The sequence below is a fragment of the Kocuria cellulosilytica genome, from assembly GCF_040981245.1.
Lineage (GTDB): Bacteria > Actinomycetota > Actinomycetes > Actinomycetales > Micrococcaceae > Kocuria > Kocuria cellulosilytica.
This window is the reverse complement of record NZ_JAVFWZ010000002.1, coordinates 1-110,971: the sequence shown is the minus strand read 5'-3', so window position 1 is coordinate 110,971 and position 110,971 is coordinate 1. Positions and strand designations below refer to the sequence as shown.

The following is a 110,971-nucleotide window of genomic DNA, read 5'->3' as shown; positions in this document are numbered from 1 at the left end:
TGCCGCACGGCCCGGGAGGCGCCGCGGCCCACGATCAGCTCCGCCCGGCCGCCCGAGATGTTGTCCAGCATGGCGATCTGCTCGTAGAGCCGCACGGGGTCCCCGGCCGTGAGCACGGAGACGGCGGTGGTGAGCCGCAGGAGGTGGGTGCGGCCGGCGATCGCGGACAGCAGCACCACGGGGGAGGCGGCCACCACGTCCGTGCCGTGGTTCTCCCCGACGCCCATCACGGTGAGCCCGGCGCGCTCCGCGGCCTCGGCCTGCTCGATGAGGTCCCGCAGGCGCTGACGGCTGTCGGGGCGGGCGCCCGTGACGGGGTCCGGGACCACCTCGCCCAGGGAGAAGATGCCGATCTCGAAGTTCATGGCGCACCTCGGCGTGCACGGGGCGTGCCTCCGGTCCGGAAGCCCGGCCCGGGAGACCGGACCGGACGCCCAGTCTAGTGCGGGCGCGCGGCCCCGGTCTTGAGCCGGCAGTGAAATCCTGTGCTCTCGGGCGGCCCGGCCTCTACGCTGGAGGGCATGGCTACTGTTGACATCACCCAGGACACCCTGGGCCAGACCATTGCCGAGAACGACATCGTCCTGCTCGACTGGTGGGCCGACTGGTGCGGGCCCTGCAAGCAGTTCGCGCCGACCTACGAGGCCGCCTCCGAGAAGCACGAGGACATCGTCTTCGGGAAGGTCGACACGGAGGAGCAGCAGATGCTCGCCGCGTCGGCTCAGATCTCGTCGATCCCCACCCTCATGGCCTTCCGCGAGGGCATCCTCGTGTTCTCCCAGCCGGGCGCCCTGCCCGCGTCCGCCCTCGACCAGGTCATCGACGCCGTCAAGGGCCTCGACATGGAGGAGGTCCGCGCCGAGGTCGCCAAGCAGTCCCAGGACGCGCCCAACGCCTGACCGCAGCACCGCACCCGCACGACCGCGCCGGGCCCCGCCTCCTCGGAGGCGGGGCCCGGCGCGGTCGTGTCCGGCCGGAGCGGCTCAGGCGACGCCGGCGACCCCGAACAGCGAGCCGAGCGCGAAGGTCGCCAGCAGGGCCAGCGCCCCGCCCACCACCACGCGCAGCACCGCGCGGCCCCGCTGCGGGGTGTCCCCGAGACGGGCCCCCAGCCAGCCGGTGAGCGCGAGGGCCGCGAGCACGGCGACGAAGGTCACGGGGATCCGCCAGGCCTCGGGCGGCAGCAGGATCGCGAGCATCGGCAGCAGCGCGCCGACGAGGAAGGCCAGCGCGGAGGCGACCGCCGCGCCCCACGGGCTGACGATGTCCTCCTCGTCGATGTTGAGCTCCGCGTCGAGGTGCGCGGCCAGTGCGTCGTGCTCGGTGAGCTCCACCGCCACCTGCCGGGCCGTCCCGGCGGAGAGCCCCTTGGTCTCGTAGATCTCGGCGAGCTCCCGGAGCTCGGCCTCGGGCATGTCGATGAGCTCCTGCTTCTCCTTCTCGATGAGGGCCCGGTGGGAGTCCGCCTGGCTGGACACCGAGACGTACTCGCCCTGGGCCATCGACAGGGCCCCGCCGACCAGGGCGGCGCCCCCGGCCAGGAGGATCGCGCTGGAGCTCGTCGTGGCGCCGGCCACGCCGACCACGACCGCGGCGACGGAGACGATGCCGTCGTTGGCGCCCAGGACCCCGGCCCGCAGCTTGTTCATCCGCTCGGTGTAGCCCGCACCGTGCGGCTCCTCGATCACGTGTTCGGTCGTCATGGCCCCATTCAACGCCCGCGGGCCCCGTCCTGCCAGGAAGGACAGGATGTCCTCACCGGCGCCGGTGGTCCTCCGGGTGCAGGCGCGGGGCGAAGGAGGGCTTGCGGAAGCCGGAGGCCCGCAGCAGGCGCACCACCCGCTGCCGGTCGCCCCGCCACGGCTCCAGCAGCTCGAGCATCCGGCGGTCGTCGCCGGGGCGCCGGTCGAAGAACCAGCACACCGTGTCCGCGAGGTGGAAGTCGAAGACGCTGACCGAGTCCGGGTCCCCGTGCGTGCACTGCACGATCTCCGCGACCGTCCACGGCCCCAGCCCGGGGATCGAGCGCAGCCCCCGGTGCAGCTCGGCGTCCAGCGGGGCCCGGCCCAGGCGCTCGAGCGCGGCGGCCCGTCCGGCCACGCGCCGCACGGTGGCGGCCCGGGCGCCGTCGACCCCCGCCCGGTGCCACTCCCACACGGGCACCCGGCCCCAGGCCTCGGCGGTCGGGGCGATCCGCATCCCCTCCGGCGCCGGCCCCGGCGCGGGCTCGCCGTGGCGCCGCACGAGCTGCCGGTGGGCGGCCACGGCCTCGCGCACGGTGACGCGCTGCTCCAGCACCGAGAGCACGGCGCGGTCCAGCACCCGGCCGGTGGCGGGCAGCCGCAGGCCCGGGTGGTGGTGCCGGGCGGCGACCAGCCGGTGCGGCAGGGCACGGAAGGCGTCCGAGGCCTCGAACCGGTCCCACGCGTCCTCGGACCCCGCCCAGCGCGGGGCCTCACCGAGGAACTCCTCGGCCCCCGGGCCCCACGCGCGCACGAGCACGGGCCGCTGCAGAGGACGGCCGCCGCCGGTGCGGGAGAAGCGGGCCGTGACCGGGCCCGCCGCGGTCCGGGCGGTGACCCACACGACGTCGGGAGCCGCGACCCGGACCAGCGGATCGGCGCTGCCGCGGCTCAGCACGCCGAGCGTCTGGCCCAGGTGCAGGGCCCCCTCCGGGTCCCACACGAGCTCGGCGTCCGCCGGCAGGGCCGGGCGGCGGCCTGCGGACTGGGGAGCGGTGACGGACATGAGACCATGATGGCAGTCCTGTCCGACGGCGCCGCGCCGGTCCGGGCGGGCCGCCCAGCCACCGAGGAGGCCATGCCCGCCACCGCGCTCCGGCGCCCCGCAGCCCCCACTCCGCCGCCGGCCCCCCTGACCGGGCGGGCCCGGCTGGTGCCGCTGGGCGTGGGACTCCTGGTGCTCGTCCTGTACCTGTGGTGGTCCCTGCTCCAGTGGCACCGGTGGGAGGTCCCGTCCTGGGACCTGGGGATCTTCACCCAGCTCGCCAAGTCCTACGCCGCCGGGGACGGCCCGCTCGTGCACATCAAGGGCCACGGCGCCAACCTGCTCGGCGACCACTTCCACCCGATCCTGGTGCTGCTGGGGCCGGTCTACGCCCTGTTCCCCTCCGCGCTGACCCTGCTCGTGGTCCAGGACCTGCTCGTGGCGGTCTCCGCGTGGGCACTGACCCGGTTCGCCGTGCGGGCCCTGGGCGCGGCCCCCGGTGCGGCCCTGGGCCTCGCCTACGGGCTGAGCTTCGGTCTCCAGGCCGCCGTCTCGGTGCAGTTCCACGAGGTGGCCTTCGCGCTGCCGCTGCTGGTCCTCGCCCTCGGGTCCCTGGTCGAGCGGCGGTGGACCGCGGCCGCGCTGTGGGCCGCGCCGGTCGCGTTCGTCAAGGAGGACCTGGGCGTCACGGTCGCGGTCCTCGGCCTGGTGCTCGCCGGGCGCGCGCACCGCGAGGCGGGCGGGGACCGCCGCCCGGTGCTGCTCGGGCTCGGGCTCGCCGTGTGGGGCGCGGCCTGGTCCGTGCTCGCCGTGGCCGTGGTGCTGCCCGCCCTCAGCCCGGACGGGCGGTTCGCGTACGCGGACCGGCTGGACCTCGCGGCGGCGGCCGCCGACCCCGTCGGGGCGCTCGTGTCCCTGGTGGTGCCGGGCCAGAAGGCGCTCACCTGGCTGACCGTGCTGGCCGTGGGCGCGGTGGTGGTGGTGCGCTCGCCGCTGGCGCTCGTGGCGCTGCCCACGCTGGTCTGGCGGATGCTCTCGCCCGACCACGGCTACTGGGGCACGGGGTGGCACTACAGCGCCGTGCTCATGCCCATCGTGCTCGTCGCGCTGCTCGACGCCGTGCTGCGCCTGCGCGGCGGACGGCTCCGGCGGCTCGGCCGGGCCGCGCCGGCACTGGCGCTCGTCGTCGCGCTCCTGCTGGTCCCGGGACGCCCGCTGGCCGACCTCGTGGACCCCGCCGCCTACCGGCCGGACCCCCGGGCGGAGGCCAAGGCGGCGGTCGTCGCGGCCGTCCCCGAGGGGGCGAGCGTGGCCACGGACCTGACCCTGCTGCACCACCTCGTGCCCCGCGCCCAGGTGCACTGGCTGGGCAACGGGGGCGACCCGGCCCCGGAGTACGTGGTGGTGGACCGGCTGGGCACCGCGTGGGGCGGGAACCCGCCGGGGGACGTGGCCGACTGGTCCCGGCAGCGCTACGGCGCCGGCTACGCGGTGGTGCGTGACGAGAAGCACCTCGTGGTGGTGCGCCGCCGGGACTGACCGTGCCGCCGGGTGCGCTAGACTGGTCGGACCGAATCCGGTCACTCCCTCACTTTCTCGTGCAACGCGGTGCCATGACGCGCACCGTGTTCGGCCGCGGCCCGCGCCGCGCCGTGTCCGACGCTCCCGTTCCGAACGGGGCTCCAAGTGGTTGGCAGGGACGTCCGGACACCACGACCGTGGCCGACGCCCCCGGACCTGCTCCCGGGCCGCCACCTGCACAGATACGAGGCACTTCTCCATGACCGTCGACACCCCCGGCACCTCCGGCACCGCCGAGGAGCACACCACCACCTTCGCCGAGCTCGGCATCGACTCCCGGGTGCTCGCCACCCTCGACGAGGTCGGCTACGAGAACCCCACGCCCATCCAGGCCGCCACCATCCCGGTGCTGCTGCAGGGCCAGGACGTGGTGGGCCTGGCCCAGACCGGCACCGGCAAGACCGCGGCCTTCGCCGTTCCCGCGCTGTCCCGGCTCGCCGAGCTCTCCGACGTGCACGGCGTCTCCCGGGACACCCAGGTCCTGGTGCTCGCCCCGACCCGCGAGCTGGCCCTCCAGGTCGGGGAGGCGTTCTCCTCCTACGCCACCCACCTCGAGGACTTCACCGTCCTGCCGGTCTACGGCGGCTCCCCCTACGGCCCGCAGCTGGCCGGGCTGCGCCGCGGCGCCCAGGTCGTGGTCGGCACGCCCGGCCGCGTGATCGACCACCTCAAGAAGGGGTCCCTGGACCTGTCCCACCTGCAGTACGTGGTCCTCGACGAGGCCGACGAGATGCTGCGCATGGGCTTCGCCGAGGACGTCGAGCAGATCCTCTCGCAGACCCCGGTCGAGAAGCAGGTCGCGCTGTTCTCCGCGACCATGCCCCCGGCCATCCGCAAGATCGCCAAGAAGTACCTGCGGGACCCGCAGGAGATCGCCGTCAAGGGCAAGACCACCACGGGCACCAACACCCGGCAGCGGTACCTGCAGGTCATGGGCTCGCACAAGATGGAGGCCATGACCCGGATCCTCGAGGTCGGGGACTACGACGGCGTCATCGTCTTCGTGCGGACCAAGGCCGCCACCGAGGAGGTCGCCGACCGGCTCAAGGCCCGCGGCTACGCGGCCGCGGCCATCAACGGCGACATCCCGCAGAACATGCGCGAGCGCACCGTCGAGGCCCTGCGCGAGGGCAAGATCGACGTCCTCGTGGCCACGGACGTCGCGGCCCGCGGGCTCGACGTCGAGCGGATCTCCCTCGTGGTCAACTACGACATCCCGCACGACACCGAGTCCTACGTGCACCGGATCGGCCGCACCGGCCGCGCCGGGCGCTCCGGCGAGGCGATCCTGTTCATGACGCCGCGGGAGAAGTACCTGCTGCGGGCCATCGAGAAGGCAACACGCCAGCCGGTGGAGCTCATGCGCATGCCCTCCACGGAGGACGTGAACCAGACCCGCAAGGACAAGTTCGCCCAGCAGATCACGGACACCATCGAGTCCGAGGACCTCGCGCAGTTCCGCGAGCTCGTGGAGCAGTACCAGGCCGAGCACGACGTCGACGCGGTGGAGATCGCCGCCGCGATCGCCGTGATGGCCCAGGACGGCCGGCCCTTCTTCGTGGAGGAGCTGCCCGAGCCGGTGCAGCGCACCCGCGACCGGGACCGGCCGGGACGGGACGGCGACGACCGCCCGCGCCGCGAGCCGCGCACCGAGAAGGGCATGGCCACCTACCGGATGTCGGTGGGGCACCGGCACCGCGTCTCGCCGGGCTCCGTGGTCGGGGCCCTCACCAACGAGGGCGGCCTGAGCGGCGAGCAGATCGGCGCGATCGACATCCGCTCGACCCACACCCTCGTGGGCCTGCCCGAGAACCTGCCCGCCTCGACGCTGGACCGGCTCTCCCGCACCCGGATCAACGGGGAGCTCATCCAGCTCGAGGCCGACCGCGGCCCCGGCGGCGGCGGCCGGTCCCGTCCGCGCAGCACCTCGTCCTCCTACCAGGACCGCCCCCGCCGCGGCGGCGGCGCCCGGGGCGACGACTCCCGCGGCGGCTACCAGGGCAAGCGCCCGGGCTTCTCCGGCGGCGACCGCGACGGCGACAAGCCGTTCCGCAAGCCGCGGCACAAGAAGTACTGAGCCCGGGGGCAGGACCCCCGCGCCGCAGGGAGGGGACGGGCCGCACGGCCCGTCCCCTCCCTGCGTCTGCCGCCCACGGCCCGGTGACCATCGCACGGGGCCGTGCCGCGTCCAGGAGCTCCGGGCCCGGGTCCGGGACCGCGCGGGGGCCGGAGCGGCCGGGCCCCTCCCACGGGGGCCGGCGGACGGTGCGTCAGGGCTCGTCGGCGCCGTCCTGGCCCTCGCCGCCGTGCTGACCGCCCTCGGACCCGTCCTGCTCGTCGTGGTCGAGCAGGTCCGAGGCCTGCGGGATCCGCGGGGGTCTCCGGTCGTCGAGGAGTTCGTTGACGGCGTGGGCGAGGAGGTCCCGCTGCAGGGCCGGCAGGGTGAGGGAGTGGTGCAGGAAGGCCTCGATCTCCAGCTCCCCGGCCTCACCGCCGATGCTGAAGTAGTGCACCCACAGCCGGCCCGGGTCGATCCCGGTCGCCTCGAGGGCCTGGCGCACCAGGTCGGCCTGCGTCCGTCCCGCAGCGTCGTCGTCCATCGCCGCCCGCTCCTCAGCGTGTGGGGTCCGTGGCCCGCTCCGCGATCCGGCGGGCGATCTGCGCCAGCGGCCGGCGCTGCTGCCGGGAGGCCTCGATCAGCAGCCGGCGGGCGGACTCGTGGTCGGTGGCGTGGCGTTCCATCAGCATCCCGGTGGCGGTCTCCACCGCGGTTCGGTCCGCCAGGGCCTGCTGCATCGAGGCGCTGAGCCGCTGCGGGGCGTCGCTGCCCTGGGCCGCGCCCAGCAGGGTGCCGGCGGCGGAGGCCAGCAGCAGCAGCTGGCGCTCGGCCCGGTCGCCGAAGGCCCCTGCGGTGGTGGCGTAGATCTTCATCGCGCCCAGGCGGCGCTCCCGGTAGAGCACCGGGGCGCTGAGCACCGAGCCGATCCCGGTCGCGGCCGCCGCCCGGGACCACTCCGGCCACCGGGCGTCGGTGGCGGTGTCCTCGAGGCGCTGGAGGGACTCGGTGGCCCAGGCGCTCAGGCACGGGCCCTGGCCGAGCTCGTACTGGGCGGCGTCGGCGGACTCCACCGACGGGTCCGTGGCCGCGACCGTCGTCCTGCGCCCGGTGTCGTCGAGCAGGGAGACCCCGGCCCCGGCGGCGGAGCCGATCAGGTCCTGGGCGGCACGGGCCAGCTGCGTCGCGGCGGCCTCGGCCGACTCCTGGCTCAGCAGCATCCCCTGGATGCGGGCGAAGACCGTGGTCAGGTCGGCGGTCGTGGCAGTGGTCGTGGAAGTGGTCGGGGGCTCCATCGGGACTCCCCGGTCGGTCGGGTGGACACGGGCCGCCACAGGACGCGACGCCCCGGGGAGGCCACCCCGGGCAGGGCGGCCGGCTGTCCTGGGCCGCCTCTGGCTCCTCAGCTTACGCCGGGACGGCCCACCGCGCCGGACGTGGCCGCGGGCGCCCCGGAGGGCGGAGCCGTGGTGGTGCGGGGACGCGGTGCCTCGGGGGCGCGTCCCACGGCCGGCAGCACGGCGAGGACGCCGAGGACGCCGGCCACGGTGAAGGCGAGGACCGGGGTGGTCGAGCTCAGCAGGACTCCCAGCACCACCGAGCCGATCGCCTGACCGACGGCCAGGGCGATGAACAGCACGGCGGTGCCCTCGGCGGCACGGTCGGGAACGAGTCGCGCGGCCCAGACGATGAGGACACCGCACACGGCGGTGTAGCCGGCGCCGAACACGGCCGCGGAGACGTACGCGGCAGCGGGGGCACCCGGTGCCGCGCCGAGGACGACGGTGGCGGCGGCCACGGCCACCGTGGTCAGGTTCCACGCGGTCCGCAGGGTCCAGGTCTGGACGATCCGCCCGGCCGCGGCGCCCAGCACGCCGAACGCGCCCAGGACCATCCAGGCGACGACGGAGTACGTCTCCTCGCCCGCGCGGGAGTCGACCATGACCGTGCGGCCGAACGTCCAGATCGCGGCGCTCGAGGCGCCGGCCAGCGCCGCCGCGGCGACGGGCCGGAGCAGGCGTGCCGCGTACGGGGTCCGCGCCGGCGGGTCCGTGCGCCGGGCCCGGTGCGCGGACCTGTCGGCACGGAGCGTGGCGACGGTGGCCAGGGCCACCAGACCGGCGATGGCCGCCCAGCCCAGACGCCACTGGCCGACCGTGAGGAGCATGAGGACTCCCGCGACCACGATGCCCGCTCCGGTGCCGGCGTTGACGAACGTCTGGGCCCGCTCCTGGCGCGCCGGGGCGAGATTGCGCTCGACGAGCGCGACGAGGCCGGGTGTGGCGAAGCCGCCTCCGGCACCGGCGAGGACCACGCTCGCCGCGAGGACGCTCCCGTGGGGGGGGCCGCCGCGACCCCTGCCGATCCCAGGGCGGCCGTCGCCCCGGCGCACAGGACGACCAGGCGCGGGCGGGCGCTCAGGCGGGAGGCGAGCACCGCGGCGAGGCAGAAGGAGAGGAAGCTGCCGGCCTGGATCAGCCCCGAGACGACCGGGCCGATCTGGAAGGCCTCCATGAAGCGGGGCAGGAAGAGCCCGTACCCGAAGCGCGCCAGCCCGTAGGTCGCCGCGATCAGAGCCGTGCCGCTGACCACCAGAGCGCGCATCGCCCCCCTTCCCGAGAACCCGAACCAGAACGATCGCTACGATACACCAAAACGACCGTTCTGGAACCGGGGCTCACTACACTGGAAGGGTGACCACGGACCGGCGGACCCCCGCTCGCGCACGGCTGCTCCAAGCGGCCGACCGCGTGCTGTTCGACCACGGCATCCGGGCCACCCCCGTGGACGAGCTGCTGCGCCGGGCGGAGGTCTCCGCCGCCACCATGTACACGCACTTCGACAGCAAGGACGCCCTGGTCGCCGAGGCGCTGCGGGTCCGGCTGGCGGAGTGGCGGGCGGTCTGGGACCAGCACGTCGTCGCGGCCGGCGACGACCTGGCGCGGCTGCTCGCCGTGTTCGACGCCCTGGCCGCCTACCGGGGTGGCCAGCAGCACCCGGCACGCTGGTGCGCCTTCCTGGCCACCGCCACCGAGCTGCCGGGAGCCGCGGCCGAGATCGACGACGTCCTCGCCGCGGACACCGCCCTGCTCACCGACCGCCTCCTGCACTTCTCCCGACCGCTCGCCGGGGCCGGGGCCCAGGACCTGGCCGACGAAGTGCTCGTGGCCTACAGCGGCACCCTGGCCGCCTTCCTCCGCGGCCGCCCCCGCTCACCGATCGACGTCGGCCGCCGGCTGGCCCGCTCGGCGGCCCGGGCCCATCTGGGTGACTGACTCCTCCGTCGGCGCCGCGCGGCGCCGGACAGGGTGTCCCGGGCGGGCCTGACGGGAGACCGCCGCCGGTGCCGGACCCTGCCCGCCGCCGTCGCGCCCGGTGCGCACCCCGCCGGTGCTCGCGCGGGAGGGGCGGCCGTTCTTCACGGAATCTTCACGGACGTCAGGCCGGACCGGCGGACCCCGCGGTCTACCCTCTGGTGCAGGGGGTGTCCACCGGCGGCACGCCGTCGTGCCGAACGGGGCACCGGAGATCGGAGGAGTGCTGTGTCGAACACGGGGGACCACCGGACCGACGAGGGCCGGCGCGGTGGGCCGGAGGAGAGCGACCACGGATCCCACGGAGGCCGGACCATGTACTGGCGCTTCGCGGCCATGATCCTGACCGCGATGGTGGTCATGTACGCCGCGATGTTCGTCGGCTCCTGGGAGTGGGGCCACGTGCGCTGGAGCGAGAGCCGGCTGTTCATGGCGCTGACCATGGGCGGGACCATGGGGCTGATCATGCTCGCCTGGATGCTGAACATGTACAAGAACACGAAGGCCAATGTGGCCGTGGTCGTGGTCAGCCTCCTGCTCCTGGGGGCGGGAACGTTCCTGGACCGCAGCCAGACCACGGTGCAGGACACCGCGTTCATGAGCGCGATGATCCCGCACCACTCCCTGGCCATCACCCGGTCCGAGCGCGCTGAGCTCGCCGATGTGCGGGTGTGCGAACTGGCCGTGGAGATCAGCGAGGCCCAGCGGCGGGAGATCTTCGAGATGGACTGGCTGATCGAGGACATCGAGCGCAACGGCGTTGCGGCCACGGCCCAGGAGGCGGAGGCCCGGGCCGTTCCCGAGTACCAGGAGCCCGCGGAGCGCCGGTGCCCCACGGAATGAGCTGAGCCCTACGCCCCGGTCCCGGCGGTCCCGTTCCGCGCCGGCCGGGCGAGGGCGGCCGAGCGCGGTGGCGGGGCTCAGGTGCGGTCGGTGAGTCCCTCGGCCCCGGAGTGCTCGGCGCAGTGGGCGCAGCAGTAGATGGTGTTCCCGGCCTCGACCCCGTGGCCGAGGACACGGCACCCGCAGTGGGCGCAGGTCGGGGCCATGGCGTGGGCGGCGCACTCGAAGCTGTCGAAGGTGCCCGTCCGCTCGCCCTGGGTGAGGGTGAACGTCTTGTCGTAGTCGTTGCCGCAGGTGTCGCAGGTGGCCATGGCCGTCTCCTGGTGAAGTGTCCGAGGTGCAGCGGGAAGGGGCGGGGAAGGGATGGACGTCCCCGCCGGGAGCGGCGGCCCCCGGCGGGGACGGGGTTGTTCAGGCTGGGGGAAGGGCGTCGGCCTCCAGGTCCGTCATCCTCCGTCCGGGGACTGCTCCTCCGGGCGGTCGGGGCGCTCGCGCTCCTCGACCGAGGAGCGCACCGCGGGGTCGTCGGTGTCGTCGACCCACGGCTCGGTCTGGCGGTGCTCCTCGACGTGGGCGGGCTGCTGGGCCTGGAGCGCGTCCTCGACCTCGTGCTTCATCTGGTCGTCGAGCTCCGACCCGTGCTTGGTGTTGCCTCTCTCGGCCATCGTGGTCTCCTCGTCCGAATCGGTTCCTGCAGCGGCTGGTCCGCGCGCGCCCGCGCGGGAGGGGTCAGTCGGTCCCGGCGGCGTCCTCGCCCAGCCCGCGCTGGGCGCGGTCGGCTGCGTCGGAGGAGCCCTCGGGCAGCGGGTCGGCGGCCGGCGGGACCTGACCGGGGGCGTAGTCGGCCAGTCCGGCGGCCACCCGCTCCTGCTCGGTGGCCGCGGCCAGCGCCTCGTCGTCGAGCCGTTCCGGCATCCCGGCGTGGCCCTGGTGGATGGGGCGGGGCAGGGCGTCCTCCTCGGGGGTGATGACGTCGTCGAGGTCCGGGGCGTCGTCGTTGTTCGGGGTGGTCATAGGAAGCCTCCTTACCGTGAACTGTGACCCCCACCTTAGTGACCTGCCCCGGGCAAGGGAACCACCGCTCTCCTGTGACGGACCCCGGTCCGGTCAGGGCCGACAGGGCGCGGGAGCCGCCGCGGGCGACGTGCCCAGCCGTCCTCCAGCCGGTCCTGCCGGCCCGGCCGGGGACGGGCGCGCGCTCCGCGCACGTCTGGTCCCCGCGGCCGGTGTGTGGTTAGGCTGGAGTGTGGTCGAGCAGCCGGCCCGCAGTGCGCTCCTGTCGACAAGGATGCTCCCGTGGACCACACCGTCTCCGTTCAGGCCCTCTCCGTCGAGGCCGAGGCCGTCCGCCATCACGGCGTTCCCGAGAAGACCGTTCCCGGACGTCCTCCGGCGGTCCCCGCCGCGTCCGCCGTCCTGGCTGACGCCCGTTACGTCCTGCCGCTGAAGTGGGACGACGACGCCGGACTCGCCGGGCTCGCCCGCTACCTGGCCGAGGTCGTGACGTGGCTGCCCGTCACGGTCGTCGACGGCTCCGCCGAGGAGCTCTTCACCGCACATGGACGGGCGCTGCCGGAGGCGGTCGAGCACGTGCGCCCGCAGCCGTGGCCCGGCCGCAACGGCAAGGTCGCCGGGGTGATGACCGGTGTGCGCCGTGCCCGCGAGGAGCGCATCGTGGTGGCCGACGACGACGTGCGCCACACCCGGCGGTCCGTGGAGCGGATCGTGGGACTGCTGGGGCACGTCGAGGTGGTGCGCCCGCAGAACTACTACCTGGAGCTGCCCTGGCAGGCCCGCTGGGACTCCGGGCGCACCCTGCTCAACCGCGCCCTGGGCGGGGACTGGCCGGGCACCCTGGGGGTGCGCCGGTCGGTGCTGCTGGGCGCGGGCGGCTACGACGGCGACGTCCTGTTCGAGAACCTCGAGCTCGTCCGCACGGTGCGGGCGGCCGGCGGGCGGGAGTGCGTGGCCCTGGACGTGCTCGTGGGCCGGGTGCCCCCCACCGTGCCCCACTTCCTCGGTCAGCGCGTCCGCCAGGCCTACGACGACTTCGCCCAGCCGGGGCGGCTGCTCGTGGAGCTCTCCCTGCTGCCCCTGCTGGGCTGGTGCGTGCGGCGCCCCGGCCGGTGGATCGCCGGGGCCGTGGTCGTGTGCGGGACGGCCGAGGCCGGCCGGCGCCGGGCCGGCGGCGCCCGGGTCTTCCCCGCCGGCACCGTGCTGTGGGCACCCCTGTGGGTGCTGGAACGGTCGGTGTGCGTGTGGGCGGCCGTGGCCGTCCGGGCGCGCGGCGGGGTGTCCTACGCAGGGTCCCGGCTGCGCACCGCCGGGCACTCCTCGGCCGCGCTGCGCCGGCGTCTGCGCCGGCGGGAACGGGTGCCGCTGCCGCCGGTCGACGCCGGCCGGCGGCGGGGGAGGAGCCGGCGATGAGCGCGGGAGCGGGCACCGCGGGCGCGGGACCGGTCGTCGAGATCGCCGAGGACGACCTGTACGGGCTGATCGCGGCCCTGACCCACAGCGACTGGCAGCCCTCCGGCGGCAGCCTCCGGATCAACGTGGTCTACCGGGGGCACGCGCTGGCCGACCGGGACCTGGAGACCAGCCTGTTCCGGCTCCGGGGCTCCTCGAGCGAGCAGATCGAGCCGCACATCCTGCGGAACTTCCGCAAGTACGCCGCCCGGGACACCTCCCCCGGGGACTCGGACTGGAACTGGCTGTCCGTGGCCCAGCACCACGGGCTGCCCACCCGCCTGCTGGACTGGTCGAACTCGCCCTACGTGGCGTTGCACTTCGCCACCGCGGACCCGCGCTGCTACGACCTGCCCGGCGCGGTGTGGTGCGTGGACTACGCGGCGGTGCACGAGCTGCTCCCGGCGCAGCTGCGGGAGGAGATCAGCGCGCACGCGGCAGGCCTGTTCACCACCGGCATGCTGGGGCGGGTGGCGTACAGCATGGCCGACTTCGACCGGTGCCGGGACCGGCAGGGGCGGGCGGTGCCGCTGTTCTTCGAGCCCCCGTCGCTGGACGAGCGGATAGTGAACCAGGCCGCGGTCTTCTCCGCCATGTCCGCGGCGACGGCGTCCCTGCACGAGTGGCTGGGCGAGCACCCCGAGCTCTACCGGAAGGTGGTCATCCCGCCGGGGCTGAAGTGGCGGATCCGCGACCACCTCGACCAGGCGAACATGACGGAGCGCGTCCTCTTCCCCGGCCTCGACGGTCTGTGCCGCTGGCTGGGCCGCTACTACGGGCCGCGCCCGGAGGAGGACGCCTCGACCGGGCCGGCCTCGCCGGGGATGGGCGACGGGCCGGGCGCCGCGCCCGGCCCGGACGTCACGGGGCGGACCCCGTGAGCCGGAACAGGGCCGGCGGACCGCCGACAGGGCGCACCGGAGCCCCGGCCGCCGGGGCGGACGGGCCTCCGGTGCTGCGGGAGGACGACCGCCCCGTCCAGGGCTGGCACGACGAGCGGGGTCACCTCACCTGGCGCACCCTGTTCTCCGCCGACGCCACGCCCACCGACAGCATGGTCACCGGCATCGCCGAGCTGCCCGAGGGCGGTTTCCTCGCCCTGCACCGTCACGACCAGGCCGAGACCTACCACGTCCTCTCCGGGCAGGGCGTGGTCGTCCTCGACGGCGTCGAGCACCCGGTCCGGGCGGGGTCCAACGTCTTCGTCCCGGGTGGGCGCGAGCACGGCGCCAGGAACACCGGGGCCGATGTGCTGCGGGTGTTCTACGTGCTCGCCGCCGACGACTTCGCCGACGTGGAGTACGTCTTCTCCTGATGGCGCGGATGTGTCCCCGGGGCGGAGCCGGTTCCCGGGGACGCGCGAGAAGCGGCTCCCCGCCGAGGGCGGGGAGCCGCTTCTCCGGTTCCCGGGCGCGCAGGGCGCCCGGTGGTGGACCTCAGGCGCGAGCCCCGTCCCTGGTCCGGTCGTGGGTGTTCCGGTCCAGGAAGGACAGGCCGACCATGGTCACGCCCAGGACCAGGTGCAGCCAGTCGTCGGCGGTGTTGAGGGGCACGAAGTTCGCGGTGGACTCCTTGTCGATGAGCAGGCCGTAGAGCCACAGCAGCAGGTACACGGCACCGCCCCAGCGCAGGAAGTTCCGCGCCCCGGGAACGCTGCGGGCCAGGGCGATGCCGGCCACACCGTAGAGCAGGTGCACGAGGTTGTGCAGGATCGAGACCTGGAAGATGCCCAGGAGCATCGCCTCGGACTCGTGCCCGGCGACCATGAGCTGGTCGTAGTTCGTGGTGATGCCGGGGATGAAACCGGCCGCGCCCACGAGCAGGAAGACGGCCCCGTAGAGCAGGGCCGCCGTCCGGACGGGCGAGCGGCGGGTCGTGCGGTCGTCGGGTCGGGCAGCTGGGGTGGTCATGATGGCTCCTCTCCTCGAAATGGTTCAGGGTGGTGCGGCAGACCGCTGGGGGCTACTCCTTCTTCAGCTTGTCCTGGATGGTGCCGGCGGCCTTCTCCTTGAGGTTGGACTGTTCGGTGGTGCCGTAGAACCGGGCGTCGGGGTGGGTGGGAGGCGGCATCGGCACGCCCTCCATGGGCTCGGCGCGGTAGCCGAAGCTCCCGTGCCCGTCCGGGGTCCGCCCCTGCGCCCAGGAACCCTCCGCCGCGGCAGCACCGTCGGAGAAGTTGTAGTAGTCGTAGGAGAACTCGGTGGCCTCCTTGGACTGCGGGAAGTTGGAGGGCACCGGCATCTGCTCCAGGCCGTCGGCCTGCAGCTCCTTGACCGCGGCCATCCACTGGTTCTGGTGCATGGTGTCCCTGGCCAGCAGGAAGGAGAGCATGTCCCGGATGCCCTTGTCGTCGGTCATGTGGTAGAGCCTGGCGACCTGGGTGCGGCCCTGCATCTCGGCGTTGACGTTGGCGGTCATGTCCGCGAGCAGGTTCCCGGAGGCGGTCACGTAGGACCCGGACCAGGGGTTGCCCATGGAGTCCACCGGCCTCGCCCCGGCCCCGGCCACGATGGCGTGCTGCAGGTCGGTGCCGCCGATCACGGCCGCGACCGCCGGATCACCCTGGACGGCGTCCTCGGTGATGCCCAGCGGGGCCTTCTCGAGCAGCTGGGCGACCATCGTGGCGAGCATCTCGATGTGGCCGAACTCCTCGGCGGCGGTGCCGAAGAGCAGGTCGCGGTACTTGCCCGGGATGTGGGCGTTCCAGGCCTGGAAGCTGTACTGCATGGCCACGGTGATCTCCCCGTACTGGCCGCCGATCACCTCCTGCAGCTTGCGCGCGTAGACCGCGTCCGGGGCCTCCGGGGTGGACTTGTACTGGAGCTTCTGCTGGTGCAAGAACATGCTGACCTCCGTTGTCGACGTCCGTGGCCGGCGGTGGCGCGAACTCCGCATCCCGTCGCCGGCTGTGCGATCCACGCTAGTGAGCGGCCCGGAGAAATGGAAGCTTGCTGATCGAATGACGTGGGACGGCGCTTTCATCCGGTGCGCCCCGAGGCCTCCAGGCGGCCGGGCGCAGGGGGTGGGGCGTGCGGATGGACGGGCAGGCCGTTGGGGACCAGCAGTTCCACGAAGCTGACCCCGTCCGGGGACCTGTCGTGCTCGACGGCCCAGCACAGCAGGTCCACCGCGATCGCCTCGACGTGGCCGGCGGCGGTGAGGTCCACGCTGACGGTCACCGGCGGGATCAGCGTCCGGGCGCGGCGCACCAGCGGGTACAGGGCGTGCTGGTTGGCCTCGGTCAGGCAGCCGGTGACGACCAGGCGCACGGAGGCGCCGCCCAGGTCGACCTGGACGAGTACGGAGAGCTTGTGGTCCACGGGAGCATCCTTCGTCGCATGCATCTTCCCCATGGCCGCCTGCTCGACCTTCCTCCACGATACCCGCGTTGTTCCCGGCCGACCAGGTGCGGGTGGTGCGGTCCGGCAACGTCTCCATGGGTCTGCCGCACCTCTGCCGGCCTGCGCTCCGGTCTCCGGCAGGGGTTGTGTGTCGGTTCCGAGGGCGCCGGGGGAGGGGGCCGGGCGATTTTGGTTCTCCCGAAACGTGCTGGTAGAGTCTTCGTCGTTGCCCCGATAGCTCAGTGGTAGAGCGCCATCTTGGTAAGATGGAGGTCCCGGGATCGATTCCCGGTCGGGGCTCTCGTGATGAGATCCCGCGGCCCGGCCGTGCAGGCCGATCAGCCGCGGTGTCCCATCCCTCTGGCGGTGTAGCTCAGCTGGTTAGAGCGCACGACTCATAATCGTGAGGTCGACGGATCGAGCCCGTCCACCGCTACGGCGAAAAGCCCGTGACCGAAGGTCACGGGCTTTTGTCGTGCCCGGGCAGCCGAGCGTCGGGACCTCGCTCCGGGGTCCCGTCCGGGGCCGGCGCGGTCGGGACGGACCGGTCACGGCGAGCCCGCGGGCTCCCGGCGGCCCCGGCGCAGGCCGATCTCGTAGGCGGTGAAGGCGGCCAGCGTCAGCACGACCAGCGGCAGGACGAACCACGCCATGGTCCACGTGAACCCTCCCAGGGCGTCGTGCTCGGTGGCCGCGAGGACCACGTAGGCGGTGTAGGCGGCGTACAGTCCCACGAACAGGGCACCCTCCCAGCGGGCCACCGCGAAGCCCGTGAACGCGATGGGAAGCAGGGCGACCGCGGCGGCCAGCATCACCGGGATGTCCAGGGCCACCGCGGCGTCCGCCACCGGGATGCCGTCGCGGGCGATCAGGGCGGGCAGGCCGAGCACCACCCCGATGTTGAAGATGTTGCTGCCCACCACGTTGCCCACGGCCAGGTCGCGCTCACCGCGGCGCACCGCGATGACGGACGTCGCCAGCTCGGGCAGCGACGTCCCGACGGCCACCACGGTCAGCCCGACCACCAGGCTGCTGACCCCCAGGGACGTGGCGATGCTCACCGCCCCGTCGACGAGCAGGGTCGCGCCGGCCACCAGCAGGGCGATCCCGAGCACTACGAGCAGCACGGACCGGGGGACCGACGCCGGGGGCGGCTCCGCCTCCGGCCGGACGTCCTCGGCATCGCCGTCACCCATGTCGCCGTCACCGCTGTCGCCGGCGCTCCCGTCCCCGGGCGGTGCCGCCACGGGGGCGGGGGCGCCGCGCCGGCTGAGCACGACGGTCAGCACCGTGTGCACCACCACGGCGGAGAGCAGGAGGACCCCGTCCAGCGCGCCGATCCGTCCGTCGAGGGACACGAGCAGCATCCCGATCGACAGGAAGACCATCAGGGGCAGGTCGAAGCGCACCAGCCGCTGCTTCACCGCGAGGGGAATGACGAGGGCGGAGAGCCCGAGGATGAGCAGGACGTTGACGATGTTGCTGCCGACCACGTTCCCGACGGCCAGGCCCGGCTCGTCCCGCAGCACGGCGCCGACGGTGACGGCGAGCTCCGGCGCCGACGTGGCCGCCGAGACCACGGTGAGCCCGACCACGAGGGAGGAGATCCCCACCCGCCGGGCGAGCGCGGACGCACCCCGCACCAGCAGCTCTCCGCCGCCGACCAGCAGCACGAGTCCTACGACGATCCGGCCCACGTCCAGGAGATCCATGGCCAGGAGTGTACGTGCCCCGGGCGCCGGCGACCCACGGGGCGCGGCGCACCGCCGTAGACTGGGCGGGTCCCGCCGCCTGCGCGCGGCCCCGTCCAGCGAGGAGCTGCCATGCCCGTGAACCCCGATCTCGTCGGGCGGACCTACCCGCCGGCCGAGCCCTACAGCGTCGGACGGGAGGCGATCCGCGACTTCGCCCGCGCGGTCCGGGCCGCCCATCCGGCCCACCACGACGTCGAGACGGCCCGGTCCCTCGGCCACCCCGATCTCGTCGCACCCCCCACCTTCGCGATCGTGGTGGCCCAGCGCGCCGACGCCGCGCTGATCGCCGACCCCGAGGCCGGCATCGACTTCTCGCGCGTGGTCCACGCCGACCAGCGCTTCACCCACCACCGCCCGATCGTGGCCGGGGACGAGCTCGTCGCCGAGCTGCACGTGGACCAGGTCCGGGCCATGGGCTCCGGGGCGATGGTGACGTCCAGAGCCGAGATCCGCACCGTTGACGGCGAGCAGGTCGCCACCACCGTGTCGTCCCTGCTGGTGCGAGGAGAGGACCAGTGACCGTGCGCATCGACTTCGACAGCCTCGAGAAGGGCCAGGAGATCGGGGAGCGCCGGGTGGAGCTCTCCCGCGCCGACCTGGTCCGCTACGCCGGCGCCTCCGGTGACCTCAACCCGATCCACTGGAACGAGGAGTTCGCCCGCTCCGTGGGCCTGCCCGACGTCATCGCCCACGGGATGCTCACGATGGGCGCCGCCGTGCAGCTCGTCACCGACTGGGTTGGCGACCCGGGCGCCGTCGTCGACTACCAGACCCGCTTCACCAAGCCGGTGGTCGTCCCCAACCGCTTCGGGACCGAGGTCGAGTCCTCCACGGCCCTCACGGTCTCCGGGAAGGTCGGCGCCCTCGACGACGACGCCCGCACCGTGCGCGTGGACCTCACCGTGACCGCCCCCGACCTCTCCGCGGCGGGCGCCGACCCGGCGACCGCCGCCCCGCTGAAGGTCCTGGTCAAGGCCCAGGCCGTGGTGCGGCTGGCGTGAGCGCCGGCCGGGGCACGGCGGGCCGGCCGATAAACTGGTCGCCATGACGTCCCCTCGCATCGCAGACCTCACGACCGCCGCCGTGGGCGGACCCGCCCGCCACTACGTGCGGGCGGAGTCCGAGCACGCGGTCGTCGACGCCGTCGCGGCCGCCGACGCCGCCGGACGGGACGTGCTCGTGGTCGGGGGCGGCTCCAACCTCATCGCGGCCGACGCCGGGTTCGCGGGCACCGTGGTGCACGTGGCCTCGCACGGCGTCGAGGTCCTCGACGACGCTCCCGGGAGCGCCCTCCTGGAGGTCCAGGCCGGCCACTCCTGGGACGAGCTCGTGGCGCAGGCCGTGGCCGGGGGACTGGTCGGCGTCGAGGCCCTGTCCGGCATCCCCGGCACCACCGGTGCCACCCCGGTGCAGAACGTCGGGGCGTACGGCCAGGAGGTGGCCCAGACCGTGGAGCTCGTGCGGGTCTGGGACCGTCACGAGCGGCGTGTGCGGGAGTTCGCCCCGGCCGACCTGGCCTTCTCCTACCGGGACTCCGCCCTCAAGCGCAGCACGGTGGCCGGCTCCCCGCGCTTCGTCGTCCTCGCCGTGCGGTTCCGGCTCGGGCGGGGCACCGCGAGCGCGCCGGTGCGCTACGGCGAGCTCGCCCGCCGGCTCGGCGTCGAGGTGGGGGAGCGCGCCCCGCTGGGCCGGGTGCGGGAGACCGTCCTGGCCCTGCGCGCGGGCAAGGGCATGGTCCTCGACCCCGAGGACCGCGACACCTACAGCACCGGCTCGTTCTTCACCAACCCGATCCTCGCCGCGGACGCGCTGGGGGGACGGCTGCCCGCCGACGCCCCCCGCTTCCCCGTGGTGGACGCCGCGGGACGCCCCATCGAGGACCGGGTCAAGCTCTCGGCCGCGTGGCTCATCGACCACGCGGGCTTCGGCAAGGGCTTCGGGCTGCCCGGCACCCGCAACGAGCTCCTGGACCTCGACGGCGCCGCGGTCGCCGGGGGGCGCGCCTCGCTGTCGACCAAGCACACGCTCGCGCTCACCAACCGCGGCGGCGCCTCCGCGCAGGACCTCATGGCGCTGGCCCGGACGGTCCGCGACGGCGTCGCGTCCGTGTACGGGGTGGACCTCGTCGCCGAGCCCGTCATCGTGGGCACGGCGGTCTGAGGCGGCCGTGAGCAGCCTCGAGGAGGAGATCGCCCAGGGGGAGAGCTCCGAGGGCCGGGTGCGGCGGGCCCTGGGCCGGCTGCGCCGCTGGTCGCGCGGGCACCCCCTGCTGTTCGCGGTCTACCGGACGCTCGTGACGGTCCTCGGCGGCGTCTTCGTGCTGGCGGGGCTGGTCATGCTCGTGACGCCGGGTCCCGGGTGGCTCGCCATCTTCCTGGGCCTCGGCGTCTGGGGCACCGAGTTCCACTGGGCGCACCGGCTCAACCAGTGGGCCAAGGGCCAGGTGGTGCGCGGCTGGCGGTGGTGGCTGGCCCGCACGGCCGAGGGGCGCCACCGCCGGGCCCTGGCCGGCCCCGGCAATCTCGTGCCGGGCCCCCGGCACCTGCGCACCCCCGGCGCCTGAGCGCACCCGTGGTCCGGGCGGTCCGCCCTGCTGCGGTCCGTCCTCGGGCGGTCCGTCCTTCGGTGGCTCGTCCTCCGGCGGCGCTCCGCACGGACCGGCGTGCGGGCGTCCCGGTCAGCGGGAGCGGCCCAGCTGCGCGGCCACCAGCTCGAGGGCCTGCTCCGCCGAGAGCCCGAGGTCCGCGATCTCGGCGGCGTAGCGGCGGGCGGCCTGCACCGCCAGGTCCTCGGTCCGGTCCGCGGCGCGCACGAAGCTGCCCCGCCGGCCCCGGGTCTCGATGACGCCGGCGGCCTCCAGCTCGCGGTAGGCCTTGGCCACGGTGCCGGCCGCGAGGCCCAGCGCCTCGGCGAGCCGGCGCACCGGCGGCAGCCGGGTGCCCGGTGGCAGGGTGCCGTCCGTGCGGCCCTGCTGCACCCGGTGCCTGAGCTGCTCGGACGGCGGACGGGCGTCGCCCGCGTCGAGCGCGAGCCCCGGCGGGATCGGGGTCTCCGCCACCGGCTACAGGGTGCCGGTGGCGATGCGCAGCATGCGGCGCAGCGGCTCGGCCGCGCCCCACAGCAGCTGGTCGCCGATCGTGAAGGCGCTGATGTAGCCCGGCCCCATGGCGAGCTTGCGGATCCGGCCCACGGGGATGTCCAGGGTCCCGGAGGTCGCCACGGGGGTGAGGTCCCGCATCGAGTCCTCCTTGGTGTTGGGCACCACGGTGGCCCACTCGTTGTCGGCGTCGATGATCCGCTCGATCTCGTCCACGGGCAGGTCCTCGCGCAGCTTGATCGTGAGGGCCTGGGAGTGCGAGCGCATCGTGGCGATCCGCACGCACAGCCCGTCCATGGGCACCCAGTCCTGGGCGAACCGGTCGGTGCGGCCCAGGATCTTGTTGGTCTCGGCCGCGGACTTCCACTCCTCGCGGGACTGCCCGTTGCCGAGGTCGGCGTCGATCCAGGGGATCAGGGAGCCGGACAGGGGCGCGCCGAACATCGAGGTGTCCAGGGTGTCGCCGCGCTGGGCGTCGAGCACCTTGCGGTCGATGTCCAGGATCGCGGAGGCGGGATCGGCCAGCTCGTCCGCGACGACGCCGTGGAGAGCGCCGAACTGCGCCAGCACCTCGCGCATGTGCCGGGCCCCGCCGCCCGAGGCGGCCTGGTAGGTCATCGACGTGGCCCACTCCACGAGGTCGTTGCGGAACAGCCCGCCCAGCCCCATGAGCAGGCAGGACACCGTGCAGTTGCCGCCCACGAAGTCCTTCACGCCGCTCTCGAGCCCGCGGTCGATGACGTCCCGGTTGACGGGGTCCAGGACGATGATCGCGTCGTCGTTCATCCGCAGGGTCGAGGCGGCGTCGATCCACAGCCCGTCCCACCCGGCGGCCCGGAGCCGGCCGTGCACGTCCTTGGTGTAGTCCCCGCCCTGGGCGGTGACGATCACGGGAAGCTTGCACAGGGTCTCGAGGTCGTAGGCGTCCTGCAGCGTGCCGGCGTCCCCGGCGAACTGCGGGGCGGGGCGGCCGGCGCTCGAGGTGGAGAAGAACACCGGGGTGATCCCCCCGAAGTCCCCCTCCTCCTGCATGCGCTGCATGAGCACGGAGCCCACCATCCCGCGCCAGCCGACGAACCCTACCGAATCTCCCGAGCGAAAAGTCATGGCCCCCAGTCTACTGGGCGCGGTGGAGGGCCCAGCGCCGCCTCTTCTCCTTCACCTTCTGCGCCGGCGGGAGCTCGAGGCCGGGCACCACCACGTCCCCGTACTGCGGGAAGCGGTGGAGGTAGTCCTGGACGTAGGTGCACGTGGGGCGCACCGCGACGCCCTGCTCCCGGAAGCCGTCCAGCAGCAGCGTGACGAGCGTGCGCGCGTAGCCCTGCCGGCCGAACTGCTCGCCGATGATGGTGTGCTGGAGCTCCACCGTGCCGTCCTCGTGCTCCTGGAAGCCCTCGAAGCCGATGAACTGCTCCCCCCGCCACAGCTCGAAGCGGTCGAGGTCCGAGTTCTTCACGACGCGCAGCTGCTCGTCGTCCCGGATCGTGGGGTCGGGGTGCCGGTCGGTCACGGTCGTCCTCCTGGTCGTGGTGCAGCTCACGCTACCGGAGCCGCCGGGCCACCGGAACCGCGCACGCCGTCCCCGGGCCCGCGCGGGCCGCGCGTGCGCCGGTCGATCCGGTAGCCCAGGCCCGTGCGGGACACCGACGGGCCCACGACCGGCTCCGTGGCCCACGTGCCGTCGAGCACCGGGGCGTGCGTGTCCCCCTCGGCATCGAGGTCGATGACGGTCACGAGCGCCTCCGTCACGGGGTGCTCGGCGTCCGCGAGGGCCTGCCGGTAGACCTCGCCGCCGCCGATCACCCAGATCCGCTCCGCGCCGGGGCTCGACCGGGCCAGGCGCACGGCCTCGGCGTAGGACGCCGCGGTCAGCACCGCGCCGGGACCCGCCCCCGGGGCCACGCGCTCGGGGGACGAGGTGATCACGATGTTGGTCCGCGCGGGCAGGGGACGGAAGCGCTCCGGGAAGGACTCCCACGTGCGCCGGCCCATGATCACCGGGTGGCCGGTCGTGGTGCGCCGGAAGAAGGCCATGTCCTCCGGCAGCGACCAGGGCATCGTCCCGCCGCGGCCGATGACACCGCCGGCGGTCTGCGCCCAGATCGCCCCGACCGTCCCGGTGGGGCCGGTCGGGCGCGCCGGGTCCGGTGCGGCGCTCATACGGCCACCGGCGCCTTGATCGCCGGGTGGTGGCGGTAGTCGAGGACCTCGAAGTCCTCGAACTCGTAGTCGAAGACGGTGGCGGGCCGCCGGGCGAGCCGCAGCCGCGGATAGGGGTAGGGCTCCCGCGAGAGCTGCTCGCGGACCTGCGCCACGTGGTTGTCGTAGACGTGGCAGTCGCCGCCGGTCCAGACGAACTCGCCGGGCTCGAGGTCGGTCTGCTGGGCGATCATGACGGTGAGCAGCGCGTAGGAGGCGATGTTGAACGGCACCCCCAGGAACATGTCCGCGGAGCGCTGGTAGAGCTGGCAGGACAGCCGGCCCGGTCCGTCCTCCCGGGGCTCGACGTAGAACTGGAACAGCGCGTGGCACGGCGGCAGGGCCATCTCGTCCACCTCGGCCGGGTTCCACGCGGTCACCACGTGGCGCCGGGAGTCGGGGTTCGTGCGGATCTGCTCCACGACCTTGGCGATCTGGTCGATCGACCCGCCGTCGGCGGTGGGCCAGGACCGCCACTGCACGCCGTAGACCGGACCGAGCTCCCCGTCCGCGTCCGCCCACTCGTCCCAGATGGACACCCCGCGCTCCTGCAGCCACCGCACGTTCGAGTCCCCGCGCAGGAACCACAGCAGCTCGAGGGCGAGCGACCTGAAGTGCACCCGCTTGGTGGTCAGCAGCGGGAAGGACTCCGCCAGGTCGAAGCGGATCTGGCGCCCGAAGACGCTGCGCGTCCCGGTGCCCGTGCGGTCGGACTTGTGCACGCCCTGCTCGAGGACCTCCCGCAGGAGGTCCTCGTAGGGCGTCGGCACCGGGGCGGGCACGGGGGCGGGGGAGGTCATGCGGGGCTCCTCGGAAAGGCTCATGGCAAAAGGTTCATGGCAAAAGGGTCGTGGCAGGAAGGGTCGTGGCGGGGACGGCCGCGACCGGGCGGTCGTGGCGGGTCGTGCGGTGCCGGGACTCAGTCGTCGAAGGGCTTCACGAGCTCCACGGAGACCACGCGGCGGCGGTGCCGGCGGGAGACCTGCAGCACGATCATCTCGCCGGGGGACAGGTACGGGTCCTTGGCCGGCAGCAGCGCGGCGAGCTCGGGGTCCGTGTGCCGGGCGATGACCTTGATGACGGTGGGCAGCACCGGGCGGTGCGTGCACAGCGCCACGGGCACGTCCTTGTCGAACATGGTCTGGGCCACGGCGGCCGCCTTCTTGGGGTGGCGCTTGTGCGAGGCCTCCGTGAGCTGAGGGCGTTCCCGCACGGAGACCCCGGCCTTCCGTGCGTACGGCACCACCGTGGACAGGCAGCGCAGCCAGGGGGACGTGAGCACCCGCTCGGGGGACCAGGCCCGCAGCAGCCGGGTCACGGCGAGGGCCTGGCGCTTGCCGGTCGCGGCCAGCGGGCGGTCGCCCTCGGCCCGGGACCAGGACGAGCGCGGCTTCGCCTTGGCGTGGCGCACGACGATCGCCGGGCGCGTGGCGAGGTCCCCCTGTTCGTGCAGCTCCACGAGGGCCGCCAGCGGCTCCCGGTCGGAGGGGTTGGAGAGCATCCGGTGCGCCTCGTCGGGCCCGACCCAGCGGAGGGCGTCGACCTCCCGGCCGTCGGGTTCGGGGCGCGCCCCGGGACCGAACTCCGCGGCCCAGTAGTGCACGTCCTTGCTGCCGTCCCTGACCTCGTAGCGGATCGTGGGCAGGGGCACCCCCAGCCGCGGGAGCAGGCCGATCTCCTCGCCGACCTCCCGGTGGGCGGTCTCGGGCAGCGTCTCGCCCTCGTCCTGCTTGCCCTTGGGGAAGGACCAGTCGTCGTAGCGGGGCCGGTGGATGAGCAGGACCTCGAGGTCGCTTCCCGTCCGCCGCCAGCACAGGCACCCGGCCGCGAGGACGGCGGCAGGCCGTCCGCCCGCCGCCGCGCTCCTCGCATCGGTCCTCGCTCCCGCCCTGCCGGTGCTCCCGTCCGGGCCCGGCCCGGAGATCCTCCCCGCGGTCCGCACGGCGGTCCGCACCGCGGTTCTGTCGCCGGTCCGCTCCGCGGCCTTCGCGGCGGTCCTCACAGCCGCCTTCTCAGCGGTCTTCTCAGCGGTCTTCTCGGTGGTCTTCTCAGCGGCCTTCTCGGTGCTGGTCGCTGCGGTGTTCTCGACGGTCCTGGGCATGGTCCCTCTTTCGTCCCCTGTCCGTGGTGCACGGGCGTGCCGGGGCCCGCGGTCCGGACCGTCGGGTGGCACCCCCACGATGCTACCGCCGACCCTCTGGGTCCTGGGCGTGCTGCCTTCGGACCCGATCACCTGCCGCCGGGGCTCGAGCACCCGTGCCCCGGGGGCGGGGTACGGCTCAGCCGTCCGCCCACGGCCGCAGGACGGCCTCCAGCCACACGGTGACGGCCACCGCCCCGGGATCCGGGGTGCCGACGGCTCGCTCGCCCACGTAGCTGGAGCGGCCCAGCCCGGCGACCACTCCCGTCGTCGCCTCGGTGCCCTCCGCGGCCCGGGCGAGGGCCTCGGCCGCGAGCCGGTGCGGATCGCGGTCGTTCGCGGGGACGCCGCCCAGGGCCTCGGCGGCGGGGATGAGCGCGTCCATCATGGTGGAGTCCCCCACGCGGGCGCCGCCGAGCTCCTGCAGGCGGGCCACCGCGTCCTGGAAGCCCGCGGTGAGGGCCTCCGGCCGGATCTCGCGCTCTCCGGGCTCGAACGCCTCGCCGAGGGCCAGGACGAAGAGGGAGTAGAGGGGCCCGGACGTCCCCCCGACCTCGTGCTGCAGCACGTGGGCGACGGCCCGGAACCAGGTGCGCAGGTCCGGGGCCGCGCCGAGCTGCTCCTGACGTGTCCGCAGCGCCCGCGCGCCCCGGGCGAGATTGGTCCCGAGGTCCCCGTCGCCGACCTTCCGGTCGAGTTCGGTGAGCCGCTGCTCCGCCTCCTCGACCGCGTCCACGGCGCGGAACAGGGCGTCGAGGACCGCGGGGTCGATCCGGTCGGCGCCGGCCAGTTCGGCCAGGGGGTCGGGCAGATCCACCGTGGTCTCCCGCGGCGATCCGGCGGGCACGGTGGGCCTCACCCAGCCGGGAGCGTCGGTGTCGGCACCCAGCAGCTCCAGCAGCTCGTCGTCCACGCGGGCCAGGGTGACGGAGGCGCCGGGCATGTCGAGGCTGGTGAGCAGCGTCCCGGACCAGCACAGGCGCACGTCGAGCCCGTGCCCCCGGGCGGCTGCGAGCACCTCGCCCGCCAGGATCTCCAGCTCCAGCGGCGGCGTGGCCCCCAGCCCGTTGACCAGCGCGACCACGGCGTCTCCGTCCCGCAGCCCCCGGTCGGCCACGACGGCGTCGACCAGCCGGGCGGCGACGTGCCGGGCGGAGCCGGCCGTGCCGCGCTCCTTGCCCGACTCGCCGTGGATGCCCAGGCCCCACTCGACCTCGTCCTCGGCCAGGTCGAAGTTGGGGGCGTCGGCACCGGGGACGAGGCCGGGGCCCAGGGCGACGCCCATGGTGCCCATCCCCGGCAGGAACTCCTCGAGGAGGCGCCGGATGTCGGTGATCCCGCGGCCGGCCTCCGCCGCGGCGCCGGCGATCTTGTGCACCAGCACCGTCCCGCCGATCCCGCGGCGGCCGGCGCCGGCGGAGTCGCCCAGGGCGACGTCGTCGGCCACGACGACCGTGGCCGCGGTCCGTCCCGAGGCCTGCGCGGTCTCCTCGGCCAGGCCGAAGTTCAGGAGGTCCCCGGTGTAGTTCTTCACGATGAGCAGGACGTCGCGGTCCTCGCCGACCGCCTGCAGCGCCGCCTGGACGGCGTCCGCCGACGGGGAGGTGAACACCGGCCCGCACACGGCGGCGTCGAGCATGCCGCGGCCCACGAACCCGGCGTGGGCGGGCTCGTGCCCAGAGCCCCCGCCCGAGATCAGCGCCACCTTCCCGTCCGCTCGCTCGGTCCGCACGACGACGGGCCAGCCCGTCACCCGGGCGAGGTCGCGGTTGCGGGCGGTGAGCCCGGTGATGAGGTCCTCGACGACGTCGGCGGGGTCGTTGATCAGCTTGCGCATGGCGGTCCTTCGGTCGGGGAGGGGTGGATGCCCGCGATCAGCCCATCACAGGAGCGGCACCGGGCCAAGGGCACCGAGCCGGATGAGCGGTCCCCCGGGGCAGGGACCTCGGCGGGATCGGGCGAGGGCGCCCGGGACCGGTGCGGCCACCCTGTCGCCGACCCCCTGGAGGCCCGGCGTGAACGCCGATCCGGACGTCCCCGCCGCACGGTGCGTCACCGCCGGCGACCTGGTGACGGCCCGTCCCGGGCGTGCCCGGCCGCCCGGCGAGCGGTGCGGCCCCGCGGACCACGGACGCGGAACTGCTCGTCCCGGTCCTGCTCCGGGCCTCAGATCGTGGGCCGGCCGAGGGCCCGGCTGCGCAGCAGGTGCTCCTGGACGTCCACGAGCGGGTTCCCCTCGGCGTCCCGGTGGTGGCGGGTCCACACGCCCTCGGCGTCCAGGTGCCAGCCGGCCGTGCCGTCCGAGACGTAGCGGGCGAGCAGCCGCACGAGCGCCTCCGCCTGCTGGGGGTCGGTGATCCGGACCAGGGTCTCCACCCGGCGGTCCAGGTTGCGGTGCATCATGTCCGCCGAGCCGATGTAGACCAGGGGCGCGCCGGCGTTGCAGAAGGCGAAGACCCGGGAGTGCTCCAGGAACCGGCCCAGCACCGACCGGACCCGGATGTTCTCGCTCAGCCCCGGCACCCCCGGGCGCAGGGCGCAGATCCCGCGGACCACCACGTCCACGGGCACCCCGGCCTGCGAGGCCCGGTACAGGGCGTCGATCACGGCCTCGTCCACGATCGAGTTGCACTTGACCTGGATCCGCGCCGGCCGGCCCGCCCGGTGGTGGCGGATCTCGGCCTCGACGAGGTCGATGAGCCCGGAGCGCACCGACCGCGGCGCCACGAGCAGGCGCTGGAACGTGGTCTTGGGGGCGTAGCCGGAGAGCTGGTTGAACAGCCTCGAGACGTCCTCCCCGACCTCGGGGTCGCACGTGAGCAGGCCCAGGTCCTCGTAGAAGCGCGCGGTGGAGGGGTGGTAGTTGCCGGTGCCGATGTGCACGTAGCGGCGCAGCCCGTGCTCCTCCTGGCGCACCACGAGGGAGAGCTTGCAGTGGGTCTTCAGCCCCACGATGCCGTAGACCACGTGCACCCCGGCCTGCTCGAGCTTGCGGGCCCAGGAGATGTTGGCCTGCTCATCGAAGCGGGCCTTGATCTCCACGAGCGCCAGCACCTGCTTGCCGGCCTCGGCGGCGTCGATGAGCGCGTCCACGATGGGGGAGTCGCCCGAGGTCCGGTACAGGGTCTGCTTGATGGCCTGCACCCTCGGGTCCGCGGCGGCCTGCTCCAGGAAGGCCTGGACGCTCGTGGCGAACGAGTCGTAGGGGTGGTGCAGCAGCACGTCCCGGGCGCGGGTCGCGGCGAAGACGTCCGCGGCCTTGGCGGTCTCCGCGGCGTTGAGGTAGCGGGAGGTGTGGGCCACGTGGCGGGGGTAGTGCAGCTCCGGGCGGTCGATCCCGGCGATCACCCCCAGTCCGCGCAGGTCCAGGGGGGCGGGCAGCCGGTAGATCTCGGACTCGTCGATGCCCAGCTCGGAGACGAGCAGCTCGAGCACCTCCGTGCTGATGCTGTCCGTGACCTCCAGGCGCACCGCGGGACCGAAGCGGCGGCGCAGCAGCTCCTTCTCGAGCGCCTGCAGCAGGTTCTCGGCGTCGTCCTCCTCGACCTCCAGGTCCTCGTTGCGGGTCACCCGGAACACCTGGTGCTCCTCGACCTCCATCCCGGGGAACAGATCGTCCAGGTGCCGGGCGATGACGTCCTCGAGCGGGATGAACCGGGCCTGTCCGTTCGGCAGCCGGGAGGCGCGGGCCCCGTCCACCGGGAGCAGCCGGGGCAGCTGGTCCGGGACCTTCACGCGGGCGAACAGCCGCTTGCCGGACTGCGGGTTGCGGACCATCACGGCCAGGTTGAGGCTCAGCCCGGAGATGTAGGGGAACGGGTGGGCCGGGTCCACGGCCAGCGGCGTGAGGATGGGGAACACCTGGCGGTGGAAGTCCCGGGTGAGCCGCTCCCGCGTGGCGGCGTCGAGGTCCTCCCAGCCGACCAGGTGGATGTTGTGCCGGGTCAGTTCGGGCCGCACCAGGTCGTGGAAGGCCCGCGCGTGCCGCTCCTGGAGCTCGTGGGCGCGCGCGGCGATGGTGGCCATCTGCTCCGCGGGGGAGTGCCCGGAGGCGGCCGGCCGGGCGATGCCGGTGGCGATGCGCCGCTTGAGCCCCGCCACCCGGACCATGAAGAACTCGTCCAGGTTGGAGGCCACGATGGACAGGAAGTGCACGCGCTCCAGGAGGAAGAGGTCGGGGTCCTCCGCGAGCTCGAGGACCCGGGAGTTGAACGCGACCCAGCTCGCCTCGCGGTCCAGGAAGCGTTCGGGGCCGTGCCGGCCCTCCAGCACCTGCCGGGCCGCGGGCACCGGGTCGTCGATCCGGTCCCGGTCCCCGTGGCCCCGGGCGGCCGCGCCGTCGGGGACGGGGGGCTCGTCCGGCACGGGCCCGCCGGGCGGGACCCCGGGCGCGCCGGGGGCCGGCGCGGACTGCGGGGTGTCCTGCTGGTGCGTGGTCATCACGGTCCTGTCTCGTCGTGTCGTGTCCGGGCGGTCCCGGCGCGGGGCGGGCGGCGCGGGTCAGGCGGGGAGGTCCCCGGCGTACATCACGTCGAGGTGCCAGGGCCGGAACCCCAGGGCCTCGTACAGCCGCAGGGCGGCGGCGTTGTCGCCGTCCACGTAGAGCATGACCTCGTCCAGGTCCCGCCGTGCCAGGTGGTTGACGCCGGCGGCCGTCAGGGCCCGGCCCAGGCCGGTGCCCTGGTGCCCCGGCGCCACGCCCACGGCGTACACCTCGCCGAGCGGGCCGCGGTCGGCGCCGCCCGCGTGGACCTTGGTCCAGTGGAAGCCGGCGATCGTCCCCGGCTCGTCCTCCCGGACCGCGAGCAGGAAGCCGGCGGGGTCGAACCACGGCTCGGCCTCCCGCTGCCGCAGGTCGTCGAGGGTCATCCGGCCCTGCTCGGGATGCCCGGCGAACGCCGCCGCGTTGACCCGCAGCCACTCCTGCTCGTCGCGGCCGGGCTCGAACGCCCGCAGCCGGAAGCCCGCGGGCATCTCCTCGGGGAGGGGGAGGTCCGCCGCGCCGCGCAGCGGGCGCAGCAGCCGGTGCAGGTCCCGGACGGGGGACAGGCCGTGCCGGGCCGCGAGCGCCGCGGCGGCGGGGTGGCCGCCGTGCGCCCAGGCCCGCACCGTGCCGGTGGTGCCGGCGGCCACCGCCGCCGCCAGCGCCGTGCCGATCCCGGCGCCGCGGTGGGCGGGATCGACCACGAGCTCCACGAGACGGGCGCCGTCGGGCTCGGGCACGCGCACGGCGGCGCCGAGGAGCTCCCCGCCGCGCGAGCGCGCCAGGACGGTGCTGACCCCGCCGTCCGGGGCCGAGCGCAGGTCCACCAGGGTCTGGTCGGAGAACGGCGGGTCGCCGTCCGCGGCGGCGGCGCGGGAGGCGAGCTCCACGATCTCCTCGGCCGGCGGGACCTCCGGCCGGTCGAGGTCGTACGGCACGGGCTGGGACATGGGGACCTCCTGCGTGGGGTGCGGGACGGGCGGGCCGGGACGGACGGTGCTCAGCCCTCCCGGGCCCGCGTCGTGGCGAAGCTGTAGCCCACGTTACGCACCGTGGTGATCAGGTGCTCGTGGTCGGCGCCCAGCTTGGCGCGCAGCCGCCGCACGTGGACGTCCACGGTGCGGGTGCCGCCGTAGTAGTCGTAGCCCCAGACCTCGCTCAGCAGCTGGGCGCGCGTGAAGACCCGCCCGGAGTGCTGGGCCAGGTACTTCAGCAGCTCGAACTCCTTGTAGGTCAGGTTCAGGGGCTGGCCGTTGACGTGCGCGGAGTAGGCGGCGTCGTCGATGACCACGGAGCCGGCCCGGATGCGGGTGTCGTCCTCGGGGACCTCGGCCGTGCGGGAGGAGGCGAGGCGCAGCCGGGCCTCGACCTCCGCGGGACCGGCGGTGTCCAGCACCACGTCGTCGACCATCCAGTTCGCGGCCACCGCCGCCATGCCGCCCTCCGTGAGGACCATCAGCAGCGGGGCGGCCAGGCCCTTGGCGGTGAGCAGCTGCGCGAGGTTGCGCGCGGTGATCAGATCGGTGCGCCCGTCCAGCAGGACCACGTCCGGGGACCGTCCGTCGAGGCTGCCCGAGGCGGTCCGGGTCGGGGCGACCGAGACCTTGTGGCTGAGCAGGTCGAGGGCCGGGAGCACCGATGCCGAGGGTCCGTCCGCGTCGGTCAGCATCAGGATCTGGAACACTCGTGCTTCTCCACTCTGGCGTACGGACTGAGCTGTCAGTATAGGTGCGGGCAGGCGGCCGGCCCCGCGGCGCAACCGGTCCGGAGCGTCCGGCGCCCCGTCCCGTCCGGGCGTCGCCCGCGCCGGGGCGGCGAGCCGCTATCGTTGCTCGTGTCCGCCCGGGCGCAGGTCCCGGCCCTCGACAGTGCAGGAAGACCGATCGCCATGAGATACGCCATGATCGCCGCGTGCAGCGTGGCCGGCCTCGTGGCGGCCCTGGCCGCGGTCGCGGTCGCCGGGCCCGCGCCGCTGGTCCTGGCGCTGGGGATGTCCGTGGTGATCGGCTTCGGCTGGCCGGCGGCCACCGGCATCGAGGCGAGGCACCGGCACAACGTGATCATGAGCGCCGCCGGCGTCGCGGCGGCCCTGCTCGTGCAGTTCCTGCCCGGCCAGCAGCTCGTCTGGCTGCCCGCCGTCGTGGGGGTGGCCCTGATGACCGTGTTCGCGGCGGAGCTGGTGCGGGGCGAGGGCGCCGAGCACCGGCTCGAGTCCGCGATCGCCTCGACGGCCGGCGTGCTCGCCGCGGTCAGCTCCTCCGGCTGGATCGCCCTGGCCGGAGACTACCGGGCCACGGGCTCCGATCCCGTGCTGCTCGTGGTGGTCGGCGCCGTGCTGGCCGCGCTCGTCGCCCTCGTGGGCGGCCGGGTCATCGCGGCGGCGCCGAAGAGCTCGCCCAAGCGCGGCGTCGTGGCGCTCGGCGTGACCCCCGTGGCGTTCCTCGGGGTGGGGGCCGTGTTCACTGCCCGGCTCGTGAGCACCGTGGTAGTTTAGGGCCATGCTTGCACTCGAAATCTTCTACCTCGCCCTGCTCGGCATCTCCGGTCTGTTCATCGCCGGGATCTCCCTCAAGGTGGTCCTGGGCCTGTTCAAGGGACAGCACTAGTCCCGTGCCCATCGAGATCCCCTCGGATCTGACCCCCGAGCTCGTCCCGTTCGCCTGGTTGCTGGGCACCTGGGAGGGCGACGGCTTCATGGGCTACGGCGAGGTCGAGCAGCGGCCCTTCCGGCAGCGCGTGACCTTCGAGCAGAACGGCCTGCCGTTCCTCGAGTACCGGGCGCAGACCACGCTCCTCGACGAGGAGGGGCGGCCGATGCGCCCGGCCACCGTGGAACAGGGGTTCTGGCAGCTCGACCGGAACCTCGAGGACGGCGACGTGGGACCCGGAATGCTCCCGCCGGACCTCGTGCCCGTGCTCCAGGGCGCGGAGGACGTGGAGCGGATGCGCAACGCGGACGGCGGCTTCGACGTCCTCGTGACCCTGACCCACCCGGGCGGCATCGCCGAGCTCTACGCCGGGCAGATCAAGGGCCCCCGCATCGACCTCGCCACCGACGCCGTGATCCGCGCCCGCGGGTCCAAGGAGTACAGCTCCTCGACCCGCATGTACGGCCTGGTGCACGGCGACCTGTTCTGGGCCTGGGACATGGCCGCCCTCGGTGAGCCCCTGGCCACCCACGCCTCCGCACAGCTGCGGAAGATCGGCTGACGCCCGTGACCGACCACCGTTCCCCCCTGCTCCTGCGCCCCGGCGCCGTGGAGGCCGAGCACCTGGACCGCGGGGTGGCCGCCCACTACGGCGACCCGCTGCGCGAGCAGCGCTCGCTCGTGCGGACCCCCGGCACGGTCGTGGACCTCTCCCACAAGGGCGTCGTCACCGTCACCGGGCCCGACCGGCTCAGCTGGCTCACCACGCTCTCCTCCCAGGTGCTCACCGGGCTCGAGCCCGGGCGCAGCACCGAGACCCTCTTCCTGTCCGTGCAGGGCAGGATCGAGTACGCCCCCCACGTGGTCGACGACGGCACCACCACGTGGCTGCTCACCGAGGTCGACGAGACCGCGCCCCTGGTGGCGTGGCTGGAGTCCATGCGCTTCGCGCTGCGCGTCGAGATCGAGGATCGCACCGGGCAGTGGGCCGTGCTCGGGGCCACCGGACCCGTGCCGGGGCTGCCCGCCACCGTCGTGTGGCGGGACCCCTGGCCCGAGATCGCCCCCGGCGGCTGGAGCTACGCCGACCTCCACGGCCCCCACCCGGGCGAGGAGCGCACCTGGTGGGAGCACCTCGTGCCCCGCGACGAGCTCGACAGCCTGACCCGCGACCTCCCGCTCGCCGGCTCCTGGGCCGCCGAGGCGCTGCGGATCGCCGCCTGGCGCCCGCGCCGGGGCGCCGAGACGGACGAGCGGAGCATCCCGCACGAGCTCGACCTCCTGCGCACCGCCGTGCACCTGGCCAAGGGCTGCTACAAGGGCCAGGAGACCGTCGCCCGGGTGCACAACCTCGGGCACCCGCCCCGCCGGCTGGTGCTCCTCGACCTCGACGGCTCGGAGCACACGCTGCCCGCCGCGGGGGCCGACGTGGTCGCGGGGGAGCGCACGGTGGGCCGCGTGACGTCCGTGCAGCTGCACCACGAGCAGGGCCCCATCGCGCTCGCCGTGCTCAAGCGCACCGCCGACCCGGCCGCCCAGCTCGTGGTCACGGACGGCGAGCAGCGGTGGGCCGCCGCGCAGCAGGTCGTCGTCCCGCCGGACGCCGGGCAGGTGGTCGGCCGGCAGACGGGCTTCCTCCGGGGCCCCCGCTCCTAGCCCCGGCCCGGACGCCGGCGCCCCCGGGAGCGCGGGCCCGCGCTGCGGCGAGGCCGGCGGCGGCCCCCGGGGTGCACCCCCCGGAGCCCGTCCGCGCGGCTCAGCGGCCGAAGAGGACCTTGGCCTCGTCCCAGCGGTGCTGGGGCACGGTCTTGAGCCCGGCCAGCGCCTCGCTGAAGGGCACCCGGACCAGGTCGGTGCCGCGGATGGCGACCATCTGCCCCCAGCCCTTCTCGTGCACCAGGTCCACCGCGGCCAGCCCGAACCGGGTGGCCAGCACCCGGTCGAAACCCGTGGGGGCGCCGCCGCGCTGGATGTGGCCCAGGATGGTGTTGCGGGTCTCGATCCCGGTGGCCGCCTCGATCTGCTCGGTGACGTACTCCCCGACCCCGCCCAGGCGGGGCCGGCCGGAGTCCTCCACCCCCTTGCCGGCCAGCACGTCCCCGTGGCCCTCGGGGATGAAGCCCTCGGCGACCACCACCAGGGGCGAGCGGCCGCGGTCGTGGACCTCGGTGACCCAGGTGCAGACCTGCTCCATGGAGACCTGCTGCTCCGGGATCAGCACCGCGTGCGCCCCGGCGGACATCCCCGAGTGCAGCGCGATCCAGCCGACGTGGCGGCCCATGACCTCGGCGACCATGCACCGGTGGTGGGACTCCCCGGTGGTGCGCAGCCGGTCCATGGCGTCGGTGGCGATCTGCACCGCGGTGTCGAAGCCGAAGGTGTAGTCGGTGGCCTGCAGGTCGTTGTCGATGGTCTTGGGGACCCCGATCACCGGCAGCCCGGCCTCGGCCAGCCGCGCCGCCCCGGCCAGGGTGCCCTCCCCGCCGATCGCCACGATCGCGTCGATGTGGTGGCGCTCGAGCATCACGCCGATGTTCTCGGGCCCTCCGCCGGGGCCGGAGTAGGGGTTGGTGCGGGACGTCCCCAGGATGGTCCCGCCCTCCCGGGCCAGGCCGCGGACGCGGGTGCGCGGCAGGTCCATGATGTCGCCCTCGAGCACCCCGCGCCAGCCGTCGCGGAAGCCCACGAACTCGTGCCCGTAGGTCTTGATCCCGTGCAGCACGGCGCCGCGGATCACCGCGTTGAGTCCGGGGCAGTCCCCGCCGCTGGTCAGCAGTCCGATCTTCATCCGTACAGTCTCCTCCGGGTGGGCGGGGCGTGCGTGGCGGCCGGACGTGCACCGGCACGCCCAGTCTAGTGAGTACGGCCCACGGCGGCAGGGCCCGGCCCGGACGTGTTGGCCCCGGCGCCCCTCCGCGTCCCGGGCCTAGACTGCCGGGGAGGGCCCCGCCGGGCCCGCGAGGAGGGATGGCGTTGAGCGCGGACAGAGAACCGGCCCGGGAGAACCTGCGGGAGTTCATCGACAAGCTGGTCGACCAGGGGTACACGGTGCGGGACGGGCAGTCCCCGGACCCGGACCTGATCGACCCGGGGGGCTCGGCGGTGGAGACCTGGCGGGAGGACTACCCGTACGAGGAGCGGATGAGCCGGGAGGAGTACGAGCTCGAGAAGTACCAGCTGCAGATCGAGCTGCTGAAGTTCCAGTACTGGGGCCAGGACCACGACCTCCAGCACGTCATCGTGTTCGAGGGCCGCGACGCCGCCGGCAAGGGCGGGACGATCAAGCGCTTCACCGAGCACCTGAACCCGCGCGCGGCCCGCGTCGTCGCCCTCACCAAGCCCTCGGACCGCGAGCGGGGCCAGTGGTACTTCCAGCGCTACATCCAGCACCTGCCCACCGCCGGGGAGATCGTGATGTTCGACCGCTCCTGGTACAACCGCGCCAACGTCGAGCGCGTCATGGGCTTCTGCACGGACCGGCAGTACGAGCAGTTCATGGCCCAGGCGCCCGTCTTCGAGAAGATGCTCGTGGACTCGGGCGTCCACCTGACGAAGTTCTGGTTCTCCGTCACCCAGCACGAGCAGCGCACCCGGTTCGCGATCCGCCAGATCGACCCCGTGCGGCGCTGGAAGCTCTCGCCCATGGACCTCGCCTCCCTCGACCGGTGGGAGGACTACACGGACGCCAAGGAGGAGATGTTCCTGCGCACCGACACCGACCACGCCCCGTGGACCACGGTGAAGTCCAACGACAAGAAGCGGGCGAGGATCAACGCGCTGCGCTTCTTCCTGGACCAGTTCGACTACGAGGACAAGGACCCGGACGTGGTCTATCCTCCCGATCCGCTGATCGTCCGGCGCGGCCTGGAGGCCGTCGGCGACTGAGGCGCGGACCGTGCGCGACGGCGCCGCCCGTCCCCGTCCGGGGGCGGGCGGCGCCGTCGGCGGGGCGGTCCCGGCTCAGCGGCCGGGACGGTCCACCAGGACGGCGTTGGCGGCGGCGTTGACGGCGGTCACGGCCAGGACGGAGGGCCAGGCCCCGATCCGCCTGGCCAGCGGGTGGGAGAGGCCGAAGCCGAGGACGTAGAGCCCGCCGAGCGCGGCCGTGGTCCCCGGACCGCCGCGATGCCACCACGAGTGGGCGGCCGCGGCGCCGGCGGCGGCCAGCACCGCCCCGCCCAGGGGGCGCACACCGGTCGCCCGGGCGGTGGCGTACCCGCCGATCAGGCCCGCGCTCACGAGGGCCGCCGCGGGCACCGACTCCGCCGCGGCCACGGCGCGGTCGAGGGCGCTCACGCGGCGCCGCCCAGGTACTCCTGGAGCCGGCGCAGGCCCTCGGCGAGGTCGTCGTCGCCCAGGGCGTAGGACAGGCGCAGGAAGCCGGAGGGGCCGAAGGCCTCGCCGGGGACCACGGCGACCTCCGCCTGCTCCAGGATCAGCTCCGCGAGCTCGGCGGAGGTCTGCGGCGTCGCGTCGCCGAACCGCCGGCCGAGCAGCCCGCGCACGTCCGCGTAGGCGTAGAACGCGCCGGTCGGGGTGGGGCACTCCACGCCGTCGATGGCGTTGAGCGCCTCGACCATGACCTTGCGGCGGCGGTCGAAGGCCTCCCGCATCCGGTGGGCCTCGTCGAGCGGGCCGGACACCGCCGCGAGCGCGGCCCGCTGGGCCACGTTGTTGACGTTGGACGTCAGGTGGGACTGCAGGTTCGTGGCCGCCTTGATGATGTCGGGGGCCCCGATCATCCAGCCCACCCGCCAGCCGGTCATCGCGTACGTCTTGGCCACGCCGTTGAGGACCACCACGTTCTCGCCCAGCTCCGGCACGGCGGCGGCGATCGAGGTGAACGGCACGCCGTCGTAGGTGAGGTGCTGGTAGATCTCGTCGGTCAGCACGAAGATCCCCTTCTCCGCGGCCCAGCGGCCCACGGCCGCGGTCTCCTCGGGGGAGTACACGGCGCCGGTGGGGTTCGACGGCGAGCAGAACAGCAGCGCCTTGGTGCGCTCGGTCCACGCGGCCTCGAGCAGCTCGGGGGTGACCTTGTAGCCGAGCTCCGGTCCGGCGAAGACCTCGACCGGGTTGCCGCCGGCGAGCTTGATGGCCTCGGGGTAGGTCGTCCAGTACGGGGCCGGCAGCAGGACGTCGTCGCCCTCGTCCACGACCGTGGCGAAGGCCTGGAAGACGGCCTGCTTGCCGCCGTTGGTGACGAGGACCTGGGAGGGCTCCACCGTGTACCCGCAGTCCCGGGCGGTCTGCTCGGCGACCGCCTTGCGCAGCTCGGGCAGGCCCGCGGCCGGCGTGTACCGGAAGTTCGCCGGGTCCTGCAGGGCGGCCGCGGCGGCGTCCACGATGTACTGGGGCGTGGGGAAGTCGGGCTCCCCGGCGCCGAAGCCGATCACGGGGCGGCCGGCGGCCTTGAGCGCCTTCGCCTTGGCGTCCACGGCGAGCGTCGCGGACTCTGCGATGGCGCCGACGCGCCGGGAGATGCGGGACGTGGTCATGACCGGGGGCCTCCTGGAGGGGAACGGACGGTTTCCGCCGGGTGCGGCGGCGGCGGTGCGGACGCCCCCATGCTACTCGGGGGTCCGGCGGGCGGATCCGGCGCGCGGGCGGCCCGTCCCGCCCGGATTGCACCCCGCCGCCCGGGTCGCCTAGGATGGTCGACTGGTGTCATCGACGCCTGCTCCGCCGCGCCGTCGCGGCGAGGTCGGGTGGTAGAGTCGGTGACCGGGTCCGAGCGATCGAGGCCGGTGTTCCGACGCCGGGCGAGCTCGCGAGGCACGTAGGGCAGTGGCGCAATTGGTAGCGCAGCGGTCTCCAAAACCGCAGGTTGCAGGTTCGAGTCCTGTCTGCCCTGCTCCAGTCCGGGGCGGTTCCCGGCACCCCGCACCGGGGTGCCGGGAACGGCCGCGGCGACGGCGGGCCGGCAGCACCGCTCGGCACGCACGATTGCACACAGGGAGAGCCGATGTCGCAGACCACCGCCGGCCGGGCGTCGGGCCAGCCCCCGGAGCAGGGGGCCGAGAGCCCCCGGGGCGTCTTCGGGCGCCTGTTCCTGTTCCTGCGCCAGGTCGTGGGGGAGCTCCGGAAGGTGGTCACCCCCACCCGGCACGAACTGGTCAACTACGTCCTGGTGGTCCTCGTGTTCGTCGCGTTCATGATGGTGCTCATCTCGGTCCTGGACCTCGCGTTCGGGCAGGCCGCCCTGTGGATCTTCGGGCAGGGGGACGCCGCCGGCTGATCCGGGCGGCGCACGGACCGGCGCGGCCGGCCACCGTGACCCAGCAGAGCACGACATCCACGAAAGAACTTGAGGGAGATCCAGTGACCGAGCACGAGCTCGAAAACGGCACCGAGGCACCGGCCGAGGTCGACCAGCAGGCTCCGGAGCTGCCGGAGGCCGAGACCTCCGTGCAGGAGGACGACTTCGCGGCCGCCCACGAGCCGGACGAGGCCCCGGCGGCCGCGGACGCGGCTCCCGCCGAGCCGGCCGGCCCCGAGGCCGACGTCCCCGCGGAGGACGAGGTCCCCGCCGAGGAGGCCCCGGCCGCCGAGGACGAGGTGCCCGCCGTGGACCCCGTCGAGGAGTTCAAGTCGAAGCTGCGCCGCCAGGAGGGTGACTGGTACGTCATCCACACCTACGCCGGCTACGAGAACCGCGTGAAGACGAACCTCGAGACCCGCATCCAGTCCCTCAACATGGAGGACGACATCTTCCAGATCGAGGTGCCGATGGAGGAGGTCGTCGAGATCAAGAACGCCCAGCGCAAGATCGTGCGCCGGGTGCGGATCCCCGGCTACGTCCTGGTGCGGATGAACCTCACCGACGCCTCCTGGGGCGCGGTCCGCCACACCCCGGGCGTCACCGGCTTCGTCGGCCAGGACGCCTACAACCCCGTGCCGCTGCGCCTCGACGAGGTCTTCGAGATGCTCAACCCGGTCTTCGAGGCCCCGCAGGGCGCGGGCGGCGAGACGGCGGCCCAGCCGAGCGCGCAGCCGCAGGTCGACGTCGACTTCGAGGTCGGCGAGTCCGTCATCGTCAAGGAGGGCCCGTTCGAGACCCTCCCCGCCACGATCTCCGAGATCAAGGTGGAGTCCCAGCAGCTCGTCGTCCTCGTGTCGATCTTCGAGCGCGAGACCCCCGTGACCCTCGGCTTCAACCAGGTCTCCAAGATCTGAGCCCCGCGGGCCGCTCCGGCCCGCCCCAGTTCCCGGCCCCCGCGGTGCATGCTTCGCCGCCGGGACCGCCCGGCCGCCGCGCCACGGCGGCCACCCGCCGTCGTACGCTCCTGTGCGCCGGTACGTCCAGCAGAAGAAGGACCAGCACATGGCTCCCAAGAAGAAGAAGGTCTCCGGCCTCATCAAGCTGCAGATCCAGGCAGGCGCCGCCAACCCGGCGCCCCCCGTGGGCCCGGCCCTCGGCCAGCACGGCGTGAACATCATGGAGTTCTGCAAGGCCTACAACGCGGCCACGGAGTCCCAGCGCGGCAACATCGTGCCCGTGGAGATCACGGTCTACGAGGACCGCTCGTTCACCTTCATCACGAAGACCCCGCCCGCCGCGCAGCTGATCAAGAAGGCCGCCGGCATCACCAAGGGCTCCGGCGTCCCGCACACCCAGAAGGTCGGCAAGCTCAGCATGGACCAGGTGCGCGAGATCGCCGAGACCAAGAAGGAAGACCTCAACGCCAACGACGTCGACGCCGCCGCGAAGATCATCGCCGGCACCGCCCGCTCCATGGGCATCGAGGTCGAGTGATCAGCCTCGGCTGACACCACCCACCGATATTGACGTGGCAGGGCCGAGCGCGGCCCGCAGACCACAACTGCACAAGGAGAAGAAGCAGATGGCAAAGCGCAGCAAGGCATACCAGGCGGCCGCCGCCAAGATCGACGAGGGCGCGCTGTACGCCCCGGCCGAGGCCGTGGCCCTGGCCAAGGAGCTCGACACCGCGAAGACCGACTCCACCGTGGAGGTCGTCCTCCGCCTGGGCGTCGACCCCCGCAAGGCCGACCAGATGGTCCGCGGCACCGTGAACCTGCCCAACGGCACCGGCAAGACCGCCCGCGTCGTCGTCTTCGCGACCGGCGACAAGGCCGCCGCCGCCGAGGAGGCCGGGGCGGACCACGTCGGCTCCGACGACCTGATCGCCCGCATCCAGGGCGGCTGGACCGACTTCGACGCCGCCGTGGCGACCCCGGACATGATGGGCAAGGTCGGCCGCCTGGGCAAGGTCCTCGGTCCCCGCAACCTGATGCCGAACCCCAAGACCGGCACCGTCACCATGGACGTGACCAAGGCCGTCAACGACATCAAGGGCGGCAAGATCGACTTCCGCGTCGACAAGCACTCGAACCTGCACTTCATCGTGGGCAAGACGTCCTTCGACGTGCAGAAGCTCGCGGAGAACTACGGCGCCGCCCTCGAGGAGATCCTGCGCCTGAAGCCCTCCGCGTCGAAGGGCCGCTACATCACGAAGGCGACCGTCTCGACCACGTTCGGCCCGGGCATCCCGGTCGACCCGAACGTCACCGAGGTCGTCGTCGGCGCCTGACGCCGCGCACCGGAGCCCGCGGGGCTCCGACGGGTGGGGGCCCGGCCGATGCGGCCGGGCCCCTTGCCGTCCGACGGGAGCAGTCCTCCCACGACCCAGCAGCCGGCGGGCGTCCGCCGGCGCCCACGGAACGGAGATCCCCCACGTGAGCGAGCACCCCCCAGTGCGCATCGAGCAGATGCGCATCCCCGACGAGTTCGACGACGCCGCCCAGCAGCTGCTGGGACGCGTTGCGGAGCTCGTGCGCCGGTCCCGGCAGCACGTGTGGGGGATCTCGGACCTCACCGGTGACGCCCAGGAGCTCTACCGGGACCTGCACGACCCCTTCGAGCGCGTGGTCGTCCTGCTCGCGTGGGCCCAGGACCGGCTCACGGGACGCGCCGAGGTGCGGATGCCCCTGGTCACGCTCACCGACTCGGCCCACATCACCGTCGACGTGGACCCCGACGTCACCTCCCAGGGCACCGGCACCGAGCTGCTGGCCGCCGCCGAGCAGCTCGCCGTGGGGGAGTCCCGGCGGCACCTGCGGATCCAGACCGAGCACCCCGGGCCGCAGGAGATCCAGGGCGACGGCAGCGTCACCGGGGTCTTCCCCTCGATCACGCCGGGCATGGTCGAGTGGGTGGACGCCGCGGACGGCTCGGGCCGGCTGCCCGTCTCCAACCGGCAGACCCGCTTCGCCCTCAGCGCCGGCTACCGGCTCGAGTCGGTGAGCGACTTCGGGGTGCTGGACGTCCCGCTGCCGCCCCAGCGGATCGAGGCGCTGCTGCGCGAGGTCGCCGCCTCGCCGGCGCCCGAGCCCTACCGGATCCACGTCTGGAGCGGTCCCGCCCCCGAGGACCGGCTCTACGAGCTCGCCGCCCTGCACTCGCGGATGGCCGCCGACTCCTTCCTGGCCCCCGCGGTCCCCGCCGACCCCGAGCCCTGGGACGCCGAGCGCGTGCGGCGCACCGAGCAGCTGCGCGCCGAGGCGGGCAACCGGTCCCTCGTGGCGGTGGCCGAGCACGAGCCCAGCGGACGGCTCGTGGGGATGACCGAGATCGTCCTGGCGGGGGAGGCCCCGCCGATCGGCATGCAGGACGAGACCGTGGTCCTGCGCGAGCACCGCCGGCGGTGGCTCGCCACCCGGCTGAAGCTGGCGAACCTGCAGCAGCTCGAGCGGCTGGCGCCGAGCGTGCGCACGGTCTACTCCTGGAGCCACAGCGGGGACGACCGGATGAGCCGGGTCAACGGCCGGCTGGGCTTCCGGGTGGCCGGGCGCAGCGGCGTGTGGGCCCGGGACTTCCCCGCGGCCTGAGCGACCGCTCCGATCCGCGACCGGACCGACGTCCGGGCCGGCCCCGATTTGGCCGCGGCGGGTCCCTCGGGTAGCGTGGGACTCACCAAAGACCGCCGGTCGTGGTCCCTCCTGCCCGTGCACCCCGTTTCGGAGCGCGCAGCACGGGAGGACCGCCGTAAGAGTTCCGCCAGGAACCGCCAGCGCAGGTGAACCAGCACAGCGAGCACGTCCCGTCCTGCACGGGGCGCGACGCCGAGCCCCGGGCATCTGCGCGGGGCTTTTTCTGTGCCCGGGCCCTTCCGGCAGCGACCGGCATCGAAGACCGGAAGGAGTACCATGGCGAACCCGGAAAAGGCAGCCGCGGTCGCCGAGTTGAAGGAGATGTTCTCCAACTCGGACGCCGCTGTCCTGACTGAGTACCGCGGCCTCACCGTGGCCCAGCTCAAGGAGCTGCGCCGCTCGCTCGGTGAGAACGCCGAATACGCCGTGGTGAAGAACACGCTGACCGCGATCGCGGCCAAGGAGCTGGGCATCGACGCGTTCGACGGCCAGCTCGCCGGCCCGAGCGCGATCGCCTTCATCTCGGGGGACCCCGTCGAGGCCGCCAAGAGCCTGCGTGACTTCGCCAAGGCGAACCCGCAGCTCGTCGTCAAGGGCGGTTACCTCGAGGGCAAGGCTCTCAGCGACGCGGACATCAAGCAGCTCGCGGACCTCGAGTCCCGCGAGGTGCTGCTGGCCAAGGTGGCCGGTGCCGCCCAGGCGTCCCTGTCCCAGGCCGCGGCGCTGTTCCAGGCCCCGCTGTCGAAGACGGTCCGCACGGCCGAGGCGCTGCGCGCCAAGGTCGAGGAGCAGGACGCCTGACCAGCATCCCCGCCGCGAGGCACATTCTCACCACGGAACCAGACCGTCCCGCGCCGACGAAACCCGGCCGGGGCACACCATCGAAAAGGAGCCACAACCATGGCCAAGCTCACCACCGCTGAACTGATCGACGCGTTCAAGGAGCTCTCCCTCATCGAGCTCTCCGAGTTCGTGAAGGCCTTCGAGGAGACCTTCGACGTCACCGCGGCCGCCCCCGTGGCCGTCGCCGGTGCCGCCGCTCCGGCCGCCGCCGCCGAGGAGGCCGAGGAGCAGACCGAGTTCGACGTCGTCCTCGAGGCCGCCGGCGAGAAGAAGATCCAGGTCATCAAGGAGGTCCGCGCGCTGACCTCCCTCGGCCTCAAGGAGGCCAAGGACCTCGTGGACTCGGCCCCCAAGGCCGTCCTCGAGGGCGCCAACAAGGAGGCCGCGGACAAGGCCAAGGAGGCCCTTGAGGGCGCCGGCGCCACCGTCACCCTCAAGTAGGACCCAGCAGCACCCCGGACGCGTTCCCTCGGCGAACGCTCCAGCGAGGCCCCGGACGCACGGCGTCCGGGGCCTCGTGCCGTGCCCGGCCGTTCTGTGCGAGACTGGGCGCACAACCACATCGGCCGCCCACGCGCGACGGGAGGCTCCGACGTCGTCCGGGTCCCGGAAGGCGCCGGGGAACGGAGCTCTCCGGAGCTTCTCCCAGGCCCCGGTACCGCTGCGAGCAGGCCACGCCGAAGAGGCCCCCGCCGCCGGCCCGGACGGGAGGCCCCGACGGTGCAGGCGGCCCGCAGCGGCCGGGACGAGCTCTCCGGTCGGGAACGTCAGCGGGGAAGGTCGGACGGGCCCCACGGGGCCTCGAACCACGAGGAGCTGACCGTGTCCTTCCTGCCACGCCACCTCGGACCGGACGCCGCCGAGACCCGGAGCATGCTCGAGGTCGTCGGCGCCGCCGACCTCGACGAGCTCGTCGCCCGCGCGGTCCCCGCCGGCATCACCTCGGACCAGCCCCTGGACCTTCCCGCCCCGCTGTCGGAGCACGAGGCGCTCACGGCCCTGCGCCGGGTCGCCGCGAAGAACCGCGTGATGACCCAGATGATCGGGCAGGGCTACGCGGACACCGTGACCCCGCCCGCGCTGCGCCGCAACATCCTCGAGAACCCGGCCTGGTACACCTCCTACACCCCGTACCAGGCCGAGATCTCCCAGGGACGCCTGGAGGCGCTGCTGACGTTCCAGAACGCCGTCATGGACCTCACCGGTCTCGACCTGGCGAACGCCTCCCTGCTGGACGAGGCCACCGCGGTGGCCGAGGCCGTGCTCATGATGCACCGGTCCAACCGCAGGGCCACGAGCCGGCGCGTCGTCGTGGACGCCAGGACGCTTCCCCAGACCCTCGCCGTGCTGCGCGGGCGCTGCCGGGCCGTGGGCATCGAACTGGTCGTCACCGACCTCGCCGAGGGGCTGCCCGACGGCGACCTCTTCGGCGTGGTCCTGAGCCAGGTGGGCGTCGACGGGGAGGTCGTCCCCCTCGCCGAGACCGCCGAGGCGGCGCACGCGCGGGGTGCGCTCGTGGCCGTGGCCACCGACCTGCTGTCCCTCACCCTGCTGCGCTCCCCGGGGGAGCAGGGGGCGGACATCGCCGTGGGCTCCGCCCAGCGCTTCGGGGTGCCGCTGTTCTTCGGCGGGCCCCACGCCGCGTTCATGGCCTGCCGCAAGGGCCTCGAGCGGAACCTGCCGGGCCGCCTGGTGGGCGTCTCGACCGACTCCTCCGGCCGGCCCGCCTACCGGCTGGCCCTGCAGACCCGCGAGCAGCACATCCGCCGGGAGAAGGCCACCTCGAACATCTGCACCGCCCAGGCCCTCCTGGCCATCGTGGCCGGCGCCTATGCGGCCTACCACGGCCCGGACGGGCTGCGCGCCATCGCCGAGCGCCTGCACGGACTGGCCGCCCGCCTCGCCGCCGGGCTCGCCGCCGGCGGCGTCCGCGTGGTCCACGACCGGTTCTTCGACACCGTGCTGGCCGAGGTCCCCGGCCGCGCCGACGCCGTCGTGGCGGCCGCCGCGGAGCGCGGGATCAACGTGCGCCGGGCCGACGCGGACCACGTGTCCGTGTCGGTCGGGGAGCCCCACGACGAGCAGGACGTCGACGCCGTGCTCGCCGCGTTCGGCGCCGCGGCCACGGACGACGGCGGCGAGGGGGACGCCTGGGAGCTCCCGGCCGAGCTGCTGCGCACCGACTCCTACCTGACGCACCCGGTGTTCACCCTGCACCGCTCCGAGACCGCGATGATGCGCTGGCTGCGCGCCCTCGCGGACAAGGACCTGGCCCTCGACCGGACCATGATCCCGCTGGGCTCCTGCACCATGAAGCTCAACGCCGCCGCCGAGATGGAGCCCATCAGCTGGCCCGAGCTCGCCTCCGTCCACCCGCTGGCCCCCGACGACCAGACCGTCGGCTGGCGCGAGCTGATCACCCAGCTCGAGGCCTGGCTCACGGAGATCACCGGCTACGCCGCGGTCTCCGTCCAGCCCAACGCGGGGTCCCAGGGCGAGCTGGCCGGGCTGCTCGCGATCCGCCGCTACCACCTCTCCCGGGGCGACCGGCAGCGCACGACGATCCTCATCCCGTCCTCGGCCCACGGCACCAACGCCGCCTCCGCGGTGCTCGCCGACCTCAAGGTGGTGGTCGTGGCCACCGCCGGGGACGGCTCCGTGGACATGGAGGACCTCGCCGCGAAGATCGGGACCGTGGGGGACGAGCTCGCGGGCATCATGATCACCTACCCCTCGACGCACGGCGTGTTCGAGGAGCAGATCACCGACGTGTGCGCCGCCGTGCACGACGCGGGCGGCCAGGTCTACGTGGACGGCGCCAACCTCAACGCCCTCATGGGCCTCGCCCGGCCCGGCCGCTTCGGCGGGGACGTCTCCCACCTGAACCTGCACAAGACCTTCTGCATCCCGCACGGCGGCGGGGGACCCGGCGTGGGGCCCGTGGGCGTCGCGGAGCACCTCGTGCCGTTCCTGCCCGGCGACCCCGGGGACCCCGGCGCCGTGGACGGCGACGAGTGGACGTTCCCCGTGTCCCAGGCCCGCTACGGCTCGGCCGGGGTGCTGCCGATCACCTGGATGTACATCGCCATGACGGGCGCGGAGGGGCTCACCGCGTCCTCGCGCACCGCGATCCTCAGCGCGAACTACGTCTCCACCCGGCTCGCCGACGTCTTCCCGACCCTCTACACCGGCCCCGGCGGGTTCGTGGCGCACGAGTGCATCCTCGACCTCCGCGCGCTCACGAAGGCCTCCGGGGTGACCGCGGAGGACGTGTGCAAGCGGCTCGTCGACTACGGCTTCCACGCGCCCACCCTCGCGTTCCCCGTGGCCGGCACGCTCATGGTGGAGCCCACGGAGTCCGAGAACCTCGCGGAGCTGGACCGGTTCGTGGCCGCGATGCGCGCGATCCACGCGGAGATGACCGCCGTGGCGGAGGGCGAGGTCGCGCTCGAGGACTCGGTGCTGCGCCACGCCCCGCACACCGCGGAGGTGCTCACCGCCGACGAGTGGGACCGGGCCTACCCCCGCTCCCGGGCCGCCTATCCGCTGCCCGAGCTGCGCCTGGCCAAGTTCTGGCCGCCCGTGGGCCGGGTGGAGAACGCCGCCGGGGACCGCAACCTCGTCTGCAGCTGCCCGCCCGTCGAGGCGTTCGCCGCCGAGAGCCAGGCAACCGCCGAGGAGACCGCCGAGTCCGGGGCCGTGGAGGCCGCCCGGTGAGCCCGCGGGCCGGGGACTCCGCGCGGCCCTGAGACCCAGGACACGAAATCTCTCATCCTACGAGCGGTGGGCGCCCGCGTCCACCGCTCGTGTGGACAGAGCCGCCATTGGGGCCTATGCTGGATCTTTGCGTTGTCCCTCATTCTGCGTGCCTTCATATAGCGGTGGGCGCCCCTGGGGAGCGAACCAGCATCGTCAGCCCGCTGGCCCTCGCACACCCGTATCCCCGAGCCGGGAACTGCGCGATTCAACTGCAGGTCTGTGGAAGGAATCCATCTTGGTCGCCTCGAGCACCGATTCGAACGTAACCGCTAACCGACCGGCCGACGGGGACGTCCCGCGCCGCATCTCCTTCGCCAAGATCCATGAACCGCTGGACGTGCCGAACCTGCTGGCCCTCCAGACGGACAGCTTCGACCGTCTCGTGGGCAACGAGCGGTGGCAGGCCCGCGTCCAGCAGGCCATCGAGACCGGGGAGCAGGGCATCGCCCGCACCTCCGGCCTGTCCGACATCTTCGAGGAGATCTCCCCGATCGAGGACTTCCAGGGCACCATGTCCCTGTCCTTCTCGGAGCCGGAGTTCTACGACCCGAAGTACACCATGGACGAGTGCAAGGACCGGGACGCCACCTACTCGGCGCCCCTGTACGTCAAGGCCGAGTTCATGAACAACAACACGGGCGAGATCAAGCAGCAGACCGTGTTCATGGGCGACTTCCCGCTGATGACCGAGAAGGGCACCTTCGTCATCAACGGCACCGAGCGTGTCGTCGTCTCCCAGCTCGTCCGCTCGCCGGGCGCGTACTTCGAGCGCGGCCAGGACCGCACCTCGGACAAGGACATCTACTCCGCGAAGATCATCCCGTCCCGCGGCGCCTGGTTCGAGCTCGAGATCGACAAGCGCGACCAGGTGGGCGTGCGCCTGGACCGCAAGCGCAAGCAGTCGGTGACCGTGCTGCTCAAGGCCCTCGGCTGGAGCGAGTCCCGCATCCTCGAGGAGTTCGGGGAGTTCGACTCCATCCGGGCGACCCTCGAGAAGGACACCGTCGAGTCCCGCGAGGACGCGCTGCTGGACATCTACCGCAAGCTGCGCCCGGGGGAGCCGCCCACGGTCGACGCCGCCCAGGCGCTGCTGGACAACATGTACTTCAACTCCAAGCGCTACGACCTCGCCAAGGTGGGCCGGTACAAGATCAACCGGAAGCTGGGCCTCGACAAGGCGTTCGAGGACGAGGACGCCTCGGTGCTCTCGGTCGACGACATCGTCGCGATGATCCGCTACCTCGTGACCCTGCACGCCGGCGGCGGCACCATGAAGGGCGTGCGGGACGGCGAGCCCCGCGAGGTCGTCGTGGACGTCGACGACATCGACCACTTCGGCAACCGCCGCATCCGCGCGGTCGGCGAGCTGATCGAGAACCAGATCCGCACCGGCCTGTCCCGGATGGAGCGCGTGGTGCGCGAGCGCATGACCACCCAGGACGTCGAGGCGATCACCCCGCAGACCCTGATCAACATCCGCCCGGTCGTGGCGGCGATCAAGGAGTTCTTCGGCACCTCGCAGCTGTCGCAGTTCATGGACCAGAACAACCCGCTCGCGGGCCTGACCCACAAGCGCCGGCTGTCCGCGCTCGGCCCGGGCGGTCTCTCCCGCGACCGCGCCGGCATGGAGGTCCGTGACGTCCACCCGTCGCACTACGGCCGCATGTGCCCCATCGAGACCCCTGAGGGCTCCAACATCGGCCTCATCGGCTCGCTGGCGACCTACGGGCGGATCAACCCGTTCGGCTTCATCGAGACGCCCTACCGCAAGGTCGTCGACGGCCTGGTGACCGACGACGTCGAGTACCTCACCGCCGACGACGAGCGCGGCGTCACGATCGCCCAGGCCAACGCCCCGCTGGGCCTGGACAACCGGTTCGCCGAGGACGCCGTGCTCGCGCGCGCCGCCGACGGCTCCGGCGAGGCCGTGCTGGTCGACCCGACCGCCGTGCAGTACATGGACGTCTCCCCGCGCCAGATGGTGTCCGTGGCGACCGCCCTCATCCCGTACCTCGAGCACGACGACGCCAACCGCGCGCTCATGGGCGCCAACATGCAGCGCCAGGCCGTGCCGCTGCTCGAGTCCGAGGCCCCGCTCGTGGGCACCGGCATGGAGCGCTACGCGGCCCTGGACGCCGGCGACTCCGTGCTGGCGCGCAAGGCCGGCGTGGTCGAGGAGGTCTCGGCGAACCTCGTGCGCGTGCTCAACGACGACGGGACGACCACGGTCTACCCGATCAACAAGTTCACGCGCTCGAACCCGGGCAACACCTACAACCAGCGCGTCATCGTCTCCGAGGGCGAGCGGGTCGAGGAGCGCTCGGTCATCGCCGACGGTCCGTCCACGGACCAGGGCGAGCTGGCCCTGGGCAAGAACCTGCTGGTCGCCTACATGTCCTGGGAGGGCCTCAACTACGAGGACGCGATCATCCTCTCCCAGCGCATGGTCTCGGAGGACGTGCTCACCTCGATCCACATCGAGGAGCACGAGATCGACGCCCGCGACACGAAGCTGGGCGCCGAGGAGATCACCCGGGACATCCCGAACGTGTCCGAGGAGGTGCTGTCCGCCCTCGACGAGCGCGGCATCATCCACATCGGCGCGGAGGTCCAGGCCGGCGACATCCTGGTGGGCAAGGTCACCCCGAAGGGCGAGACCGAGCTGACCCCCGAGGAGCGCCTGCTGCGGGCGATCTTCGGCGAGAAGTCCCGCGAGGTGCGCGACACGTCCCTGAAGGTGCCCCACGGCGAGTCCGGCACCGTCATCGGCGTGCGCGTCTTCGACCGCGACGACGAGGACGACGACCTGCCCGCGGGCGTCAACCAGGTGGTCCGGGTGTACGTGGCGCAGAAGCGCAAGATCACGGACGGCGACAAGCTCGCCGGCCGCCACGGCAACAAGGGCGTCATCTCGAAGATCCTGCCGCTGGAGGACATGCCGTTCCTCGAGGACGGGACCCCCGTGGACATCATCCTCAACCCGCTGGGCGTGCCCGGCCGCATGAACCTCGGGCAGGTCCTCGAGGTGCACACCGGCTGGCTCGCCAAGCAGGGCTGGAACATCGAGGGCGAGCCCGAGTGGCTCGACCGGCTGCCGAACTTCCCGAAGCAGTCCGGGCCCACGAACGTGGCCACCCCGGTGTTCGACGGCGCGCGGGAGGAGGAGATCTTCGACCTCCTCGACCACACCAACCCGACGCGGGACGGCGCGCGGCTGATCGACCGGTCCGGCAAGGCCCGGCTGTTCGACGGCCGCTCCGGCGAGCCGTTCCCGGACCCGGTGTCGGTGGGCTACCAGTACATCCTGAAGCTGCACCACCTCGTGGACGACAAGATCCACGCGCGCTCGACCGGCCCGTACTCCATGATCACCCAGCAGCCGCTGGGCGGTAAGGCGCAGTTCGGCGGCCAGCGCTTCGGCGAGATGGAGGTCTGGGCGCTCGAGGCGTACGGCGCCGCCTACACGCTGCAGGAGCTGCTGACGGTCAAGTCCGACGACGTGCACGGGCGCGTGAAGGTCTACGAGGCCATCGTGAAGGGCGAGAACATACCGGAGCCGGGTGTCCCCGAGTCCTTCAAGGTCCTCATCAAGGAGATGCAGTCGCTGTGCCTGAACGTCGAGGTGCTCTCGGCCGACGGCAACACCATCGAGATGCGCGATTCGGATGACGAGGTCTTCCGGGCGGCCGAGGAACTGGGCATCGATCTCTCGCACTCCGAGCCCAGCTCGGTCGAAGAGGTCTGATCCCCCTCGGTCCATCCCGACGAGACGTCAACTTTTCCAGAGAAAGAGATAAAGGACCCTCATGTCCAACGAATCTTCACTAGGCCTCATGCGGATCGGTCTTGCGACCGCGGAGGACATCCGGACCTGGTCCTACGGCGAGGTCAAGAAGCCGGAGACCATCAACTACCGCACGCTCAAGCCCGAGAAGGACGGCCTGTTCTGCGAGAAGATCTTCGGTCCCACCCGGGACTGGGAGTGCTACTGCGGCAAGTACAAGCGCGTGCGCTACAAGGGCATCATCTGCGAGCGCTGCGGCGTCGAGGTCACCCGTGCCAAGGTGCGCCGTGAGCGCATGGGCCACATCGAGCTCGCCGCTCCCGTGACCCACATCTGGTACTTCAAGGGCGTGCCCTCGCGGCTCGGCTACCTGCTGGACCTCGCCCCGAAGGACCTGGAGAAGGTCATCTACTTCGCGGCGTACATGATCACGTCCGTGGACGAGGACGCCCGCCACGACGACCTGCCGAACCTGCAGGCCGCCGTGGACCGCGAGAAGGCGCAGATGGAGTCCACCCGCGACTCCGACATCGCCGCGATCGCCCGCGACCTCGAGACCGAGCTCGGCCGGGTCGAGGAGGAGGGCGGCAAGGCCGCGGAGAAGCGCAAGCTCCGCGACTCCGCCGACCGCCAGATGGCCAACGTGCGCAAGCGCGCCAACCTGGAGATCGACCGCCTCGAGCAGGTCTGGGACCGCTTCAAGAACCTCAAGGTCAACGACCTCGAGGGCGACGAGGCGCTCTACCGCGTCATGGTGGACCGCTACGGGATGTACTTCGAGGGCTCGATGGGCGCCGAGGCGATCAAGAAGCGGCTCGAGACCTTCGACCTCGAGGCCGAGGCCGAGTCCCTGCGGGAGACCATCGCCACCGGCAAGGGCCAGCGCAAGACCCGCGCCCTGAAGCGGCTCAAGGTCGTCAACGCGTTCCTGACCACGGACAACTCCCCGCTGGGCATGGTCCTGGACGCCGTCCCGGTGATCCCGCCGGAGCTGCGCCCGATGGTCCAGCTCGACGGCGGCCGCTTCGCCACCTCGGACCTCAACGACCTCTACCGGCGCGTGATCAACCGCAACAACCGGCTCAAGCGCCTGCTCGACCTGGGCGCCCCGGAGATCATCGTCAACAACGAGAAGCGGATGCTGCAGGAGGCCGTGGACTCGCTGTTCGACAACGGCCGCCGCGGCCGCCCGGTCACCGGGCCGGGCAACCGTGCGCTGAAGTCGCTGTCCGACATGCTCAAGGGCAAGCAGGGCCGCTTCCGGCAGAACCTGCTCGGCAAGCGCGTGGACTACTCCGGCCGCTCGGTCATCGTGGTCGGCCCGCAGCTGAAGCTGCACCAGTGCGGTCTGCCCAAGCAGATGGCGCTCGAGCTGTTCAAGCCGTTCGTGATGAAGCGGCTCGTGGACCTCAACCACGCGCAGAACATCAAGTCGGCCAAGCGCATGGTCGAGCGCTACCGCCCCCAGGTGTGGGACGTGCTCGAGGAGGTCATCACCGAGCACCCCGTGCTGCTCAACCGTGCCCCCACCCTGCACCGCCTGGGCATCCAGGCGTTCGAGCCGCAGCTCGTCGAGGGCAAGGCCATCCAGCTCCACCCGCTCGTGTGCGGCGCGTTCAACGCCGACTTCGACGGCGACCAGATGGCCGTGCACCTGCCCCTGTCCCCGGAGGCCCAGGCCGAGGCGCGCATCCTGATGCTGTCCTCGAACAACATCCTGAAGCCCTCGGACGGCAAGCCGATCGCCCTGCCCTCGCAGGACATGATCATCGGGCTCTACCACCTCACCACCGTCCGCGAGGGCGAGGAGGGGGAGGGCCGCGCGTTCTCCTCGGTGGCCGAGGCGATCATGGCCCACGACGCCGGGAAGCTGCACCTCAACGCGCTGTGCCGGATCGAGCTGGACGACTTCGTGCCGTTCGAGGGCTGGGAGGCCCCCGAGGGCTGGGAGCCGGGCTCGCCCGTGGTCGTGGAGACCACGCTGGGCCGCGTGCTGTTCAACGAGACGCTGCCCGAGGACTACCCCTGGGACGAGGCCGTCGCGGACAAGAAGCACCTGTCCGCGCTGGTCAACGACCTCGCGGAGCGGTACCCGATGGTGACCGTGGCGCACACCCTCGACGAGCTCAAGGACGCCGGGTTCCACTGGGCGGCCCGCTCGGGCGTGACCGTGGCCATCTCGGACATCGCGACCCCGCCGGAGAAGCCCGCCATCATGGAGGGCTACGAGGCGCAGGCCGCGAAGATCCAGGGCCAGTACGACCGCGGTCTGATCGACGACGACGAGCGGCGCTCGGAGCTCATCGACATCTGGACGAAGGCCACCGACGAGGTCGCCCAGGCCATGCAGGCGAACCTCTCGCCGCTGAACACCATCAACCGGATGGTGTCCTCCGGCGCCCGAGGCAACTGGATGCAGGTCCGCCAGATCGCCGGCATCCGCGGGCTCGTGTCCAACCCGAAGGGCGAGATCATGCCCCGCCCGATCAAGTCCTCCTACCGGGAGGGCCTGTCGGTGCTGGAGTACTTCATCGCGACCCACGGCGCCCGCAAGGGCCTGGCCGACACCGCGCTGCGCACGGCGAACTCGGGCTACCTGACCCGTCGTCTCGTGGACGTCTCCCAGGACGTCATCGTGCGGGAGGCGGACTGCATGACGGAGCGCGGCCTGAACCTGCCGCTCGCCGACGTGCAGGAGTCCGGTGCCCGGGTGCTGCACGAGGACATCGAGAACACGGTGCACGGCCGCGTGCTCGCGGTGGACGTGGTGGACGCCAACGGCGAGATCCTGGCCGAGGCCGGCACGGACCTCTCCGACGCGCTCATCAGCGCCCTCTTCGCCGGCGGGGCCGACACGGTGCGCGTGCGCTCCGTGCTGACCTGCGAGTCCGCGGTGGGCGTGTGCGCGGCGTGCTACGGCCGCTCGCTGGCCTCCAACCAGCTGGTGGACATCGGCGAGGCCGTGGGCATCATCGCCGCGCAGTCGATCGGTGAGCCCGGCACGCAGCTGACGATGCGCACCTTCCACACCGGTGGCGTGGCGTCCTCGGACGGCGACATCACCCAGGGCCTGCCCCGCATCCAGGAGCTCTTCGAGGCCCGCACGCCCAAGGGCGTCGCGCCGATCTCGGAGGTCGCCGGGCGGGTCAGCATCGAGGACACCGAGAAGGCCCTCAAGCTCGTCGTGACCCCGGACAACGGGGACGAGGCGATCGGGTACCCGGTGCTGCGCCGCGCGAAGCTGCTCGTGACCGAGGGCGACCACGTCGAGGTCGGCCAGCAGCTGGTCTCGGGCGCCGTGGACCCCAAGGAGGTGCTGCGCATCCGCGGACCGCGGCAGGCGCAGAAGCACCTCGTGGACGAGGTGCAGCGCGTGTACCGCTCCCAGGGCGTGGGCATCCACGACAAGCACGTGGAGGTCATCGTGCGGCAGATGCTGCGCCGCGTGACGATCATCGAGTCCGGCGAGACGGACCTGCTGCCGGGCGAGCTCGTGGAGAACGTCCGCTTCCTGGAGGCCAACCGCAAGGCCGTGGCCGAGAGCAGCCGCCCGGCCGCGGGCCGGCCGGAGCTGATGGGCATCACGAAGGCCTCGCTGGCCACCGACTCGTGGCTGTCGGCCGCGTCCTTCCAGGAGACCACCCGCGTGCTCACGCAGGCGGCCATGGAGGGCAAGTCCGACCCGCTGGTGGGCCTCAAGGAGAACGTGATCATCGGCAAGCTGATCCCGGCCGGCACCGGGCTCGCGCGGTACAACAACATCGACGTGGAGCCGACGGACGAGGCGAAGGCCTCGCTGTTCACGGAGCCGGGCTCGTTCTCGGACTTCAGCTACGCGGAGGAGAACTCCTCGCCCGCCGAGTTCCAGGCGATCCCGCTGGAGGACTACGACTTCGGCTCCAACTGAGGTCGGCGTCCCCGACAGGACGTGGTCACTCCCGTGATCACCAGGCAGCCCCGTTCCGGAAGACCCGTCTTCCGGGGCGGGGCTGTCCCCGTCCCGCGGCGGGCCGCAGCACACGTCCGAGGCGCACGGCCGGGGACCAGGAAGGAGCGTCAGGAGCCACCATGGCGAACTCACCCACCGGGGAGTCCGTGCTCGAGCGGGCGGACCGGATCCTCGCGGCGTTCACCGCCGAGAACTCCCGGCTGACGGGGGGCCGGATCGCGGCCCTCACCGGCCTGCCCACGGCCACCGCGCACCGGCTGGCCCGGGACATGGCCCGCCAGGGCTGGCTCGAGCGGGTCGAGGGCGGGCACTACGTGATCGGCACCCGGCTGTGGGAGCTGGCCAACCGCTCCTCGCGCGAGCTCGGGCTGGCGCGCGCCGCCCGCCCGTTCATGGGCGACATCCACGCGGTGCTGCGCCAGCACGTGCAGCTCGGCATCGTGGAGGGCCGCGAGGTGCTGCTCGTGGAACGGCTCTCGCACCCCCGGGCGGTGCCCGTGCGCGCCGAGGTCGCGGGCCGGCTGCCCCTGCACCTCTCGGCCACGGGCCTGGTCCTGCTGGCGCACGCGCCGCAGGAGTACCGGGAGGAGTACCTCCGGGGGCCCCTCGACGCGTTCACCGAGCTCTCCCCGACGGACCCCGGGGTGCTGGCCGCGGAGCTCGAGCGGATCCGCGGCGCGGGCCACGCCCTGCAGACCGGCTACCTCGAGGCGGGGACGGCGGGCATCGCCGTGCCCGTGCGGGGCCGCGGCGACCAGGTGGTGGCGGGCCTGGGCGTCATCACCCCCGCGGGCGACCCCGCCGCGCGCGCCGGCGCGATCGTCCAGGCGCTGCACACCGCCGCGCACGGCATCCGCCGGACGCTGCGGGACGCCGCCCGCTGAACCGGCCGCGCCGCCGGCCCGGTCGCCCCGCCGGCCCGGTCGCCCCGCCGGACCGGTCGCCCCGCCGCCGCTCCTGTCCCGTTCAACGGGAAGACTGTGGTGCCGCCCACAGCCCGCTGGGACACTGGACACGATTCCCGTCGTATCACCAGGAGCACTCATGAGCGCACAGCGCACCGTTCTCAGGACCCAGGTCGGCATCGTGGGCGGCGGCCCGGCCGGGCTGATGCTCGCCCACCTGCTCGGCCGCGCCGGCATCGACAGCATCGTCGTCGAGAAGCGCGACAAGGACACCATCCACGCGACCCACCGGGCCGGCATCCTCGAGGCCCCGACCGTGCGGATGCTCGTCGAGGAGGGTGTCGACGGACGCGTGCTCACCGAGGGCCACGAGCACGAGGGCACCGTGCTGCGCTTCCAGGGCGAGAGCCACCGCATCGACTTCAAGGAGCTCGTCGGCGAGTCCGTGTGGCTCTACCCGCAGAACGAGGTGTTCCTGGACCTGGCCGAGGCCCGCGAGCGCGACGGCGGGGACGTGCGCTGGTCGGTCACCGACACCGAGGTCCTGGACCTGACCACCGACCGGCCGGGCATCCGCTTCACCGACGCCGCGGGCGAGGACTTCGAGATCCGCTGCGAGGTCCTCGTGGGCGCCGACGGCTCGCAGAGCATCTGCCGCCGCGCGATCCCCGAGCAGGAGCGCACCGACAACTTCATCGAGTACCCCTTCGCCTGGTTCGGGATCCTCGCCGAGGCCCCGCCGAGCGCCCCGGAGCTCATCTACGCGAACTCCGAGCACGGCTTCGCCCTCGTCTCCCAGCGCAGCGACACCGTCCAGCGGATGTACTTCCAGTGCGACCCGGAGGAGGACGTCGACGACTGGGACGACGAGCGGATCTGGGCCGAGCTCCAGCGCCGGGTCGCGGGCCCCGACGGCCTGCGGCTCCAGGAGGGGCCCATCTTCGACAAGACGGTGCTGAAGTTCCGCTCCTACGTCTGCGAGCCCCTGCGCCACGGCAACCTGTTCCTCGTGGGCGACGCCGGCCACACGGTGCCCCCGACCGGGGCCAAGGGCCTGAACCTGGCGTTCTGCGACGTCCGCGTGCTCGCCCCGGCGCTCGTGGAGTTCTTCCGCTCCGGTGACGACTCCGGGCTGGCCGGGTACTCGGCCACGGCGCTGGAGCGCGTGTGGAAGGCCCAGAACTTCTCCTACTGGGCGACCCAGCTCATGCACACGCAGCCGGGGGAGAACCCCTTCAACCAGAAGCGCCGGCACGGCGAGTTCAAGGCCATCACCGGCTCGGCGCGCGGGGCCGCCTACTTCGCGGAGTCCTACACGGGCTGGCCCGACGACCGCTGACGGCCGCGCTCGTCGACTGTGACCCCAGAATAAGTTCGCACAACGAACATATGTGCGAATGCTGCACCGTATGCGCTAGCCTCGGGGAGTTCTCCGTAGAGGCGCGGACCACGGCGGGCACGACGCCCGCCGGTGCGGCAGCCACCTCGCGACAAAGGAGTGGAACCATGACCGACCAGGACCAGGGGCCGGAGGAGGCCTTCGTGCACCTCACCCCGAAGGGCCCCGACGACGCGGCGGACACGCAGGCCGACCTCGACCGCGAGATGGCGCGGATCAGCGAGGACTACACCGCGTCGGGCCGCGCCGAGACCCAGCCGCGCCTCGACTACGCGCCCTACCGCAGCTCGATCCTGCGGCACCCCACCAAGGACCTGCACCACGCGGACCCCGAGACCATCGAGCTGCACGCCCCCGCCTTCGGCGAGCGGGACGTGCACCGGCTCGAGTCGGACCTGACCGTCCAGTCGGGCGGGGAGCCCATCGGCGAGCGGATCAGGATCCGGGGCCGGGTCCTCGACGGCGACGGCCGGCCCGTGCGGAACCAGCTCGTGGAGATCTGGCAGGCCAACGCGGCCGGGCGGTACATCCACAAGCGGGACCAGCACCCCGCGCCCATCGACCCGAACTTCACGGGCGTGGGGCGGTGCCTGACCGGTGACGACGGCTCCTACGAGTTCGTCACCATCAAGCCCGGGCCGTACCCCTGGAAGAACCACCACAACGCCTGGCGGCCCGCGCACGTGCACTTCTCGCTGTTCGGCACGGACTTCACCCAGCGGATGATCACCCAGATGTACTTCCCCTCCGACCCGCTGTTCGCCCTGGACCCGATCTTCCGGTCCATCGTGGACCCGAAGGCCCGCGAACGGCTCGTGGCCCGGTACGACCACGACGCCTCGGAGCACGAGTGGCTGCTCGGCTACACGTGGGACATCGTGCTCAGCGGCTCGAACCGCACCTGGACGGAAGGCGACTCCAATGTCTGAGACCCCGGCGAACCACAAGCTCCCGGCCACCCCCGGCCAGACCATCGGGCCGTTCTACGGCTACGCGCTGCCCTACGACAAGGGCGAGCTGCTCGTGCCGCTCGGGCACCCGCAGGCGGTGCGCCTGCACGGCACGGTCACCGACGGCCACGGCGAGCACGTGCCGGACGCGATGCTCGAGATCTGGCAGGCCGACGGCAACGGCGACGTGCCCACCGCGACCGGCTCGCTCGTGCGCGACGGCTGGACCTTCACCGGCTTCGGCCGCGCGTCCGTGGACAACGAGGGCCACTACACCTTCACCACCGTGGACCCGGGGCCGACCGAGCCCGGCAAGGCGCCGTTCATCACGCTGACGGTCTTCGCCCGCGGCCTGCTCAACCGGCTGTTCACCCGCATCTACCTGCCGGAGGACACCGAGGCGCTGGCGAACGACCCGCTGCTGGGCTCCCTGCCCGAGGACCGGCGCCGCACGCTGATCGCCGAGCGCGAGGCCGACGGCTCCCTGCGCTTCGACGTCCGGCTGCAGGGCCAGGACGAGACCGTCTTCCTCACGTACCCGAACCTCGAGCAGTGACCCGCCCGTGCGGGAGCCCCGGTCGGGACTCCCGCACGGCACCGACCACGACGCACGACCGGACGACCACCGAAGGAGGACGCGGATGACCGACGCCGGGCTGCTCCGCCCCGGGGCCCACCGGGGCGACGCGCACACGGACGACACCGCCGTGCTCCAGGCGCTGCTCGACGTCGAGGCCGCCTGGGTCGCCGCGCAGGCGGACGCCGGGCTGGCCCCGCGCGCCGCCGCGGGGTCCGCCCGCGCGGCCGCCCGCGCCGCCGACTACGACGCCGGGGACATCGCCCGGCGGGCCGAGGGCGGCGGCAACCCCGTCATCCCGCTCCTCGCCGACTACCGGCGCCGGCTGGGGGAGCTCGACCCCGAGGCCGTGCGCTTCGCGCACCGCGGCCTGACCAGCCAGGACGTCATGGACACCGCCATGATGCTCCTGGTCCGGCGCGCCGCCGAGCCCCTGGGCCGGCAGCTGTCCGGCACCGCGGACGCCCTGGCCCGGCTGGCGCAGGCCCACCGCGGCACCGTCCAGGCCGCCCGCACCCTGACGCAGCACGCGCTGCCCACCACCTTCGGCCTCAAGGCCGCCGGCTGGCTCGCCGGACTGCAGGACCTCGAGGCGGATCTCGCCGGGCTCACCCGGCTGCCGGCGTCCTGGGGCGGGGCCGCCGGCACCCTCGCCGGGAGCATGGCGCTCTTCCCGGGCGCCCCCGACGCCGCCGAGCAGGCCGTCGAGCTGGCCCGCCGCTGGGCCGGCGAGCTGGGGCTGAGCATGCCGGCGCACGTGTGGCACACCAGCAGGCGGCCGGTCCTGCGCACCGCGGAGACCCTGGCCGCCGTCTGCGCGGCCCTGGGCCGGATCGCCAACGACGTGCTGCTGCTCTCCCGCCCCGAGCTCGGCGAGCTGCGCGAACCGGCCGCGGAGGGGCGCGGCGTGTCCTCCGCGATGCCCCAGAAGCAGAACCCGGTGCTCTCCGTGCTGCTCAAGCGCACCGCCCTGACCGCGCCCCAGCTCGTGGCCCAGCTCCACCTCGCCGCCGCCCAGTACGTCGACGAGCGCCCCGACGGCGCCTGGCACACGGAGTGGCCGGCGCTGCGGGAGCTGGCCCGGCTCGCCGTGGCGGCGTCGTCGCACGCGGCCGAGCTCACGGCGGGCCTGACCGTGGACCCCGCCCGGATGCGGGCCAACCTGGACGCGTCCGGGCCCGCCGTGCTCGCCGAGCGGATCAGCGCGGAGCTCGCGCCGCTGCTGCCGCCCGCCGCCGACGGCGCCACGGGGAAGCAGCAGGTCCAGGCGGTCGTGCGCGAGCACGCGAGCGACCGGAAGGGCATGCTCGACGCCCTCGTGGGCCTCGCCGCGGGCACCCGCCTGGCGGACGGCACCCCCGTGGACCGGGGGGTCGTGACCCGGCTGCTCGACCCCGCCGGGTACCTCGGCGCCAACGACCTGCTGATCGACCGGGTGCTCGAACGGCACGACCGGCCGGCGAACGATCCTTCGACCATGTCCGGCGGACACGCCGGGACCAGCGCCAGGAGCACCGCATGAGCGTCCCCGTCCTCACCCTCGTCGAGTTCGCCGACCGGCCGGCACCGTCCCCGCAGGCCCCCCTGCTGGTGCTCGGCCCCTCGCTGGGCACGTCCGTGACGTCGCTCTGGTCGGGCGTGGCCCGGCGGCTCGGGGCCGACGTGCGGGTGCTGGGCTGGGACCTGCCCGGGCACGGCGCCTCCGCGCCCACCGACGAGCCGTTCACCGTGGCCGAGCTCGCCCGGGCGGTGCTGACGGCCGTGGACCGCCACCGCGCGGCGGCCGGGGTCGAGAACGGACCACCGTTCTTCTACGCGGGCTGCTCGATCGGCGGGTGCGTGGGCCGGCAGCTGCTCCTCGACGCCCCGGAGCGGGTCCGCGCCGCCGCGCTGGTCGGCACCGCCGCCCGGGTGGGGGAGCCCGGTGCCTGGGCGCAGCGTGCCGAGCTCGTGGCCGCGGCCGGCACCCCCACCCAGATCGTGGGCTCCGCGCAGCGGTGGTTCGCCCCGGGCTTCATCGAGCGGGACGCGGCCACCACCACGGCGCTGCTGCACGACCTGCAGGACGCCGACCGGTTCTCCTACGCCCGGGCCTGCAAGGCCCTCGCCGCCTTCGACGCGCACGCGGGCCCCGCCCCGGCCGGCGTCCCCGTGCTCGCCGTGGTGGGCGCGCACGACGTCGCGACGCCGCCGGAGTCGGTGGCGCAGCTCGCGGAGGCGACGGGCGGGCGCCTCGTCGTCGTCGAGGGCGCCGGCCACCTGGTGCCCGCCGAGGCCCCGCAGGACGTGGCGCGGCTGCTGGACGAGCACTTCCGCCCGCAGGCCCCCACGACGACCACGACCCCCGAAGGAGCACGAGCATGAGCAGCAACCCCCGGCGCACCGAGCAGGAGGCGCACGCGGACGGCATGGCGGTGCGCCGCGAGGTGCTCTCCGACGCCCACGTGGACCGCGCCGAGGCCGGCAAGGACGCCTTCACCGCCGAGTTCCAGGACTTCATCTCCCGCTACGCGTGGGGCGAGATCTGGACCCGGCCGGGACTGGACCGGCGGATGCGCAGCGCCGTCACCCTGACCGCGCTGATCGCCGCCGGGCACTGGGAGGAGTTCGAGATGCACGTCCGCGCCGCCCTGCGCAACGGGCTGGAGCGGGACGAGATCAAGGAGATCCTGCTGCAGTCGGCGATCTACCTCTCCGTGCCCTCGGCCAACAACGCCTTCAAGCACGCCAAGCAGGTCCTCGACGCCCTCGACGCCGAGGGCGCCTGAGCCCTGCGCGGCCCCGTGCCGCGCCCCGTGCCGGCCGTGCCCCGCGGCCGGCGCCCATGACCCCGACACCCCGTGACACCGGGACCCGACACCCCGGGATCCCGACCCCCGTGACCGACCTGCAACGACGCAAGTGAGGAACACCATGACCCAGGCCTACATCTACGACGCCGTCCGCACCCCCTTCGGCCGCTTCGGCGGCGCCCTGGCGGGCGAGCGCCCCGACGACCTGGCCGCCCTCGTGGTCGGCGAGCAGCTCCGGCGCGCGTCCGCGCTGGACCCCGCCGCGATCGACGAGGTCGTGCTCGGCAACGCCAACGGCGCCGGCGAGGAGAACCGCAACGTCGCCCGCATGGCCACGCTGCTGGCCGGGCTCCCCGTGGAGCTCCCCGGCACCACCGTCAACCGGCTCTGCGGCTCCTCCCTGGACGCCGCGATCATCGCGTCCCGGCAGATCGCCGCGGGCGAGGCCGACGTGATGCTCGTCGGCGGCGTCGAGTCCATGAGCCGGGCCCCCTGGGTGCTCCCGAAGACGGAGAAGCCCTACCCGGCCGGCGACATGACCCTGGCCTCCACCACGCTGGGCTGGCGCCTCGTCAACCCGAGCATGAACTCCGCGTGGACCGTGTCCCTGGGGGAGGCCACCGAGCAGCTCGCCGAGCGGCACGGCATCACCCGCGACCGCATGGACGAGTTCGCGCACCGCTCCCACCAGCTCACCCAGCAGGCCTGGGACGAGGGCTTCTACGCGGACCTCACCGTCCAGGTCCCCGGCACCGAGCTGACCCAGGACGAGTCCGTCCGCGCGTCCTCGACCGTCGAGAAGCTGAGCGGGCTCAGGACCGTCTTCCGCTCGGCGGAGCAGGGCGGCACCGTCACCGCCGGCAACGCCTCGCCCCTCAACGACGGCGCCTCCGCCGCCCTGCTGGGCTCCGAGAGGGCCGCCGAGCTGACCGGCCTGCCGCCGCTGGCCCGCATCGCCGGCCGGGGCGCGGCCGCCAACGAGCCGCAGTTCTTCGGCTTCGCCCCGGTCGAGGCCGCGAACCTCGCCCTGCGGCGCGCCGGGATCGGCTGGGACGACGTCGCCGCCGTCGAGCTCAACGAGGCCTTCGCCGCCCAGTCCCTCGCGTGCGTCGACGCCTGGGGGATCGACCCGGAGATCGTCAACCGGCACGGCGGCGCCATCGCCATCGGCCACCCCCTCGGGGCCTCCGGCACCCGCATCCTCGGCACGCTCGCGCGGTCCCTGCAGGCCTCCGGGCAGCGCTGGGGCGTCGCGGCCATCTGCATCGGCGTGGGCCAGGGCCTCGCCGTCGTGCTCGAGAACGAGAACGCCTGAGACCCGCGAGGGACCCGGGCGAAGAAGACCACCGAAGAGAGGCACAACGCATGCTGAACATCGCAGACAGCTGCGCGCAGGCCGTGGCCCCGATCCACGACGGCGCGACCGTCATGATCGGCGGCTTCGGCGTGGCCGGCCAGCCCGTCGAGCTCATCGACGCGCTGATCGACCACGGCGCCACCGACCTGACGGTCGTGAACAACAACGCCGGCAACGGCGACGTGGGCCTGGCCCGGCTGATCCAGCTCGGGCGCGTGCAGAAGATCATCTGCTCCTTCCCGCGCCAGTCCGACTCGTGGCACTTCGACGAGAAGTACCGGGCCGGGCAGATCGAGCTCGAGGTCGTCCCCCAGGGCAACCTCGCCGAGCGCATCCGCGCCGCCGGCGCCGGCATCGGGGCGTTCTTCACCCCCACCGGCTACGGCACCCCGCTCGCCGAGGGCAAGGAGGTCCGCGAGATCGACGGCCGCCACTACGTCCTGGAGCACCCCATCAAGGCCGACTTCTCCCTGACCAAGGCGCACGTCGCGGACCGGGCGGGCAACCTCGTGTACCGCAAGACGGCGCGCAACTTCGGCCCCATCATGGCCGCCGCGGCCGCCACCTCGATCGTGCAGGTCGCGGAGCTCGTGGAGCGCGGCGGGCTGGACCCCGAGGTCGTCGTGACCCCGGGCATCTACGTGGACACCGTCGTGCGGATCGACGCGCCGGCCCAGACCGACCCCCGAGAGGAGCTCTGACATGAGCGAGAACACCGTGGACGTCGTGCCCATGACGTCCGAGACCCCGCTCGCCCCGGAGGAGCTGGCCCGCCTGGTGGCCCGCGACATCCCGGCCGGCTCCTACGTCAACCTCGGCATCGGCCAGCCGACCCTGGTCTCCAACTACCTGACCGCCGAGGACGACGTCACCCTGCACACCGAGAACGGCATGCTCGGAATGGGCCCCGAGGCCCACGGCGACGAGGTCGACGCCGACCTCATCAACGCGGGCAAGATCCCCGTGGTCGAGACGCCGGGCTGCTCGTACTTCCACCACGCGGACTCCTTCGCCATGATGCGCGGCGGGCACCTCGACTGCTGCGTGCTCGGGGCGTTCCAGGTGGACCGGAAGGGCAACCTCGCCAACTGGCACACGGGCAAGCCGGACGCGATCCCCGCGGTGGGCGGGGCCATGGACCTGGCCACGGGTGCGAAGATGACGTTCGTGATGATGTCCCTGCAGACCAAGAAGGGGCAGTCGAAGCTCGTGGAGCAGTGCACCATGCCGCTCACCGGCGTGGGCTGCGTCTCGCGGATCTACACCGACCAGGCCGTGTTCCTCATCGAGGAGGACGGCGTCTCGGTGCGCGAGACCTTCGGGACGAGCTTCGAGGAGCTCCGGCAGATCGTCGACGTCCCGCTGCGGCCCGCCCGCTGAGCACCGCACCGACCCCGGGGGTGCGGCGGCCGCAACCGGCCGCCGCGCCCCGGACGAGGCCCACAGGAGGCCACCGATGACCGAGCAGGACCCCACCGCCCCGGCGGGGGAGCGGAGCAGCCCTGGACAGTTCGTGCAGTCGCTGGCGCGCGGGCTCGGCGTGATCACGGCCTTCGACGCCCGGCACCCCCGGATGACCCTCAGCGACGTGGCCCGGCGCACCGGGCTCACCCGCGCCACCGCACGCCGGTTCCTGCTCACCCTCGAGGAGCTGGGCTACGTCCGGACCGACGGGCGCCTCTTCGAGCTCACCCCCATGGTCCTCCAGCTCGGCTACTCGTACCTCTCCTCGCTGTCGCTGCCGGCCCTCGCCGCCCCGCACCTCGAGACGCTCTCGGCGCAGGTCGAGGAGTCCACGTCCGCCTCCGTGCTGGACGGCTCCGACATCGTCTACGTGGCCCGGGTCTCCACGCACCGGATCATGACCGTGGCGATCGCCGTGGGCACCCGCTTCCCCGCCCACGCCACGTCCATGGGCCGGGTCCTGCTCGCCGCGCTGGACCCGGAGCAGCTCGCCGGGTACTTCCGCACGGCGCGCATCGAGCGCCTGACCGCCCACACCCTCACCGACCGCGCCGCGCTCGAGGCGGACCTGCAGCAGGTGCGCGCCCAGGGGTGGGCCCTCGTGGACCAGGAGCTCGAGGTGGGGCTGCGCTCCGTCGCCGCCCCGGTGACCGACGGCACCGGCCGCGTGGTCGCGGCCGTGAACGTCTCCATGCGCGTGGGGATGCCCGGCGCGAGCGCCGGGGACCCGGTGGACGACGTCGTGCCGCCCCTGCTCGAGTGCGCCCGGCGGATCTCCGCCGACCTCGCCGCGACCGGACGCTGACCGCACCCCGGGCCCCGCGCCGGCCGCACGGCCCGCGTTTTCCCGCCCCGGCCGGGGTCTGATAGGCTGTCGAGGAATTGAACGGTCATCCCTCGGCGCCCGCCGCCCCTGGAGGCCGGAGAAATCATGGCAGAACGGACTCGGTCCTCTGGTACGCGGTGTGTACCAAAATGCCATCCTTTTCGTCTGCCCAGCTACCTTCGGCGCGGCGACCGTGGTGCCCGCCCGCCGGGCCCACACCGAGCGCCGCACCCGCACCAGGCCCCGGCCGGGAGCGGGGAGCCGAACACCCAGCGGGCCGCTGACGCGTCCCGTCCGATCAGGAGACACTGTGCCTACAATCCAGCAGCTGGTCCGCAAGGGCCGGACCCCGAAGGTCGTCAAGACCAAGGCGCCCGCACTCAAGGGCAGCCCCATGAAGCGCGGTGTGTGCACCCGCGTGTACACCACCACGCCGAAGAAGCCGAACTCCGCGCTGCGCAAGGTCGCCCGCGTGAAGCTCAACGGCGGCGTCGAGGTCACGGCCTACATCCCCGGTGAGGGCCACAACCTCCAGGAGCACTCCATCGTGCTCGTCCGCGGCGGTCGCGTGAAGGACCTCCCCGGTGTCCGCTACAAGATCGTCCGCGGCGCGCTCGACACCCAGGGTGTCAAGGGCCGCCAGCAGGCCCGTTCCCGTTACGGCGCCAAGAAGGAGAAGAAGTAATGCCTCGTAAGGGTCCCGCTCCCAAGCGCCCGCTCGTCGTCGACCCGGTCTACAGCTCGCCGGTCGTCACGCAGCTGATCAACAAGGTCCTCCAGGACGGCAAGAAGTCCACCGCCGAGCGCATCGTCTACGGCGCCCTCGAGGGCGTCCGGGCGAAGTCCGGCGCCGACCCGGTCGCCACCCTCAAGAAGGCCCTGGAGAACGTCAAGCCGGCCCTCGAGGTGAAGTCCCGCCGCGTCGGCGGCGCCACCTACCAGGTGCCCGTCGAGGTCAAGCCGGGCCGCGCCCAGGCGCTGTCCCTGCGCTGGCTCGTCGGCTACTCCAAGATCCGCCGTGAGAACACCATGACCGAGCGTCTGCAGAACGAGATCCTGGACGCGTCCAACGGTCTCGGTGCCGCCGTGAAGCGCCGCGAGGACACCCACAAGATGGCGGAGTCCAACAAGGCCTTCGCCCACTACCGCTGGTAGAATCTTCCAGGCCTGTCGGCCCCATCCGGGCCGGCAGGCCGCCGGCACCATCTCCGAAAGGGAACCACCGTGGCACTTGACGTGCTTACCGACCTCAAGAAGGTCCGCAACATCGGCATCATGGCGCACATCGATGCCGGTAAGACCACCACCACCGAACGCATCCTGTTCTACACCGGTATCTCCCACAAGCTCGGCGAGACCCACGATGGTGCCTCCACCATGGACTGGATGGCGCAGGAGCAGGAGCGCGGCATCACGATCACGTCGGCCGCGACGTCCTGCTACTGGCACGACAACCAGATCAACATCATCGACACCCCCGGCCACGTGGACTTCACGGTCGAGGTCGAGCGCTCCCTGCGCGTGCTCGACGGCGCCGTGGCGGTCTTCGACGGCAAGGAGGGCGTCGAGCCCCAGTCGGAGACGGTCTGGCGCCAGGCCGACAAGTACGACGTGCCCCGCATCTGTTTCGTCAACAAGATGGACAAGCTGGGCGCCGACTTCTACTTCACCGTCGACACCATCATCAACCGCCTCGGCGCCAAGCCGCTGGTGATGCAGCTGCCGATCGGCGCCGAGTCCGAGTTCACCGGCGTGGTCGACCTGCTCACCATGAAGGCCTTCGTCTGGCCGGGCGACTCCAAGGGCGACGTCTCCCTGGGTGCCAAGTACGAGATCCAGGAGATCCCCGCCGACCTGCAGGAGCGGGCCGAGGAGTACCGCAACCAGCTGGTCGAGTCCGTCGCCGAGGCGGACGACGAGCTCATGGAGAAGTACCTGGGCGGCGAGGAGCTCACCCTCGAGGAGCTCAAGGCCGGCATCCGGAAGCTGACCATCAACTCCGAGGCGTACCCGGTGCTGTGCGGCTCCGCGTTCAAGAACCGCGGCGTGCAGCCGATGCTCGACGCCGTCATCGACTTCCTGCCGTCCCCGCTGGACGTCCCGAACGTCGAGGGCCACGCGCTCAACGACGAGGAGGAGGTCCTCACCCGCCCCGTCGACTACAGCGCCCCCTTCTCGGCGCTCGCGTTCAAGGTCGCCTCGCACCCGTTCTACGGGCAGCTGACCTACATCCGCGTGTACTCCGGCAAGGCCGTCAACGGCGAGCAGGTCCTCAACTCGACCAAGGGCAAGAAGGAGCGCATCGGCAAGCTGTTCCAGATGCACTCCAACAAGGAGAACCCGGTCGACGAGATCCGGGCCGGCCACATCTATGCGGCCATCGGGCTCAAGGACACCACCACGGGCGACACCCTGTGCTCCCCGCAGGAGCCGATCGTGCTCGAGTCGATGACCTTCCCGGCCCCCGTGATCTCCGTGGCCATCGAGCCGAAGACCAAGGGCGACCAGGAGAAGCTCTCCACCGCGATCCAGAAGCTCTCCGCCGAGGACCCCACGTTCACCGTGTCCCTCAACGAGGAGACCGGCCAGACCGAGATCGGCGGCATGGGCGAGCTCCACCTGGACATCCTGGTGGACCGCATGAAGCGCGAGTTCCGGGTCGAGGCGAACGTCGGCAAGCCCCAGGTGGCCTACCGCGAGACCATCAAGAAGGCCGTCGACAAGGTCGACTACACGCACAAGAAGCAGACCGGCGGCTCCGGCCAGTTCGCCAAGGTGCAGGTGGCGTTCGAGCCGATCCCGCTGGACGCCGAGGAGCTCTACGAGTTCGACAACAAGGTCACCGGCGGCCGCGTCCCGCGCGAATACATCCCCTCCGTGGACGCCGGCATCCAGGACGCCATGCGCCTGGGCATCCTCGCCGGGTACCCGGTCGTGGGCGTCAAGGCCACGCTGCTCGACGGTGCCTACCACGACGTCGACTCCTCCGAGATGGCGTTCAAGATCGCCGGCTCCATGGTCTTCAAGGAGGGCGCCCGCCGGGCCCAGCCCGTCCTGCTCGAGCCGCTGATGGCCGTCGAGGTCCGCACGCCCGAGGAGTACATGGGCGAGGTCATCGGCGACCTGAACTCCCGCCGCGGCCAGATCCAGTCCATGGAGGACGTGTCCGGCGTCAAGCTGGTCAAGGCCCTCGTCCCGCTGTCCGAGATGTTCGGCTACATCGGCGACCTCCGGTCCAAGACCCAGGGCCGCGCCGTGTACTCGATGCAGTTCGACAGCTACTCGGAGGTTCCCAAGGCCGTCGCCGAGGAGATCGTCCAGAAGAACCGCGGCGAGTAGGCACCACCCCCTCGGCCCCGGCCGGGAATTTCATCAAACAAGTACAGCCAAAGTAGACTTGCAGAGGTTTCAGTACTGCTGAGCGCCTCAAGCTCCCCCCACACCACGCGGCGGGGAAGTGCTGAGCAAGTTTCGACAAATGTTCTAGGAGGAACAACCATGGCGAAGGCCAAGTTCGAGCGCAGCAAGCCGCACGTCAACATCGGCACCATCGGCCACGTCGACCACGGCAAGACGACGCTCACGGCTGCCATCTCCAAGGTCCTGGCCGACAAGTACCCGGACCTCAACGAGCAGCGCGACTTCGGCGCCATCGACTCCGCCCCGGAGGAGAAGCAGCGCGGCATCACCATCAACATCGCGCACATCGAGTACCAGACGGAGAAGCGTCACTACGCTCACGTGGACGCCCCGGGCCACGCCGACTACGTCAAGAACATGATCACCGGTGCGGCCCAGATGGACGGCGCCATCCTCGTGGTCGCCGCCACGGACGGCCCCATGGCCCAGACCCGCGAGCACGTCCTGCTCGCCCGCCAGGTGGGCGTGCCCTACCTGCTGGTGGCCCTGAACAAGTCCGACATGGTCGAGGACGAGGAGCTGCTGGACCTCGTCGAGATGGAGGTGCGCGAGCTCCTCTCCGACCAGGGCTTCGACGGCGACAACGCGCCCGTCGTCCGCGTCTCGGCGCTGAAGGCCCTCGAGGGCGACCCCGAGTGGGTCGCCAAGGTCGAGGAGCTCATGGAGGCCGTCGACGAGAACGTGCCCGACCCCGTGCGCGACATGGACAAGCCGTTCCTCATGCCGATCGAGGACGTCTTCACCATCACCGGCCGCGGCACCGTGGTGACGGGCCGTGCCGAGCGCGGCACGCTGCCCATCAACTCCGAGGTCGAGATCGTCGGCATCCGTCCGGTCCAGAAGACCACGGTCACCGGCATCGAGATGTTCCACAAGCAGATGGACGAGGCCATGGCGGGCGAGAACTGCGGCCTGCTGCTGCGCGGTCTCAAGCGTGACGACGTCGAGCGCGGGCAGGTCGTGTGCAAGCCGGGTTCCATCACCCCGCACACCGACTTCGAGGCCAACGTCTACATCCTCTCCAAGGAGGAGGGCGGCCGGCACAACCCGTTCTACTCCAACTACCGTCCGCAGTTCTACTTCCGGACCACCGACGTCACCGGCGTCATCACGCTGCCCGAGGGCACCGAGATGGTCATGCCGGGCGACAACACCGAGATGACGGTCGCGCTGATCCAGCCGATCGCCATGGAGGAGGGCCTCGGCTTCGCCATCCGCGAGGGTGGCCGCACCGTGGGCTCGGGTCGCGTCACCAAGATCAACAAGTAGTCCCCGGACTGCTCGATCCGCGCGGAACCCCCCGTCGCTCCTGGAGCGGCGGGGGGTTCCGCGCGTCCCGGTCCGGCTCGCCGCGCTCAGCCGGTGAGCTGGTGCAGGCAGAGGACGTTGCCCTCGGAGTCGGTGAACCACGCCGCCTTCATCCCCTCGGCGGTGAGGACGTGGTCCACGGTCCGCAGGCCGGGCAGGTCGTAGTCCTGGAACCGGACGCCCCGGCCCTCGAGCTCGCGCACCGCGGCCTCGACGTCGTCGACCTCGAAGCTGGCCTGCGTCAGCTCCGACGCCGGTGCGTCCGGACGCAGCAGCAGCTGCAGACCGGTGTGCCCGTCCTCGCTGAGCAGCACGCTGTCGGCCTCGAGGTCGGGCCCGGGGGAGAGGCCCAGCGTCTCGTGGTAGAACTGCCGGGCGCGGTCGAGCTCCCTGACGGGAACGATCGCGATCAGTCTCGCGGTGGACAGCATGGGACCCATCTCCTGCGGATGTCGGTGTGCGGACGCGGCCAGGATACGGCCGCGGGCGCCGGCGGGGGTTGCGAAAGGCTCACGGATCCGGCACGGATCCGCACGCGCCCGGTCCCGGAGGCGCGGCCGCGCGTTTGCGCCGGTCTGCCATCTCTGGCAGGATGGAGGACGTTGTTCAAGCGCCGACGCGTGCTCTCAACGGTTCGAACCGGCAGACCCCAGGACACCATCGGGTCCCGAAGCAGAACCGGGGGCCAGCAGCTCGTGGAAGCTGCCACGCACGGACCACATACAGCCCACCCCGCGTAGCGGACCCGGTGCGCCCTCGTGCTCTGCACGAGGCGACACGCCCGAGTTCGGGGGTCGGAGCTCCAGCAGGGTGAGGAACCCGGATCCTTCCGGATTCAGTCTGCGTGGAGGGGCGCCCACCAGGCGGCGCCATGCACAAGGAGTCCCCAGGCTCCGTCACAGGGAAGTACGTTCAAGAAAGAGAGTCACGACGCCATGGCGGGACAGAAAATCCGCATCCGGCTGAAGTCTTATGACCACGAGGTCATCGACGTCTCGGCCCGGAAGATCGTTGAGACGGTGACGCGCGCAGGCGCCACGGTGGTCGGCCCCGTGCCGCTGCCCACGGAGAAGAACGTGTACTGCGTCATCCGCTCGCCGCACAAGTACAAGGACAGCCGTGAGCACTTCGAGATGCGCACGCACAAGCGGCTGATCGACATCATCGACCCCACGCCGAAGGCCGTCGACTCGCTCATGCGCCTCGACCTGCCGGCTGACGTGAACATCGAAATCAAGCTGTAAAGAGGATCGCATCCCAATGACTACCACTTTCGAACGCCAGGTGAAGGGCCTGCTGGGCACGAAGCTCGGCATGACCCAGGTCTGGGACGAGAACGGGAAGTTCGTGCCGGTGACCGTCGTCAAGGCGGACTCCAACGTCGTGACCCAGCTGCGCAACCAGGACCGGGACGGCTACTCCGCCGTGCAGATCGGGTTCGGTGCGATCGACCCCCGCAAGGTCACCCAGCCGCTGGCCGGCCACTTCGAGAAGGCCGGCGTGACGCCGCGCCGCCACGTCGTGGAGCTGCGCACCGCCGACGCGGACACCTACGAGCTGGGCCAGGAGCTCTCCGTCGAGCTCTTCGAGGCCGGCCAGAAGGTCGACGTGATCGGCAAGACCAAGGGCAAGGGCACGGCCGGTGTCATGAAGCGCCACGGCTTCTCCGGCGTCGGCGCCTCCCACGGTGCCCACAAGAACCACCGCAAGCCGGGATCCATCGGCGGCGCGTCCTACCCCGCTCGCGTGTTCAAGGGCATGCGCATGGCGGGCCGCATGGGCGCCGTCCGTCACACGACGCAGAACCTCACCGTTCACGCCGTGGACGCCGAGAACTCCCTGCTGCTCATCAAGGGTGCCCTGCCGGGCCCCAAGGGTTCGGTCGTCCTCGTCCGCACCGCAGTGAAGGGAGCCTGATCAGACCATGGCAACTCAGACCGTCAACGTCGAACTGCCCGCCGAGATCTTCGACGTCCAGACCAACGTGCCCCTGCTGCACCAGGTCGTCGTCGCTCAGCTGGCCGCGGCCCGCCAGGGCACGCACAAGACCAAGAACCGCGCCGAGGTCTCCGGCGCCGGCCGCAAGCCCTTCAAGCAGAAGGGCACCGGCCGTGCGCGCCAGGGCTCGATCCGCGCCCCGCACATGACCGGCGGCGGCGTGGTGCACGGCCCCACCCCGCGCGACTACAGCCAGCGCACCCCCAAGAAGATGAAGGCCGCCGCCCTGCGCGGAGCCCTCTCGGACCGGGCGCGCAACAACCGCATCCACGTGGTCGAGTCGATCGTGGAGGGCACCGTGCCCAACACGAAGACCGCCCGGGAGACGCTGCGCGGACTCTCCGACCGCAAGAGCCTGCTGGTCGTGCTGCACCGCTCGGACGACGTGTCCGCGCTGTCGGTGCGCAACCTCGACGACGTGCACACCCTCTACGCGGACCAGCTCAACACGTACGACGTGCTGGTCTCCGACGACGTGGTCTTCACCAAGGACGCGTTCGAGTCCTTCGTGGCGGCCGCCAGCAAGAAGAAGCAGGAGGACGCCAAGTGAGCGCGACCACCATCAAGGATCCCCGGGACGTCATCATCGCGCCGGTCGTCTCGGAGAAGTCCTACGGGCTCATCGACGAGGGCCGCTACACGTTCTTCGTGGCGTCCGACTCGAACAAGACGCAGATCAAGTACGCCGTGGAGCAGATCTTCGGCGTCAAGGTCGAGTCCGTGAACACCATCAACCGTGCCGGGAAGCGGAAGCGCACGCGCTTCGGCTGGGGTCAGCGCAAGGGCACCAAGCGTGCCGTTGTGACCCTGAAGGAAGGCACCATCGACATCTTCGGCGGTCCGCTCGCCTGAGCGGAGACCACTTTAACGAGGAACTGACACATGGCTATCCGTAAGCACAAGCCGACAACCCCGGGCCGTCGCGGCTCCTCCGTTGCCGACTTCGCAGAAATCACGCGCACGACCCCCGAGAAGTCGCTGGTCCGGCCGCTGCCCAAGAAGGGCGGGCGGAACAACACCGGCCGCATCACCACCCGGCACAAGGGTGGCGGGCACAAGCGCCAGTACCGCGTCATCGACTTCCGTCGCCACGACAAGGACGGCGTCGACGCCAAGGTCGCGCACATCGAGTACGACCCGAACCGCACCGCGCGCATCGCGCTGCTGCACTTCGTGGACGGCTCCAAGCGCTACATCATCGCGCCGAACCGCCTCTCCCAGGGCGACGTCGTCGAGTCGGGCCCCGGCGCCGACATCAAGCCCGGCAACAACCTGCCGCTGCGCAACATCCCCGTCGGCACCGTGATCCACGCCGTCGAGCTCCGTCCGGGCGGCGGCGCCAAGCTCGCCCGCTCCGCCGGCGCGTCCGTGCAGCTCGTGGCCAAGGAGGGCAAGTACGGCCAGCTCCGGCTGCCCTCCGGCGAGATCCGCAACGTCGACGTGCGCTGCCGCGCCACGGTCGGCGAGGTCGGCAACGCCGAGCAGTCGAACATCAACTGGGGCAAGGCCGGCCGCAACCGCTGGAAGGGCGTCCGCCCGACCGTCCGCGGTGTGGTCATGAACCCCGTCGACCACCCGCACGGTGGTGGCGAGGGCAAGACCTCCGGCGGCCGGCACCCGGTCAACCCGAACGGCAAGCCCGAGGGTCGCACCCGCCGCCCCAACAAGGAGAGCGACAAGCTCATCGTCCGCCGTCGTCGTACCGGCAAGAACAAGCGCTAAGGAGCCTGACACATGCCACGCAGCCTGAAGAAGGGCCCTTTCGTCGATCAGCACCTTTATCTGAAGGTCGCCAAGGAGAACGACAAGGGCACCAAGAACGTCATCAAGACGTGGTCCCGCCGCTCGATGATCGTCCCCGACATGCTGGGGCACACGATCGCCGTGCACGACGGACGCAAGCACATCCCCGTGTTCATCACCGAGTCGATGGTCGGGCACAAGCTCGGCGAGTTCGCCCCCACGCGGACCTTCCGCGGCCATGTGAAGGACGACAAGAAGGGCAAGCGCCGCTGATCCTCCGGGATCCCGCAGCGTGAGCACTTCGAGAAGACGAGAGAAGGAAAGCAATGGAAGCCAAGGCATCTGCGCGCTACATCCGCGTGACGCCTATGAAGGCCCGGCGCGTCGTCAACCTGATTCGTGGCCAACAGGCGAATGAGGCTCTGGCGATTCTGAAGTTCGCCCCCCAGGGTGCTTCGGAGCCGGTGTTCAAGGTCCTCCAGTCGGCGGTCGCCAACGCGCGCCAGCTGGCGGACCGCGACGGCCTGCCGTTCAAGGAGGAGGAGCTCGTGGTGAGCGAGGCCTTCGTCGACGAGGGTCCGACCATGAAGCGGTTCCAGCCGCGGGCCCAGGGCCGCGCCTACCGCATCAACAAGCGCACGAGCCACATCACCGTGATCGTGGCGAGCCCTGACAGCGAGGAGGTCCGCTAAGTGGGACAGAAGATCAACCCGCACGGGTTCCGGCTGGGCATCACCACCGACCACGTGTCGCACTGGTACGCGGACTCCACCAAGGAGGGCCAGCGCTACAAGGACTACGTCCGTGAGGACATCAAGATCCGCAAGCTCATGTCCACGGGCATGGAGCGGGCCGGCATCTCCAAGGTCGAGATCGAGCGGACCCGGGACCGCGTGCGCGTGGACATCCACACCGCCCGCCCCGGCATCGTCATCGGCCGCCGCGGCGCCGAGGCCGACCGCATCCGCGGCGAGCTCGAGAAGCTCACGGGCAAGCAGATCCAGCTGAACATCCTCGAGGTCAAGAACCCCGAGGTGGACGCCCAGCTGGTCGCCCAGGGCGTCGCGGAGCAGCTCGCCTCCCGCGTGGCCTTCCGCCGCGCCATGAAGAAGGCCATCCAGTCGGCGCAGCGCGCCGGCGCGAAGGGCATCCGGATCCAGTGCGCCGGCCGTCTCGGCGGCGCCGAGATGAGCCGCTCGGAGTTCTACCGCGAGGGCCGTGTGCCCCTGCACACCCTGCGGGCGAACATCGACTACGGCTTCTTCGAGGCCAAGACCACCTTCGGCCGCATCGGCGTGAAGGTCTGGATCTACAAGGGCGACCTGACCGCGAAGGAACTGGCGGCCCAGCAGGCCGCCGCTCCCTCGCGCGGCCGCGGCGGCGACCGTGACCGTCGTGGCGGTCCCGGCGAGCGCCGCGGCGGCGGCGACCGCCGTCGCCCCGACCGTAACGACCGTGGCGGACGCCGTGAGCGCAACGACTCCGCCGCCTCCCCGGCCCCGGCCGCGGGGGCGACCAACGCAGAGGGTGGTAAGTAAATGCTCATCCCACGTCGTGTGAAGTTCCGCAAGCAGCACCACCCGAAGCGGTCGGGCGCTGCCAAGGGCGGCACCACCGTCGCCTTCGGCGAGTGGGGCATCCAGGCGCTCACGCCGGCCTACGTGACGAACCGTCAGATCGAGGCCGCGCGTATCGCCATGACCCGCCACATCAAGCGTGGCGGCAAGGTCTGGATCAACATCTACCCGGACCGCCCCCTGACCAAGAAGCCCGCCGAGACCCGCATGGGCTCCGGCAAGGGCTCCCCCGAATGGTGGGTCGCCAACGTCAAGCCCGGGCGCGTGATGTTCGAGCTCTCCGGTGTCTCCGAAGAGGTCGCCCGCGAGGCCCTGCGGCTGGCGATCCACAAGCTCCCGATGAAGGCACGCATCGTGCGTCGCGAAGGTGGTGAATGAGAATGGCTGTTGGATCCAAGGATCTGAGCATCGAGAACCTCGCGGCCCTCGACAAGGACTCTCTGGGTGAGGCGCTGCGCAAGGCGAAGGAGGAGCTGTTCAACCTCCGCTTCCAGTCCGCAACCGGTCAGCTCGAGAACAACGGCCGCCTCAAGGCCGTCAAGCGCGACATCGCGCGCATCTACACGGTGCTGCGCGAGCGCGAGCTCGGCATCCGGCCCCAGGCGGGCGCCGCCGAGAACACCGCCGAGAACACCTCCGAGGAGGACGCCAAGTGACCGAGCAGATCAACAACGGGGCCGAGCAGGCCGCCGAGCGCGGTGACCGCAAGAGCCGTCGTGGCTACGTGGTCTCCGACAAGATGGACAAGACCGTCGTGGTCCAGCTGCAGGACAACGTCAAGCACTCGCTGTACGGCAAGGTCATGCGGCGCTCCTCGAAGGTCAAGGCCCACGACGAGCAGAACACCGCCGGCGTCGGCGACCTCGTCCTGATCTCCGAGACCCGTCCGCTGTCCGCCACCAAGCGGTGGCGGATCGTGGAGATCCTCGAGAAGGCCAAGTGATCCTGGCTCGCTAGAGCCGGCCACGGCCGTGACGGCCCGTCCCTCCGCGCGAGGGGCGGGCCGTCCTCCGTTCACCGCCCCGCACGGACGGCCGCTCCGCTGTGCTAGGCTGGTGAGCTTGTATGGGCCGATTTGTCCGCCCGTACGACCCACAGCTCTTCGTGCCAGCGCATAATGACCGCGTGCAGGGCGCCCCCGTGCCACCTGGTGGCGGGTTCAGATGCTCCTGGCATGGAGGGCTGGCCCGGTCCGGCGTGCGACGCCGGGGGAGGGCACATCATCCGACAAGCTGTTCCGCAAGGCCCGCACCGTGCTCTCGATCGGTGTTGGAACCGGCGTGACGACAGGAGTAATCAGTGATTCAGCAGGAGTCGCGACTGAAGGTCGCCGACAACACGGGTGCGAAGGAAATCCTCACCATCCGTGTTCTCGGTGGATCCGGACGTCGCTACGCAGGCATCGGCGACATCATCGTCGCCACCGTCAAGGACGCGATCCCGGGCGGCAACGTGAAGAAGGGCGACGTGGTCAAGGCCGTCATCGTCCGCACCAAGAAGGAGCGCCGTCGTCCGGACGGCTCCTACATCAAGTTCGACGAGAACGCCGCAGTGATCCTGAAGAACGACGGTGACCCCCGTGGTACCCGCATCTTCGGCCCCGTGGGCCGCGAGCTGCGCGACAAGAAGTTCATGAAGATCATCTCGCTGGCCCCGGAGGTGCTCTGACCATGGCGAAGTTCAAGATCAAGACCGGCGACCTGGTGCAGGTCATCTCCGGCAGCAAGGACAACAAGGGCAAGCAGGGCAAGGTCCTGCGCGTGATCCCCGAGACCTCCCGCGTGGTCGTGGAGGGCATCAACGTGATCACCCGCCACCGCAAGGCCTCCATGCAGGGCGAGGCCGGCGGCATCGACAAGGTCGAGGCCCCGATCCACGTGTCCAACGTGGCGCTCGTGGACCCGGAGACCAACAAGCCGACCCGCGTCGGCTACCGCACCGAGACCGTGGAGCGCGACGGACGCCAGAAGACCGTCCGCGTCCGCGTCTCCAAGAGCACCGGCAAGGACCTGTGATGACCGAAACCACCGAGATCAGCGTGTCCCCGCGCTTCAAGGACAAGTACCAGGAGACCGTCGTCCCCGCGCTGCAGGAGCAGTTCGGCTACGGCAACGTCATGGAGATCCCGCGCGTCGTCAAGGTCGTCGTGAACATGGGCGTCGGCGACGCCGCGAAGGACTCGAAGCTCATCGACGGCGCCGTCCGCGACCTCACCGCCATCACGGGCCAGAAGCCGCTCGTGACCCGGGCGAAGAAGTCCATCGCGCAGTTCAAGCTCCGCGAGGGCATGCCGATCGGCGCGCACACCACGCTGCGCGGCGACCGCATGTGGGAGTTCCTCGACCGCCTGGTGACCCTGGCCCTGCCGCGCATCCGCGACTTCCGCGGTCTGTCCGACCGCCAGTTCGACGGCAACGGCAACTACACCTTCGGCCTCACCGAGCAGTCCATGTTCCACGAGATCGACCAGGACCGCATCGACCGGGTCCGCGGCATGGACATCACGGTGGTCACCACCGCGAAGACCGACGACGAGGGCCGCGCGCTGCTGAAGGCGCTCGGTTTCCCCTTCAAGACCAACTAATCTCGCTACGTTCCAGGTCCGGCCGGGCGCCCACGGGCGCCGCCAGGTGCGGAAACCGGGACGAGGAAGGGCACGTGCCCCCAAAATGACAATGACAGATCCTGTCGCGGACATGCTGACGCGTCTGCGCAACGCCAACTCCGCCTACCACGACTCCGTGAGCATGCCGTACTCGAAGCTCAAGGCCCGCGTGGCGGACATCCTCAAGGCCGAGGGCTACATCGCGGACTACAAGGAGGAGGCGGCCGAGGTCGGCAAGACCCTGACGCTCTCCCTGAAGTTCGGCCCCAACCGCGAGCGCTCCATCGCGGGCGTCCGGCGCATCTCCAAGCCGGGCCTGCGCGTGTACGCCAAGTCCACCAACCTCCCCAAGGTCCTGGGCGGCCTGGGCATCGCCATCCTGTCCACCTCTTCCGGGCTGCTGACCGACAAGCAGGCCGCGAAGAAGGGCGTGGGCGGCGAAGTCCTCGCGTACGTCTGGTAACCCGGAACAGAAAGGAAGAGAACATGTCACGTATCGGACGTCTCCCCATCTCTGTGCCGGCCGGTGTGGAGATCAAGGTCGACGGCAACGTCGTCTCCGTCAAGGGCGCCAAGGGCGAGCTGCAGCACACCGTTGCCAGCCCGATCACCGTCGCGCTCGAGGACAGCACCCTCACCGTCACCCGACCCGACGACGAGCGCGAGTCCCGCTCGCTGCACGGCCTCACCCGCACCCTGATCGCCAACATGATCCAGGGCGTCACCCAGGGCTACTCCAAGGGCATCGAGATCGTGGGCACCGGGTACCGCGTGCAGGCCAAGGGCCAGGACCTCGAGTTCGCCCTCGGCTACAGCCACCCGATCACCTTCAAGGCCCCGGAGGGCATCTCGTTCGCCGTCGAGGGCGTCAACAAGCTCTCGGTCAACGGCATCGACAAGCAGCAGGTCGGCGAGGTCGCCGCGAAGATCCGCAAGCTCCGCGCCCCCGAGCCCTACAAGGGCAAGGGCGTGCGGTACGCCGGCGAGCAGATCCGCCGCAAGGCCGGAAAGGCTGGTAAGTAATCATGGCTCTGAAGATCAAGGGCAAGTCCAAGGCCGCCGCCCGCAGCCGCCGCCACGCCCGGGTGCGCAAGCACCTGGCCGGCACGGCCGCGCGCCCGCGCCTGGTCGTCAACCGCTCGGCCCGCCACGTGTTCGTCCAGGTCGTCGACGACACCCAGGGCGTCACCGTCGCCTCGGCCTCGACCATGGAGGCCGACCTGCGCGGTGCCGACGCGGACAAGACCGCGAAGGCCAAGCGCGTGGGCGAGCTCGTGGCCGAGCGCGCCAAGGCCGCCGGTGTCGAGGCCGTCGTGTTCGACCGCGGCGGCAACAAGTACCACGGTCGCGTGGCGGCTGTCGCCGACGGCGCCCGCGAAGGAGGTCTGGCACTGTGAGTGAGCAGAACAACGAGAAGGAAACCCAGGTGACCGAAGCGAGCACCGCCTCCACGGAGGCGACCGGGGCCCAGCAGACCACCGAGACCACCCGTTCCCAGGACTCCCGCGGCGACCGCGGGGGCCGTGGTGAGCGCGGGGGCCGCGGTGAGCGCGGGGGCCGCGGTGAGCGCGGCGGCCGCGGCGGCCGCGGCGGCCGCGACGAGGAGAAGGACAAGTTCCTCGAGCGCGTCGTGACCATCAACCGCGTCTCCAAGGTCGTCAAGGGCGGTCGTCGCTTCAGCTTCACCGCCCTCGTCGTCGTCGGCGACGGCAACGGCATGGTCGGTGTCGGCTACGGCAAGGCCAAGGAGGTGCCGGCCGCGATCTCGAAGGGCGTCGAGGAGGCGAAGAAGAACTTCTTCCGCGTCCCGCGCATCGAGGACCGCACCATCCCGCACCGCGTGCAGGGCGAGGCCGCCGCCGGTGTCGTCATGCTGCGCCCGGCGACCCCGGGTACCGGTGTGATCGCCGGTGGTCCGGTCCGCGCCGTGCTCGAGTGCGCCGGCATCCACGACGTGCTGTCGAAGTCCCTCGGCTCGTCGAACCAGATCAACATCGTGCACGCAACCATCGAGGCGCTCCGCCAGCTCGAGGAGCCGGCGGCCGTCGCGGCCCGTCGTGGGCTGCCGTTGGACGAGGTCGTCCCCGGTCCGTTGCTGCGCTCGATCCAGAAGGCAGGTGCCTGATGTCCGGCAAGCGTATCCAGCCCGACGGCACGGAGCTGCGCATCACGCAGGTCCGGTCGGTGGTCGGCCAGAAGCAGAACATGCGGAACACCCTGCGGTCCCTCGGCCTCAAGCGGCCGGGCAACGTCGTGGTCCGCAAGGCCGACGGCGTGACCGCGGGCATGGTCAACACCGTCGCCCACCTGGTCAAGGTCGAGGAGGCCAAGTAACCATGGCAGAGAACACTGCTGAGAACACCGCCCCGAGCACCGCTCAGGGCAACGAGAAGGTGCACGCCCTCAAGGTGCACCACCTGCGTCCGGCCCCGGGCGCGAAGACCGCCAAGACCCGCGTGGGTCGCGGTGAGGGCTCCAAGGGCAAGACCGCCGGCCGCGGCACCAAGGGCACCAGTGCCCGGTACCAGGTCAAGGCGGGCTTCGCGGGCGGACAGCTGCCGCTGCACATGCGCCTGCCCAAGCTGCGCGGGTTCAAGAACCCGTTCCGCGTGGAGTACCAGGTCGTCAACCTGGACAAGCTCACCGAGCTCTTCCCGGAGGGCGGCGAGGTGACCGTGGACACGCTCGTGGCCCGCGGCGCCGTCCGCAAGAACCAGCCCGTCAAGGTGCTGGGCTCCGGCGAGATCGCGGTCGCGGTCGACGTCAAGGCGCACGCCTTCTCGGGCTCCGCCGCGGAGAAGATCGCCGCCGCCGGCGGCAGCACCACCGCGCTGTGAGCGCGGGCCGCGGGGGCCGGGCGCACGCCCGGCCCCCGCGGCACCCACGGATCAGGCCCCGTCCACGCCAGCGTGGGCGGGGCCTGATCCGTCGGCGGGACGAGCCCGTCGCGTCGGCGCGCGCCCCGGGGGAGTCCCCGGCGCGGCGCGTTCGTTAGACTTGCCGGAGTTCTCCGCGCCCACGCCTGTGCGCGGACCCAGGACCGAGCTCCGCCCCACCACCCCCCGCCGCCGGATGCCGGTCGGACCCAGTCTCTAGGAGGACATGTGCTCAGCGCTTTCGGACGGGCGTTGCGAACCCCCGACCTGCGACGCAAGCTGGGGTTCACCCTCGCCCTCATCGTGCTCTACCGCCTGGGCACGTTCATCCCGGCGCCGGGCGTCGACTACGGCAACGTGCAGCAGTGCCTGGAACTGGGGACCACCACGGGCGGCGTGTACGACATGGTGAACCTCTTCAGCGGCGGCGCCCTGCTGCAGCTGTCGGTCTTCGCCCTGGGCGTGATGCCGTACATCACCGCGAGCATCATCGTGCAGCTGCTGCGCGTGGTCATCCCGCGCTTCCAGGAGCTGCACGAGGAGGGCGCGCAGGGGCAGACGCAGCTGACCCAGTACACCCGCTACCTGACCATCGGCCTCGCGCTGCTCAACGCCACCACGGTGGTCTCGCTCGCCCGGTCCGGGGCCCTGCTGGGGGACTGCCCCCTGCCGATCATCCCCGAGGACACCTGGCTGACCGTGCTGATCATCATCATCACCATGACCGCCGGCACGGCGATCATCATGTGGCTGGGGGAGCGGATCACGGAGAAGGGCGTGGGCAACGGCATGTCGCTGCTCATCTTCACCTCCATCGCCGCGACCTTCCCGTCCGCCCTCGGCGAGATCCTGCGGACCCGGGGCTGGGGCGTGTTCCTCTCGGTGCTGGCCGTGGGGCTCGTGGTGATCACCTGCGTGGTCTTCGTGGAGCAGTCCCAGCGCCGCGTGCCCGTGCAGTACGCCAAGCGGATGGTGGGCCGGCGCACCATCGGCGGCACCACGACCTACATCCCGCTCAAGGTCAACATGGCCGGCGTCATCCCCATCATCTTCGCCTCCTCGATGCTGATGCTCCCCGGCATGCTCGCCCAGTTCGGGATGCCGGACGACGGCACGGACATCCCCGGCTGGGTGAACTGGATCAACAGCTACCTCGTCACCGGCGACCACCCCGTGTACATGGTGATGTACTTCCTGATGATCGTGTTCTTCACGTACTTCTACGTGTCGATCACCTTCAACCCGGAGGAGGTCTCCAACAACATGAAGCGCTACGGCGGCTTCATCCCGGGGATCCGCGCCGGCCGGCCCACCGAGAAGTACCTCGCGTACGTGCTCAGCCGGATCACCTTCCCGGGCGCCCTGTACCTGGGCATCGTGTCGATGATCCCGCTCGTGGCGCTCGTGCTGATCGACGCGAACCAGAACTTCCCGTTCGGCGGGCCGTCGCTGCTCATCATGGTGGGCGTCGGCCTGGACACGGTGAAGCAGATCGAGGCCCAGCTGCAGCAGCGCAACTACGAGGGGCTGCTGCGCTGACCGGCGCCCGGGCGCCCCGCGCCGGGGCGCCCGGGACGTCCCGATAGACTGTGACCGCAGCCACCACCGACCGCAAGGAGACTTCATGACCCGCATGCTCATCATCGGCCCCCCCGGCGCAGGCAAGGGCACGCAGGCCGTGCGCATCTCGGAGCAGCTCGGCATCCCGGCGATCTCCACCGGGGACATCTTCCGGGCGAACATCAAGGGCCGGACCGCGCTGGGCGAGGAGGCCAAGAGCTACATCGACGCCGGCGACCTCGTCCCCGACTCGGTGACCAACCGGATGGTGCGCGAGCGCCTCGCCGAGACGGACACGGCCGACGGCTTCCTGCTCGACGGCTACCCGCGCAACGCCGCGCAGGTGGAGGAGCTCGACGCCATCCTCGCCGAGCTGGGGCAGGAGCTCGACGTCGTGCTGAAGCTGACCGCCGACCGCGACGAGCTCGTCCAGCGGCTCCTCGGGCGCGCCCAGAAGGAGGGGCGCACCGACGACACCGAAGCGGTCATCCGGCACCGTCTCGACGTGTACGACGCGGAGACCGCCGTGGTCGTCGACGTCTACGACCGGCGCGGCATCGTCCGCGAGGTCGACGGCCTGGGGACCGTCGACGAGGTCTCCCAGCGGATCATGGGCGCGCTGTCCTGACGCACCGCCCCGCACCACCGACGCCGTGACACCCCCGGACACCCCCGGGGGTCTCACGTTTAACCCACCACAGCCGCGAGCTCCCGACCCGGAGCGGCTCGGAAGGAAGACCGCATGTTCGGCCGCCGCCGGATCGAGTACAAGACCAATGCCCAGCTGCGCGCCATGCAGCGCGCCGGGGTGGTGACCTCGCGCGCCCTCGACGCCGCCGTGGCGGCCGCCGTCCCCGGCGCGACCACCGCGTCCCTCGACGACGTCTTCCGCGCCGTGCTCGACGAGCACGGGGCGAGCTCCAACTTCCTCGGCTACTTCGGCTATCCCGCCGCGGTGTGCGTGTCCGTCAACGAGGTCGTGGTGCACGGCATCCCCGGGGAGCAGGTGCTGCAGGAGGGGGACATCCTCTCCGTGGACGGCGGGGCGATCGTCGAGGGCTGGCACGGGGACTCGGCGCGCACCGTGCTGCTGGGCCGTCCCGACCCCGCCGACGCCGAGCTCTCCGACGTCACCCGCCACGCCATGTGGCACGGCATCGCCGCGGCGGCGACCGGCACGCACGTCGGCGACATCGGCGCGGCCGTGGAGGACTACGTGCGGAAGGTCTCCGGGCACCGCTTCGGGATCCTCGAGGAGTACGTGGGCCACGGCATCGGCTCCAAGATGCACATGGCCCCCGACGTCCTCAACTTCCGCAGCACCGACCGCGGCCCCCGCCTGCGCGCCGGGATGGCGCTGGCCATCGAGCCGATGCTCGTGCGCGGCGGGATCGGCACCCGCGTGCTCGACGACGAGTGGACCGTGGTCACCACGGACGGCGCCCGCTCGAGCCAGTGGGAGCACTCCGTGGCCCTGCACGCCGACGGCGTCTGGGTGCTCACGGCCGAGGACGGCGGGGCCTCGGAGCTCGAGCCCCTCGGCGTGCGCCCCGTCCCGATCCCGGAGGACCTGCCGTGAGCGCCCGCCCCCCGACCGTCCAGGACCCGCGACCCCGCGAGGAGAACACCGTGGCCCAGCAGCCGCAGCAGACCACCACGACCCGCACGCCCGTCGAGCTGACCGTGAAGCCGCGGCCCGGCCAGCTGACCTTCGCCGCGCCGCGCCGCGGGAAGCCCCCGCGCCACCTCGCCGACTTCGACATGGCGGGCCGCCGGCAGTTCCTGGCCGAGCTGGGCCACCAGCCCTTCCGGGCGGGCCAGCTCTCCCGGCACTACTTCGACCGGTTCGCCACCGCGCCGGAGGACATGACCGACCTGCCCGCCGCGGGGCGGGAGGAGCTCGTGTCCCAGGCCCTGCCGCCGCTGCTGACCACCGTGCGCAGCCTGGAGGCCGACCAGGGCGCCACCGTGAAGAACGTGCACCGGTGCTTCGACGGGGCCACCGTGGAGTCGGTGCTGATGCGCTACACCAACCGGGTCACCATGTGCATCTCCTCGCAGGCCGGGTGCGGCATGAACTGCCCCTTCTGCGCGACCGGCCAGGCGGGCCTGACCCGCAACCTCTCGACCGCGGAGATGGTCGAGCAGGTCGTGCAGGGGGCCCGGATGCTCCGCGGCGGGCGCGTCGGGCGGGCCGAGCAGGAGCCGCTGCGGGTCTCGAACATCGTCTTCATGGGCATGGGGGAGGCCCTGGCCAACTACAAGGCGTCGATCGGGGCGATCCACCGCCTCATCGACCCGTCCCCGGAGGGCCTCGGGATCTCCGCCCGCGGGATCACCATGTCCACCGTGGGCCTCGTGCCCGGCATCCGGAAGTTCACGCAGGAGAAGCTGCCGGTCACCCTGGCGCTGTCCCTGCACGCCCCCGACGACGAGCTGCGGGACGAGCTCATCCCGATCAACACCCGCTGGAAGGTCGACGAGGCCCTCGACGCCGCCTACGAGTACTACCAGGCCACCGGCCGGCGGGTCTCGATCGAGTACGCCCTGATCCGGGACATCAACGACCACGGGTGGCGGGCCGACCTGCTCGGGGAGAAGCTCAACGCCCGCGGCGGGGGCTGGGTGCACGTGAACCCGATCCCGCTCAACCCGACCCCGGGCTCCAAGTGGACCGCGTCCCGGCCGGGCGTGGAGCAGAACTTCGTGGAACGGCTGCGCGCCCACGGCATCCCCACCACCGTGCGGGACACCCGCGGCTCGGACATCGACGGGGCCTGCGGGCAGCTCGCCGCGACCGTCTGAGCGCCGTCGCCCCCGGTCCGCCGGATCCGGCCGGGCCCCCGGGGCCGCCCCCCCCGCGTTGCAGGAGGCGGCCCCGATCCCGTAGAGTGTCCTGTTGGTTGTCTGTGCTCCAGCGATTCCGCACTCATCGGACCGCGCCGACCCTCACCGTGCACCACGAACGGTGATGGTGCACGCGTACGGGTCCGCGGCGGCGTTTAACGACGATGTACACCCGAAACCCTGCCCGCCGCCCCGGCGGGGGGCACCTGAAGTTAGCGGAGGATATGGCCAAGAAAGACGGAGTCATCGAGATCGAAGGCACTGTGGTCGAGGCTCTGCCCAACGCGATGTTCCGCGTTGAGCTGAACAACGGTCACCTGGTCCTCGCCCACATCTCCGGGAAGATGCGCCAGCACTACATCCGGATCCTCCCCGAGGACCGCGTGGTGGTGGAGCTGAGCCCGTACGACCTCACTCGCGGTCGTATCGTCTACCGCTACAAGTAGGACCGGCGGCCGTCCGGGCCGCACACCACTCGAGAGAACGACGCGAAGGAATGCGATGAAGGTCCAACCGAGCGTGAAGCCGATCTGCGACAAGTGCAAGGTGATCCGCCGCAACGGGCGGGTCATGGTGATCTGCGAGAACCCGCGCCACAAACAGCGTCAGGGCTGAGAGGCCCCGACCACCCCACGCAAGTGGATCGACATAGGCACCGCTCCCGACCGGAGAGATCCAGGCGGGCGCCCCCGGTACAGAGGCCGGGGACCGGCGGACGGACATGACGTCCCCGACCGGACAGCGATGCTCCAGACCTCTGGAACAGCACAAGGAGAACCGCCGATATGGCTCGTCTCGCAGGCGTCGACCTTCCCCGTGAGAAGCGGTTGGAGATCGCGCTCACCTACATCTACGGCGTGGGACGCACCCGCGCGCTGGCCACCCTGGACGCCACCGGCATCTCGGGCGACTTGCGCGTGCGCGAACTCACCGACGCCCAGCTCGTGGAGCTGCGCGACTACATCGAGGACAACTACAAGGTTGAGGGTGACCTCCGGCGCGAGGTGGCCGCCGACATCCGCCGCAAGGTCGAGATCGGCAGCTACCAGGGCATCCGGCACCGCCGCGGCCTGCCGGTGCACGGTCAGCGCACCAAGACCAACGCCCGCACCCGCAAGGGTCCGAAGCGCACGGTCGCCGGCAAGAAGAAGTAGCCCGCTGCCGCCCGCGCGCCGGGACCCCGCGGTCCCCCGGGCGGCCCACCACCACTCTTCACCGCTCTTCAAAACTTTGTAGGAGATTTCCATGCCCCCGAAGACTCGCGCGACGGCTGCCCGCAAGCCGCGTCGCAAGGACAAGAAGAACGTCACCCAGGGCCAGGCCCACATCAAGTCGACGTTCAACAACACCATCGTCACCATCACCGATCCCTCCGGCGCCGTCCTGTCCTGGTCCTCCGCCGGCGAGATGGGTTTCAAGGGCTCTCGCAAGTCCACCCCCTTCGCGGCCCAGATGGCCGCCGAGGCCGCCGCCAAGCGCGCGCAGGAGCACGGCATGCGCAAGGTCGACGTGTTCGTCAAGGGCCCGGGCTCCGGGCGCGAGACCGCCATCCGCTCCCTGCAGGCCACCGGCCTCGAGGTCGGCTCCATCTCGGACGTCACCCCGAGCGCGCACAACGGTTGCCGCCCGCCGAAGCGCCGCCGCGTCTGATGTGAGCACGCGCACCGGGACCCCGCGGGGTCCCGGTGCGCGTGCCGACAACGGACCGGGCACCGGTCCGCACCCATCAACTGTTTTCCACCATTTGCGCGCGTCATATAGCGGATGCCCGCTGAAAGGAAACATCAGTGCTCATCGCACAGCGCCCCACCCTCTCTGAAGAGGTCGTGGCCGACAACCGGTCCCGCTTCGTGATCGAACCGCTCGAGCCCGGCTTCGGCTACACCCTCGGCAACTCCCTCCGCCGCACCCTCCTGTCCTCGATCCCCGGTGCTGCCGTGACCAGCATCCGGCTCGACGGGGTGCTCCACGAGTTCTCCACCGTGGAGGGCGTCAAGGAGGACGTCTCCGAGGTCATCCTCAACATCAAGAAGCTCGCCGTCTCCTCGGAGCAGGACGAGCCCGTCGTCGCCTACCTGCGCAAGCAGGGCCCCGGCGTCGTCACCGCGGCGGACATCACGGCCCCCGCCGGTGTGGAGATCCACAACCCGGACCTGCACATCGCGACCCTCAACGCGAAGGGCCAGCTCGAGCTCGAGCTGACCATCGAGCGCGGGCGCGGCTACGTCTCCGCCGCCCAGAACAAGGCCGGGGACGCGGAGATCGGGCGCATCCCGGTCGACTCGATCTACTCGCCCGTCCTCAAGGTGACCTTCCGCGTGGAGGCCACCCGCGTCGAGCAGCGCACCGACTTCGACAAGCTGGTCCTGGACGTGGAGACGAAGGAGGCCATCACCCCGCGTGACGCCGTGGCCTCCGCCGGCACCACCCTGGTCGAGCTGTTCGGTCTCGCCCGGGAGCTCAACACGGCCGCCGAGGGCATCGAGATCGGGCCCTCGCCGACCGACGCCGCGATGGCCGCCGACATGGCGCTGCCCATCGAGGACCTCGAGCTCACCGTGCGGTCCTACAACTGCCTCAAGCGCGAGGGCATCCACACCGTGGGTGAGCTCGTGGGCCGTTCCGAGGCGGACCTGATGGACATCCGCAACTTCGGCGCCAAGTCGATCGACGAGGTCAAGGCCAAGCTCGTCGACCTCGGGCTGTCCCTCAAGGACTCGCCCCCCGGCTTCGACCTCGCCGCTCGCGCCGCCGCGATCGACGACGAGAACCCGTTCGACGACGACGACCACTAGTCCTTCCCGCTGAAGTCCCACCGGCCGCCCGGCACGGACGGGACGAACTTCCAGGAGATCAACAACCATGCCTACTCCCACCAAGGGACCCCGCCTCGGAGGCGGACCCGCGCACGAGCGCCTGATGCTGGCGAACCTGTCGCAGCAGCTGTTCGAGCACAAGCGCATCACCACCACCGTGACGAAGGCGAAGCGGATGCGTCCCTACGCCGAGCGCCTGATCACCTTCGCCAAGCGCGGTGACCTGGCCGCCCGCCGTCGCGTGCTGGCGCAGCTGAGCGACAAGTCCGTGGTGCACGAGCTGTTCACGACCATCGCCTCGGCGATGGAGGACCGCAACGGCGGCTACACCCGGATCACGAAGATCGGCAACCGCAAGGGCGACAACGCCCCCATGGCCGTGATCGAGCTCGTGATGGAGCCCGTCGCGACCAAGGCGACCGTGGCCGAGGCCGAGCGCGCCACCGAGAAGGCCGCCCCGGCCCCCGCCGCCCCGGTCGACACCCCGGCCGACTCCACCGCCGGTGAGGTCGCCGCCGAGGAGATCCCCGCCGACGAGCAGGCCCCCGAGGTCGGCTCCGAGCAGGCCGCCGAGGTCGCCGCCGAGAACACCGACGCGGAGTTCCCCGGCTCGCACGCCCCGCTCGAGTCCGGCGAGGCCCCCGAGGGCTTCGAGGTCAAGGGCAACAAGAACTCGATGAAGTACCACGTGCCCGGCTCGCGCTGGTACACGGGGACCACCGCCGAGATCTGGTTCGACTCCCCGGCCAACGCCGAGGCCGCCGGCTTCCAGCCGGCCGGTGGCGCCGCCGCGCAGAAGATGCGCTGACCGGGCCCGCTCGGACAGACACCGTGACGCCGCCGGGGACCTGGTCCCCGGCGGCGTCGTCGTGCCCGCCGACCCCCTGACCACACCCCAGGAGCACCCCAGGAGCTGAGCATGAGCCCGTCCGTCCCCGCCGTGCGCGTGCGGATCGACCTCGCCTACGACGGCGCGCCGTTCTCCGGGTGGGCCCGGCAGCCGGGGCTGCCCACCGTCCAGGGGGCCCTGGAGGACGCCCTCGCCGTGCTGGTCCGCCGGGACGTGCGGGTCGCGGTGGCCGGGCGGACGGACACGGGCGTGCACGCGCGCGGCCAGGTGGTGCACCTGGACCTCGTGCCGGAGGAGTGGGCCGCGCTGGCCCGCGGCCGGGACGAGGACCCGGCGCTCGCCCTCGAGCGCCGCCTGACCGGGGCGCTGGCGCACGTCCTGGGCCGCGGCCGCCGGGAACAGGGGCTGCCGGAGTGCCCGGGGGCGGTGGTCGTGCGCCGCGCGAGCGCCGCCCCGGCCGGCTTCGACGCCCGCTTCTCCGCCGCCTCCCGCCGGTACAGCTACCGGATCGACGACGGCGCGGCGGGCCGGGACCCGCTCACGCGGCACCTGACGTGGTGGTCGAAGGACGTGCTCGACGTCCCCGTGATGGCCGGGGCGGTGCGGGAGCTGGTGGGCCTGCACGACTTCCTGCCCTTCTGCCGCCCGCGCGAGGGCGCCACCACGGTGCGGGAGGTCCTGGACGTGTCCGTCGCCCGGGACCCCGGCGGGCTCGTGGTGCTGGAGATCGAGGCGGACGCCTTCTGCCACCACATGGTCCGCTCCGTCGTCGGCGCGGCCGCGCGCGTGGGCGCGGGCCGCGAGGACCCCGACTGGCTCGGCCGGCGGCTCGCGGAGCGGGTCCGGGACGCCCGGGTGCTGATGGCCCCGGCGCACGCCCTCGTGCTCGAGGAGGTCCGCTACCCCGGGGACGCCGCCCTGGGGGAGCGGGCCGAGCGCACCCGGGCGCTGCGCGATCCCGTGGGTCCCCGCCGGCCGCCCCGGGACGGCGACGGGCCGGCGGACGCCGGCGGCCCCGGCCGCCCGCGGGGAGATTGACCGCCGGATCCTCCGGGTGTATGGCCCGAGTGGTCAACGGCCGCTCCATCCGGTAACGTGGGGTGCTGTTGTGCGTGTCCCGCCTCGGTTCACGTGTACCCGGATCCGCCGTCCAGTTGCAGGACGCATGGCGGTCCGGTGCACCGGGGTCTCGGGCACCGGATGCAGCTCGGCCCTCACCCGAGCCCCGGACGGCACACCGAGAAACGGCGTGATCCCAACTAGCGCCACCGAGATAACCCGAACGAAGGCAAACTAACGTGCGTACGTACACCCCGAAGCCCGGTGACATCCAGCGCCAGTGGCACGTCATCGATGCCACCGACGTCGTCCTGGGTCGTCTTGCCAGCCAGACCGCAACGCTGCTGCGCGGAAAGCACAAGCCGACCTTTGCTCCCCACGTGGACGCCGGTGATTTCGTCATCATCATCAACGCCGAGAAGGTGGCCCTGACCGGCTCCAAGCTCGAGAAGAAGCGGGCCTACCGCCACTCCGGCTACCCGGGCGGGCTCAAGTCCAGCTCCTACGCCGAGCTGCTGGAGAAGCACCCGGTCCGCGCCGTGGAGAAGGCCATCCGTGGCATGCTCCCGAAGAACAAGCTGGCCGCCCAGCAGATGTCCAAGCTCAAGGTCTACGCCGGCCCGGAGCACCCGCACGGTGCCCAGCAGCCGCAGACCTTCGAGTTCACCCAGGTCGCCCAGTAACCGGGCCTACGACAGAAACTAGCGAGGAACATCGTGGCTCAGAATACTGAAGAGCAGAACATCGTGGACGGCGAGGAGCAGCTGAGCAGCTACACCTCCGAGTCCGCCCCCGCCGAGGAGACCGAGGTCGCCGCCGAGCGCCCGGCCCTGACCGTCTCCGGCCAGGCCGTCGGCCGCCGCAAGGAGGCCGTGGCCCGCGTGCGCGTCGTCCCCGGCTCCGGCCGGTGGACCGTGAACGGCCGCACCCTGGAGAACTACTTCCCGAACAAGCTGCACCAGCAGGAGGTCAACGACCCCTTCAAGGTGCTCGAGCTCGAGGGCGCCTACGACGTCATCGCCCGCATCCACGGCGGCGGCCCCTCCGGCCAGGCCGGCGCCCTGCGCCACGGCGTGGCGCGCGCGCTGAACGAGATCGACGTGGAGAACAACCGCCCGACCCTCAAGAAGGCCGGCTTCCTGACGCGCGACCCGCGCGTCATCGAGCGCAAGAAGGCCGGGCTCAAGAAGGCCCGCAAGGCCCCGCAGTACTCGAAGCGCTGACCGGAGGGCCGTCCCGGCCCGCCCTCGGCCCCACGGACCCCGTCCGACCCGGTGCACCCCGGGTCCCGGACGGGGTCCGTTCGTTAACGCCCGCCTGCCGCTGTCCGGGCCGCGGGGAACGTAGGATGGGGGGCGATGTCTAGATTATTCGGAACGGACGGCGTGCGCGGGCTCGCGAACGACCTCCTCACAGCCAACATGACCCTGGACCTGGCCCAGGCGGCCGCGATCGTGCTCGGCCACGGCCACGCACGCGAGGGGCGGCGCCCCACGGCGGTCGTCGCGCGGGACGGCCGCGCCAGCGGCGAGTTCCTCAGCGCGGCCGTCACCGCGGGCCTGGCCGGGTCGGGCGTGGACGTCCACGACGCCGGCGTCCTGCCGACCCCCGCGCTGGCCTACCTCGTGGCGGACGTCGACGCCGACTTCGGCGTGATGATCTCCGCCTCGCACAACCCGGCCCCCGACAACGGGATCAAGTTCCTGGCCCACGGCGGGCGGAAGCTGCCCGACCGGGTGGAGGACGAGATCCAGCAGGTCTACGAGTCCGGGGACTTCCGGCGGCCCACCGGCGCCGGCGTCGGGCGCATCCACCTGCTCACGGACGCGGAGGACCGCTACGTCCTGCACCTCGTGGGCGCCATCCCGCACCGGCTGGAGGGGCTGCGCGTGGTCCTCGACTGCGCCAACGGCGCGGCCAGCGGGGTGTCCCCGGACGCGTTCCGCGGCGCGGGCGCCGAGGTGCACGTCATCGGCGCGGAGCCCGACGGCCTGAACATCAACGACGGCTGCGGCTCGACCCACCTGGAGCCCCTCCGGCGGGCCGTCGTCGAGCTCGGCGCCGACCTCGGGATCGCGCACGACGGCGACGCCGACCGCTGCCTCGCCGTGGACGCCACGGGCCGGGAGGTGGACGGGGACCAGATCATGGCGATCCTCGCCCTGGCGCTCAAGGACGCGGGCCGGCTCGTGGACGACACGCTCGTGGCCACCGTGATGAGCAACCTCGGGCTCAAGCTCGCCCTGCGCGAGGCCGGGATCGACGTGCGCGAGACCGCCGTGGGGGACCGCTACGTCCTCGAGACGATGACCGAGCACGGGTACAACCTGGGCGGCGAGCAGTCCGGCCACGTCATCATGTCCGACTTCGCCACCACCGGCGACGGGCTGCTGACCGGGCTGATGCTGGCCTCGCGCGTGGCCCAGACCCGTGCGCCGCTCGCGGACCTGGCCCGGGTGATGACGCGGCTGCCGCAGGTGCTGCTCAACGTGCGCGGCGTGGACCGCGCCGCGGTGGGCTCCAACCCCGGGGTGCAGGCCGCCGTCGCCGAGGTCGAGCAGCGCCTCGGCGAGACGGGCCGCGTGCTGCTGCGGCCCTCGGGGACCGAGCCCGTGGTCCGCGTGATGGTCGAGGCGGCCTCCGAGGACGTCGCCCGGGCCGAGACGGAGTTCCTCGCCGCCGTGGTGGAGCGCGAGCTGGCCCTGGCCGTCTGAGCCGCTCGGCCCGCCCGGGAGGCGCCGGAGGCCCGCACCGTGATCACGGTGCGGGCCTCCGGCGCGTCCGGGGACGGGATCAGGTGCGCCGGTGCAGGGCGTCGCGGATCTCGGTGAGCAGCTGCACCTGGGCGTCGGCCTCCTCCTCGGCCGGGTCGACGCCGAGGCGGCGGTTGCGGGCCTCGATCATCTTGTTCATGGGCAGCACGATCGCGAAGTACACGGCGGCGGCCACGAGCAGGAAGTTCACGAGCGCGGTGAGCAGCACGCCGAACCGGACGTCGTTGCCGTTGACGGTGAGCACCGCGAAGGAGTCGAAGTTCGGCGAGCCGACCAGCGCGGAGATGAGCGGCATCAGCACCGCCTCGACCATGGCGTTGACCACCTGGGCGAAGGCCGCGCCGATGATCACGGCCACGGCCAGGTCCAGCACGTTGCCCTTCATGATGAATTCCTTGAACCCCTTGAGCATGCTCACAGCGTAGGGGGTCACCGCAGGGCCGAGGCGCCGGGACGCGGGACCGGCTCCGCACGCGGGGCCGGTCCCGGGCCGGGGTCAGCCGGCGGCGGGCCCGTAGTCCGGGGCCGGCGGCAGGCCCGAGAACTCCTCGAGCGTGGCCGCGCCCGAGCGCACCAGCTCCCGGGCCCGCTCCGGGCCCAGGTAGCGCAGGTGCCACGGCTCGTACCAGTAGCCGGTGGTGCCGTGCTCGCCCCACGGGTAGCGGACCACGAAGCCGTGCTCCGGCCCGTGCTCGGCCACCCACGCGGCGGCGGCCGTGCCGTCGAAGCACACCTGCAGGTCGCACCCGGAGCCGTCGCCGACGTCCACGGCCAGGCCCGTCTGGTGCTCCGAGTGGCCCGGCCGGGCGGACGCCGTGTCGGCGGCCGCGCGGCCCTTCCGCGCGACCCACCCGGCGTACGTGCCGGACTGCTCGGCGAAGGAGCGGTAGCCCGACACGATCCGGATCGGCACGCCGTCCGCCCGGGCCGCGGTGAGCAGCCCCCGCGCCGCGGCGGCCGCCTCGGGACGCAGGAGGTGCCCCTCGACGTCCTCGAGCGCGGCGGGGGCCCAGTCCGGCGGGTCCAGGGGCCGCCGCTTGTTGACCACCACGGCGAGCGAAGCGGGGTCGTCGAGGTCGGGGCCCGCACCCGGCTCCGCGGCGGGACCGGCGCCCGGTGCCGTCGTCGCCGCACCGGGCGGAGGCGCCGCGGCGGAGGGGACCGGGGCGGAAGGGGCCGGGCCGGAGGACGCCGGGGCGGAGGACGCGGCCGCAGCCGGTGCGGTGCCGGCGGGCTCCGGGGGAGCGCCCCCGGGATCCGGCGCGCACCCGGTCACGAGCAGCACGGCGGCCAGCAGGAGGGCGCCGGTGCGCGGGGCGCCCATCAGTTCTTGCGCAGGAGCACGCGCCGGATGGAGTGGTCGGAGTCCTTGGAGAGGATCAGCCGGGCGCGGCCGCGCGTCGGCTGCACGTTCTCGATCAGGTTCGGCTCGTTGATCCGCCGCCAGATGCCGGTGGCGGTGGCCACGGCCCCGTCGTCGGAGAGGTCGGCGTAGCGGTGGAAGTAGGACCCGGGGTCGGCGAAGGCCGAGTAGCGCAGGGCCTGGAAGCGCTCCACGTACCACCGCTCGATGTCCCCGGGCCGGGCGTCCACGTAGATCGAGAAGTCGAAGAAGTCGCTCAGCGCCAGCGCGGCCCGGTCCCCGGGGCCCACCTTGGCGGGGGCGAGGACGTTGAGCCCCTCGATGATGACCACGTCCGGGCGGGTCACCACGATCTCCTCGCCCGGCAGGATGTCGTAGCTGTGGTGCGAGTACCGGGGGGCCCGCACCTCGGGGGCGCCCGACTTGATCTTCGCGACGAAGCGCAGCAGGGCGCGCCGGTCGTAGGACTCCGGGAACCCCTTGCGGTCCATGAGCCCGCGGCGCTGGAGCTCCGCGTTGGGGTACAGGAACCCGTCCGTGGTGATGAGCTGCACGTTGGGGGTGGACGGCCACCGGGACAGCAGCTCGCGCAGGAGCCGGGCGGTGGTGGACTTGCCGGCGGCCACGGACCCGGCGATGCCGATCACGAACGGCGTCCGGGCGTGCTCCTCGCCCAGGAAGGCGTTGGTCGAGGCGTTGAGCCGGTTCGAGGACTCGTCGTAGAGGGTCAGCAGCCGCGAGAGGGGGAGGTACACCTCGCGCACCTCCTCGACGTCGAGCCGGTCGCCGAGGCCGCGCAGGTTCTCGATCTCCCGGGAGGTGAGGGGGACATCGATCTCGTGGGAGAGCCTCGACCAGGTCTGCCGGTCGAGCTCCACGAAGGGCGAGGTGCGGTCGCTCAGCGTAGATGCGGTCATCGACCACAGTCTAGACCGACCCCGGACGCCCGCCGCGAACGGCAGACAGGCGCGGTACCCGGGTGTAGATTTGGTCTCGACCGGGCACCGGCTGTGATCTGCCTCACAGTGGCACCGCTGTGCGGGCGCTCCGCCGGAGGAGCACCACCTCGTTCGAGAGTCAGGACAGCACCATGGCGACGGCAACGACCTCAGGGACCACGGCACCGGCGGGAGGGCGGTCGACGGCCGCCCGCGCGCACGTCCAGCGGTTCGGCACGTTCCTCTCGGGGATGATCATGCCCAACATCGGGGCGTTCATCGCCTGGGGGCTGATCACCGCGTTCTTCATCGAGGCGGGCTTCACCCCGTTCGGCCCGCTGGGCGGGTTCGGCGAGAACGCCGAGGGCGAGCCGTACACGGGCCTGGTGGGCCCGATGATCACCTACCTGCTGCCGCTGCTCATCGCCTACACGGGCGGGCGGATGGTCTACGACGTCCGCGGCGGCGTGGTCGGGGCGATCGCCACGATGGGCGTGATCGTGGGCACCGACATCCCCATGTTCATCGGCGCGATGCTCATGGGCCCGCTCACCGCCTGGCTGATGAAGAAGGTCGACAGCATCTGGGACGGCAAGATCAAGCCCGGCTTCGAGATGCTGGTGAACAACTTCTCGGCCGGCATCCTGGCCGCGCTCATGGCCATCTTCGGCTTCTTCCTGGTGGGCCCCGCCGTGCTGGCCTTCTCCAACGCGGCCGCGGCCGCGGTGGACTTCCTGGTGACCCGCGGGCTGCTGCCGCTGACCTCGATCCTGATCGAGCCCGCGAAGGTCCTGTTCCTGAACAACGCGATCAACCACGGCATCCTCACCCCGCTCGGCACCGCCCAGGCCCTGGAGCAGGGCAAGTCCATCCTCTTCCTGCTCGAGGCCAACCCCGGTCCCGGCCTGGGCATCCTGCTGGCCTACACGGTCTTCGGCCGCGGCGCGGCGCGGGCCTCGGCCCCCGGCGCGGCGCTGATCCACTTCGTGGGCGGGATCCACGAGATCTACTTCCCGTACGTGCTGATGAAGCCGGCGCTGATCCTGGCGGCGATCGCCGGCGGCATGACCGGGGTCTTCACCCTGACCCTGTTCGACGCCGGCCTGCGCGCCCCGGCCGCCCCGGGCTCGATCATCGCCGTCTTCGCGCAGGCCACCACCGACAGCTACGTGGGGGTGGCGATCGCGGTGACGGCCGCGACCGCGGTGTCCTTCTTCGTGGCCTCGATCATCCTCAAGGCCTCCAAGGACAAGGGCGAGGGGGACCTCACGGAGGCCACCTCCCGGATGGAGACCATGAAGGGCAAGAAGTCCTCCGTGGCCTCCTCGGTGGTCGGCACCAGCGGCGGCGCGGACACCGGCGGGGACAGCGCCCGCGAGCTGGCCGAGGGCGGGCCGGTGCAGCGCATCGTGTTCGCGTGCGACGCCGGCATGGGCTCCTCCGCGATGGGCGCCTCGGTGCTGCGGAACAAGGTCAAGGCGGCCGGCTTCGGCGACGTCAAGGTCACCAACGCGGCGATCGCCAACCTCACCGACGACTTCGACATCGTGGTCACCCACCAGGACCTGGCCACCCGCGCCCGGCCCAAGGTGCCCAGCGCCTCGGTGGTGACCGTCGACAACTTCATGGGCAGCCCCCGCTACGACGAGATCGTCGAGGCCGTGCAGCAGCGCAACGGCGCCGCCGTCCCGGCGGGAGCGGGCGGCGCGGCGGCGCCGGCCGCCGCCGGGAGCGAGCCCGCCGGCGGTGACGCCGTGGCGGAGCCGGACCAGGACGCCGGGGCGTCCGGGACCCCCATCCTCACCAAGGACCGGATCGTGATGGACGGCGGCGCGCAGAACGCCGGGCAGGCCATCGACGAGGCCGGCGGCCTGCTCGTGGCCGCCGGCGCCGTGACCGACGAGTACGTGACCTCCATGCACGAGCGCGAGGAGTCGGTGTCCACGTTCATGGGCAACGGCCTCGCCATCCCGCACGGCACCAACCAGGCGAAGGACAGCATCCGCGCCTCGGCCCTGTCCGTCGTGAAGTACCCCGCGGGCCTGGACTGGAACGGCAAGCCCGTCACCTGGGTGATCGGCATCGCCGGCAAGGACAACGAGCACCTCGCGATCCTGTCCCGGGTCGCGAAGATCTTCGGCAACAAGGAGAAGGTGCGGCAGCTCGACGAGGCGAGGACCTCCGACGAAGTGCTCGACCTGCTGGGGAAGGTGAACGACTGATGAAGTGCGTGCACTTCGGGGCCGGCAACATCGGCCGGGGCTTCGTCGGCCTGCTCATGCACCGCTCGGGCTACGAGGTCGTGTTCGCCGACGTGGCGGCCCCCCTGATCGACGCGCTGGCGTCGACCCCCGGCTACACGGTGCACGAGGTCGGCGCCGGCTCCCGCGACACGGTCGTCGAGGGGTACCGGGCGGTCAACTCGGCGGACGACCCGGAGGCCGTGGTCGCGGAGATCGCCACGGCGGACGTGGTCACCACCGCGGTGGGCGCGCACATCCTGAGGTTCGTGGCGCCCCTCGTGGCGCGCGGCATCGCCGCGCGCCCGGACGGCGCCGCGCCCGTGGCGGTCATGGCGTGCGAGAACGCCCTGTCCGCCACGGACCTGCTCGCCGAGGCCGTCCGCGCCGAGTACGACGGCGGAGACCTCGACCGGCGGGCGGTGTTCGCGAACACCGCCGTGGACCGGATCGTGCCCCAGCAGGACGGCGGCGGGCTCGACGTGGTGGTGGAGCAGTTCCACGAGTGGGTCATCGACCGCACCCCGTTCGCGGGACGGGAGCCGGTCATCGAGGGGGCGACGTACGTCGACGACCTCGTGCCCTACATCGAGCGCAAGCTGTTCACCGTCAACACCGGCCACGCCGCGTGCGCGTACTTCGGCTACCGCGCCGGCCGGCACCGCATCGCGGAGGCGATCGCCGACCCCGGGATCCGGGAGCGGGTCGCCGCCGCGCTCGCGGAGACGCAGGCGCTGCTCGTCGCCAAGCACGGGTTCGACGAGCAGGAGCACGCACGGTACGTCGCGAAGATCCTCGACCGCTTCGCCAACGAGCACCTCCCGGACACCGTCGAGCGGGTGGGCCGCGCCCCGCTGCGCAAGCTCGGCCGGCACGAGCGCTTCGTGGGCCCGGCCGCCGAGCTGGCCGAACGCGGGCTGGGCACCGACGGGCTGCGCGCGGCCATGGCGGCCGCCCTGCGCTTCGACCCGGCCGACGACCCGGAGGCCGTCCGGCTCGGCGAGATCCTCGGCACGCTGGCCCCTGCCGACGCCGTCCGGGAGATCACGGGGCTGGACCCCGGGCACCCGCTCTTCCCGCCGCTCGAGGACCTGGTGGCCGACGCGGTCCGGGAGCGGAGGGGCTGACGCGGGGGTGCCGCCCACCCCCGTGGGCGGGGCGCACCCTGTCCCCAGAAGAGGCGGGAACACGGCGCGGCCCGCCCGGTCCCGCACGCCCGGCCGGGCGGAATCCATGCGGTACTGTGAAGCGCATGTGTGGAATTGTTGGATATGTGGGCCCCTCCTCCCAGCGGACGGACGAGCGCGGCACCGGCTCCGGGCACGACGCCCTGGACGTGCTCGTGGAGGGCCTGCGGCGCCTCGAGTACCGCGGCTACGACTCCGCGGGCGTGGCCGTGGTCTCGGACGGGACCGTCGGCTTCCGCAAGAAGGCCGGCAAGCTGCTGAACCTCGAGCAGGAGCTGCTGGACAGCCCGCTGCCCCGCGCCACGACCGGCATCGGGCACACCCGCTGGGCCACCCACGGCGGGCCCTCGGACGTCAACGCCCACCCGCACGTCGTGGACGGCGGCCGGCTCGCCGTGATCCACAACGGCATCATCGAGAACTTCGCCGAGATCAAGCGCGAGCTGGTCGAGAAGGGCCACGGGTTCGTCTCGGAGACCGACACCGAGGTCGCGGCCGTGCTCCTGGCCGACACCTACAACGACCTCGGCGATCAGGACCTCACCGCCGCCATGCAGGTCGCGTGCCGCCGGCTGGAGGGGGCGTTCACGCTCCTGGCCGTGCACGTCGACCACCCCGGGCGCGTCGTCGCGGCCCGGCGCAACTCCCCGCTGGTGCTCGGGCTGGGCGAGGGCGAGAACTTCCTCGGCTCCGACGTCTCCGGGTTCATCGACTACACGCGCGATGCCGTGGAGCTGGGCCAGGACCAGGTCGTGTCCATCACGGCCGACGACTACGAGATCACCGACTTCCACGGCAACCGCGCCGACGGCAAGCCGTTCCGGGTGCTGTGGGACGCGGCCGCCGCCGAGAAGGGCGGCTTCCCGTCCTTCATGGAGAAGGAGATCAACGAGCAGCCCTCCGCCGTGGAGCAGACGCTCATGGGCCGCACCGACCCCGACGGCAACCTGGTCCTCGACGAGCTGAAGATCGACGAGGCGGTGCTCCGCGCCGTGGACAAGATCGTCGTCGTCGCCTGCGGGACCGCCGCCTACGCGGGGCAGGTCGCCCGCTACGCGATCGAGCACTGGTGCCGGATCCCCACCGAGGTCGAGCTCGCGCACGAGTTCCGCTACCGGGACCCGATCGTCAACGAGCGGACCCTGGTGGTCGCCCTCTCCCAGTCCGGCGAGACCATGGACACCCTCATGGCGGTCCGGCACGCCCAGGAGCAGGGGGCCAAGGTCGTGGCGATCTGCAACACCAACGGCTCCACGATCCCGCGCGAGGCCGACGCCGCGCTCTACACGCACGCCGGCCCCGAGATCGCGGTGGCCTCGACCAAGGCGTTCCTGGCCCAGATCACCGCCGCCTACCTCCTGGGCCTGTACCTGGCCCAGCTGCGCGGCAACAAGTACAAGGACGAGATCGGGCAGATCCTCGCCGAGCTCGAGGCCATGCCGGCCAAGATCCAGCAGGTCATCGACGCCCAGGCCGGGGTCAAGGCGCTCGCCCAGTCGATGAAGGACGCCGCGTCGGTGCTCTTCCTGGGCCGCCACGTCGGCTTCCCGGTCGCCCTCGAGGGAGCGCTCAAGCTCAAGGAGATCGCGTACATCCACGCCGAGGGCTTCGCCGCCGGCGAGCTCAAGCACGGGCCGATCGCCCTCATCGAGGAGGGGCAGCCCGTGTTCGTCATCGTCCCCTCGCCGCGCGGGCGGGACTCCCTGCACGCGAAGGTCGTCTCCAACATCCAGGAGATCCGCGCCCGCGGGGCCGTGACGATCGTCATCGCGGAGGAGGGGGACGAGGCCGTCGCCGACTACGCCAACCACATCTTCCGCGTGCCGCAGTCCCCGGTGCTGCTCCAGCCGCTGCTGACCACCGTCCCGCTGCAGATCTTCGCGTGCGAGCTGGCCTCGGCCAAGGGCTACGACGTGGACCAGCCCCGCAACCTCGCGAAGTCCGTGACCGTCGAGTAGTCCGCGGCCCTCGAGCGGACCGCTCCGCCGCCGGCCCGCCGCCCCGGATCCTCCCGGGCGTCGGGCCGGCGGTCGTTAGGCTGGGACCATGATCATCGGCACCGGCATCGACGTGGTGGACATCGCCCGCTTCGAGGAGCAGATCGCCCGCACCCCCGGCCTCGTGGCCCGGCTGTTCACCCCGCTCGAGCGGGACCTGCACGTCCGGTCGCTCGCGGCGCGCTTCGCGGCCAAGGAGGCGGCGGCCAAGGCGCTCAAGGCCCCGCCCGGCATGATCTGGCAGCACTGCTGGATCGAGAAGGACCCCTCCGGCGCCCCGGTGCTGTGCACCGAGGGGACGGTGGCCGAGGAGGCCCGCCGGCAGGGCATCGACCGGTGGCACCTTACCATGACGCACGACGGCGGGATCGCGATGGCCATGGTCATCGCCGAGCGCGCCGGGGACGGGGGCCCGGCGTGATCGCGGCGTGGACCGGGGAGCAGGTGCGGGCGGCCGAGACGCCCTTCCTCGACCGGGGGCAGGGCCCCGCCCTGATGCGGCGGGCCGCCCACGGCCTGGCCCTGGCCTGCGCCCAGCATCTGCGCGGGTGCCGGGGACGGGTCGCCGGGGCCCGCGTGGTCGTGCTCGCCGGGACCGGCAACAACGGCGGGGACGGGCTGTGGGCCGGGGCGGAGCTCGCCCGCCGCGGCGCCTCCGTGCTCGCCGTGGCGGTCGGCGACCGGCTGCACCCCGAGGGCGCCGCGGCCCTGGCGGCCGCGGGGGGCCGGGTGCTGCGCGCCGGGGACGGCGGCCCCGCCCTCGGGCCGGCGGCCGAGCAGGTGCTCGGCGCCGACCTCGTGCTCGACGCCGTGCTGGGCACCGGCGCCCGGGGCGGGCTGCGCGGGCCGGCGGCGGAGCTCGTCCGCACGGTGCTGGAGCGGTGGCCCGGGGACGGGGGACCGGCGGTCGTGGCGTGCGACGTCCCCTCGGGCGTCTCCGCCGACACGGGCGCGGTGGCCGGGCCGGTCCTGCCCGCGGACCTCACGGTGACGTTCGCCGGGGCCAAGGCCGGGCTGTTCCTGCCTCCCGGGGACCGCTGGTGCGGGCAGGTGCGGACCGTGCCCCTCGGGATCGAGGGCGCCCTGCCCGCCCCCGCCCTGCGCCGCCTCGAGCCCGACGACGTCGCGGCCCTGTGGCCGCGGCCGGGAGCCGCCTCCCACAAGTACTCCCGGGGGGTGGTGGGCGTCGTCGCCGGCTCCCCGACCTATCCCGGGGCGGCGCTGATGTGCACGCGCGCCGCCGTGGACGCCGGCGCCGGCATGGTCCGCCACCTCGGCGACGCCGCCATCCGCTCCCTCGTGACCCTCACCAGTCCCGAGGTCGTGGCCTCCGAGGACCACCCCGACGACGTCCACGTCCAGGCGTGGGTCGTCGGCCCCGGCGCCGTGGGCGACGCCGCCCAGGAGTCGCGGATCGGCGCCGTGCTCGCGGGCGGGCTGCCGGCGGTCGTCGACGCCGGCGCGCTCGACGCGGCGGCCCGGGCCGCCGCCGACGGGATCCTCGGCCCCGGGAAGGTCCTGACCCCGCACGCCGGGGAGCTCGAGCAGGTGCTCGCCTGGCTCGCCGCCCTGGGCGGCGGCGGGCACGCCCCGGACCGGGCGGCGATCGAGGCCGAGCCCGCCCGGTGGGCGCGCGCGGCCGCGGAGGCGACCGGCGCCGTCGTCGTCCTCAAGGGCGCCACCACCCTCGTCGCGGCCCCGGACGGGACGCTGCTCTCCCAGGCCGACGGCAGCCCGTGGCTGGCGACCGCCGGCAGCGGGGACACCCTCGCGGGCATCATGGGCGCGGCGCTCGCCGGCTGCGCGGAGGACCCGGACGCCTTCGCCGCCGCGGGGGAGTGGGCGCGGGGGGACGCGCGGCTGCCCGTGGCCGCCGCCCTCGCGGTCGCCGTGCACGGCCGCGCGTCCCGGCTGGAGGGCCTCGGCCCCGTGCCGCCCACGGCGCTGTCCGCGAACGTGCGCACGGTCCTGCGCCTGGGCCCCGGAGGGCGGGTCCCGCCCCCGGCGGACCGTCCGCGGGACCCGGGCGGCTCCCGGCCCCGCTAAGGTTGTACCCACTTGCCCCATACCCAGCCCGCTGACGGTGACCCCTGCCCGGCGGTACGACAGGAGATCCCCTATGGAAGTCTGGCCAGGTCAGCCCTATCCCCTCGGCGCCACGTTCGACGGGACCGGCACGAACTTCGCCCTCTTCAGCGAGGCCGCCGAGAAGGTCGAGCTGTGCTTGTTCGAGGAGGACGGCACGGAGACCCGCATCGAGATCACGGCCCAGGACAGCTACGTCTGGCACTGCTACCTCCCGACCGTCCAGCCCGGACAGCGCTACGGCTACCGGGTGCACGGACCGTGGAACCCCGCCGAGGGCCAGCGCTTCAACGCGGCCAAGCTGCTGCTCGACCCCTACGCCAAGGCCGTCTCCGGCCAGATCGACTGGGACCAGGCGCTGTTCTCGTACGACTTCGGCGACGAGGACTCGTTCAACGACGAGGACTCCGCCCCCCACATGATGATGGGCGTGGTGATCAACCCGTTCTTCAACTGGGAGGGCGACCGCACCCCGCGCACGCCGTACCACAAGTCGGTGATCTACGAGGCCCACGTCAAGGGCCTCACCCAGCAGCACCCCGACGTCCCGGAGGAGCAGCGCGGCACCTACGCCGGCGTGGCCCACCCCTCGGTGATCGCCCACCTGCAGAAGCTCGGCGTCACCGCCATCGAGCTCATGCCCGTGCACCAGTTCGTGCAGGACAGCACCCTGCTCGAGCAGGGACTGCGCAACTACTGGGGCTACAACACCATCGGCTTCTTCGCCCCCCACAACGAGTACCACTCCACCAACGACCTCGGCGGCCAGGTCCAGGAGTTCAAGGCCATGGTGCGCGCCCTGCACCAGGCCGACATCGAGGTCATCCTCGACGTGGTGTACAACCACACGGCCGAGGGCAACCACATGGGCCCCACCCTGTCCATGAAGGGCATCGACAACCAGGCCTACTACCGGACGGTGGAGGGCGACCAGAAGTACTACATGGACTACACGGGCACCGGCAACACCCTCAACGTCCGCCACCCGCACTCCCTGCAGCTCATCATGGACTCCCTGCGCTACTGGGTGACCGAGATGCACGTGGACGGCTTCCGCTTCGACCTCGCCTCCGCCCTGGCCCGCGAGTTCTACGACGTGGACAAGCTGGCCACGTTCTTCGAGCTCGTCCAGCAGGACCCGGTCGTCTCCCAGGTGAAGCTCATCGCCGAGCCGTGGGACGTGGGCCCCGGCGGCTACCAGGTCGGCAACTTCCCGCCCCAGTGGACGGAATGGAACGGGAAGTACCGGGACACGGTGCGCGACTTCTGGCGCGGGGAGCCCGCGACCCTCGGCGAGTTCGCCTCCCGGATCACGGGCTCGGCGGACCTCTACGAGCACAGCGGGCGCCGCCCGTTCGCCTCGATCAACTTCGTCACCGCCCACGACGGCTTCACGCTGCGGGACCTCGTCTCCTACAACGAGAAGCACAACGAGGCCAACGGCGAGGGCAACAACGACGGCGAGTCCCACAACCGCTCCTGGAACTGCGGCGTGGAGGGCCCCACCGACGACCCCGAGGTGCTCGCCCTGCGCTCCCGCCAGCAGCGCAACTACCTCGCGACGCTGCTGCTGTCCCAGGGCACGCCCATGGTGCTGCACGGCGACGAGCTGGGGCGCACGCAGGACGGCAACAACAACACGTACTGCCAGGACAACGAGCTGTCGTGGATCAACTGGGACACCATGGACGGCCCGCTCACCGAGTTCGTGGCCGCCGTGACCCACCTGCGCCACGACCACCCGTCGTTCCGGCGCTCCGAGTTCTTCGACGGCCGGCCCGTCGAGATGGACGCGGACGACACCGGCCGCCCGATGCCCGACATCGCGTGGCTGACCACGGACGGCGCGCCGCTCAAGCCCGCCGACTGGGACGAGCCGCTGTCCCGGTCCTTCGGGATGTGGCTCAACGGCAACGGCATCGCCGGCGTGGACATGCGCGGACGGCCCATCACAGACGTGAACTTCATCGTGTACTTCAACTCCAACCCGGAGGCCGTGAAGTGCAAGCTCCCGCCGGTGCGCTACGGCCGGCTGTGGGAGGAGGTCATCGACACCGCGGGCAAGTACGCCGACGGACAGGTCCGCAAGGCCCGCTCCTCGATCGTCCTCGAGGGCAAGTCCATGGTCGTGCTCCGCGCCTACGAGGCCCCCGAGGAGGAGCCCGACGCCTCCGTCGCCGCCTCCGTGGCCGCGTACGCGAAGGCGCCGCAGGACCAGTGACCTGACGGCCCCGGCAGGCTGTCGACCCGGACACGGGTCGACAGCCTGCTGGCGTTTCCGGGGCCGGGCCGACAGACTGGACCCGTGCGCACACCGACATCGACCTACCGACTCCAGATCACCTCCGACCTGACGCTCGACCGCGCGGCGGGGCTCGTGGACTACCTCCACGACCTCGGCGCCGACTGGGTCTACCTCTCGCCGATCCTGCGGGCCGTCGACGGCTCCGACCACGGCTACGACGTCGCGTCCCCCGCCGAGGTGGACCCGGTCCGGGGCGGCGCCGCCGGGCTGAAGGCGCTCGCCGACGCCGCCCACGCCCGCGGCATGGGGGTGCTGGTGGACATCGTCCCCAACCACCAGGGCGTCGCCGCCCCGGAGCAGAACCCCTGGTGGTGGTCGCTGCTGGCGCAGGGACAGGACTCGCCGTACGCCAGGGCCTTCGACGTCGAGTGGGCGGCCGGCGGCGGCAGGGTGCTGATCCCCGTGCTGGGCGACGGCGACGACGAGCTCGCGCAGCTGCGGGTCGAGGACGGCACGCTGCGCTACTACGACAACGTCTACCCGCTGGCCGAGGGCACGTGGGCGGAGGGCGACGACCCGCGGGACGTCCACGACCGGCAGCACTACGAGCTGGTGCACTGGCGCCGCGGCGACGCCGAGCTCAACTACCGCCGGTTCTTCACCGTCGCCACGCTCGCGGGCGTGCGCGTCGAGGACCCGGAGGTCTTCGCCGAGTCGCACGCCGAGATCAAGCGGTGGATCGACGAGGGCCTCGTCGACGGGCTGCGCATCGACCACCCCGACGGGCTGCGGGACCCGCGGCAGTACCTCGAGCGGCTGCAGGAGCTCACCGGCGGCGCCTACGTCGTCGTCGAGAAGATCCTCGAGCCCGGTGAGCGGCTGCCCCGCGACTGGGCCACCGCGGGCACCACCGGCTACGACGCCCTGGGCACGATCGACCGGCTGCTGACCGACCCGGCCGGGGAGTACGCCCTCACGAGCCTGGACGCCCGGCTGCGGGACGGCGAGCCCGTGCACTGGGACGAGATGATCCACGGCACCAAGCGCGCCATGGCCGACGGCGCGCTGCTGGCCGAGGTCCGGCGCCTCGCTCGCCTCGTGCCCGAGGACGCCGGCCTCGGGCGGACCGCGGCCGAGGACGCGCTGGCGGAGATCCTCGCGAACTTCCCCGTCTACCGCAGCTACCTGCCCGAGGGCGCCGAGCACCTGCGGACGGCCCTCGAGGCGGCCCGGGAGCAGCGCCCGGACCTCTCGGACGCGATCGGGACCCTGGGCGGGCTGCTCGGGGTCGACGCGACGGACGAGGCCGAGCTCGGGGAGCTCGCCCGCCGCTTCCAGCAGACCTCCGGGATGGTGATGGCCAAGGGCGTCGAGGACACCGCGTTCTACCGCTTCACCCGGCTGACGTCCCTGACCGAGGTGGGCGGCGACCCGTCGCACTTCGCGCTGACGCCCGAGGAGGCCCACGCCGAGCTCGCCCGGCGCGCGGCCGAGGAGCCCCTGGCCATGACGGCGCTGTCCACGCACGACACCAAGCGCTCCGAGGCGGTGCGGGCGCGGATCACCGTGCTCGCCGAGTCCGGGGAGCAGTGGGCCGGCGTGGTCGGCACCGTCAAGAGGCTCGCCGGGGAGGCGGGGGCCCTGGTGGGCGACGGCCCGCTCGTGAACCTCGTGCTCCAGGCCGTGGTGGGCGCCTGGCCCGTCTCGCAGGAGCGGGTGCTGGACTACGCGCTCAAGGCCGCCCGCGAGGCCGGCAGCTCCACCGCGTGGGTCGACGGGGACGCCGGCTTCGAGGAGCGGCTCACCCGGTTCGTCGAGCTGGTCTTCCACGACCCGCAGATGCGGGCCGTGGTCGAGGGCTTCGCCCAGCACGTCACCCCGGCCGGCTGGGCGAACGGGCTCGCCGCCAAGCTCGTGCAGCTGACGATGCCCGGCGTCCCGGACGTCTACCAGGGGTCCGAGCTGTGGGCCGAGTCCCTCGTGGACCCCGACAACCGCCGTCCCGTCGACTTCCGGGAGCGGGCCGCCAAGCTCGCCCGCCTCGACGTCCCCGTGGGCGGCACCGCGGACGGGATCCCGGCCGTGGGACCGGACGCCGCCGCCAAGCTGCTCGTCACCAGCCGCGCCCTGCGGCTGCGCCGGGACCACCCCGAGCTGTTCACCGGCTACACCCCGCTCACCGCGTCCGGCCCCCGCGCCGGGCACGTCTTCGCGTTCGACCGCGGCGGCGCCGTGACCGTGGCCACCCGCCTGCCCCTGGGCCTCGCGTCCGCCGGCGGCTTCGACGCCGAGACCCTCGAGCTGCCCGCGGGCGACTTCGAGGACGTGCTCACCCGCCGCCGGCACACGGGCACCGTGCCGGTGTCCCGGCTGCTGGCCGACTACCCCGTGGCGCTGCTGCGCCGGAAGGACTCCTGAACCTCCATGAACACCCGCGACCACCTCAACCGCTTCGACGTCTGGGCCCCGCACGCCAGGGCGGTGACCGTGCGGATCGAGGGCGAGGACCACGAGATGCTGCCCGCCGCGGACCTGCCCGAGGACTCGCCCGCCGGCACCGCGGCACGCCGCGACGGCTGGTGGACCCTGCCCGACGGCGCGGACGTCCCCGAGGGCACCGTGCGCTACGGCTACCTCCTGGGCAAGACCTTCGACGAGGGCACGGCGGAGGAGCGCTCCCAGGTCTCCGAGGTCCTGCCGGACCCCCGCTCCCGCCGCCAGCCCCAGGGGGTGCACGACCTCTCCTGCACGTTCGAGCCCTCCGCGCACCGGTGGGGCGACACCGCGTGGACCGGGCGCACCCTGGCCGGCTCGGTGGTCTACGAGCTGCACGTGGGCACGTTCACCCCGGAGGGCACCCTCGACTCCGCGGTCGAGCGGCTCGACCACCTCGTGGACCTCGGCGTGGACTTCGTGGAGCTGCTGCCCGTCAACGGCTTCAACGGCGAGCACAACTGGGGCTACGACGGCGTCCTCTGGTACACCGTGGACGAGTCCTACGGCGGGCCCGCGGCCTACCAGCGCTTCGTGGACGCGTGCCACCAGAAGGGGATCGGCGTCATCCAGGACGTGGTCTACAACCACCTGGGCCCGTCCGGGAACTACCTGCCCCTGTTCGCCGACTACTTCAAGCCCGGCTCCAGCACGTGGGGCGACCTCATCAACCTCGACGGCTGGGGCTCCGACGGCGTCCGGGACTACATCCTGGACAACGTGGAGATGTGGCTGCGCGACTACCACGTGGACGGGTTCCGCCTCGACGCCGTGCACGCGCTGCAGGACCACCGGGCCGTGCACATCCTCGAGGAGATCGCCGAGCTCGTGGAGCGCGTGGGCGTGGAGACCGGCAAGCCCCTGTTCACCGTCGCGGAGTCCGACCTCAACGACCACCGGATGATCACGCCCACCACGGCCCACGGCCTCGGCATGACCGCACAGTGGCTCGACGACTTCCACCACGCGGCGCACGTGGCGCTGACCGGGGAGACGCAGGGCTACTACGCCGACTTCGCCGCCCTCGGGACCCTCGACAAGGTGATGCGGGACGCGTTCTACCACGACGGCACCATGTCCGTGTTCCGCGGCCGCCACCACGGCCGGCCGGTCGACAAGCAGCGGGTGCGCCCGTGGCAGTTCGTCACGTGCATCCAGAACCACGACCAGATCGGCAACCGCGCCGCGGGGGACCGGATCAGCGCGAGCCTCACGCCCGACCAGCTGGTGCTGGGCGCCGTCCTGCTGCTCACCCAGCCGTTCACCCCCATGCTGTTCATGGGGGAGGAGTGGGGCGCGTCCACCCCGTGGCAGTTCTTCACCGCCCACCCCGAGCGCGAGCTCGGCGAGGCCGTGGCGAAGGGCCGCAAGGCGGAGTTCGCGTCCATGGGCTGGGACGAGGCCACGGTCCCGGACCCGCAGGCGCCCAGCACGTTCACGGACTCGAAGCTCGACTGGGACGAGCCCGGCCGGGACGACCACGCCCGGGTGCTGGCCGCCTACCGCGAGCTCATCGCCCTGCGGCGCCGGGTGCCCGAGCTCACCGACCCGCGCTTCGACACGATCGGCACCGACCTCGACGAGGACGCCCGCTGGTTCGTGCTGCGCCGGGCCACGGCCCCGGGCTCCGGCCACGGGGTCGCGGTGCTGCTGAACTTCGGCGCCGAGCCCGCCCGGGTCCCGTTCCCCGGCCGCCGGGACGCGGAGCTGCTCTTCCGCTCCGGGGACGTGTCGCTGACGGACGGCGGCGTCGCCGAGCTGCCCGCCCACGGCGCCGCCGTGGTCCGCTACTGAGCCACCGCGGCCTCCCACCCCACGACGTCCCCGAATCCCCGAAAGGCCACCGTGCGCACCTACGGACCCGATGTCCCCTACCTCCCCGCCGAGGACCGCTACGAGACCATGCCGTACCGCCGCGTGGGCGAGTCCGGGCTCAAGCTGCCCGTCATCTCGCTGGGGCTGTGGCACAACTTCGGCGACGACAAGCCGCTCGGCACCCAGCGCGCCACGCTGCGCCGGGCCTTCGACCTCGGCGTCACCCACTTCGACCTCGCCAACAACTACGGCCCGCCGGCCGGCGCCGCGGAGCTGAACTTCGGCAGGATCCTGGCGCAGGACCTCGCCCCGTACCGGGACGAGCTCATCATCTCCTCGAAGGCCGGGTGGACCATGGGCCCGGGCCCGTACGGCTTCGGCGGCTCCCGGAAGTACCTGGTGTCCTCCCTCGACCAGTCCCTGCAGCGGATGGGCCTGGACCACGTCGACATCTTCTACCACCACCGCCCCGACCCGGACACCCCGCTCGAGGAGACCATGCGGGCCCTCGACCACATCGTGCGCTCGGGGCGGGCCCTGTACGCGGGGATCTCCTCCTACAACGCCGAGCTGACCCTGCGCGCCCAGCAGATCATGCGGGAGCTCGGGACGCCGCTGCTCATCCACCAGCCGTCCTACTCGATGCTCAACCGGTGGATCGAGTCGCCCGGCCCGTCGGGGACCTCCCTGCTGGGCGCCCTGACGGAGACGGGGATGGGCTCGATCGTGTTCTCCCCCCTCGCCCAGGGCATGCTCACGGACCGGTACCTCCAGGGCATCCCGGAGGGCTCCCGGGCCGCGGCGGAGAAGTCCCTGGACCCGGAGTGGCTGACCGGCACGACCCTCGAGAAGGTCCGGGGCCTGCACGAGATCGCCGAGGCGCGCGGGCAGAGCCTGGCCCAGATGGCGATCGCGTGGGTGCTGCGGGAGCAGGCGGACGGCCAGGTCAGCACCGCGCTCGTGGGGGCCTCCTCGCCGCAGCAGCTCGAGGACAGCGTGGGCGCCGTGCACCGGCTCTCGTTCACGCCGGAGGAGCTGGAGGCCATCGACCGGCTGGCCACGGACTCCGACATCAACATCTGGGCGGGCGCCCGCGACTCCAAGACCGCGTGAGCGGCAGGGCGCGGTAGCCGTGGAGGCCTCGCAGTACCTCGCCCTCCTCGGGCTGTGGATCGCCGGGATCGTGGCCCCCGGCCCGGACGTCCTGGTCATCCTGCGCAACGCCTCGCTGGGCTCCCGGGCGGCCGGGGTGCTCACCGCCGTGGGGGTGATGACCGGCAACCTCGTGTGGATCACGCTCTCCCTCACCGGGGTGACCGTCCTGATCGGCCAGGCGGACACCGTCCAGCGGATCATCCAGGTCGCCGGGGCGCTGTTCCTCGGCTGGCTGGGCGTGAGCGGGATCCGGGCGGGGCTCGCCGCGCGGACCCTTCCCGAGCGCGTGCCGAGCGCTGGGTCCGGCGGACCCGGGACGGTCCCGGAGGAGCCGCAGGCGCCGCCGGGCCGCACCGTCACCCCGGGGCGGGGCTTCGTGCTCGGTCTCGTCACGAACCTCTCGAACGCGAAGGCCATCATCTTCTTCGTGGCGCTGTTCGCCAACGTGGTCCCGGCGGGCGCGCTGTGGTGGGAGACGGCACTGGTCTTCGCGCTGCTCGTGGCGGTGGGCCTCGCGTGGTTCACCGCGGTCGCGTGGGTCGGCTCGGTCCAGCGGCTGGCCGCGGGCTTCCGGCGGCACGGCGCCGCCGTGGAGCTCGCCGCCGGCGTGCTGTTCCTGGTGCTCGCCCTCGGCCTGCTCCTCAGCGCGGTGTGAGCCCGGCGGCGGGCCCGTCCCGCCGCCCGGCCGTCCCGGCCTCCGGCGGGCACTAGACTGGACCGCTGGGTCCTGCCCGGCGACGTGCCGGGAGCCCGTGCGGGTGTCCGCCCGGCCCGTGCCGGGGACGGAGCCCAGACGACCAGACAAAGGAGTCCCGTGTCCCACCATCCCATTCGCGTGGCCGTCGCCGGTGTCGGCAACTGCGCCTCCTCGCTGA

At 72.4% G+C, this 110,971-nt stretch carries 115 protein-coding genes and 3 tRNA genes (1 of these 118 cut by a window edge); 88 read left to right on the top strand and 30 right to left on the bottom strand.

Annotation, left to right across the window (positions count from 1 at the left end; all coding sequences use genetic code 11):
• Positions 1–365 carry the beginning of an LLM class flavin-dependent oxidoreductase gene (locus RCG67_RS03095; protein WP_368824790.1) on the bottom strand. Its footprint begins 673 nt before the window's first position, so only the first 365 of its 1,038 coding nucleotides appear in the window; it begins with the start codon at positions 363–365; the stop codon falls past the left edge of the window.
• Positions 366–521: 156 nt separating this feature from the next.
• Here RCG67_RS03095 and RCG67_RS03090 point away from each other — a divergent pair, with 156 nt between their 5' ends.
• Complete coding sequence (locus tag RCG67_RS03090; protein WP_368824789.1) at positions 522–899, top strand: thioredoxin family protein; 378 nt, start codon at positions 522–524, stop codon at positions 897–899.
• Positions 900–983: 84 nt separating this feature from the next.
• Here the strand turns inward: RCG67_RS03090 and RCG67_RS03085 are convergent, their stop codons facing one another.
• Positions 984–1,703 (bottom strand): VIT1/CCC1 transporter family protein, encoded by a 720-nt coding sequence (locus RCG67_RS03085; RefSeq protein ID WP_368824788.1) that lies wholly within the window; start codon positions 1,701–1,703, stop codon positions 984–986.
• A gap of 52 nt (positions 1,704–1,755) precedes the next feature.
• A complete protein-coding gene (locus tag RCG67_RS03080) occupies positions 1,756–2,748 on the bottom strand; it encodes a DNA-3-methyladenine glycosylase family protein (RefSeq protein WP_368824787.1) in 993 nt (330 codons plus the stop codon).
• Between the two features lie 9 nt (positions 2,749–2,757).
• Here RCG67_RS03080 and RCG67_RS03075 point away from each other — a divergent pair, with 9 nt between their 5' ends.
• A complete protein-coding gene (locus RCG67_RS03075) occupies positions 2,758–4,266 on the top strand; it encodes a DUF2079 domain-containing protein (RefSeq protein ID WP_368824786.1) in 1,509 nt (502 codons plus the stop codon).
• 241 nt (positions 4,267–4,507) lie between these two features.
• The gene (locus tag RCG67_RS03070) at positions 4,508–6,385 is read left to right on the top strand and encodes a DEAD/DEAH box helicase (RefSeq protein ID WP_368824785.1); all 1,878 of its coding nucleotides are present in this window, start codon (positions 4,508–4,510) and stop codon (positions 6,383–6,385) included.
• 193 nt (positions 6,386–6,578) lie between these two features.
• Here the strand turns inward: RCG67_RS03070 and RCG67_RS03065 are convergent, their stop codons facing one another.
• From RCG67_RS03065 to RCG67_RS03055, 3 genes are all read right to left on the bottom strand, one after another.
• Positions 6,579–6,908: a hypothetical protein gene (locus tag RCG67_RS03065; protein ID WP_368824784.1), complete on the bottom strand. Its 330-nt coding sequence runs from the start codon at positions 6,906–6,908 to the stop codon at positions 6,579–6,581.
• A 13-nt stretch (positions 6,909–6,921) separates the two neighbouring features.
• Positions 6,922–7,659 carry a GAF domain-containing protein gene (locus RCG67_RS03060; RefSeq protein ID WP_368824783.1) on the bottom strand — a complete coding sequence of 246 codons (738 nt, stop codon included), beginning with the start codon at positions 7,657–7,659 and terminating at the stop codon, positions 6,922–6,924.
• A 107-nt stretch (positions 7,660–7,766) separates the two neighbouring features.
• Positions 7,767–8,678 carry an MFS transporter gene (locus RCG67_RS03055; protein ID WP_368824782.1) on the bottom strand — a complete coding sequence of 304 codons (912 nt, stop codon included), beginning with the start codon at positions 8,676–8,678 and terminating at the stop codon, positions 7,767–7,769.
• 379 nt (positions 8,679–9,057) lie between these two features.
• Between RCG67_RS03055 and RCG67_RS03050 the strand changes: the two genes are divergently transcribed.
• Positions 9,058–9,639: a TetR/AcrR family transcriptional regulator gene (locus RCG67_RS03050; RefSeq protein ID WP_368824781.1), complete on the top strand. Its 582-nt coding sequence runs from the start codon at positions 9,058–9,060 to the stop codon at positions 9,637–9,639.
• 267 nt (positions 9,640–9,906) lie between these two features.
• Positions 9,907–10,521, top strand: coding sequence for a DUF305 domain-containing protein (locus RCG67_RS03045; RefSeq protein WP_368824780.1), 615 nt, complete (start codon positions 9,907–9,909; stop codon positions 10,519–10,521).
• 77 nt (positions 10,522–10,598) lie between these two features.
• Here the strand turns inward: RCG67_RS03045 and RCG67_RS03040 are convergent, their stop codons facing one another.
• The 3 genes from RCG67_RS03040 to RCG67_RS03030 all read right to left on the bottom strand — a co-directional run bounded on the left by RCG67_RS03040 (position 10,599) and on the right by RCG67_RS03030 (position 11,535).
• The gene (locus tag RCG67_RS03040) at positions 10,599–10,832 is read right to left on the bottom strand and encodes a metallothionein (RefSeq protein WP_058872482.1); all 234 of its coding nucleotides are present in this window, start codon (positions 10,830–10,832) and stop codon (positions 10,599–10,601) included.
• Between the two features lie 135 nt (positions 10,833–10,967).
• On the bottom strand, positions 10,968–11,186 hold the full coding sequence (locus RCG67_RS03035) for a hypothetical protein (RefSeq protein WP_058872483.1): 219 nt from the start codon (positions 11,184–11,186) through the stop codon (positions 10,968–10,970).
• Between the two features lie 64 nt (positions 11,187–11,250).
• Positions 11,251–11,535 (bottom strand): hypothetical protein, encoded by a 285-nt coding sequence (locus tag RCG67_RS03030; RefSeq protein WP_368824779.1) that lies wholly within the window; start codon positions 11,533–11,535, stop codon positions 11,251–11,253.
• 282 nt (positions 11,536–11,817) lie between these two features.
• On the opposite strand from RCG67_RS03030, the gene RCG67_RS03025 reads away from it, so the two are divergent.
• The 3 genes from RCG67_RS03025 to RCG67_RS03015 are packed head-to-tail and all read left to right on the top strand — an operon-like array spanning position 11,818 to position 14,302.
• Positions 11,818–12,948 (top strand): glycosyltransferase family 2 protein, encoded by a 1,131-nt coding sequence (locus RCG67_RS03025; RefSeq protein ID WP_368824778.1) that lies wholly within the window; start codon positions 11,818–11,820, stop codon positions 12,946–12,948.
• Entirely contained in the window at positions 12,945–13,868 is a 924-nt protein-coding gene (locus RCG67_RS03020) for an FRG domain-containing protein (RefSeq protein ID WP_368824777.1), read from the top strand. The genes RCG67_RS03025 and RCG67_RS03020 overlap by 4 nt, the downstream gene beginning before the upstream one ends.
• A complete protein-coding gene (locus RCG67_RS03015; RefSeq protein WP_368824776.1) occupies positions 13,865–14,302 on the top strand; it encodes a cupin domain-containing protein in 438 nt (145 codons plus the stop codon). The genes RCG67_RS03020 and RCG67_RS03015 overlap by 4 nt, the downstream gene beginning before the upstream one ends.
• Positions 14,303–14,423: 121 nt before the next feature.
• Here RCG67_RS03015 and RCG67_RS03010 read toward each other — a convergent pair whose 3' ends face one another.
• The 3 genes from RCG67_RS03010 to RCG67_RS03000 all read right to left on the bottom strand — a co-directional run bounded on the left by RCG67_RS03010 (position 14,424) and on the right by RCG67_RS03000 (position 16,307).
• Complete coding sequence (locus tag RCG67_RS03010; RefSeq protein WP_368824775.1) at positions 14,424–14,897, bottom strand: DUF4383 domain-containing protein; 474 nt, start codon at positions 14,895–14,897, stop codon at positions 14,424–14,426.
• Positions 14,898–14,949: 52 nt separating this feature from the next.
• Positions 14,950–15,831: a manganese catalase gene (locus tag RCG67_RS03005; protein ID WP_368824774.1), complete on the bottom strand. Its 882-nt coding sequence runs from the start codon at positions 15,829–15,831 to the stop codon at positions 14,950–14,952.
• Between the two features lie 134 nt (positions 15,832–15,965).
• Positions 15,966–16,307 carry a hypothetical protein gene (locus RCG67_RS03000; RefSeq protein ID WP_368824773.1) on the bottom strand — a complete coding sequence of 114 codons (342 nt, stop codon included), beginning with the start codon at positions 16,305–16,307 and terminating at the stop codon, positions 15,966–15,968.
• 249 nt (positions 16,308–16,556) lie between these two features.
• On the opposite strand from RCG67_RS03000, the gene RCG67_RS02995 reads away from it, so the two are divergent.
• Positions 16,557–16,628: transfer RNA gene (locus tag RCG67_RS02995), tRNA-Thr, on the top strand.
• A gap of 62 nt (positions 16,629–16,690) precedes the next feature.
• Positions 16,691–16,764: transfer RNA gene (locus RCG67_RS02990), tRNA-Met, on the top strand.
• A gap of 112 nt (positions 16,765–16,876) precedes the next feature.
• Here RCG67_RS02990 and RCG67_RS02985 read toward each other — a convergent pair.
• Positions 16,877–18,040 carry a calcium/sodium antiporter gene (locus RCG67_RS02985; protein WP_368824772.1) on the bottom strand — a complete coding sequence of 388 codons (1,164 nt, stop codon included), beginning with the start codon at positions 18,038–18,040 and terminating at the stop codon, positions 16,877–16,879.
• Positions 18,041–18,151: 111 nt separating this feature from the next.
• Between RCG67_RS02985 and RCG67_RS02980 the strand changes: the two genes are divergently transcribed.
• Genes RCG67_RS02980 through RCG67_RS02965 form a run of 4 tightly spaced genes read left to right on the top strand, consistent with a single transcriptional unit; the run spans position 18,152 to position 20,645 of the window.
• Complete coding sequence (locus RCG67_RS02980; RefSeq protein WP_368824771.1) at positions 18,152–18,601, top strand: FAS1-like dehydratase domain-containing protein; 450 nt, start codon at positions 18,152–18,154, stop codon at positions 18,599–18,601.
• On the top strand, positions 18,598–19,083 hold the full coding sequence (locus tag RCG67_RS02975; protein ID WP_438612631.1) for a MaoC family dehydratase: 486 nt from the start codon (positions 18,598–18,600) through the stop codon (positions 19,081–19,083). The genes RCG67_RS02980 and RCG67_RS02975 overlap by 4 nt, the downstream gene beginning before the upstream one ends.
• Before the next feature lie 43 nt (positions 19,084–19,126).
• Positions 19,127–20,242: a UDP-N-acetylmuramate dehydrogenase gene (locus RCG67_RS02970; protein WP_368824770.1), complete on the top strand. Its 1,116-nt coding sequence runs from the start codon at positions 19,127–19,129 to the stop codon at positions 20,240–20,242.
• Positions 20,243–20,249: 7 nt separating this feature from the next.
• Positions 20,250–20,645 carry a PGPGW domain-containing protein gene (locus tag RCG67_RS02965; protein WP_368824769.1) on the top strand — a complete coding sequence of 132 codons (396 nt, stop codon included), beginning with the start codon at positions 20,250–20,252 and terminating at the stop codon, positions 20,643–20,645.
• 114 nt (positions 20,646–20,759) lie between these two features.
• Here RCG67_RS02965 and RCG67_RS02960 read toward each other — a convergent pair whose 3' ends face one another.
• The 10 genes from RCG67_RS02960 to RCG67_RS02915 form a co-directional block, all read right to left on the bottom strand.
• A complete protein-coding gene (locus RCG67_RS02960; protein WP_082696878.1) occupies positions 20,760–21,140 on the bottom strand; it encodes a GntR family transcriptional regulator in 381 nt (126 codons plus the stop codon).
• 3 nt (positions 21,141–21,143) lie between these two features.
• Positions 21,144–22,286, bottom strand: a complete 1,143-nt coding sequence (asd, locus tag RCG67_RS02955; protein ID WP_368824768.1) for an aspartate-semialdehyde dehydrogenase — start codon at positions 22,284–22,286, stop codon at positions 21,144–21,146.
• Between the two features lie 10 nt (positions 22,287–22,296).
• Positions 22,297–22,689 carry a GNAT family N-acetyltransferase gene (locus RCG67_RS02950; RefSeq protein WP_058872494.1) on the bottom strand — a complete coding sequence of 131 codons (393 nt, stop codon included), beginning with the start codon at positions 22,687–22,689 and terminating at the stop codon, positions 22,297–22,299.
• A 26-nt stretch (positions 22,690–22,715) separates the two neighbouring features.
• The gene (locus tag RCG67_RS02945; RefSeq protein WP_368824767.1) at positions 22,716–23,339 is read right to left on the bottom strand and encodes a dihydrofolate reductase; all 624 of its coding nucleotides are present in this window, start codon (positions 23,337–23,339) and stop codon (positions 22,716–22,718) included.
• The gene (locus RCG67_RS02940) at positions 23,336–24,178 is read right to left on the bottom strand and encodes a thymidylate synthase (protein WP_368824766.1); all 843 of its coding nucleotides are present in this window, start codon (positions 24,176–24,178) and stop codon (positions 23,336–23,338) included. Before RCG67_RS02940 ends, RCG67_RS02945 begins: the two co-directional genes overlap by 4 nt.
• Before the next feature lie 119 nt (positions 24,179–24,297).
• A complete protein-coding gene (locus RCG67_RS02935) occupies positions 24,298–25,479 on the bottom strand; it encodes an NUDIX hydrolase (protein WP_368824765.1) in 1,182 nt (393 codons plus the stop codon).
• Positions 25,480–25,657: 178 nt separating this feature from the next.
• Complete coding sequence (locus RCG67_RS02930) at positions 25,658–27,355, bottom strand: dihydroxyacetone kinase family protein (RefSeq protein ID WP_368824764.1); 1,698 nt, start codon at positions 27,353–27,355, stop codon at positions 25,658–25,660.
• Positions 27,356–27,684: 329 nt separating this feature from the next.
• A complete protein-coding gene (locus tag RCG67_RS02925) occupies positions 27,685–29,958 on the bottom strand; it encodes an RNA degradosome polyphosphate kinase (RefSeq protein ID WP_368824763.1) in 2,274 nt (757 codons plus the stop codon).
• Between the two features lie 60 nt (positions 29,959–30,018).
• On the bottom strand, positions 30,019–30,951 hold the full coding sequence (mshD, locus tag RCG67_RS02920) for a mycothiol synthase (protein WP_368824762.1): 933 nt from the start codon (positions 30,949–30,951) through the stop codon (positions 30,019–30,021).
• A 50-nt stretch (positions 30,952–31,001) separates the two neighbouring features.
• Positions 31,002–31,685 carry a response regulator transcription factor gene (locus tag RCG67_RS02915; protein ID WP_368824761.1) on the bottom strand — a complete coding sequence of 228 codons (684 nt, stop codon included), beginning with the start codon at positions 31,683–31,685 and terminating at the stop codon, positions 31,002–31,004.
• A gap of 204 nt (positions 31,686–31,889) precedes the next feature.
• Here RCG67_RS02915 and RCG67_RS02910 point away from each other — a divergent pair, with 204 nt between their 5' ends.
• The 3 genes from RCG67_RS02910 to ygfZ all read left to right on the top strand — a co-directional run bounded on the left by RCG67_RS02910 (position 31,890) and on the right by ygfZ (position 34,305).
• A complete protein-coding gene (locus tag RCG67_RS02910) occupies positions 31,890–32,495 on the top strand; it encodes a hypothetical protein (RefSeq protein WP_368824760.1) in 606 nt (201 codons plus the stop codon).
• Positions 32,496–32,611: 116 nt separating this feature from the next.
• The gene (locus tag RCG67_RS02905) at positions 32,612–33,211 is read left to right on the top strand and encodes a heme-binding beta-barrel domain-containing protein (RefSeq protein WP_368824759.1); all 600 of its coding nucleotides are present in this window, start codon (positions 32,612–32,614) and stop codon (positions 33,209–33,211) included.
• A gap of 5 nt (positions 33,212–33,216) precedes the next feature.
• Positions 33,217–34,305, top strand: coding sequence for a CAF17-like 4Fe-4S cluster assembly/insertion protein YgfZ (ygfZ, locus tag RCG67_RS02900; protein WP_368824758.1), 1,089 nt, complete (start codon positions 33,217–33,219; stop codon positions 34,303–34,305).
• A gap of 100 nt (positions 34,306–34,405) precedes the next feature.
• Here ygfZ and RCG67_RS02895 read toward each other — a convergent pair whose 3' ends face one another.
• Positions 34,406–35,437 carry a 6-phosphofructokinase gene (locus RCG67_RS02895; protein WP_368824757.1) on the bottom strand — a complete coding sequence of 344 codons (1,032 nt, stop codon included), beginning with the start codon at positions 35,435–35,437 and terminating at the stop codon, positions 34,406–34,408.
• Between the two features lie 185 nt (positions 35,438–35,622).
• On the opposite strand from RCG67_RS02895, the gene ppk2 reads away from it, so the two are divergent.
• Positions 35,623–36,534 (top strand): polyphosphate kinase 2, encoded by a 912-nt coding sequence (gene ppk2 / locus RCG67_RS02890; RefSeq protein WP_368824756.1) that lies wholly within the window; start codon positions 35,623–35,625, stop codon positions 36,532–36,534.
• A 75-nt stretch (positions 36,535–36,609) separates the two neighbouring features.
• Here ppk2 and RCG67_RS02885 read toward each other — a convergent pair whose 3' ends face one another.
• Positions 36,610–36,945 (bottom strand): hypothetical protein, encoded by a 336-nt coding sequence (locus RCG67_RS02885; protein WP_368824755.1) that lies wholly within the window; start codon positions 36,943–36,945, stop codon positions 36,610–36,612.
• Positions 36,942–38,147 carry a pyridoxal phosphate-dependent aminotransferase gene (locus RCG67_RS02880; protein ID WP_368824754.1) on the bottom strand — a complete coding sequence of 402 codons (1,206 nt, stop codon included), beginning with the start codon at positions 38,145–38,147 and terminating at the stop codon, positions 36,942–36,944. Before RCG67_RS02880 ends, RCG67_RS02885 begins: the two co-directional genes overlap by 4 nt.
• Positions 38,148–38,430: 283 nt before the next feature.
• On the opposite strand from RCG67_RS02880, the gene RCG67_RS02875 reads away from it, so the two are divergent.
• The 26 genes from RCG67_RS02875 to tuf all read left to right on the top strand — a co-directional run bounded on the left by RCG67_RS02875 (position 38,431) and on the right by tuf (position 69,834).
• Positions 38,431–38,503, top strand: a tRNA-Trp gene (locus RCG67_RS02875).
• 111 nt (positions 38,504–38,614) lie between these two features.
• Entirely contained in the window at positions 38,615–38,887 is a 273-nt protein-coding gene (secE, locus tag RCG67_RS02870) for a preprotein translocase subunit SecE (RefSeq protein ID WP_368824753.1), read from the top strand.
• An 83-nt stretch (positions 38,888–38,970) separates the two neighbouring features.
• Positions 38,971–39,825 (top strand): transcription termination/antitermination protein NusG, encoded by an 855-nt coding sequence (gene nusG, locus RCG67_RS02865; protein WP_368824752.1) that lies wholly within the window; start codon positions 38,971–38,973, stop codon positions 39,823–39,825.
• A gap of 148 nt (positions 39,826–39,973) precedes the next feature.
• Positions 39,974–40,405, top strand: coding sequence for a 50S ribosomal protein L11 (gene rplK, locus RCG67_RS02860; RefSeq protein ID WP_058872508.1), 432 nt, complete (start codon positions 39,974–39,976; stop codon positions 40,403–40,405).
• An 88-nt stretch (positions 40,406–40,493) separates the two neighbouring features.
• A complete protein-coding gene (rplA, locus tag RCG67_RS02855; RefSeq protein ID WP_058872509.1) occupies positions 40,494–41,201 on the top strand; it encodes a 50S ribosomal protein L1 in 708 nt (235 codons plus the stop codon).
• A 145-nt stretch (positions 41,202–41,346) separates the two neighbouring features.
• Complete coding sequence (locus RCG67_RS02850) at positions 41,347–42,498, top strand: GNAT family N-acetyltransferase (RefSeq protein ID WP_368824751.1); 1,152 nt, start codon at positions 41,347–41,349, stop codon at positions 42,496–42,498.
• A gap of 318 nt (positions 42,499–42,816) precedes the next feature.
• On the top strand, positions 42,817–43,341 hold the full coding sequence (rplJ, locus tag RCG67_RS02845) for a 50S ribosomal protein L10 (protein WP_368824750.1): 525 nt from the start codon (positions 42,817–42,819) through the stop codon (positions 43,339–43,341).
• Between the two features lie 99 nt (positions 43,342–43,440).
• Positions 43,441–43,824 carry a 50S ribosomal protein L7/L12 gene (gene rplL / locus RCG67_RS02840; RefSeq protein ID WP_058872512.1) on the top strand — a complete coding sequence of 128 codons (384 nt, stop codon included), beginning with the start codon at positions 43,441–43,443 and terminating at the stop codon, positions 43,822–43,824.
• A gap of 381 nt (positions 43,825–44,205) precedes the next feature.
• The gene (gene gcvP, locus RCG67_RS02835; protein ID WP_368824749.1) at positions 44,206–47,100 is read left to right on the top strand and encodes an aminomethyl-transferring glycine dehydrogenase; all 2,895 of its coding nucleotides are present in this window, start codon (positions 44,206–44,208) and stop codon (positions 47,098–47,100) included.
• A gap of 277 nt (positions 47,101–47,377) precedes the next feature.
• Positions 47,378–50,887 carry a DNA-directed RNA polymerase subunit beta gene (rpoB, locus tag RCG67_RS02830; RefSeq protein WP_058872514.1) on the top strand — a complete coding sequence of 1,170 codons (3,510 nt, stop codon included), beginning with the start codon at positions 47,378–47,380 and terminating at the stop codon, positions 50,885–50,887.
• A gap of 61 nt (positions 50,888–50,948) precedes the next feature.
• On the top strand, positions 50,949–54,833 hold the full coding sequence (locus RCG67_RS02825; protein ID WP_058872515.1) for a DNA-directed RNA polymerase subunit beta': 3,885 nt from the start codon (positions 50,949–50,951) through the stop codon (positions 54,831–54,833).
• 161 nt (positions 54,834–54,994) lie between these two features.
• The gene (locus tag RCG67_RS02820) at positions 54,995–55,759 is read left to right on the top strand and encodes an IclR family transcriptional regulator (protein ID WP_368824748.1); all 765 of its coding nucleotides are present in this window, start codon (positions 54,995–54,997) and stop codon (positions 55,757–55,759) included.
• A 160-nt stretch (positions 55,760–55,919) separates the two neighbouring features.
• A complete protein-coding gene (locus tag RCG67_RS02815; protein ID WP_368824747.1) occupies positions 55,920–57,119 on the top strand; it encodes a 4-hydroxybenzoate 3-monooxygenase in 1,200 nt (399 codons plus the stop codon).
• 167 nt (positions 57,120–57,286) lie between these two features.
• Positions 57,287–58,108: a protocatechuate 3,4-dioxygenase subunit beta gene (gene pcaH, locus RCG67_RS02810; protein ID WP_368824746.1), complete on the top strand. Its 822-nt coding sequence runs from the start codon at positions 57,287–57,289 to the stop codon at positions 58,106–58,108.
• On the top strand, positions 58,101–58,685 hold the full coding sequence (gene pcaG / locus RCG67_RS02805; protein ID WP_368824745.1) for a protocatechuate 3,4-dioxygenase subunit alpha: 585 nt from the start codon (positions 58,101–58,103) through the stop codon (positions 58,683–58,685). The genes pcaH and pcaG overlap by 8 nt, the downstream gene beginning before the upstream one ends.
• 85 nt (positions 58,686–58,770) lie before the next feature.
• Positions 58,771–60,228 carry a lyase family protein gene (locus RCG67_RS02800; protein ID WP_368824744.1) on the top strand — a complete coding sequence of 486 codons (1,458 nt, stop codon included), beginning with the start codon at positions 58,771–58,773 and terminating at the stop codon, positions 60,226–60,228.
• Entirely contained in the window at positions 60,225–61,070 is an 846-nt protein-coding gene (locus RCG67_RS02795) for an alpha/beta fold hydrolase (RefSeq protein ID WP_368824743.1), read from the top strand. Before RCG67_RS02800 ends, RCG67_RS02795 begins: the two co-directional genes overlap by 4 nt.
• A complete protein-coding gene (gene pcaC, locus RCG67_RS02790; RefSeq protein ID WP_058872521.1) occupies positions 61,067–61,474 on the top strand; it encodes a 4-carboxymuconolactone decarboxylase in 408 nt (135 codons plus the stop codon). Before RCG67_RS02795 ends, pcaC begins: the two co-directional genes overlap by 4 nt.
• 145 nt (positions 61,475–61,619) lie before the next feature.
• Positions 61,620–62,813, top strand: coding sequence for a thiolase family protein (locus RCG67_RS02785; protein ID WP_368824742.1), 1,194 nt, complete (start codon positions 61,620–61,622; stop codon positions 62,811–62,813).
• Positions 62,814–62,863: 50 nt separating this feature from the next.
• Positions 62,864–63,556, top strand: a complete 693-nt coding sequence (locus RCG67_RS02780; RefSeq protein WP_368824741.1) for a 3-oxoacid CoA-transferase subunit A — start codon at positions 62,864–62,866, stop codon at positions 63,554–63,556.
• Between the two features lies 1 nt (position 63,557).
• Positions 63,558–64,235, top strand: a complete 678-nt coding sequence (locus RCG67_RS02775; protein ID WP_058872524.1) for a 3-oxoacid CoA-transferase subunit B — start codon at positions 63,558–63,560, stop codon at positions 64,233–64,235.
• A 76-nt stretch (positions 64,236–64,311) separates the two neighbouring features.
• Positions 64,312–65,124, top strand: coding sequence for an IclR family transcriptional regulator domain-containing protein (locus RCG67_RS02770; RefSeq protein WP_368824740.1), 813 nt, complete (start codon positions 64,312–64,314; stop codon positions 65,122–65,124).
• 331 nt (positions 65,125–65,455) lie between these two features.
• Positions 65,456–65,830: a 30S ribosomal protein S12 gene (rpsL, locus tag RCG67_RS02765; RefSeq protein WP_017833291.1), complete on the top strand. Its 375-nt coding sequence runs from the start codon at positions 65,456–65,458 to the stop codon at positions 65,828–65,830.
• Positions 65,830–66,300, top strand: coding sequence for a 30S ribosomal protein S7 (rpsG, locus tag RCG67_RS02760; protein WP_017833292.1), 471 nt, complete (start codon positions 65,830–65,832; stop codon positions 66,298–66,300). The genes rpsL and rpsG overlap by 1 nt, the downstream gene beginning before the upstream one ends.
• Positions 66,301–66,369: 69 nt before the next feature.
• Entirely contained in the window at positions 66,370–68,484 is a 2,115-nt protein-coding gene (gene fusA / locus RCG67_RS02755; RefSeq protein ID WP_368824739.1) for an elongation factor G, read from the top strand.
• 159 nt (positions 68,485–68,643) lie between these two features.
• Positions 68,644–69,834 (top strand): elongation factor Tu, encoded by a 1,191-nt coding sequence (gene tuf, locus RCG67_RS02750; protein WP_058872527.1) that lies wholly within the window; start codon positions 68,644–68,646, stop codon positions 69,832–69,834.
• An 86-nt stretch (positions 69,835–69,920) separates the two neighbouring features.
• Here tuf and RCG67_RS02745 read toward each other — a convergent pair whose 3' ends face one another.
• Entirely contained in the window at positions 69,921–70,304 is a 384-nt protein-coding gene (locus tag RCG67_RS02745; RefSeq protein WP_368824738.1) for a VOC family protein, read from the bottom strand.
• Between the two features lie 504 nt (positions 70,305–70,808).
• Here RCG67_RS02745 and rpsJ point away from each other — a divergent pair.
• The 34 genes from rpsJ to glmM all read left to right on the top strand — a co-directional run bounded on the left by rpsJ (position 70,809) and on the right by glmM (position 92,518).
• On the top strand, positions 70,809–71,117 hold the full coding sequence (rpsJ, locus tag RCG67_RS02740; protein ID WP_003803825.1) for a 30S ribosomal protein S10: 309 nt from the start codon (positions 70,809–70,811) through the stop codon (positions 71,115–71,117).
• Between the two features lie 16 nt (positions 71,118–71,133).
• A complete protein-coding gene (gene rplC, locus RCG67_RS02735) occupies positions 71,134–71,790 on the top strand; it encodes a 50S ribosomal protein L3 (protein ID WP_017833296.1) in 657 nt (218 codons plus the stop codon).
• Between the two features lie 7 nt (positions 71,791–71,797).
• Positions 71,798–72,421, top strand: a complete 624-nt coding sequence (rplD, locus tag RCG67_RS02730; RefSeq protein ID WP_368824736.1) for a 50S ribosomal protein L4 — start codon at positions 71,798–71,800, stop codon at positions 72,419–72,421.
• The gene (rplW, locus tag RCG67_RS02725; RefSeq protein WP_058872529.1) at positions 72,418–72,723 is read left to right on the top strand and encodes a 50S ribosomal protein L23; all 306 of its coding nucleotides are present in this window, start codon (positions 72,418–72,420) and stop codon (positions 72,721–72,723) included. Before rplD ends, rplW begins: the two co-directional genes overlap by 4 nt.
• A gap of 30 nt (positions 72,724–72,753) precedes the next feature.
• Complete coding sequence (gene rplB / locus RCG67_RS02720) at positions 72,754–73,593, top strand: 50S ribosomal protein L2 (protein ID WP_058872530.1); 840 nt, start codon at positions 72,754–72,756, stop codon at positions 73,591–73,593.
• A 12-nt stretch (positions 73,594–73,605) separates the two neighbouring features.
• Entirely contained in the window at positions 73,606–73,887 is a 282-nt protein-coding gene (rpsS, locus tag RCG67_RS02715) for a 30S ribosomal protein S19 (RefSeq protein WP_058859361.1), read from the top strand.
• Between the two features lie 53 nt (positions 73,888–73,940).
• Positions 73,941–74,306, top strand: a complete 366-nt coding sequence (rplV, locus tag RCG67_RS02710; RefSeq protein ID WP_017833301.1) for a 50S ribosomal protein L22 — start codon at positions 73,941–73,943, stop codon at positions 74,304–74,306.
• Entirely contained in the window at positions 74,307–75,152 is an 846-nt protein-coding gene (gene rpsC, locus RCG67_RS02705) for a 30S ribosomal protein S3 (RefSeq protein WP_368824735.1), read from the top strand.
• Complete coding sequence (gene rplP / locus RCG67_RS02700) at positions 75,153–75,569, top strand: 50S ribosomal protein L16 (RefSeq protein WP_017833303.1); 417 nt, start codon at positions 75,153–75,155, stop codon at positions 75,567–75,569.
• A gap of 2 nt (positions 75,570–75,571) precedes the next feature.
• Positions 75,572–75,847, top strand: coding sequence for a 50S ribosomal protein L29 (rpmC, locus tag RCG67_RS02695; RefSeq protein WP_344119386.1), 276 nt, complete (start codon positions 75,572–75,574; stop codon positions 75,845–75,847).
• Positions 75,844–76,134 carry a 30S ribosomal protein S17 gene (gene rpsQ / locus RCG67_RS02690; RefSeq protein WP_058872533.1) on the top strand — a complete coding sequence of 97 codons (291 nt, stop codon included), beginning with the start codon at positions 75,844–75,846 and terminating at the stop codon, positions 76,132–76,134. The genes rpmC and rpsQ overlap by 4 nt, the downstream gene beginning before the upstream one ends.
• 356 nt (positions 76,135–76,490) lie before the next feature.
• Positions 76,491–76,859: a 50S ribosomal protein L14 gene (gene rplN, locus RCG67_RS02685; RefSeq protein ID WP_017833306.1), complete on the top strand. Its 369-nt coding sequence runs from the start codon at positions 76,491–76,493 to the stop codon at positions 76,857–76,859.
• 2 nt (positions 76,860–76,861) lie between these two features.
• Positions 76,862–77,206: a 50S ribosomal protein L24 gene (gene rplX, locus RCG67_RS02680; RefSeq protein WP_058872534.1), complete on the top strand. Its 345-nt coding sequence runs from the start codon at positions 76,862–76,864 to the stop codon at positions 77,204–77,206.
• Complete coding sequence (gene rplE / locus RCG67_RS02675; RefSeq protein ID WP_017833308.1) at positions 77,206–77,775, top strand: 50S ribosomal protein L5; 570 nt, start codon at positions 77,206–77,208, stop codon at positions 77,773–77,775. The genes rplX and rplE overlap by 1 nt, the downstream gene beginning before the upstream one ends.
• An 85-nt stretch (positions 77,776–77,860) precedes the next feature.
• Positions 77,861–78,259 carry a 30S ribosomal protein S8 gene (gene rpsH, locus RCG67_RS02670; protein WP_017833309.1) on the top strand — a complete coding sequence of 133 codons (399 nt, stop codon included), beginning with the start codon at positions 77,861–77,863 and terminating at the stop codon, positions 78,257–78,259.
• Between the two features lie 23 nt (positions 78,260–78,282).
• Complete coding sequence (rplF, locus tag RCG67_RS02665; protein WP_058872535.1) at positions 78,283–78,819, top strand: 50S ribosomal protein L6; 537 nt, start codon at positions 78,283–78,285, stop codon at positions 78,817–78,819.
• A 2-nt stretch (positions 78,820–78,821) separates the two neighbouring features.
• Complete coding sequence (rplR, locus tag RCG67_RS02660; RefSeq protein ID WP_058872536.1) at positions 78,822–79,193, top strand: 50S ribosomal protein L18; 372 nt, start codon at positions 78,822–78,824, stop codon at positions 79,191–79,193.
• On the top strand, positions 79,190–79,921 hold the full coding sequence (gene rpsE, locus RCG67_RS02655; protein ID WP_368824734.1) for a 30S ribosomal protein S5: 732 nt from the start codon (positions 79,190–79,192) through the stop codon (positions 79,919–79,921). The genes rplR and rpsE overlap by 4 nt, the downstream gene beginning before the upstream one ends.
• Entirely contained in the window at positions 79,921–80,130 is a 210-nt protein-coding gene (gene rpmD, locus RCG67_RS02650; RefSeq protein WP_017833313.1) for a 50S ribosomal protein L30, read from the top strand. The genes rpsE and rpmD overlap by 1 nt, the downstream gene beginning before the upstream one ends.
• Positions 80,131–80,132: 2 nt before the next feature.
• Positions 80,133–80,633 carry a 50S ribosomal protein L15 gene (rplO, locus tag RCG67_RS02645; RefSeq protein WP_082696880.1) on the top strand — a complete coding sequence of 167 codons (501 nt, stop codon included), beginning with the start codon at positions 80,133–80,135 and terminating at the stop codon, positions 80,631–80,633.
• A gap of 267 nt (positions 80,634–80,900) precedes the next feature.
• Entirely contained in the window at positions 80,901–82,211 is a 1,311-nt protein-coding gene (gene secY / locus RCG67_RS02640; RefSeq protein ID WP_368824733.1) for a preprotein translocase subunit SecY, read from the top strand.
• Positions 82,212–82,296: 85 nt separating this feature from the next.
• Complete coding sequence (locus RCG67_RS02635) at positions 82,297–82,860, top strand: adenylate kinase (RefSeq protein WP_368824732.1); 564 nt, start codon at positions 82,297–82,299, stop codon at positions 82,858–82,860.
• A 114-nt stretch (positions 82,861–82,974) separates the two neighbouring features.
• Positions 82,975–83,811: a type I methionyl aminopeptidase gene (gene map / locus RCG67_RS02630; RefSeq protein WP_368824731.1), complete on the top strand. Its 837-nt coding sequence runs from the start codon at positions 82,975–82,977 to the stop codon at positions 83,809–83,811.
• Between the two features lie 50 nt (positions 83,812–83,861).
• Entirely contained in the window at positions 83,862–85,037 is a 1,176-nt protein-coding gene (rlmN, locus tag RCG67_RS02625; protein ID WP_368825124.1) for a dual-specificity RNA methyltransferase RlmN, read from the top strand.
• Positions 85,038–85,303: 266 nt separating this feature from the next.
• Complete coding sequence (gene infA, locus RCG67_RS02620; RefSeq protein WP_017833319.1) at positions 85,304–85,525, top strand: translation initiation factor IF-1; 222 nt, start codon at positions 85,304–85,306, stop codon at positions 85,523–85,525.
• Between the two features lie 55 nt (positions 85,526–85,580).
• On the top strand, positions 85,581–85,694 hold the full coding sequence (gene rpmJ / locus RCG67_RS02615; protein WP_017833320.1) for a 50S ribosomal protein L36: 114 nt from the start codon (positions 85,581–85,583) through the stop codon (positions 85,692–85,694).
• 170 nt (positions 85,695–85,864) lie between these two features.
• A complete protein-coding gene (gene rpsM / locus RCG67_RS02610) occupies positions 85,865–86,233 on the top strand; it encodes a 30S ribosomal protein S13 (protein WP_017833321.1) in 369 nt (122 codons plus the stop codon).
• A gap of 91 nt (positions 86,234–86,324) precedes the next feature.
• A complete protein-coding gene (rpsK, locus tag RCG67_RS02605; protein ID WP_058872541.1) occupies positions 86,325–86,729 on the top strand; it encodes a 30S ribosomal protein S11 in 405 nt (134 codons plus the stop codon).
• A 137-nt stretch (positions 86,730–86,866) separates the two neighbouring features.
• A complete protein-coding gene (locus RCG67_RS02600; RefSeq protein WP_017833323.1) occupies positions 86,867–87,874 on the top strand; it encodes a DNA-directed RNA polymerase subunit alpha in 1,008 nt (335 codons plus the stop codon).
• Between the two features lie 67 nt (positions 87,875–87,941).
• Positions 87,942–88,703, top strand: a complete 762-nt coding sequence (rplQ, locus tag RCG67_RS02595) for a 50S ribosomal protein L17, sunset domain variant (RefSeq protein ID WP_058872542.1) — start codon at positions 87,942–87,944, stop codon at positions 88,701–88,703.
• 111 nt (positions 88,704–88,814) lie between these two features.
• Positions 88,815–89,783 carry a tRNA pseudouridine synthase A gene (locus RCG67_RS02590; protein WP_368824730.1) on the top strand — a complete coding sequence of 323 codons (969 nt, stop codon included), beginning with the start codon at positions 88,815–88,817 and terminating at the stop codon, positions 89,781–89,783.
• 260 nt (positions 89,784–90,043) lie between these two features.
• Complete coding sequence (rplM, locus tag RCG67_RS02585) at positions 90,044–90,487, top strand: 50S ribosomal protein L13 (protein ID WP_017833326.1); 444 nt, start codon at positions 90,044–90,046, stop codon at positions 90,485–90,487.
• Between the two features lie 33 nt (positions 90,488–90,520).
• Complete coding sequence (gene rpsI / locus RCG67_RS02580; RefSeq protein ID WP_368824729.1) at positions 90,521–91,027, top strand: 30S ribosomal protein S9; 507 nt, start codon at positions 90,521–90,523, stop codon at positions 91,025–91,027.
• A 135-nt stretch (positions 91,028–91,162) separates the two neighbouring features.
• A complete protein-coding gene (glmM, locus tag RCG67_RS02575; RefSeq protein ID WP_368824728.1) occupies positions 91,163–92,518 on the top strand; it encodes a phosphoglucosamine mutase in 1,356 nt (451 codons plus the stop codon).
• A gap of 79 nt (positions 92,519–92,597) precedes the next feature.
• Here the strand turns inward: glmM and mscL are convergent, their stop codons facing one another.
• The 3 genes from mscL to coaA all read right to left on the bottom strand — a co-directional run bounded on the left by mscL (position 92,598) and on the right by coaA (position 94,858).
• Entirely contained in the window at positions 92,598–92,990 is a 393-nt protein-coding gene (gene mscL / locus RCG67_RS02570) for a large conductance mechanosensitive channel protein MscL (protein ID WP_368825123.1), read from the bottom strand.
• An 84-nt stretch (positions 92,991–93,074) separates the two neighbouring features.
• Positions 93,075–93,902 carry a M15 family metallopeptidase gene (locus tag RCG67_RS02565; RefSeq protein WP_368824727.1) on the bottom strand — a complete coding sequence of 276 codons (828 nt, stop codon included), beginning with the start codon at positions 93,900–93,902 and terminating at the stop codon, positions 93,075–93,077.
• Complete coding sequence (gene coaA / locus RCG67_RS02560; RefSeq protein WP_058872547.1) at positions 93,902–94,858, bottom strand: type I pantothenate kinase; 957 nt, start codon at positions 94,856–94,858, stop codon at positions 93,902–93,904. The genes RCG67_RS02565 and coaA overlap by 1 nt, the downstream gene beginning before the upstream one ends.
• A gap of 173 nt (positions 94,859–95,031) precedes the next feature.
• Here coaA and RCG67_RS02555 point away from each other — a divergent pair, with 173 nt between their 5' ends.
• From RCG67_RS02555 to RCG67_RS02510, 10 genes are all read left to right on the top strand, one after another.
• Positions 95,032–97,101, top strand: coding sequence for a PTS mannitol transporter subunit IICBA (locus RCG67_RS02555; RefSeq protein WP_368824726.1), 2,070 nt, complete (start codon positions 95,032–95,034; stop codon positions 97,099–97,101).
• Positions 97,101–98,246, top strand: a complete 1,146-nt coding sequence (locus tag RCG67_RS02550) for a mannitol-1-phosphate 5-dehydrogenase (protein ID WP_368824725.1) — start codon at positions 97,101–97,103, stop codon at positions 98,244–98,246. Before RCG67_RS02555 ends, RCG67_RS02550 begins: the two co-directional genes overlap by 1 nt.
• Before the next feature lie 125 nt (positions 98,247–98,371).
• On the top strand, positions 98,372–100,264 hold the full coding sequence (glmS, locus tag RCG67_RS02545; protein ID WP_368824724.1) for a glutamine--fructose-6-phosphate transaminase (isomerizing): 1,893 nt from the start codon (positions 98,372–98,374) through the stop codon (positions 100,262–100,264).
• An 88-nt stretch (positions 100,265–100,352) separates the two neighbouring features.
• Positions 100,353–100,724: a holo-ACP synthase gene (locus RCG67_RS02540; protein ID WP_368824723.1), complete on the top strand. Its 372-nt coding sequence runs from the start codon at positions 100,353–100,355 to the stop codon at positions 100,722–100,724.
• Positions 100,721–102,349, top strand: a complete 1,629-nt coding sequence (locus RCG67_RS02535; protein ID WP_368824722.1) for an NAD(P)H-hydrate epimerase — start codon at positions 100,721–100,723, stop codon at positions 102,347–102,349. Before RCG67_RS02540 ends, RCG67_RS02535 begins: the two co-directional genes overlap by 4 nt.
• A gap of 73 nt (positions 102,350–102,422) precedes the next feature.
• Positions 102,423–104,609, top strand: a complete 2,187-nt coding sequence (gene glgX / locus RCG67_RS02530; RefSeq protein ID WP_368824721.1) for a glycogen debranching protein GlgX — start codon at positions 102,423–102,425, stop codon at positions 104,607–104,609.
• A gap of 84 nt (positions 104,610–104,693) precedes the next feature.
• Positions 104,694–107,051: a malto-oligosyltrehalose synthase gene (treY, locus tag RCG67_RS02525; protein ID WP_368824720.1), complete on the top strand. Its 2,358-nt coding sequence runs from the start codon at positions 104,694–104,696 to the stop codon at positions 107,049–107,051.
• A 6-nt stretch (positions 107,052–107,057) separates the two neighbouring features.
• Positions 107,058–108,920 carry a malto-oligosyltrehalose trehalohydrolase gene (gene treZ, locus RCG67_RS02520; RefSeq protein WP_368824719.1) on the top strand — a complete coding sequence of 621 codons (1,863 nt, stop codon included), beginning with the start codon at positions 107,058–107,060 and terminating at the stop codon, positions 108,918–108,920.
• 108 nt (positions 108,921–109,028) lie between these two features.
• Entirely contained in the window at positions 109,029–110,054 is a 1,026-nt protein-coding gene (locus RCG67_RS02515; protein WP_368825122.1) for an aldo/keto reductase, read from the top strand.
• A 19-nt stretch (positions 110,055–110,073) separates the two neighbouring features.
• On the top strand, positions 110,074–110,751 hold the full coding sequence (locus tag RCG67_RS02510) for a LysE family translocator (RefSeq protein ID WP_368824718.1): 678 nt from the start codon (positions 110,074–110,076) through the stop codon (positions 110,749–110,751).
• Positions 110,752–110,971 lie beyond the last annotated feature (220 nt).

Coding starts and splice junctions, on each gene's coding strand:
- RCG67_RS02770 (WP_368824740.1), top strand. CDS start 64,312: ATGACCGAGCAGGACCCCACCGCCCCGGCGGGGGAGCGGAGCAGCCCT.
- rplE (WP_017833308.1), top strand. CDS start 77,206: ATGACCGAAACCACCGAGATCAGCGTGTCCCCGCGCTTCAAGGACAAG.
- RCG67_RS03010 (WP_368824775.1), bottom strand. CDS start 14,897: ATGACCACCCCAGCTGCCCGACCCGACGACCGCACGACCCGCCGCTCG.
- rplC (WP_017833296.1), top strand. CDS start 71,134: ATGACTACCACTTTCGAACGCCAGGTGAAGGGCCTGCTGGGCACGAAG.
- glmM (WP_368824728.1), top strand. CDS start 91,163: ATGTCTAGATTATTCGGAACGGACGGCGTGCGCGGGCTCGCGAACGAC.
- RCG67_RS02800 (WP_368824744.1), top strand. CDS start 58,771: ATGACCGACGCCGGGCTGCTCCGCCCCGGGGCCCACCGGGGCGACGCG.
- RCG67_RS02820 (WP_368824748.1), top strand. CDS start 54,995: ATGGCGAACTCACCCACCGGGGAGTCCGTGCTCGAGCGGGCGGACCGG.
- rplJ (WP_368824750.1), top strand. CDS start 42,817: ATGGCGAACCCGGAAAAGGCAGCCGCGGTCGCCGAGTTGAAGGAGATG.
- pcaC (WP_058872521.1), top strand. CDS start 61,067: ATGAGCAGCAACCCCCGGCGCACCGAGCAGGAGGCGCACGCGGACGGC.
- RCG67_RS02550 (WP_368824725.1), top strand. CDS start 97,101: ATGAAGTGCGTGCACTTCGGGGCCGGCAACATCGGCCGGGGCTTCGTC.
- rpmC (WP_344119386.1), top strand. CDS start 75,572: ATGGCTGTTGGATCCAAGGATCTGAGCATCGAGAACCTCGCGGCCCTC.
- tuf (WP_058872527.1), top strand. CDS start 68,644: ATGGCGAAGGCCAAGTTCGAGCGCAGCAAGCCGCACGTCAACATCGGC.
- RCG67_RS03075 (WP_368824786.1), top strand. CDS start 2,758: ATGGCAGTCCTGTCCGACGGCGCCGCGCCGGTCCGGGCGGGCCGCCCA.
- asd (WP_368824768.1), bottom strand. CDS start 22,286: ATGACTTTTCGCTCGGGAGATTCGGTAGGGTTCGTCGGCTGGCGCGGG.
- RCG67_RS02795 (WP_368824743.1), top strand. CDS start 60,225: ATGAGCGTCCCCGTCCTCACCCTCGTCGAGTTCGCCGACCGGCCGGCA.
- rplO (WP_082696880.1), top strand. CDS start 80,133: ATGGCAGAGAACACTGCTGAGAACACCGCCCCGAGCACCGCTCAGGGC.
- RCG67_RS02555 (WP_368824726.1), top strand. CDS start 95,032: ATGGCGACGGCAACGACCTCAGGGACCACGGCACCGGCGGGAGGGCGG.
- RCG67_RS03090 (WP_368824789.1), top strand. CDS start 522: ATGGCTACTGTTGACATCACCCAGGACACCCTGGGCCAGACCATTGCC.
- rplK (WP_058872508.1), top strand. CDS start 39,974: ATGGCTCCCAAGAAGAAGAAGGTCTCCGGCCTCATCAAGCTGCAGATC.
- RCG67_RS03085 (WP_368824788.1), bottom strand. CDS start 1,703: ATGACGACCGAACACGTGATCGAGGAGCCGCACGGTGCGGGCTACACC.
- rplR (WP_058872536.1), top strand. CDS start 78,822: ATGGCTCTGAAGATCAAGGGCAAGTCCAAGGCCGCCGCCCGCAGCCGC.
- RCG67_RS02945 (WP_368824767.1), bottom strand. CDS start 23,339: ATGAGCGCCGCACCGGACCCGGCGCGCCCGACCGGCCCCACCGGGACG.
- rpmD (WP_017833313.1), top strand. CDS start 79,921: ATGTCCGGCAAGCGTATCCAGCCCGACGGCACGGAGCTGCGCATCACG.
- RCG67_RS02825 (WP_058872515.1), top strand. CDS start 50,949: ATGTCCAACGAATCTTCACTAGGCCTCATGCGGATCGGTCTTGCGACC.
- rplF (WP_058872535.1), top strand. CDS start 78,283: ATGTCACGTATCGGACGTCTCCCCATCTCTGTGCCGGCCGGTGTGGAG.
- RCG67_RS02775 (WP_058872524.1), top strand. CDS start 63,558: ATGAGCGAGAACACCGTGGACGTCGTGCCCATGACGTCCGAGACCCCG.
- coaA (WP_058872547.1), bottom strand. CDS start 94,858: ATGACCGCATCTACGCTGAGCGACCGCACCTCGCCCTTCGTGGAGCTC.
- RCG67_RS02590 (WP_368824730.1), top strand. CDS start 88,815: ATGAGCCCGTCCGTCCCCGCCGTGCGCGTGCGGATCGACCTCGCCTAC.
- RCG67_RS02935 (WP_368824765.1), bottom strand. CDS start 25,479: ATGCCCAGGACCGTCGAGAACACCGCAGCGACCAGCACCGAGAAGGCC.
- rplP (WP_017833303.1), top strand. CDS start 75,153: ATGCTCATCCCACGTCGTGTGAAGTTCCGCAAGCAGCACCACCCGAAG.
- rpsS (WP_058859361.1), top strand. CDS start 73,606: ATGCCACGCAGCCTGAAGAAGGGCCCTTTCGTCGATCAGCACCTTTAT.
- rplD (WP_368824736.1), top strand. CDS start 71,798: ATGGCAACTCAGACCGTCAACGTCGAACTGCCCGCCGAGATCTTCGAC.
- RCG67_RS02785 (WP_368824742.1), top strand. CDS start 61,620: ATGACCCAGGCCTACATCTACGACGCCGTCCGCACCCCCTTCGGCCGC.
- mshD (WP_368824762.1), bottom strand. CDS start 30,951: ATGTCCCAGCCCGTGCCGTACGACCTCGACCGGCCGGAGGTCCCGCCG.
- rplB (WP_058872530.1), top strand. CDS start 72,754: ATGGCTATCCGTAAGCACAAGCCGACAACCCCGGGCCGTCGCGGCTCC.
- RCG67_RS03065 (WP_368824784.1), bottom strand. CDS start 6,908: ATGGACGACGACGCTGCGGGACGGACGCAGGCCGACCTGGTGCGCCAG.
- RCG67_RS02980 (WP_368824771.1), top strand. CDS start 18,152: ATGCCCGTGAACCCCGATCTCGTCGGGCGGACCTACCCGCCGGCCGAG.
- RCG67_RS03080 (WP_368824787.1), bottom strand. CDS start 2,748: ATGTCCGTCACCGCTCCCCAGTCCGCAGGCCGCCGCCCGGCCCTGCCG.
- rpsK (WP_058872541.1), top strand. CDS start 86,325: ATGCCCCCGAAGACTCGCGCGACGGCTGCCCGCAAGCCGCGTCGCAAG.
- RCG67_RS02565 (WP_368824727.1), bottom strand. CDS start 93,902: ATGGGCGCCCCGCGCACCGGCGCCCTCCTGCTGGCCGCCGTGCTGCTC.
- rpsJ (WP_003803825.1), top strand. CDS start 70,809: ATGGCGGGACAGAAAATCCGCATCCGGCTGAAGTCTTATGACCACGAG.
- RCG67_RS03020 (WP_368824777.1), top strand. CDS start 12,945: ATGAGCGCGGGAGCGGGCACCGCGGGCGCGGGACCGGTCGTCGAGATC.
- RCG67_RS03040 (WP_058872482.1), bottom strand. CDS start 10,832: ATGGCCACCTGCGACACCTGCGGCAACGACTACGACAAGACGTTCACC.
- RCG67_RS02515 (WP_368825122.1), top strand. CDS start 109,029: ATGCCGTACCGCCGCGTGGGCGAGTCCGGGCTCAAGCTGCCCGTCATC.
- glgX (WP_368824721.1), top strand. CDS start 102,423: ATGGAAGTCTGGCCAGGTCAGCCCTATCCCCTCGGCGCCACGTTCGAC.
- RCG67_RS02540 (WP_368824723.1), top strand. CDS start 100,353: ATGATCATCGGCACCGGCATCGACGTGGTGGACATCGCCCGCTTCGAG.
- RCG67_RS02635 (WP_368824732.1), top strand. CDS start 82,297: ATGACCCGCATGCTCATCATCGGCCCCCCCGGCGCAGGCAAGGGCACG.
- pcaG (WP_368824745.1), top strand. CDS start 58,101: ATGTCTGAGACCCCGGCGAACCACAAGCTCCCGGCCACCCCCGGCCAG.
- secE (WP_368824753.1), top strand. CDS start 38,615: ATGTCGCAGACCACCGCCGGCCGGGCGTCGGGCCAGCCCCCGGAGCAG.
- RCG67_RS03030 (WP_368824779.1), bottom strand. CDS start 11,535: ATGACCACCCCGAACAACGACGACGCCCCGGACCTCGACGACGTCATC.
- rplX (WP_058872534.1), top strand. CDS start 76,862: ATGGCGAAGTTCAAGATCAAGACCGGCGACCTGGTGCAGGTCATCTCC.
- rplL (WP_058872512.1), top strand. CDS start 43,441: ATGGCCAAGCTCACCACCGCTGAACTGATCGACGCGTTCAAGGAGCTC.
- RCG67_RS02970 (WP_368824770.1), top strand. CDS start 19,127: ATGACGTCCCCTCGCATCGCAGACCTCACGACCGCCGCCGTGGGCGGA.
- mscL (WP_368825123.1), bottom strand. CDS start 92,990: ATGCTCAAGGGGTTCAAGGAATTCATCATGAAGGGCAACGTGCTGGAC.
- map (WP_368824731.1), top strand. CDS start 82,975: ATGTTCGGCCGCCGCCGGATCGAGTACAAGACCAATGCCCAGCTGCGC.
- RCG67_RS03035 (WP_058872483.1), bottom strand. CDS start 11,186: ATGGCCGAGAGAGGCAACACCAAGCACGGGTCGGAGCTCGACGACCAG.
- RCG67_RS03005 (WP_368824774.1), bottom strand. CDS start 15,831: ATGTTCTTGCACCAGCAGAAGCTCCAGTACAAGTCCACCCCGGAGGCC.
- treZ (WP_368824719.1), top strand. CDS start 107,058: ATGAACACCCGCGACCACCTCAACCGCTTCGACGTCTGGGCCCCGCAC.
- rpsH (WP_017833309.1), top strand. CDS start 77,861: ATGACAATGACAGATCCTGTCGCGGACATGCTGACGCGTCTGCGCAAC.
- RCG67_RS02880 (WP_368824754.1), bottom strand. CDS start 38,147: ATGACCACGTCCCGCATCTCCCGGCGCGTCGGCGCCATCGCAGAGTCC.
- RCG67_RS02780 (WP_368824741.1), top strand. CDS start 62,864: ATGCTGAACATCGCAGACAGCTGCGCGCAGGCCGTGGCCCCGATCCAC.
- RCG67_RS02745 (WP_368824738.1), bottom strand. CDS start 70,304: ATGCTGTCCACCGCGAGACTGATCGCGATCGTTCCCGTCAGGGAGCTC.
- RCG67_RS02815 (WP_368824747.1), top strand. CDS start 55,920: ATGAGCGCACAGCGCACCGTTCTCAGGACCCAGGTCGGCATCGTGGGC.
- RCG67_RS03070 (WP_368824785.1), top strand. CDS start 4,508: ATGACCGTCGACACCCCCGGCACCTCCGGCACCGCCGAGGAGCACACC.
- rplA (WP_058872509.1), top strand. CDS start 40,494: ATGGCAAAGCGCAGCAAGGCATACCAGGCGGCCGCCGCCAAGATCGAC.
- rplV (WP_017833301.1), top strand. CDS start 73,941: ATGGAAGCCAAGGCATCTGCGCGCTACATCCGCGTGACGCCTATGAAG.
- pcaH (WP_368824746.1), top strand. CDS start 57,287: ATGACCGACCAGGACCAGGGGCCGGAGGAGGCCTTCGTGCACCTCACC.
- rpsG (WP_017833292.1), top strand. CDS start 65,830: ATGCCTCGTAAGGGTCCCGCTCCCAAGCGCCCGCTCGTCGTCGACCCG.
- infA (WP_017833319.1), top strand. CDS start 85,304: ATGGCCAAGAAAGACGGAGTCATCGAGATCGAAGGCACTGTGGTCGAG.
- rplQ (WP_058872542.1), top strand. CDS start 87,942: ATGCCTACTCCCACCAAGGGACCCCGCCTCGGAGGCGGACCCGCGCAC.
- RCG67_RS02910 (WP_368824760.1), top strand. CDS start 31,890: ATGAGATACGCCATGATCGCCGCGTGCAGCGTGGCCGGCCTCGTGGCG.
- RCG67_RS02985 (WP_368824772.1), bottom strand. CDS start 18,040: ATGGATCTCCTGGACGTGGGCCGGATCGTCGTAGGACTCGTGCTGCTG.
- rpmJ (WP_017833320.1), top strand. CDS start 85,581: ATGAAGGTCCAACCGAGCGTGAAGCCGATCTGCGACAAGTGCAAGGTG.
- RCG67_RS02895 (WP_368824757.1), bottom strand. CDS start 35,437: ATGAAGATCGGACTGCTGACCAGCGGCGGGGACTGCCCCGGACTCAAC.
- RCG67_RS02940 (WP_368824766.1), bottom strand. CDS start 24,178: ATGACCTCCCCCGCCCCCGTGCCCGCCCCGGTGCCGACGCCCTACGAG.
- RCG67_RS03060 (WP_368824783.1), bottom strand. CDS start 7,659: ATGGAGCCCCCGACCACTTCCACGACCACTGCCACGACCGCCGACCTG.
- rpsM (WP_017833321.1), top strand. CDS start 85,865: ATGGCTCGTCTCGCAGGCGTCGACCTTCCCCGTGAGAAGCGGTTGGAG.
- RCG67_RS02930 (WP_368824764.1), bottom strand. CDS start 27,355: ATGCGCAAGCTGATCAACGACCCCGCCGACGTCGTCGAGGACCTCATC.
- glmS (WP_368824724.1), top strand. CDS start 98,372: ATGTGTGGAATTGTTGGATATGTGGGCCCCTCCTCCCAGCGGACGGAC.
- RCG67_RS02925 (WP_368824763.1), bottom strand. CDS start 29,958: ATGACCACGCACCAGCAGGACACCCCGCAGTCCGCGCCGGCCCCCGGC.